We start from the raw sequence: 115,343 nt of genomic DNA, 5'->3' as shown, positions 1-115,343 counted from the left end.
CTGCGACCCGCGCCTGATGGCGAGGGTCATCTGGTGTTGCCGTTCGCGGAACCGTGCGCGATCCGATTGTGAATACTCATTCACACAAGCGGGACAGCAGACACCTTCTTCATAGTCCTGGTGCCTTTGGCCGGCTTCGGTGACCGGTCTTCTGCACGCCCCACAAGACTTCAGCCCGCCCGGCTTCAACCCATGTCCGACCGATACCCGGTCATCAAAGACAAAGCATTCACCCTGCCAGAGACTTTGCTCGGCAGGCACCTCTTCCAGATATTTCAGAATGCCACCCTTGAGGTGGTAAACCTCGTTAAGCCCTTGCCCCAAAAGATAATTCGTGGACTTTTCGCAGCGAATCCCTCCCGTGCAGAACATCGCCACGCGCTTGCCGACGAACTTTTCTCGGTTCGCCTGCCACCATTCCGGAAACTCGCCAAACGCGCGCGTTCCCGGGTCAACCGCGCCTTGAAACGTGCCGATCGCCACCTCGTAATCGTTGCGGGTGTCGATCACCACCGTGTCAGGGTCCGCTATCAGGGCGTTCCAATCCTGCGGGCGCACATAGTTGCCGACCCGGGCCAACGGGTCGACGTCTGGCAGACCCATCGTCACGATCTCACGCTTCAGCCGGACCTTGATGCGCCCGAAAGGCATTGATTCCGCTTGGCTTTCCTTCCACTCCAGCCCGGCACAACCCGGCAGGGCGCGGATTGCGTCCAGCACCCGGTCGATCCCGTCCCGCGATCCGGCAATGGTGCCATTGATGCCTTCCGGTGCCAGCAACAGCGACCCCTTCACCCCGCTCGCCTGGCAAACCTCCAGAAGCCCCGGCCGCAAGGCAGCGGGATCGGAGAAGCGGGTGAACTGATAAAGCGCGGCCACGACGATCATGCGCAGCGAGTTAGCGCGACGGACGTTTTGGCGCAATGGGCAGCGTGGCTGTTGACCGACTGCTGTCCCGGGCTTTACCCATTGAAAACCATGCCGGAGGACCACGCAATGTACCCTGCAACAGACGCGATCATCGTGATCGACGTGCAGAACGACTTTTGCCCCGGAGGCGCGCTTGCCGTGGCCGGGGGGAATGAGATCGTCTGCGGAATCAACGCCTTGATGGGTGAGTTTTCCACCGTCGTCCTGACACAGGACTGGCACCCGGCACAGCATCTGTCCTTTGCCGACAACCACCCCGGCACCGCCCCCTTTACCTTGACCGACATGCCCTATGGCAAGCAGGTTCTTTGGCCAAGCCATTGCGTTCAAGGCACAAAAGGCGCTGACTTCCACCCGGCGCTCAAAACTGACGCGGCGCAGATGGTGATACGCAAGGGGTTCCGCCCCGAGATCGACAGCTATTCGGCCTTCTATGAAAATGACCGCAGCACGCCCACGGGCCTTGAGGGCTATCTCAGATCGCGCGGCGTGACGGCGATCACGCTGGTTGGCCTCGCCACAGATTTCTGCGTCGCCTATTCGGCGCTCGATGCCGCGCGGCTGGGTTTCAAGGTCACGGTGCGCCGCGATCTTTGCCGGGCCATTGATCTGGATGGCTCGTTGGCGGCGGCGCTTGGCCAGATGCAGGCAGCCGGCATTGACGTGACATGATGCGGCCGTTTCTCAGCCTGATCGGTGGCCTTGGGGTTGCTCTGCTGCTGTGCAGTCCGGCGGCACGGGCCAACGCGGTCTGCCAACCTGCGCCCTATACCGGAGGATCAGAAGAGATTCTGGCGCTGGCAGAGCGGTTGACCGAAGCGCTCGCCCCCTACCCATCCCTTGCCGAATCCTGGGCCAAAGAGGCCCCGACCCTGTGCATTGACGATTCCCTTGTCGAAGAGCAGGCCTATTACGCGCCCAAGACCAACCGGATCGTCGTCCGCACGGGGCTGGATCCCGATCTGGCGCTGGCAATCCTGATCCACGAAGTGCGGCATCTGGAACAATTCAGCAGCGGCATCTGCCCGACGACGGCGCACACCCTGACAGACTACATGCGGTCGCGTCTGGCGCTGGAGGCTGATGCATCTGCGATCGGGATCTATGTGGCATGGCGGATGCGCGAAAGCGGGAACCCAGGCCCTTGGAACCAGTTGCTGGCCTGGCCCACGCACGGCGATCTTGTCACCCACTTTGCCGAAGAAATCGCGGCAGGCGGCGATGACGTGGCCGCGACCTCTGCCACCTTTGCCCAATGGTTCGAAAGCCTGAAACGGCGCGAAATCTATGCTTACGCCATCTGCGGAAACTATCTTGATGCGCTTGACCGCGAAAAGATGCCGCCCGGCAAGCAAACCCTTCCGGCCGGCTTTGCAGAGCGCCTTTGCAGGATGCCCGACGGGCGTCCCTATGATTGCGTCCTGCCACCCTGAACGGGCAGACAAGCCCGCCGGGGCTTGCCTTGGCCTCTGCCACAAGGGAAAAGCAACAGAAGACCCGCACCTCCGCAGGCATTTTCAGGAAGCCGACATGGTCGATATCGCCACCCGCGTCTGGAACCACAAGTGGAAGATCGACCCGATCGTGCGGTCTCTGATCGATACCGATTTCTACAAACTATTGATGTGCCAGTCTATTTTCCGCAACAAGCCGGATACGACCGTGGTTTTCAGCCTGATCAACCGATCCTCGAAGATCCGGCTTGCCGAACTGATCGACGAAGGCGAACTGCGTGAGCAACTCGATCATGTGCGGTCGCTGTCGCTGACCCGGGGGGAAAGCACCTGGCTGCGGGGCAACACGTTTTACGGCAAGCGCCAGATGTTCCGCCCTGATTTCATGGAATGGTTCGAGGGCCTGCGCCTGCCGCCCTACCACCTTGAAAAGCGGGATGGCCAGTTCGAGCTGACCTTCGAAGGCGCGTGGCCCGAGGTCATGCTGTGGGAAATTCCGGCGCTTGCCGTCTTGATGGAACTGCGCAGCCGGGCAGTTCTGGAACGGCTTGGCCGATTTGAATTGCAGGTGCTTTATGCCCGGGCGATGACCAAGCTGTGGGAAAAAATCCAGCTCCTGCGCGGCACCGAAGGCTTGCGGATCGCAGATTTCGGCACCCGGCGGCGACATTCCTACCTTTGGCAGGACTGGGCGGTTCAGGCGATGCAGGAAGGGCTGGAGGAGAAATTCATCGGCACCTCGAACTGTTCCATCGCCATGCGCCGGGAGTTGGAGGCGATCGGCACCAACGCGCATGAGTTGCCGATGGTCTATTCCGCGCTGACGGATACGGACGATGACCTGCGGCAGGCCCCGTATCAGGTGCTGGCCGACTGGCAAGAGGAACATGACGGCAATCTGCGGATCATCCTGCCCGACACCTATGGCACCGAAGGCTTCCTGAAGAACGCGCCCGACTGGCTGGCCGGATGGACGGGCATTCGCATCGACAGCGGCGATCCGGTTGCCGGAGCCGAAATCGCCATCCGCTGGTGGAAGGACCGGGGCGAGGATCCTCGGCAGAAGCTGGTGATCTTTTCGGACGGGCTGGACGTCGAAAAGATCGAGGAACTGCATGCAAAGTTCGTCGGTCGCGTGAAGGTCTCATTTGGCTGGGGGACGCTTTTGACCAATGATTTCCGTGGCCTGGTGGCAGATGATGCGCTGGCTCCGTTCAGTCTGGTGTGCAAGGCCCAAAGTGCCAATGGGCGGCCAACGGTGAAACTTTCGGACAACCCGGCCAAGGCCATGGGGCCCAAGGACGAAATCGAGCGCTACAAACGGATATTCGGCGTCGGGGCGCAGTTGGCGCAAGAGGTCGTTGTCTAGTCCAGCAGGCGTCGGGCATACATGACCGCGCGCGCAAGATGGCTGCGGTGGATCGGGTCATCCGCAGCAAGACGCGGCATCGTCCAGCCAACCGAAGCTAGCGTGCGGGCCAGGGTGAAGCTTTCCACCATCACAAGGTCCGTGGTGCCATAGCCCGCCATCAGCGCATCGCGAATCTGGGGATAGGCGGGTTCGTAAAGGTTCTGGCTCAGCACCGTGCCAAGGTCATAGAGCCTGTAGCCAAAGCCGGAGTCGTCAAAGTCGATCAGGGATAGCAAACGACCGTTCACCAACACGTTCTCGCGCAGGACATCGGCGTGAATCAGGCCGGTTTCGCCGGAAATGCGTTCGCGCAGCAGGTCGCGGGCGTGGATCAGGATGGCGCGCTGATCGGGGCTGGCGGCGGGGTGGTCCCAGAACCGCCCCCAGAACGGTGCTTCACCCACCAACCCCTCGCGGTCCCAGCGCGGGCGGACAAAGCCTTTCGGCAGGGTCAGCGTATCGGTGGTCTGGTGGAGGCGGGCCAGAAGCGCGCCAAGGGCGTGGTGCAGGTCCAGCGTATCGCGCAAGGGCCGGGCAAAGGGTTGCCCGGCCTCGCCCAGCGCCTCACCTTCCAGCCATGCGATTGCCGAGGCGTGGCGACCATCCGGCAGGGTGACAAGCGGCCCGCCATCCAGCGCGGGCAGCGCCGCTGGCACCGGCAAGCCAGCGGCCGCCAGACTGGCGCACCACCAAAGTTCCGAACGGATCGCGTCGGGCGACTGATAGCCTGCCCGGTGCAGCCGCAAGGCCGCGCGAGTGCCGTCTGCCAACGCCATTTCATAGACGTGGTTTTCCCGGTCGCGCAGCAGGCGGATCAGGCGGCCGCCCCAGTGGTTTGCGGCAAGGGAGGCGAAATCGGTCATTCTTCGTCCTGCACACGGCCGCGCAGCGATTTCACCTCGCCCCGCTGGGTTTTCGAGGCGATGCGGCGGCGCTGGCTGCCAAGGGTGGGTTTGGTCGCAATCCGCCGTTTCGGCACCACCAACGCGGCGCGGATCATCTCGACCAGCCGTTCGCGGGCAATCTCGCGGTTGCGGGCCTGACTGCGGGTTTCATCGACTTGCAGCACGATCGCGCCTTCCAGCGTCCATTTCCGCCCGGCCAGCTTTTTCAGCCGTGCCTTGACCGATGGGGTCAGATGCGGCGACCGGTCGGCCTCGAATCGCAGTTCAACGGCAGTCGAGACCTTGTTGACATTCTGCCCCCCCGGCCCCGAGGCGCGCATGAAGCTTTCGGACAGTTCCCAGTCCGCAATGGCAAGGGTTTCGGTAACAAACAGCATGGCTTCACGTTATTCGGGCGGCACCAAAAGAGAAAGGGTTGCCGGAGTGCGGCAACCCTTTCCGAGATCCAAGGAGATGAGCCAGTTAGGCATCAATTCCAATCGGTGGTCTGTTTATCTGAAGGGCTGCCTTCAGAAAACACGCCCTCCGACTGTCCCGACACGTCTCTCCAATATCACTCTAGACACTGGATCACCTCCTTTCAAATGGTTGCCGATAAGGGAAAGGTGACACAGATTTTGTGTTTGTCAAAACATTTCACGCAACCCGTGCCATCGCCCGGGCAACTGCCAGCCGGAAAGGCAAAAGTGCCAAAAGAGCAAGCAGAAGCTTCACGCCCCAGTCGGCAAGGGCCAGCGAAACCCAGAACGGTGCTTCGGTGCCAAAGCCCAGAAGCGGGGTCGCGCCGGTTGCCCAAGAGACATCGTTGCCCGGCTCCAGCAGGGTCAGCGTGGCTGAAAAGGCGATGGAAAAGAACAAGGCCGTATCAAGGCTGGAGGACGCCAGCGTCGACACCAGCGGCGCGCGCCACCATGTCCCAGCCCGCAGCCGGTTGAAAACAGCGATATCCAGAAGCTGCGCGCACAGGAAGGCAAAGCCCGAACCAACCGCGATGCGCAAGGTGACAAGGGGGCCGAACTCGCCCACGATCTGCGTGCCGATGAAGGAACACAGAACCCCCACCCCAAAACCAACCAGAACCACGCGGCGCGCGGCATCCGGGCCTTGCAGGCGGTTGGTCAGGTCAGTGACCAGAAAGGCGAAGGGATAGGTCAGCGCACCCCAGGTCAGAAAAGCGCCAAGCGGATACTGGACAAGGATGTTCGACGCGGTGACGACCACCGCCATGGCGATGACGCCGGGCAGAATTGAGCGCATTTGCTATGATCCGTTTTTTGCAAGGTTGCGGAGACTTGGCCCCATGGTCGGGGCGCAGGCCGCGTATACCCACGCCTGCCGCCTGTCAACCTGTTCGACGCAATGGGTGGCTATTCGACCAGTACGGTCTGACACTGCTTTGGCAGGTCAGCCATCGTGAATTCCCGCGCGCCCTTCTTGCGGGGGGCGTCGTCTTCGGCCTGTTTCTTCTTCTTGGTCGGCTTTGGCGGATCAAGGTAATCCGTCACCCACCACATCAGCGTTTCATCGCAGCCGTCGCCGTTCTTTGACAGTTCCGCCACCGTCGGCGTCTGCGTCTCGCACAAACGGGCGCCCTTGGGGCATTTCAGCCGGACGTGGAAATGCGTGTCATGTCCGGCGACCGGGCGGATCTTTTGCAGCCACTTCCTGTCGGATGCCTTGGCCGTCCTGCACATCTCGATCTTGACGGCGGCTGCGACGAAGATGCGGTCAACCCGCGGATCAAGCGCCGCTTCTTGCAGCAGGCGGTGGTGGGTCTTTGTCCAGTTGCCGGTGACCGACCGCTGGTCAGCCGACCGGACCGGGATCGAACTGATATCCTCACGCTCGGCCCGCGACAGGCCAAGGCTGCGCGGTGGCAGCATCCAGATATCGGCATCCAGCCCGATCTGGTGGCTGGCGTGGCCGCTGGTCATCGGCCCGCCTCGCGGCTGGCTGATGTCCCCGACATATAGGCCTTGGCCAAAGCCGATGGCCTGCGCGGTGGCGGACAGGTCCACTAAAAAGCTAATCATGACCGGATGGCCCCAGTTTCGGTTCCGTGACAGGCGCATCGCCTGCCAACTTGGGCCAGTTTCAGGCAGTTCGACCAAGCCAGCCCCACATCCGCGGGCATATGACCCGATTGGCATCGACTCTTGCGCGGACGGGGCGGATTTCGCGCCGAAAAGCTTGTTCGCCAGCTTTTCGGCATGGGCGGGGGCGGCGGCAAGAAGGAGCGACAGGATCAGGGCGCGGGTCAGCATCAGGCGGGCATCTCTCCCTTGGGTTTCACCCAGAATAGCAGAACAAGGCCGATCAGGAACAGCAGGATCAGGGGGGCGATCCCGATGCGCTGCGACCCGCTGGCCATGGTGGCAAGCGCGATCAGCGCCGGCGCCATGAAACTGGCTACCTTGCCCGACAGCGCATAAAGCCCGAACGCCTCGGTCGCGCGGTCGGGGCTGGTGTGGCGGGCCATCATCGTGCGGCTGGCGGCCTGAAGCGAACCTCCCGCAGCCCCGATCAGCGCCCCGCAGGCAAAGAATATCTGGTCCGGCAGGCCAGAGGCCGGGTCCATCGCAAAGCCCCAGAGGCTTTCGCGAGTCATGCCGACGATGACGCCACAGACGCAGATCAGCACGATGATCGAGGTGATGATCACCGGCTTTGGCCCGAAAGCCTTGTCGGCCCGCCCGCCGATGAAGGCCGCGACCATCGCCGTCACCGCGCCCACGATGCCGAAAATCCCGATCTGGATGATCGACCAGCCCAGCACGCCCGATGCATAGACCCCGCCAAACCCGTAAAGCGCGTTCAGCGCGTCGCGGTAGAACAGGGACGATGCCAGATAAGCCGCAAGGCTGGTGCGAAACCGCAAGGACCGCAGCAAGTCCCTCAAGCTGGCAAAGGCCCGGCCCACATGCAGCGGGCGGGCATCTGTCCTGGGTTCCTTCACCCACAGAAAGAACGGAATCATGAAGACCACATACCAGATCGCAGCGAAGGGGCCGACCGCACGCGTTCCCTCACGCGCTTCAGGATCAAGGCCGAACAAAGGTTCGGTTCCCAGAAGGGTCTTGCCGCTGTCAGCGCCTTCGGCAAAGAACAGAAGCATCAGGATCAGCGCCAGAAGACCGCCCAGATAGCCAAAGGCAAAGCCTGAACCAGAGACCGCCCCCAGATCGTCGGCCTGCGTCAGCGATGGCATCAGGGCGTTGGTGAAGATGGTGGCAAACTCCATCCCGATGAAGCCGATCCCGAACAGGCAGACCGCCCAGAACAGCATGCCCGCATCGCCCCCCGGCGCCACCCACCACAGCCCCATGGACCCGATGACGTAAAAGGCTGAAAACACCCAGACCCAGATCAGCCGCCGCCCGGTCCCATCGGCAATCGCCCCAAGGATCGGGGCCAGCACGGCGATGGACAGCGAGGCGATGGCCAGACCCCAGCCCCAATAGGCCTGTGCAGCGGCCTTGGCGGCCTCGGGTTCCAGCCCCTCGCCCATGTAGTAGCCCCGGGCGATTTCCGCAAAATACGGGCCGAAGATGAAGGTCAGAAGCAGGGTGTTGTAGGGCTGGCTGGCCCAATCAAAGAAATACCAGCCCCAGATCCGCTTGCGCGCGCTTGCCATGCCTGCTCCCGTGGTTTGGGGGCCGAGTGAACCCGCAAACGGCCCGGGGCGCAACCCACGGCTTAGCGGGCGGGGGGCCACGGACGCAAGGCATCCGCCTCGGTCCAGGCCTGAACCCATTGCGGCAAGGGCGGGCTTTCAGGGGCCACGCCCATCGCCTTGGCCATTTCGCTGGGCGGAACCATCCCGGCCTTTGACACGATGGCTGACCGGATCAGCACATGCGAGGTGCATTCATCGCCGCGCCACATGGATTGGTCCGTATAAAGAAACCGCCGGTCCCAGCCCAGACAGCGGGTGTGCATGTCCAGGCGCGCAAAGACCGTCACGCGGCGGCGGTAGCGCGTGGTGGACCCCGCCACCGTCAACCCCCAGCCCCTTGAGCGCAAGATCTGTTCCAGCCCGTTCCGCCGCGACAGGGGTAGCCTGCCCAGATCATAAAGCGTCAGTGTGCGGCCGTTGTTCAGTTCAACCCATGGGTCAAGATCCCAAGGCCAGCATGTCACCCGGCTGACATGGGTGTCAAAGAAGCCCAGCTTCGGCATCCGGCGCACACGCGCCATTTCAGTGACCATGCGGATGAACGGATACATCAAAACCCCCGGTTGCGCCGCTTGGGTGGCCCGACTGGCTGGCCGCGTCAAGCGGAACCCTGCGGAAAGTCCCTGCGGAAGGCATTGCCCTTCCGCGTCCGGACCGCTACCTCTGCGCCAAGCCATAGCGGAGAGCCAGATGACCTCGATCTTTCAGATCCTGATGCTGATCCTTGATATCGCGCAATTCATCATCATCGCGCATATCATCATGAGCTGGCTGATCAATTTTCAAGTGTTGAACCTGCGACAGCCGCTTGTCGCCTCGATCTGGGACGGGCTGAACCGGCTGTTGGAGCCGGTCTATTCCCGGGTGCGCAACATCTTGCCCAACATGGGCGGGCTTGATCTGGCGCCGCTGGTGGTGCTGATCGGCGTCTATGCGCTGCGGATCGTGCTGATCAACAACGCCTCTGCCTTCGTCTGACGCCCATTTCCACGTTGGATCAGGCGGCATCGCTTCTGCACTCTGTATTCGGGTTTCCCGATTTCCGCCCCGGTCAGGCGGAAATCGTGCAAGCCGTGCTGGAGGGGCGCAACACCCTTGCCATCATGCCCACGGGCGGCGGAAAATCCTTGTGTTTTCAACTGCCTGCGCTCTGCCGTGACGGGGTGACAGTGGTGATTTCTCCGCTGATCGCCTTGATGCGCGATCAGGTGCGCGCGCTGAAGGCGGCGGGGGTCGAGGCGGGGGCGCTGACCTCGGGCAACACCGACGAAGAGACGGAAGAGGTGTTCGCCGCGCTGGACGAGGGGCGGCTGAAGCTTTTGTACATGGCGCCCGAACGGCTTGCCTCGACCGCCACGGCGACACTTCTTCGCCGCGTCGGGTGCAGTCTGATCGCGGTGGATGAGGCGCATTGCGTCAGCCAGTGGGGCCATGACTTCCGCCCCGACTACTTGCGGATCGGGGAACTCCGCCGCGCGCTGCGGGTGCCGCTGGCCGCCTTCACCGCCACGGCGGATGAGGAAACCCGGGCCGAGATTGTCACCCGCCTGTTTGACGGCGAAGCGCCCGCAACCTTCCTGCGCGGCTTTGACCGGCCGAACATCCACCTTGCCTTCGCGGTGAAATCCACCCCGCGCGAACAGATCCTGCGCTTTGCCGCTGCTCGCAAAGGCCAATCCGGCATCGTCTATTGCGGCACGCGAGCCAAGACCGAGGTGCTGGCCCAGGCGCTGCGCGAGGCGGGGCATCCGTCGGTCGCCTATCACGGCGGGATGGAGGCCGAGGCGCGGCGTCAGGTGGAAATCCGCTTTCAGCGCGAAGACGGGCTGATCGTGGTGGCCACCGTGGCCTTCGGGATGGGGATCGACAAGCCCGATATCCGCTGGGTCGCCCATGCCGATCTGCCAAAGTCGATCGAAGGCTATTATCAGGAAATCGGCCGTGCCGGGCGCGATGGCAGCCCGGCCGAGACGCTGACGCTTTATGGTCCCGACGACATCCGCCTGCGCCGCAGCCAGATCGACGAAGGTGCGGCCCCGCCCGACCGCAAGGCCGCCGATCACGCCCGGCTGAACGCGCTGCTGGGGCTGGCCGAAGCGTTGAAATGCCGCCGTCAGGTGCTTCTGGGCTATTTCGGCGAAGCGGCAGAGCCTTGCGGCAACTGCGACCTTTGCGACCGCCCGGCACAGCTTTTTGACGCGACCGAGGCGGTTAGGAAGGCCTTGTCGGCCATCCTGCGGACCGGCGAATGGTTCGGCGCGGGGCATCTGATCGACATCCTGACCGGAACCGCCACACCCAAGGTGCGTGAGCGCGGGCATGACCAGCTTCCGACCTATGCCGTAGGGCGCGATCTGTCGAAAGCGGCATGGGGTGCGGTGTTCCGGCAGATGATGGGGCAAGACCTGATCCGACCCGACACCGACCGCCACGGTGCCTTGCGGATGACCGATGCCGCCCGCCCGATCCTGCGCGGCGAAGCGCGGGTCACCTTGCGCCGCGACACCGTGGCCTCGGCCTCTGCCGAAGACCGGGTCGCCGCGCGCAGTCAGGTGGCGGACGAAGATGCGGGGCTTTTGTCATTGCTGAAGGCCCGCCGCCGCGCGCTGGCCGAGGCGCAGAACGTGCCGGCCTATGTGGTCTTTCCCGACAAGACCCTGATCGAAATGGCCGAGAAGAAACCCCTCACACTGGACCAGATGGCCGGGATCACCGGGGTCGGGGCGAAGAAGCTGGAAAGCTATGGCTCGGCGTTTCTGGAAGTGATCACCGGGGCGGGCGAAACCCTGCACCCTGCGCGGATGCGACTGGCGGGCAAACCTGAAGGCGCGGTTTTCGACCGTCTGGCAGAGGTGCAACTGCAACTGTCCCACGGCAAGGATGGCACGGGGAAATACCTGTCCTGCACCCATTCCACCCTGCGCCAGATCGTCGAGCGCAGACCGTCAACCCTTGGAGAGCTTCAGGCCGTTCAGGGCATGGGCGCGCTGAAGGTGGAACGGTTCGGCGAAGCGTTTCTGGAAGTGCTGCGCGACGGGTGACGGGCGCTGTCCCCTGCCGGTACAAAGGCTGCTGCGCGCAACGGCCAGCCACCGGGGGTTCCCACCCCCCGAACCCCAGGGAATATTTCGTAAAAGAGCATGTCCAGGCGCAGGCTGAGATTCCGGTGCGTGTCGATTGAGGCGCAGGTCAAGCTGCATCAACAGCGTCGACCAAGGGCGGGCGCGCGTCAGAGGGGCGGAATTCTGCCAGCGCGGCCTCTATCGCGGTCTTGCGCAGAGGCTTGGTCAGGTATCGATCAATTCCGGCAGCAAGAATACCTTCGGCATCGCCGTCCATCGCATGGGCCGTCAGGGCCACGATCGGCACATGCCCAGCCAGCCCTTCCAGCGCGCGGATGGCGCGGGCGGCGTCCTTGCCGTCCATCTCTGGCATGGAGATATCCATGAAGATCAGATCGGGCTGGTAGCTTTGATACATTTCGACCGCGATGCGGCCATTGTCGGCGAACACAAGGTCGATATCCAGCGCGCGGACCATCTTCTGAAAGACCAGTTGGTTGGTGCGGTTGTCTTCCGCCGCCAGAACGCGCATCTGCCGCAGGTCGGCCGGAGCCGGTGGAACGGCAGGGACCGCGCTTGCCGCTGGCGCGGTCAGGGACTGAAGGTGCCGGTAGAGGTCAGACCGCAGCAGCGGCTTTTGCAGGATCGCCGCGAAATCCGCCGCCGCAAGCCCAATACCCGTGGTATTGGAGCTGAGAAGGATAACCGGCAAGGTGTGGCCAGCCGCACGGATATGCTGCAAGAGCGTAACCCCGTCCATCTCCGGCATGGCGTGGTCGGTAAGGACCACATCATAGGTCGGGTCGGCGGCCAACCGGTCCAGCGCTTCGCCCCCGGACCGGCACAGCGTCACGGTGATGCCGCAAGGCGCAAGCTGGCGTTCCAGAATGGTGCGGTTGATGAACTGGTCGTCCACGACCAGCACCCGTTTCACCGCGACCGGCACCTGCACCGGCCCCGCATCCTCGGCCACGGGCAGGGTCACCCGGAAGCCGAAACTGGAGCCTTGCCCCGCCTCGCTGTCCACCCAGACCGCGCCGCCCATGTGTTCGATCAGCCGACGGGTAATGGCAAGACCAAGGCCGGTGCCTTCGAACTTGCGGTTCTGCTCATCCTCGACCTGATTGAATTCACCGAAGATGTGGTCAAGATATTCTGGCGCGATGCCGATGCCGGTATCTTCGACGGTGACATGCAGGGTCTGGTGGCCATCCTCGTCGTCCACCCCGACGACACGGGTCAGGACGTGGCCCGCGTCGGTGAACTTGACCGCATTGCCGATCAGGTTGGTCAAGACCTGCCGCAGCCGCCCCGGATCGCCAATGAAGCGGGTGGGCAGGAACATGTCGAAGTCGATCATCAGATCGATCCCCTTTTCCCGCGCTCGCGGTTGCAGAAGCATGGTGACTTCATGGATCGTGCGTTCCAGATCAAAAGGTTCAGGCCGCAGGGTCAGGCGTTCCGCTTCGATCTTGGAGTAATCCAGGATGTCGTTGATGATCACCAGAAGGGCCTCACCAGAAGACCGGATGGTTTCGGCAAACAGGCGCTGTTCTTCGGTCAGCCCGGTATCGCAGAGAAGCTCCGCCATCCCGACCACGCCGTTCATCGGGGTGCGGATTTCATGGCTCATGTTGGCAAGGAAGGCGGATTTGGCGCGGTTCGCGGCCTCGGCCGCCTTGCGGGCGGCGTCGAGCGCGGCCTCATGTTCCTTCAACTGGGTGATGTCGACGCGCAGACCCACACGGCCGCCGTCAGGCGTGGGGTGGTCATGCGCGCGGATCCAGCGGCCATCGGAAAGCTGCTGTTCCGAGGTGCCGCTGCCCTGACGGTGGCGTTTCAGCCGTTCCTCGATCCAGTCCTCTTCGCGCCCGACCGCGTCGGCGTGCTGGCTGTGGGCAAGGCCATGGCGCAGGATGTCCTCAAACCGGGTGCCGGGCTGCATGGCAGGTGCCGAGGCGGGATAGATGTCGCGGTAGCGCTGGTTGCAGGTCAAGAGCCGTTCCTCCCGGTCATAAAGGACAAAGCCATCGGGGATCGCTTCGATGGCGGCCCAGATGCGCATCTGGTCAGTGATATCAAGCGCAAGGCACACCAGATCGCCGTCCCGCGCGCGGCGGTCCTGAAGCTTGATCCAGGTGCCGTTCAGGAATTTCAGGGTGACGGAATCGATCGGGTCAGCCTCGATCCGGGCCAGCATGCGGGCGACAAAATCTGCCGCCGGCTCATCCCCCAGATCAAGCGCACCAGAGGTGGCGATAAGGTTGACCATGTCGGCATAGGGAATACCGGGGGCGACAGAGGTGCCGTCAAACGGGGCCAGCCAGGCACGGTTGGCGGTGATCATGCGCATGGAGTTGTCGAAGACCGCAAACCCGTCCTGAATGGTGTTGACGGAATCCCACAGCCTGCGCTCAGCCATCACGGCCTGAGTATGGGCGCGGTCAAGATCTTCCACGAACCGCAGGTTCTGATCCTTCAACAGTTCTGCCCGGGAAAGGGCGGTGCGGACGACCTGCCGCTGTTCGACGATCTGGTCGGAAAGCCCACGGGCGTGGATTGCCAGCTTTTCATTGGCCGCGAAGAGTTCACGGCTTTTCTGTTCCAGCAGGCGTTCCGCCGCCAGCCTTGCGCGCCGTTCCCTGACCAGACGTTCCGAAAGATCCATACCCGCCCTGTAGACATTCTGACTGTCACCCGGCCCCGGCGGACAGGCCGCACGTCCGGATTCCACGACTAGCCTGCCCGATCGAAGTGAACCAAGGCTTAACGCCAATGAACCGCCAGCAGCCTTGCCAGCCCGGCGGTCGCCATGCGACATTTCAACCAATTCATTCGGGAGGTCTTTTCGATGCGCGGGTTTTGCAGGGCTGCGATTGCGGCGCTATTGATCGGGTTTTCCGGCAGCATTTCGGGTCTGGCGCAGGCGCAGGATCTGATACCTGAACGCCGGGTCGTCGTGACACAGGATCAGGATCTTCCGGGGGGCGATATCGCCTCGGTCTTTGATACCACGATAGAGGCTTGCGAACGCGCCTGCCTGACCAACGCGCGTTGCACCGCATTTGTCTACAACAGCCGCAACGGGTCTTGTTTCGTCAAGAACAGCCCCGGTGCGGGGGCGTTCTTTCAGGGGGCATTCTCGGCCTTCGTGATCGAGGGCGATGCGGGCGCGCAGGCGGTGGCAAAGGCGCGGCGGGGGGAAATCGGTTTCCTGCCGGACTGGGATCTTCAGGCGGCGTTCGATCAGGCATCGGGCCTTGGCCGCCAGCACACTACCGGGCCGTGGTCGGCCGAAGATCATCTGCAGGCGGCGGCCGAGGCCGAAGCGCGGGGTGATTGGGCGGGGGCAGCGGCCTTCACCGGCGCGGCGCTGAACCTGACTGACGATGCCGCGACCTGGGCCGAATTCGCCCGTCGCCAGATCGAGGCGGGCAATGGCAACCGGAACCAGTCGGGCTATTTCTACTTTCAGGCCTTCCAGTCGGCGATGAACGCGTATCTGCGGGCCGAAAACCCTGGGCTGCGCCACACGATTCTTGTCATCCTTGGTGAGGCGCTGGAACGCAACGGGCGCGGGCGTGACACGGTGCAGGCGCTGCGGTTGGCGCAATCCTTGCAGGCGCGGACCGATACCGAGACCCTGCTGGAAGCGGCCATCGGCAAATACGGCTTCCGCATCGTCGAGACCGCGGTGCAGTCAGACCTTGCGCGGCCAAGGATCTGCGCGACCTTCTCGGAAGACCTTGCTGCGGCAGGCGTGGACTATTCCACCTTCGTGCAGATGCCCGAATCCGGACTGGTGGTCGAGGCCGGGGGCTGGCGTCAGCTTTGCGTGACCGGGGTCGAACATGGCAAGCGCTATGCCGTGACCTTCCGCGAGGGCCTGCCCGCAGCGGATGGTCAGACCATGGCCAAGTCGGTTGAGGTGACTCAGTACATCCGCGACCGCAATCCCGGTGTGCGTTTCCCGGGCCGGGGCTATGTGCTGCCGAACACGGTGGATGTCGCCCTTCCGGTGGAAACGGTGAACACCGAAAAGCTGGATCTGACGCTGTACCGCGTTACCGACCGCAACCTCCTGCGCTCGATCCAGGACTTCTATTTCGGCGCGCCAATTCAGGTTTATGCAGAATACCAGTTCACCGACACCGTGGGTGAACGCATCTGGGACGGCAGCGCCACAGTGGGGCAAGAGGTCAACAAGGACGTGACCACCCGCCTGCCCTTGGGCGACGCCTTGGCCGGGATGCCCGCCGGGATTTATGCGATGAAGGCCGAAGTGCCGGGGGTTGACCCCTATGTCGTGCCAGCCGGATGGCAATGGTTCGTGGTGTCCGATCTGGGGCTGACCACGATGTCGGGCGTCGACGGGCTGCATGTCTTTGTCCGCAGCCTTGGCTCGGCAGATGCCAAGCCGGGGATTGCGGTTGAGCTTTTGAACCGCGCCAATGCCGTCCTTGGCACCGCCACGACCGATGATCAGGGCTATGCCCGCTTTGACGCCGGGCTGACGCGCGGCCTTGGGGCCAGCGCGCCCGCGATGATCGTGGCGCGTGACGGAGATCAGGATATCGCCTTCCTGTCCCTGACCGACCCCGAGTTCGACCTTTCCGACCGTGGCGTCGAGGGGCGTGAGGCAGCACCTCCGGTCGATGTTTTCCTGACGACCGACAGGGGGGCCTATCGGGCCGGTGAAACGGTCCATGTCACCGCCCTCGCCCGCGATGCCGGGCAGGCGGCGGTGACGGGCCTGCCGCTGACGGCGGTGGTCAGGCGGCCCGACGGGGTGGAATATGCCCGGTCGGTGGTGACCGACACGGGCGGCGGCTATGTCTTTGCGCAGCTTGTCGGTGGATCGGCCCCGCGCGGGGTCTGGCGGCTGGAGATGTTCGCCGATCTTGAAGCCCCGGCGCTGGCGGCCCGGACCTTCCTTGTCGAAGATTTCCTGCCCGAACGCATAGACTTTGATCTGACGCTGGCGGATGAGCGGCTGTCGGTTGGTCAGGATACCGGCATCGATCTGACCGTCGCCGCCCGTTACCTGTTCGGCGCGCCGGGGGCAGGTCTTGGGATCGAGGGCGAGGTTCTGTTGCGCGCAAGCGCCGGGCTTGAGGCCTTCCCCGGCTATGTCTTCGGCCGGCACGACCAACCCTTCTCGGCGCAGATGGCGCCTTTGGACGGGGCCGAGACGGACGCGGCAGGCAACGCCACCCTTCCCGTCGTCCTGCCTGTGATCGCTGATCCGCACCGTCCGCTGGAGGCCCGGGTAACCGTGCGCGTGGCCGAAGGCTCGGGTCGCCCGGTGGAACGCTCGGTGACCAAGAAGCTGTCACCCGCCGACCCGCTGATCGGGGTCAGGCCGATGTTTGATGGGGTTGCAGGTGAAGGCTCCGAAGCCCGGTTCAACCTGATCGCCGTCAACGCCGAAGAGGCGCTGACCCCCCTGCCCGTCAAGTGGAAAGTGACGCGCGTTACCCGGAATTACCAATGGTATCAAAGCTATGGCAACTGGAACTGGGAACCTGTCGTCACCCGCACCCTCGTTGCCGAAGGTGAGGTGACCTTGGGCAGCCAGCCCGTCGAGATTGCCGCGCAGGTCGAATGGGGCGAATACGAAATCCTTGTGGAACGCGCCGATGGCGGGCAATCGGCCACCTCGACCAGCTTTTACGCCGGGTGGTATGCTGCCGCCGATACCACCTCGACGCCGGACACGCTGGAGTTGTCGCTGGACAAGCCCACCTATGCGCCGGGGGAAACCGCAACGCTGCGGATCGTGCCACGCGCGGCGGGAACGGCCTTGATCACCGTCTTGTCAAACCGGCTGGTGGCGATGCAGGCGGTCGAAGTGGTGGAAGGTGAAAACCTGATCCGCCTGCCGGTGACCGATGACTGGGGCGCGGGGGTCTATGTCACCGCCTCGGTCATCCGGCCGATGGATGTGGCCGCGGGCCGCAACCCGGCGCGGGCGCTGGGGCTGACCCATGCCGCGATTGATCCCGGCAAGCGCGCCCTGACCGCAACGGTCGAGATGGCTGCCGAAGCCGCCCCGCGCGGACCCTTGGATGTGGCGGTCAGGGTTGACGGCGTGACGGCGGGCGAAACCGCCTATGTCACCATCGCCGCCGTTGATGTGGGCATCCTGAACCTGACCGGGTTCAAGGCACCTGATCCGCAAGCGCATTACTTTGGCCAGCGCCGCCTTGGCGTCGGTATCCGCGATATCTATGGCCGGCTGATCGACGGACTGAATGGCGCGGTTGGTGAAGTGCGGTCCGGTGGGGACGCAGGCGCGCAAGCGCGTCTGCAAAGCCCGCCCCCCACGGAAGAGCTGGTGTCCTATTTCTCCGGCCCGCTGACCGTGGGCGCCGATGGCTACGGGCGGACCTCGTTCGACCTGCCCAGCTTCAACGGCACGGTAAAGGTGATGGCGGTGGCTTGGTCCAGGACCGGCGTCGGTCAGGCCAGCGCCGATGTTCTGGTGCGCGACCCTGTGGTCGTCACCGCCAGCCTGCCGCGTTTCCTGTCGCCGGGCGATGAAAGCCGCCTGCTGTTGGAAATCGTGCATGCCACCGGCCCTGCGGGCCGGATGAGCCTTGATGTCGTGGCAAATGGTGTGACGCTGGGCGCGGTGCCTTCGGGCTTTGAGCTTGGCGAACAGGCCAAGGCGGTGTTCGAAGTGCCGGTCATGGCAGGCGCGGTGGGCATCCACAGGATCGACGTGAACCTGACCACGCCCGACGGCAGGCAACTGACCAAGACCCTGACGCTTCCGGTGCAGGTCAACGACCCCGAACTTGCCCGGATCTCGCGGTTCGAGCTTGCGGCGGGGACGAGCTTTACCTTTGACGACAATGTCTTTGCGGGGCTGGTGGCTGGGTCCGGCAAGGCGACGATGGCAGTCGGCCCCATCGCCCGGCTGAACGCGCCGGGCCTGCTGGCGGCGCTTGACCGCTATCCTTATGGCTGCACCGAACAGATGACCAGCCGGGCGCTGCCGCTTTTGTACTTTGACGAGGTGGCGCGGGTGATGGACCTGAAAGGTGCCGCCGACATCCAGACCCGGATCAATCAGGCGGTGGCCGAGATCCTGACCAACCAGTCGTCCACCGGCGGCTTCGGCCTGTGGGGGGCGGATTATGGTGATTTCTGGCTGGATGCCTATGTGACCGACTTTCTCAGCCGGGCCAAGGCGCAAGGCTATGCGGTCCCGGATCTGGCGTTCCGCAACGCCTTGGCGAACCTCCGCAATCAGGTGAACTACGCCCCGGATTTCAGCGCCGAGGCAAATGGTGGCGGCGAGGCGCTGGCCTATGCCCTGATGGTGCTGGCGCGCGAAGGCGCTGCGGCGGTGGGTGATCTGCGCTATTATGCAGATGTGAAGGGCGATGATTTCCAGACCCCCATCGCGCAGGCACAGCTGGGGGCGGCCTTGGCGTCCTACGGCGACCAGGCGCGGGCGGATGCGATGTTCCGCAAGGCCGCCGCCCGGATGAACGCGCTGGTCGGGCCGGATACGGAACGTCTGTGGCGGGCGGATTACGGCACCCGCTACCGCGACGCGGCCGCGCTTTTGACACTGGCGGTCGAGGCCGGGTCAATGGCCGTTGACCGTGAGGCGCTGACCGACCGGATCGCCAGTCATGGCGGCAATCTGTCGACGCAAGAGGCGACATGGGCGCTTTTGGCGGCGAACGCGCTGATTGACCGGCGGGGGGCCGATGGCATCACCATCGACGGCCAGCCCGCCGATGGCCCCTTGGTGCGGGTGCTGGACGCGGGCGCGGTCACTCCGGTGGTGGTGCGCAACGATGGCGCTACGACGACGCTGACGGTCACGACCTACGGTGTGCCGTCAGAACCGGAACCGGCGGGCGGCAATGGCTATGCGATCACGCGCAGCTACTTCACGATGGACGGTCAGGCGGTAACGCCAGACAGCGTCAGCGCCGGCACCCGGCTGGTCACCGTTCTGGAGATCACGCCCTTCGGCTATGGCGAAGCCCGGCTGATGGTCAGCGACCCCCTGCCCGCCGGGTTCGAGATCGACAACCCGAACCTGATGACGGCCGGGTCCACCTCTGAACTGGGCTGGCTTGATACGCTTGATTTCGTCCAGCACAGCGAGTTCCGGCAGGACCGGTTCCTGACGGCGGTGGATTGGCAATCGGATCAGGCCTTCCGACTGGCCTATGTCGTCCGCGCGGTCAGCCCCGGCAGCTTCCACCACCCGGCGGCATCGGTTGAAGACATGTATCGCCCGGATTTCCGGGCGCGGGGTGAGACCGGCACAGTCACCGTCACGCCGTAAGACATGGGCCAAGGCTTGCCATATGCGCCGCCCTTGCCCGTGCGGGGCGACTGATGCGGTCGGGCTGGATCCTCGGGCTTGCGGCGGCCCTTTGGCTGGCCGCCCACGGCCGCGACCGGCTGGACCTGTGGATCAACGCCACGGTCCTGCCGCCGCTTGTGGTGGAAACCTCGGTCGAAGTCCTTGATCGCAATGGTGATCTCTTGCGCGCCTATACTGTGGCCGATGGCCGCTGGCGGCTGGCCCTGCCCCCTGACAAGGTGGACCCGGTCTATATCAGGATGCTGCTGGCCTATGAGGACAAGCGGTTTCGCGACCATCCGGGCGTCGATGCACGGTCCATGCTGCGGGCGGTCCTGCAAGCGGCATGGAATGGGCGTGTGGTGTCGGGCGGGTCCACCCTGACCATGCAGGTGGCACGCCTGCTCGAGGAAAGCGGGACCGGAAAGGTCGGCGGCAAGCTGCGGCAGATGCGGGTGGCGCTGGCCTTGGAGCGGCGGCTGACCAAGGAGCAGATCTTGCAGCTTTATCTGCACCTGGCCCCCTTTGGCGGCAATCTTGAAGGGGTGCGCGCCGCCTCGATCAGCTATTTCGGCAAGGAACCCCTGCGCCTGACCCCTGCTGAAGCGGCCCTGCTGGTTGCAATCCCGCAAAGCCCCGAAAGCCGCCGCCCCGACCGGGCCGCTGACCGGGCCGAGGCGGCGCGGAACCGGGTCTTGGCGCGGGCGGTCGGTAACGGAGTGATCGACGCCGACACAGCCACAGCGGCGCTGCGCGAGCCGGTTCCGGGCCTGCGCAAGCCGTTCCCAGCCGTAGCCCCGCATCTGGCCGACCGGGCAAAATCCGGCAACCCCACGCTTCTGACCCATGCCCTGACCATCGACGCCGCCTTGCAGACCAGGCTGGAGCGTCTGGCCATTGAGGCCGTGGCCGACCGGGGCGAACAGTTGCAGGTGGCGATTGTCGTGGTCGATCATGCCTCGGGCGAGATCATCGCAAGCGTGGGGTCGGCGGGCTATCAGGCCGATCTGCGGCAAGGGTTTGTCGACATGACCCGGGCGCTACGGTCGCCCGGATCGACGCTGAAGCCGCTGGTCTACGCGCTGGCCTTCGATCAGGGTCTGGCGCATCCCGAAACCATGATCGACGACAAGCCCACCAGTTTCGGCACCTACACGCCGCAGAACTTTGACCGGCTTTATCGCGGCACGATCCGCCTGCGCGAGGCGTTGCAGCTGTCGCTGAACATCCCGGTGGTGGCTCTGACCGAGGCAATTGGACCGGCCCGGCTGATTTCGGCGATGGAAAAGGCGGGGATGAAGCCGGTCTTTCCCGGCAGGCAGCCGGGGCTGGCGATTGCGCTTGGCGGGGTCGGGGTGACGCTGGAAGACATGGTTCAGCTATATGCCACTATCGCCCGGGGCGGCGTGGCGCGGCCGCTGACCTACCGGATGGAGGGGGCCGAGGCTGACGGACAGCGGGTGATCTCGGCCGTTGCAGCATGGCAGGTGGGCGATATTCTGGCGGGCCTTGCGCCACCACCCGGGGCGCCGTCGAACCGGCTGGCCTACAAGACCGGCACCTCTTACGGTCACCGCGATGCCTGGGTGATCGGGTATGATGGCCGCCACGTCATCGGCACCTGGATGGGCCGGGCGGATGGCACCCCGGTGCCGGGGGCCTTTGGCGCGGATGTGGCGGCACCGGTACTGTTTCAGGCCTTCAACCGGCTGAAGCGCAAGCTTGACCCGCAGCCCCCGGCCCCGGCCTCTGCCTTGCTGGTATCGAACGCGGAACTGCCTTTGCCCTTGCAACGGTTCAGGTCACGTTCCGCCGCATTCGACGTTGCCGCCGATGCCCCTGCCGTGGCGTTCCCGCCCAATGGCTCTGAGGTGGAACTCCTGCCTCAGGGTCTTTTGGTCAGGGTCCGCGGCGGCACGGCCCCCTTCACCTGGCTGGCCGACGGGGTGCCGGTGATCGTGGCGCTGGACGCGCGCGAGACAATGCTGACCCTGCCCGGCACAGGCTTTGTGACCCTTAGCGTGATCGACGCCGAAGGCCGCTCTGCCCGGACAAAGGTGCGGGTGCGATAACTTCGACCGCGATGCAACCTGGCCTTGTCAGGCCCGCTCGATCGCCAGCGCGATACCCTGCCCGCCACCGATGCACATGGTGACAAGGGCCGTCTTGCCGCCGGTCCGTTCCAATTCGTGCAGCGCCTTGACCACAAGGATCGCGCCCGTCGCCCCGACCGGATGGCCAAGGGCAATGGCGCCTCCGTTCGGATTGACCCGCGCCGGATCAAGACCCAGGACGCGGGACACTGCAAGCGCCTGCGCCGCGAAGGCCTCATTCGATTCCACCACGTCAAAATCCTGCGGCCTTGCACCCAGCTTGCGGCAAAGCGCCTGCACCGCAGGGATCGGGCCGATCCCCATCACCCTGGGGTCAACGCCAGCATGGGCGTAACCCATGATCCGCGCGCGCGCCTTGCCGCCATGATCGCCCCGCGACAGGACCAGCGCCGCCGCCCCGTCATTGATGCCCGAGGCATTGCCCGCCGTGACGCTGCCGTCTTTCTGAAAGACCGCCCTCAGGCCCGCCAGCGCCTCAAGACTGGTGGCTTTGGGATGTTCGTCGGTGTCAAAGACCGTCGGACCCTTGCGGCCCGGCACCTCGACAGGGGTGATCTGGTCACGGAAGCGCCCTTCGGCAATCGCCCGGGCCGCGCGTGTCTGGCTTTCCAGCGCGAAGGCGTCCTGATCTTCACGACTGATCCCCTGCCCGGCAGCGACGTTTTCCGCCGTGACGCCCATATGCCCGGTGCCGAACGGGCAGGTCAGCGCTCCGGTCATCATGTCAAGCGCGCGGGTGTCGCCCATCTTCTGGCCAAAGCGGGCGGCGGGCAGGATGTAGGGCGACCGGCTCATGCATTCGGCGCCACCGGCAAGCGCCATGTCGGCGTCGCCCAGCATCACAGACTGCACCGCCGAAACCACGGCTTGCGCGCCAGACCCGCAAAGCCGGTTCACGTTCATCGCGGGGGTGGTGTCGGGGATGCCGGCCTGCATCGCCATCACGCGCGACAGATACATGTCGCGAGGTTCAGTGTTGATGACATGGCCCATCACGACATGGCCGATCTGGCCTCCCTCCACCCCGGCGCGGTCCAGAGCCGCCTTGGCGGCATGGGTGGCAATGTCGATCGGGGGCAGACCGGCAAGTGTGCCGCCAAAGGTGCCGATGGCGGTGCGGGTTGCGGAAAGGATGTAGATGTCGGTCACGTTGGCCTCCTTCTGAGTGTGGGAGACATCATGCACGAAACATCCGAAATGACAGAGTCTCCGTTGCGTCACGCATGCCCGATTGACAGTCCCGGGCTGGCGGAGTTCATCAGGCTCGACAGCGGGAGAACATCTTGAAAGACCTGATCCGGGCCAATGCGGGCCTTATGTTCGCCGGGGTGGCGACATTCGTGATGATGGGCGCGGGGCAATCGCTTTACGGTCCAGCGCTGCCCGCCTTTTCAAGGCTGTTCAATGTCTCGGTGGCCGAGGCCGGGGTACTGGTGTCGGCGCATTGGGTCGGTTGCTTCATTGGTGTCGGCTTCATGTATCTGAAGGGTAGCACGGTCACACCACGCCATGCGCTGGCGGCAATGGCAATCGGCGCGGCTGGGGTGGCGGCGCTGGCGGGGTGGTGGGCAACCATCGCCGGGGCCGTGGTCTTCGGGATGGGCTATGGCATGTCGACGGCGGTCTTCAACCCGCGCGTGCTGCGGGCGTTCGGGTCGAAAGGCCCGTCGATGCTCAGCCTTTTGAACGCGACCTTCGGCGTCGGCGCGATTGCGGCACCGCTGATCTTTGTGGCGCTTGGCAGCGATCCGCGCTGGTCCTTCGGGCTGACTGCGGCGCTGGCGGCGGTGATCTGGCTTTTCGCTGATCCGGCCGGGCGGACGGGTGCGGCCCCTGCGGCCGAGGTGCGGGCCTTCCGGCCCCATGTGGGCATTCTGGCCTTTGGCGCGGTGGCCATCGGGATGGAGGCCTGCCTGATCGGTCTTGGCCCGACCGCCCTTATTCAGGCCGGGGTGGCCGAGGCGACGGCGGCCGAACTTCTGAGCGCGTTTTTCGTGGTGTTCCTGTTGTCGCGGGTCGCGCTCATCTTCGTGGCGCACCGGGTGGAGCCGTTCGTGCTTTACACCCTTGCCATCGCGGTGGCGGCGGTCTGTGCGCTTGGGTCGGCGCTGGTATCACCCGCGCTGTTCTTCGTGGCGATGGGCGCGCCGGCCGGGCTGTTCTTCCCCGGTTTTTACGTCACCGCCAGCGGCAAGATGGGCGAGGATCTGCGGGTGCCACCCACGATCATCGCCTCGGGGCTTGTCGGCGGGATCGGAGCGCCTCTGATCGTGGCACCCCTGATGGTGGGCATGGGCGAACGCGGGTTTTTCTGGCTTGTGGCGGGTGTCACAGTGACGCTAACCGTGGCGGCAGTGCTGTCCTTGCGGCGGATGAAGGTCTGACAGGACGGGCGGGGCCGAGCCTGCAATAGCTGCGATCAGCGGCCTGCCTGCCAGTCGGCAACCCACTCCAGCGGGGAGATCAGCATCAGCACATTCAGCGCCAGCCCGCCGCGGATGATCCAGAGTGTCACGCCTTCGGCCAGCAGAATCAGCGCCACCGTCGCCCAGACCGGCAGGCGCGAGGCCAACCAGAAGCCCAGCACCATGGCAAGGATATCGGCGACGACGTTCAGGACAGAGTCACCGTAGTAATCCAGCGAAATCGTGACGGCGCGGTAGCGTTCGATGATGGCGTCGGAGTTTTCGACAATCTCCCATGTCGCCTCGACAAGCGTGGCAATGACCAGCCGCCAGCCAAAGGACAGCCGCCGCGCAACCAGCCAGAGCGCGCCATAGAACAGGAAGCCGTGGATGATGTGGCTTGGGGTATACCAGTCGGAAATGTGCTGGGAGTTTTCCGAACTGACGACCTGACCATGCCAGAACTTGACATAGCCGCATTTGCAGATCGGCTCACGCCCGATCCACAAGAGCCAGATGGCCGTAAGAAGAATGATCCCGATCACGACCAGACCGGGGGAAACGCGTCTTGTCATCCGGCGAATAGGGCATGGTGCCAGCCAGCCGTCCAGCACGATGACGCGACGCGGGCAAGAAACGCTGCGGCGCAAACGGAGAAGGTGAACCGATGAGCGACCAGAACCCCTACCGCTTTGGCCCGACCCGGGGCGAGTTGTGGTTCTGGCTTTGGGCCAGTGCCGGTGGCCTTGCGCTGATGGGGGTTGCCTTGTTCTTGCGCGGCCTGCCAAGCGGCCCGGCGCTGGCCGAGGTCATCGGGCTTGCGGGCGCAGTCTTCGGCTATCTGGGCGGTCGGTCGATCAAGCGGCTGATCCGGCGCGAGCATCCCTGACCAGGCCGGATGCCAACTGCCATCAGGGGCGCTTTGCCGGCCAGAGTTTTCGGCGGCCGGATCGGGTAAGCAATGCCGCCTCGCGCCCTTCGATCACCACGGCCGAAAGCGGGCCGCCGTAAGCGGCGCTGCTGTCGATGTTCAGGCGGTTGCCGTAATGGGCGGCCTGATCAAGGGCGGTATGGCCATGCACGATCAGGGGGCCGAAACTCTCTGTGTGAGACAGGAACGGTTCGCGGATCCAGACAAGGTCAGTCTCGGTCTGGTCTTCCAGCGCGACGCCCGGGCGGATGCCGGCATGAACGAAGACGGCTTCGCCCGCACGGTGCAGCGTGGGGCGGGCGGCCAGAAAGTCGACATGGGCCTGCGGCACCGCGGCCACGGCATCGGCGTGAACCTTGGCAACGGGACGGTCTGCGGCGTTTGCTACGCCGTAGGAGGCCAGTGTATCCGCCCCGCCAAGGCGCGGGTGCAGCCATGACAGTTCGGCCCGCAGACCCGGTTCAGGTTCATGCGGGGCGGCCATGAAACGGGTGAACATCCGGTCATGATTGCCTTTGAGAACAACCCAGTCGCGGCCCTCGGCCAGACCCCGGATCAGAAAGTCGATCACCCCACGGCTGTCAGGACCACGGTCTGCCAGATCGCCCACATGTACCACCTGGCCCGGACCATGCCGGGCCATGTCGGCGGCGATGAGGTCGTGCGCGGCGGAAAGCAGGCCAAGATGGCCATGGATGTCGCCGATGGCATAGAGGTGCATGTCGGAAGCCTTGCGCCTTTGGACAACGCCCGGAGGGTTTCACACCCCCCGGACCTCCCGTGGAGTATTTGGGAAAAGAGCAAGCCGCAAGGCGTTCACGGTTGGAAAGGCTGGATCAGGCAACTTCGAACTGAAGCGCCTTGACCTGCTGGAACATGCCGGTGCCTTCCAGCGTCTCGATCACCTTGGGGTCGATCTGCTGGTCAAGATAGAGGATCGCGATCGCGTCCTGCCCCACGCCTGACCGTCCAAGGGTGAAGTTCGCGATATTGACGTTGTTCTTGCCCATGGTCATGCCCAGAAGGCCGATGATGCCCGGCACGTCTTCGTTTGTGGTGTAAAGCATGTGGGCGCCGATCTCGGCGTCGATGTTGATGCCCTTGATCTGGATGAAGCGCGGCTTGCCGTCGGAAAAGCAGGTACCGGCCACAGAACGTTCACGCGTGTCGGTGACCATGGTGACCTTGATGTAGGCGTCAAAGGTGCCGGTCTTTTCCTGCCGGGTGGTCGAGATCTGGATGCCTTTTTCCTTTGCCACCACAGGAGCGGACACCAGGTTCACGTCCGGGTTCTGCGCCTTCAGGACACCCGCGATGACGGCCTGATTGAGGGCGGCAAGGTTCATGTTGGCGACCGTGCCGTCATAAAGGATGTTGATCGCCTTGATCGGTTCATCCGTCATCTGGCCGATGAAACTGCCAAGGTGCGAGGCAAGCTTGATCCACGGCCCCATGATCGCCGCCTCTTCCGCCGTGACGTTCGGCATGTTGAGCGCGTTCTGCACGGCACCGGTCAGAAGGTAATCGGCCATCTGTTCGGCCACTTGCAGCGCCACGTTTTCCTGCGCTTCGGTGGTCGAGGCGCCAAGATGCGGGGTACAGACCACGTTGGGCAGGTTGAACAGCGGGCTTTCGGTGGCGGGTTCGGTCTCGAACACATCCAGCGCGGCACCTGCGACCTGGCCAGATTTAAGCGCCTCGGCAAGTGCGGCCTCATCGATCAGCCCGCCACGGGCGCAGTTGATGATGCGCACGCCCTTCTTGGTCTTGGCGAGGTTTTCCGCTGACAGGATGTTGCGGGTCTTGTCGGTCAGCGGAACATGCAGCGTGATGAAATCGGCGCGGGCCAGAAGTTCGTCCAGGTCAACCTTCGCAACGCCAAGCTGCCTGGCGCGTTCTTCCGACAGGAAGGGGTCATAGGCCACGACCTTCATGTGCAAACCAACTGCACGGTCACAGACGATACCGCCGATGTTGCCCGCCCCGATCACGCCAAGGGTCTTGTTGAACAGTTCGACCCCCATGAATTTCGACTTTTCCCACTTGCCACCATGGGTGGAGGCGTTGGCCTCGGGCAGTTGGCGGGCGACGGCGAACATCATCGCGATGGCATGTTCGGCCGTGGTGATGGAGTTGCCGAAGGGCGTGTTCATCACGATCACGCCCTTTTTCGACGCGGCCGGAATATCGACGTTGTCAACCCCGATCCCGGCGCGGCCCACGACCTTGAGGCGGGTGGCGTTGACCAGCAGTTTCTCGGTGACCTTGGTGGCGGAGCGGATCGCCAGACCGTCATACTGGTCAATGACAGCGGCCAGCGCGTCCTTGTCCTTGCCAAGCTTCGGCAGGTAGTCCACCTCGACCCCGCGGTCGCGGAAGATCTGGACGGCAGTTTCGGAGAGTTCGTCGGAAACGAGGACTTTGGGCATGGGGGTGGTCCTTGGATGTCTTGGGGGAGGGAGAGTCGGGGCAGGCCCCGACCTACGCATGTGGGTAGGCCGGGGCCTGCCCCGGCGCTTGACTATGCGGCTTTGGCCAGCGCCGCGATTTCGGCTTCAAACGCGTGGGCGATCCACGGCATCAGGTCTTGCACATCGGCGGTTTCCACCGTCGAGCCGCACCAGATGCGCAGGCCGGGGGGCGCATCGCGGTAGGCGCCCATGTCAAAGCCGGCACCCTCCTTCTCGATCCGCTTGGCGACGGCTTTGGCAAAGGCCTCGCCATCGGTGATGCGCGGATCGGTGAACTTGAGGCAAACCGAGGTCGTCGAAGCCGTGGCCGGATCTTCCGCAAGGTTCGCGATCCAGGGGTTCGCGGCGCAGAAATCCCAGACGACTTTCGCGTTGGCACTGGCGCGGGCGATCAGGCCCTGAAGGCCGCCAATGGAATTCGCCCATTTCAGCGCGACAAGGTAATCCTCGTTTGCCAGCATCGAGGGGGTGTTGATCGTCTCACCGGCGAAGATGCCTTCGATCACTTTGCCCTTGGCGGTCAGCCGAAAGATCTTTGGCAGCGGCCAAGCCGGAGTGTAGCTTTCCAGCCGTTCCACCGTGCGGGGTGACAGGATGATGACGCCATGCGCGCCCTCACCCCCCAGAACCTTCTGCCAGGAGAAGGTGGTGACGTCGAGCTTGTCCCACGGCAGATCCATCGCAAAGGCCGCGCTGGTCGCGTCACAGATCGTGAGGCCCGCACGCTTGGCCGGGATCGCGTCGGCGTTCGGCAGGCGGACGCCAGAGGTGGTGCCGTTCCACGTAAAGACGACGTCCTTATCAAAGTCGACTTCGCGCAGGTCCACGATCTGCCCGTAGGGTGCGATGCGCACTTTGGCATCAAGTTTCAGCTGCTTGACCACATCGGTCACCCAACCTTCGCCGAAGCTTTCCCAAGCGAGCATTTCAACGGGTCGCGCGCCCAGCAGCGACCACATCGCCATTTCCATCGCGCCGGTGTCGGACGCGGGAACGATGCCGATGCGGTAATCGGCGGGGACGCCGAGAATTTCGCGGGTAAGGTCGATCGCCTCTTTCAGCTTGGCCTTGCCAACCGCAGCGCGGTGCGAGCGGCCAAGGGGCGCATCGCCAAGCATATCAAGGGAATAACCGGGGATCTTGGCGCAGGGGCCAGAAGAGAAGCGCGGATTGGCCGGGCGCTTGGCCGGCGGGGTCAGGTCTGTCATGGTAGCCTTCCAGCTAAAAGCCCTTCGTTGGGGAAGGGTGTCCCGCCTCTGTCGCTAATGGCAGTCACGCTCTGGCACAAGCCGGAAAATCGCGGTAATGCGCCGCATCGTCGCGAAAAAGCGACAGGCCCGTTCACTATCGGAAACTGCCGCAATGCATGTCGTAACGCTGCTTACCAATCCCGAAACACCAGTGCTGGAGCGGGTGACGGTCGAATCCCTGCGCAATGCCTGGGGCGGCGGCGATGCGCGCTGGCTTGACCCGGGCGTGGCTGCGGAATTTTCGGTAAGAAGCATTCCGGCAAACCGTTGGGAGATCTGGGACGGCTTGCAGGCGTTGCGGATCGACATGGTGGTGCAACCCGCAGAAGGGCGGAGAAAGCGGCTACTGATCGCCGATATGGATTCGACGATGATCCGGCAGGAATGCATCGACGAGTTGGCGGATGAGGCGGGGGTCGGCGCGCGTGTGGCCGATATCACCGCCCGCGCGATGAATGGCGAGCTGGATTTCGAGGGCGCGTTGCGCGAAAGGGTGGGCCTGTTGAAAGGTCTGCCAGAGGGCGTGATAGCCCAGGTAGTGCGCAACCGGATCACGCTGATGCCAGGCGGCAAGGGATTGCTGATGACCATGAAGGCGAACGGTGCCTATGCGGCGCTGGTGTCGGGCGGGTTCACGGCCTTTACCTCGGCTGTAGCCGGCTGGCTGGGATTTGACGAAACCCGGGCGAATACCCTGGGGATCAACGGCGGCGCGCTGACGGGAACGGTGGTCGAACCGATCCTTGGCAAGCAAGCCAAGCTGGAGGCCCTGCGCGAGATCACCGCGCGGCTGGGGGTGACCCCGGCCGAAGCGATTGCGGTCGGCGACGGGGCGAATGACCTGCCGATGCTGCGGGCCGCCGGCACCGGGGTGGCGCTGCATGCCAAGCCCCGGGTGCAGGCGGAGTGCGATGTAAGGGTGAACCACGGCGACCTGACGGCGCTGCTTTACCTGCAAGGCTACACGCGCGAAGAGTTTGCCGAATGATCGTCCGCATCGCCAAGGCCACGGATGCCGACAGAATGACAGCGCTCCTCAACGAGGTCATTGCCTTGGGTGGCACCACGGCCCATGAGACGCCCATGTCAGCCGAGACGGTGCAGGACCATTTCATCGATGGCCCGGGCGTCCTGTCATCGGTCGTGGCCGAGGCGGGGGGAGTGATCATCGGCTGGCAATCGGTCGGCTGGTGGCACGACGATCCGCATATCGGCACCTTTGTCCGACCGGGGCTTCAGGCGAAGGGAACCGGTGCGGCCCTTTTTGCGGCCACATTGGAGCAGCTGCGCACCAGCGATATTGGCCGGATCATTGCCTCGATCCGGGCCGACAATGTGCCGGGCCTTGCCTACTATGCGCGGATCGGGTTTCGCGATATCGGCGACGATCCCGGCTTTGCGCTAGGCGATGGCAAAGTGGTCGGGCGGGTTCACCGGCGGTTCGATCTTGTTTGAGGTCGCAACGGACGTTGCGCTTCTGCTGATTCTTGCAGCCTTTGTCGCAGGCTTTGTTGACAGCATCGCGGGCGGCGGCGGGCTGGTCACGGTCCCTGCCCTGCTCTTGGCCGGTGCTTCACCAGTCGAGGCGCTGGCAACCAACAAGTTGCAAGGCAGTTTCGGGGCCGGGGCGGCGATGGTTGCCTATGCGCGAGCAGGGCATGTCCGGCCAATGGAGCAACTGGTCATGGCGGCGGTCAGCGCCGTTGCCGGGGCGGGCGGAGCGCTGGTGGCGCATCTGATCCCGGTCGAGGTGTTGCGGATCATCATGCCTGTGGTGCTGATCGGGGTCGCATTGTTCTTTGCGCTGAAGCCGGGTTTGTCAGACGATGCAAGCGCCGCGCGGATCAGCCCACCGGTCTTTGCTGCCACTCTGGTGCCGCTGGTGGCGGCCTATGACGGGTTTTTCGGCCCCGGAACAGGCTCATTCTTCATGATGGGTTTTGTGCTGCTGGCCGGATATGGCGTGCTGAAGGCGACGGCGCATACCAAGATGCTGAACTTCGCGTCGAACCTTGGCAGCCTTCTGGTCTTCATCCCCCTTGGGGTAACCTGGTGGGCGGTGGGTCTGGCGATGGCGGCGGCGCAGGTCTTCGGCGCGCTTCTGGGCGCGCGGCTGGCGATCCGGGTGGGGGCAAGGTTGATCAAGCCGCTTCTCGTGATCGTATCGACGGCCATGGCGCTGCGGCTTTTGTGGCAGGCACTGGCAGGCTGAAGCCGCGACAAGCGATCGGGTGCGGGGCCGGTTAGCGGGGCCGGGCGCATAGTGTCGCACCGGATTGAGTGGCGGCTTTCCCCTCCCATTTCTGTCGGGAAAGGAAACCTGCAATGTCTGACCAATCTGCCGACAGCCCTCTCCCCCTCGACCACCACCAGAAGCCCGAGGGCCTTTCCGACCGGATTGCCCTTGGGATCGTGAAATTCATGCGCGTCTTTGCCGACGCCTTCTTTTCCAAGCGCTACGGCCACCGGGCGGTGGTTCTGGAAACCGTCGCCGCCGTGCCGGGCATGGTGGGGGGGCTTTTGCAGCACCTGAAGGCGCTGCGCCATATCCGTGAAGATCAGGGCTGGATCCGTGAACTTCTGGACGAGGCCGAGAATGAGCGGATGCATCTGATGACCTTCATCCACATCGCGCAGCCGTCGTTTCTGGAACGCGCCCTGATCATGCTGGGGCAAGCGGTATTCTTCAACGCCTACTTCTTCCTTTACCTCTTCGCACCGAAGACCGCGCACCGCGTCGTGGGTTATCTGGAGGAGGAAGCCGTGATCAGCTACACCGGCTATCTGGAGCAGGTGGACAGCGGTGCGGTCGAGAATGTGCCAGCCCCGAAAATCGCGATCGATTACTGGAATCTGCCCGCCGATGCCCGCCTGCGCGAGGTCATAATCGCCGTGCGCGCCGATGAGGCCAAGCACCGCGACATGAACCACGGCTTTGCCGATGCGCTGGCGCAGGGCAACGACAAGCGCGACGCAAACGCACCGCAAGCGGCGGAATAGCCGTCAGACTGCCCAGTCAGCCGCTTGCATCTCGCGAAGGCGGCTGGCGGTGCGCTCGAATTCGAAGGCGCCCTCGCCCTCGATATAAAGCCGCTCCGGCGCTTCGGCGGCGGAACAGATCAGCCTGACCTTCGCCTCATAAAGCGCGTCAATCAAGGTGACGAAACGCTTGGCCTCGTTGTAGTTCGCGGCCGAAAGCTGGGGGATGTGTTCCAGGATCAGCACCCGCACCGCCTGCGCAATGGCAAGGTAGTCTGCCGGGCCAAGGGGTTTTGAACACAGTTCCCAGAAGCTTGCGCGGCCCACACCGTTGGCAAAGCGCGGCAGATCCAGCTTGCGGCCATTCACCTCCAGCGTCAGGGGGGCTTCGGGCGCGCCGCCGGTCAGGTCAGTCCAAAGGGCGGCAATGGCCCCGGTCGCGCTGCGGGCGGGGTGGAAATAGACCTGCGCGCCCGCCAGACGGTGCTGGCGGTAATCGGTCGGGCTTTCCAGTTCCACCACTTGCAGCCGGTCTTCCAGCATGGCGATGAAGGGCAGGAAAAGGGCGCGGTTCAGGCCGGTCTTGTAAAGATCCTCCGGCGGGCGGTTCGAGGTGGTGACGATCACGATCCCCGCGGCGAACAGTTTTTCGAAAAGCCGCCCCACGATCATCGCATCGGTGATGTCGGAAATCTGCATCTCGTCGAACGCCAGCAGGCGGGTGTCGCGGATGATCGCCTCGGCCACCGGGGCGATGGCATCTTCGACGCCGCGTTTCCTTGCCTCATGCATTCCGCGGTGGACCTCTTGCATGAAGGCGTGGAAATGGACGCGGCGCTTGGCTGGAATATCCGTGGCATCGGTGAACAGGTCCATGAGCATGGACTTGCCGCGCCCGACGCCGCCCCAAAGATACATGCCCTTTGGCGGGATGATCGGTCTGGCGAACAGACCGGCGAACAGACCGACGCGGCGGGTGGCGTTTTCTTCCAGCCAGACGCGGAGGGCTTCCAGCGGGGCAAGCACCGCATGCTGAGCCGGATCAGGGCGCAGGGTGCCGTCTGCAACGCGGGCTTCGTAGATTTGCGTCAGGGTCTGGCGCATTATGCTTATAACGGTGCGAGGATCAGCCCCTCGGGGCCTTCAAGCCGCGCAGGAAGGCCCGCGACCAGCAGCCGTGACCAAAGGCCATGGGCCGCACGTTCAGCGTCCTTGGGTTGGTAAAGTTCGATCACACCGCCTGCGAAAGACAGAAAGCGAACCGGCACCACGCCGTCAGGGCGCAAAAGATCTACCGAGGCAGTCAGCCGCGCTCCCTGCCCTTCGAAGAAGGCCTGCATTGCGGGCAGATCATGGCAGGGGATGCCAATATGGTCATGCCCCACATCCGGCGCGGCCCCGGTGATGCGTTGGCAAAGCTCGATCCGGGCGGCGGAGGGGCCGGAGAGGTAGACAAAGCGCAGACCGTCGTCCCAGAATTCCGGGATCAACTGGGGGCCATTCGGGGTGACCGCAGCATCGAGCGTCGCACCGGCCGACTTCAGCCCGGCAAGGGCCACCTCCATGTCCGGCACCGTCAGGGCGATGTGGTCGATCCGGCCATGCCCCTGTGGCACGCCCGCGACCAGACGCACCGCCTGAGTGCCACGATGCCAAAGGTCGCCGCCCGGGGCAAAGCCGAAGACATCCCCCAACACGCGGGCCGCTTGATCGATGTTCTGGACGGTCAGTTCGGGAACAAGCACGGGATCGCCTCAGGCAAAGGTCATAGGGTCGGGGCCACAGCGCTGACCCTCGTCCAAGGTGGCCATGGCGGCCATCTCACCATCTGTCAGGGTGAAGTCGAAGATATCAAGGTTTTCCGCAAGCCCGGCCGCACGAGTGGACCGGGGAATGACCGCAACACCAAGCTGGACATGCCAACGCAAGATCACCTGTGCCGGGCTTTTGCCCGTGCGCAAGGAAGCGGCCTGCACCGGGTCGGCGTCAAAGCTGCGACCCTGACCCAAAGGCGTCCAGCTTTGGGTGACGATGCCCATCCGGTCATGCAGCGCGCGCAGTTCGGCTTGCTGAAGGCGTGGGTTCAACTCGATCTGGTTCAGGACCGGGATCACCCCGGTTTCCCCCACCAGCCGCTCCAGATGCGACGGCATGAAGTTCGACACGCCGATCGAGCGGACGCGCCCCTCGTCCTTGAGCCGGATCAGCGCGCGCCAGGTATCGACATAAAGGTCGCGCGCCGGGCAGGGCCAGTGGATCAGGCACAGATCGATCCGGTCCATTGCCAGCCGCGAAAGGCTTGCCTCAACCGCGCGCAGGGTGGCGTCATGGCCCTGATCGTCGTTCCAGACCTTGGTGGTGATGAACACCTCATCCCGAGGCAGACCGCTTTGCCGGATGCCTTCGCCCTGCCCGACCTCATTGCCATAGATCGCCGCACCATCGACCAGACGGTAGCCAAGGCCCAGAGCCGTGGCGACCGTCGTCGCGGTGATTTCAGCCGGCACCTGCCAGATGCCAAGCCCAAGTTGCGGGATCATGTGGCCATCATTCAGGCGCAGGCGGGTGGGGGTCATGGGTCTTCCTTGGTGTGACGGCGCGACAAAGCGGCAAGTCAGGCATGATGGCAAGGGGGAAATGGCCAGAGACGGTGGCGAAGTGCGACACCCGTTCCCAGCAGCGCCCCCTTTCAAGCCGGGGTTTCGAACCGATTACGCCCCGATTGGCCCGGTGGGGCTTCACCCGGCAGGATCAAGGCCCTATCAGAAGGTGACCGCAATTCGGGAACAACCATGTCAGACGCCTACTTCCTGTATCACTCCATCGGCATGTATCCCGGCAAGGCCGACGACATGGCCACGGCGCTTACCGAATTCGCCAAGGTCTGGGGCCGCCCGGATGATGCGCAATGGGGCGTGGTCCTGCCGCTGCGGCACAGGTTCATCGACCGTTGGCGGGCCATCATCAATGCAGCCCCGGACACGGTAACAAGCTGTGAAAGCGTAACGCAGGGTCTGCACATGCTGATCGAGGCGCTGCCGGATCAGGTGTTGCGCGGCAAAAGCCTTCTGGTCGCGGCGGATTGCTTTCCGTCCAACCATTTTCTCTTGTCCGGAATGGCCAAGGCACGGGGGTTCACGCTGAAGACCGTTCCCCTGCGGCAAGGCGCGGCCTGGGTGGAGGATGAGGATTTCCTGGCCGCTTGGACCCCGGATGTGGGGCTGGCGCTGCTTACATGGGTTTCGTCCACCTCGTCGCACCGGGTCAACCTTCAGGCGATGGCGGAACATGGGCGGCGGATGGGGTCGCTGGTGGGGGTGGATATAACCCAAGGGGCGGGGCTTTTGCCGTTTGACGTGGCCGCCCCTGCGGTGGATTTCGTGCTGTCGACCTCGCTCAAATGGATGTGCGGCACACCGGGGGCGGGGATGCTGTACGCAGACCCCGCCTTGATCGCGACCTGTCAGCCGCAGTTGCGCGGCTGGTTCAGCCAGCCCGATCCGTTCAACTGGGATATCACCCGCTTCGCCTATGCCCAGGGTATCCGGCGGTTCGATTCCGGCACGCCGTCCTGCATGGCGGCGCTGGCCTCGCTGCCCGCACTTGATTGGCACGCAGGTCAGGATCACGTGGCCATTCTGGCACATAACCGGGCGCTGACCGAAAGGCTGTTCCAGATCGCCGACGATTTCCGCCTGCCCGTCCTTACCCCCCGCCCTGCGGAGGAGCGGGGCGGATCGGTGATGCTGCGCCTGCCCGATGACCGCCCGGCCGGGCAGATCGTGGCCGCATTGCGAGATCAGGGCGTGACCACAGACTGCCGGGGCCAGACCTTGCGGCTTTCTCCCGGCGTGCTGACAACGGCTGCGGGCTGCGACCAGTTGGCCCGCGCGCTGGCGGGCCTGCTGCGACCCTGAGGCCGCCACCGTTCAGCAACTCGGTCCTGCAAGGTCAGGGCAGCGGTTGCCCAACCTGCCCCGCCTGCCCTGCCAGCGCGATGCGGTCGCGCGCAACCGACATCGATTTCAGGATCACATGAACCACGTCACCGGGGGCAAGCTGCATGGCTGAGGCCGCGCGGCGGGTGATGCGGGCGACGATCTCATCCCCACCGATCGCCAGATGCACCATGACCCCCGGGTCGTCACCCTGCTGCAGCGAAACGACAGTGGCGGGCAGGATGTTCTGCGCCGAAAGCCCCTCGGGCCGCGCACGCGACAGGATGACCTCATGCGCCAGCACCCGGACACGAAGACGGGTGCCGGGCGGGCCAAGAGCGCCGGGCAGGAAGATCGGGCCAGTCGCGGCATCAAGCCGGGTCAGACCGTCTTCATCCTGCGCCACGACGACGGCGGAAAACATGGCCGCAACCTCGCGGATGCCCATTGCGCGCAGGGCATCGGGGTCGGCCATGACCTCGGCAGTCGGGCCTTCGCGCAGCAGGCAGCCCTTGTCGATCACCACCATCCTGTCGGCAAGAAGCTGAGCCTCGTTCATTTCATGGGTGACCAGAATGACCGGCATGTTCAGATGCGCGCGAAGGCCGATGATCTCGGCATGCAACTGGTCGCGGGTGGCGCGGTCCACCGCCGAAAACGGCTCGTCCAGCAACAAGGCCAAGGGACGACGCGCCATGGCCCGGGCCACGGCAACGCGCTGCTGCTGGCCGCCTGACAGTTTGGCGGGCTTTCGGTCGGCAAGGCCGTCAAGATGCACCAGTTCCAAGAGCCGCCCTGCCTCCCTGCGGTCAGGCGTCTGCATCGCGGCCATGACGTTCTGAAGGGCGGACATGTGCGGAAACAGCGCGTAGTTCTGGAACACCACCCCCAGATGCCGGCGGTGGGGTGGCAGGTTGACCCCCTGCCCCGTATCCAGCCAGACCGTGCCTCCTGCCATCACCCGGGCATCAGTCGGCGTCCAAAGGCCGGCGATGCTGCGCAAGACCGTGGTCTTGCCCGACCCCGAATGACCGACCAGCGCCAGAAGTTCCCCCTCAGCGACGCGGAATGACAGATCAAGCGGGATCGGCCCCTCAGCTTTGAGATCGACGACAAGGGTCATGTCAGCCGCCTTCCGACCCGGGAAGACAGCCAGAAAGTCACGGTGATAGTCAGGAAGGAAATTGCCACCAGCGCCGCCGCCATGGTTCCCGCGCTTTTGTCATCAAAGGCCTGTACGCGGTCGTAGATTGCGATGGCGATGGTTTTCGTCTCGCCCGGGATCGACCCGCCCACCATCAGCACGATGCCAAATTCACCCAAGGTATGCGCGAATGTCAGCACCATGGCCGTCATCACCCCCGGCCATGCCAATGGCAGTTCCACCTTCCACAGTGACCGAAAGGGCGACATCCCGCAGGTCGCCGCCGCCTCGCGCACCTCAAGCGGGATCGCCTCGAATCCGCGTTGGGCGGGCTGGATGGCAAACGGCAGGTTGAAGATGACCGAGGCCGCAACCAGGCCTTCAAAGCTGAAGACAAGCTGGTGGCCGAACATGTCCTGCCAGAAAGCACCTATGGGAGAGGTTCGTCCGAAACTTACCAGAAGATAGAAACCGAACACCGTCGGCGGCAGCACAAGCGGCAGCATCACCAGCGCCTCGACCATGCCCTTGCCGCGAAATCGGCCATAGGCCAGCCAGCGCCCTGTCCCCACCGAAACCGGAAGCAGGATCACGACCGTCCAGACGGCAAGTTCGAGCGAAAGAGAAAGTGCGGTCCAGTCCAAGGTCTTTTACCTACCTAGCACGGTCAGCCCGGAAGCCCGAACCCATACCGAGCCAGAATCTCGCGCGCCAGCGGGGAATTCATGTAGTCATGAAACGCCCGCGCCACTGGACCCGCCCCGCGCAAAAGCACCATGCGCTGCGACAAGGGATGATGCCAGTCCGCGGGGATGATCGCATGGTCGCCTCGCTTCGCCACCTCGGGAGCCAGCGCCAGTGACAGCGCGATGATCCCACCCTCGGCATTGCCCGACAGGGCGAATTGCGCAGCCTGACTGATGTTTTCGCCCAGCACCAGCCGAGGCTTCAGCGCGTCCCACAGCCCACGGTGCTGCAACGCCTCGCGCGCAGCAATCCCAAAGGGGGCGTGTTCTGGATTGGCGATGGCGAACCGGGTGATCTGGCCCGCCTCGATCATGGCCGCCAGACCATTCAAATCCGTATCGGGACGCAGCGCCCCACCCTTGGGGGCCACAAGCACGATCCGGCCGACCGCATAGATGCTGCCCGCATCCTCGGTCAGCGCCTCGGAATGGAGCGCCAGCGGAGTCTTCTCATCCGCCGCCAGAAACATCTGAAACGGCGCTCCCTGCCGGATCTGGCGCGCCAGATTGCCCGTCGACCCGAACGACAGCCGCACGGTCTGGCCGGTATCCTTCTGAAAATTTGAAACAATCTCGACCAACGCAAATTCAAGATTCGAAGCGGCCGCTATCACCGGCACGTCGTCCCGCGCATGGGAAGGCTGCACGGGCGCCAGCAGGCAAAGGATCAATCCAACCAAACCGCGACGCGACAAATGCATCCTGATGTCCAAGTGATATGTTTCGCGGGACATAACGCGCGACAGGCAGCCCTGCGTCAAGCGTTATTTTCCGTCGGGAATATCCCTTAGCATCGCTTGCAGATTTGAAATCTCCTCGGCTCCGGCCGCAATCGCCCGCGCCTCAAGGGCGCGATACTGTGCAAGGACAGTCTGACCTGTTTCAGTCAGGATCGCGCCGCCCCCACCCGGCCCACCGCGTGAACTGTCGACCACCGGAGCGCGGAACATTGCGTTAAGCGTTTCGATCAGCATCCAGGCGCGCTTGTAGCTCATCCCCATGTCGCGGGCAGCGGCGGCGATGGAGCCGGTGCTGCTGATCCGTTCCAGCAACTCGGCTCTGCCAGGGCCGAGCATGTCATCCCCGCCAAAGCGGATACGCAGGCTGAGTGTCGGATGGGAGGAACGGTTTGTCATGCACCATCCATCGCAAGGTTCGATCAGGGTTCAAGCCATAATTTGCCAACTGGCGACTGCCATTCGTTACCTAGGTGAAAATCTGCCTGTTCAGAACCCCAACGGCACATGGTGCGCGGTTAATGGCGTTCCGACGGTTGCCGCAGATTTCGTTGAACACGTGGAAGTATCTACCCCCAGCCCTAGAGCGGTGACTGGTTGGAAGAAGGAGGGAATTGATCCGATCACCGAGTGCCAGCGCCAGCGCCAGCGCCAGCGCCAGCGCCAGCGCCAGGAAGAACCGAAGTCTGGCTTGTGTGCAGATCAAGTCCTAGCATCCATGAAGGTCCAGTGGCGATGCAGTCGACAAGCGACGAGGGTTGATCGAGGCTTGGGCAGTCCGGCAATACGGTCACTCCGACACATCGCCCCAAGCGCCAACTTGCCCAGCGGGCTTCCAGGCCTCCGAGAAGACCTGAAAAGTGTTGCTTGTGGCTCAAAGCTGGCGGTCCGCACATTGCGTGGCCTTTTCCAAACCGGTCGTTTGAGCCCGACTTGGCCAAGGCCCTTGGCACGCCCCAACCTACCTGCCGAGCTTGCATTTCAGGGGGCTGCATCTGGGGATCGACCTGCGGTTCCCTGTACGGCAGCAAACCACGGACTTTGGTTGGGTCATCCGGGGGAAAACGGATCGGAAACGCCCGGATGGTGGCCTGCTGCTTCCAGAGTTGCGCCAACCGCCAGAAGAATGTCTTCCCGGAAGCGCGCGCTGACCAGTTGCACCCCCACCGGACGGCCGTCAGCATAGCCAGTGGCAAGGCTGAGCGCGGGCATACCCATCGTCGGCAGTCCGCGCTGGGTCAACTGGGCCTCGTAAACAGCTGCGAACGCCGATTGCGAGCTGACATCTAGCTGCTGATCAAAGGGCAGATCGCCTGATACCGGGCAAAGAAGCACGGGATAGCGGCTCAGGAACATCTCCCACTGGCGCACCAGTGATGCGCGGGTCTGTAGCGCCCGCATCACGCTGTCCAGATCGATCGGACCTGCCGCGAGGCTCATTTGCTGGAACACGAATTGCGAGTCCGGCTCACCCTCGCGCGCAATCATCTCCTGGGCAGCAAACCGGGTGTCCGCCATCCAGAGCGTCGCATTGACAGCGGCCGCCTCGCGCATTGGCGGGCAAGAAACCTCTTCCACCTCCCATCCTGCGTCTTGCAGGGTCCGTGCGGCGCGGACCAGCGAGTCGCGGACCCGCCCGTCGACTGGCATGTTGTCAGGCGCCAGCGCCAAGGCAATGCGCCGAGCGTAAGCCGCGCCATCGAGGGGCGCGGGCGTATACCATGGATCGCGCGGATCGGCCGTCGCCATCGCGTGGAAGGACAGCGCGATATCCTCGATCGAACGGGCAATGGGGCCGGACACTGCCATCAGCTGCGCACCGATGAAACGGTCTGGCGCAGAAGCGTTGTAAGCTGGAACCCGCCCCAGGGTTGGACGCAGCCCGTGCAACCCGCAGGCATAGGCCGGGTAGCGGATTGAGCCGGCGATGTCCGTACCGTGTCCGATCGCACAGATCCCGCTGGCCACAGCAGCCGCGGCACCGCCCGAAGATCCACCCGGCGTGATCAACTTGTTGCGGGGGTTCAGGGTCTGACCGTGCAGGTCGTTCTTTGTAAACCATCTCAAGGAAAACGCAGGAGTATTGGTACGCCCCACGACGATGGCCCCCGCGCGGCGCAGATTGGCAACGACGGGGCTGTCATTCTGCGCAACGGCGTCTTTCGAAATGCGCAATCCGTTGGTGGTGGCATGCCCGGCTTGATCGACATTCACCTTGATCGTCACCGGAACCCCAGCCAGGCGTCCGGGATATTCACCCAGAGAAATGCGGGCATCAAGCGTTGCAGCGGCGGCAAGTGCTTCCTCCGCGCAATCCTGCACCACGGCATTGATGGCAGGGTTGACAGCGTCAAGGCGGTCAAGATGAGCCTGCGTCACCTCTGACGCCGACACCTCACGGCGCCGAACGGCGCGGGCGAGTTGAACAGCGGACAGACGCCAGAGTTCGGACATATGGCAAAGCTTTCCTGTCGGAGACCCACGTGACAACGGATCGGATTTGACTCTTCTAGGAATAATCATACCCGTCAAACAGTATGATCTGCATCTGCCACAGTGTCCCGCCCGTTTACCCTCTGATCAAGAGATGCTCCGATGCAGCCGCGAGCCTGGTATATCCACCCTCCCACGGGCCGACCAAATGGCCCCTGCTATACCCAGAGCCAAGCACAGATCGAGGCCGTCCGAATATGTATGCCTGATCGCAAGATCTGACTGGCCTACTCCTCACCGTCTTGAAGCGATCGCAGAGCTCAGAGGTACGTGTTTAGCCTTCCCATGTCGCGCGCAGACAACTTGGTCAGTCGAGTAATGTCGATGTCGATGGCGTTGTGGGTGCCGCCGTCAATGCCGTGGCTGTGGCCATGTGCCAGATCTACGGCCATAGCCAGCACGGCGTCGACATAATCCGCAGGACCGTGCGACCTCGTGTTCAGCAACGGGGCAAGCAGCAGCGCAAGCACGGCAACTACCGCAATGACCTTGCGGCCTGCGCGCCAAATGCCCCAACGGCCGGTCTTTGACCTTAGCACGTCCACGCGTTGTTTTTCTGCCCAAAGAATTATGGTTGTCCGGTGGTCGACACCAACCCCTGCAACCGCAGCAAGTCGGCCATCCGCGCTGCGCCAATCCCTGCCGGTTGCGGCCACTGCGATTACGGGGAGGGGCTTGTGGACATGCAGCAATCGGCATATCGGCATCCTCCCCGGAGGGATAGGATCGTGTGATGAACGAAGGTGAAACCCATCCCTCACATCCGGCTATCTCGAAGCGTCTGAAGCGGGCCGAGGGACACCTGCGGTCGGTCATCAGGATGATCGACGAAAGCCGGCCCTGCGTGGACATTGCCCAACAGCTGCACGCGGTCGAAATGGCGCTGGTGCAGGCCAAGCGTGCGCTGATCCATGAACATCTAGACCACTGCCTGACCAGCGGCCACGCGCATGACATGGCCGAGATCAAGGCACTCACAAGGCTCCTCTGATGCTGGCCACCCTTGGAAATCGCACCTTCCGGCATCTTTTCGCAGCCCAGATCGTGGCGCTGGTCGGCACCGGACTTGCAACGGTCGCCCTTGGCCTGCTGGCCTGGGATCTTGCCGGGGCGGATGCCGGGGCGGTGCTTGGCACGGCACTTGCCATCAAGATGGTGGCCTATGTCAGCCTTGCCCCCATCGCCGCCGCTGTGGCCGAACGCCTGCCGCGCCGCGCCTTTCTGGTGGGAATGGATCTGATCCGCGCGGGCGTCATTGCCTGTCTGCCCTTTGTTGATCAGGTCTGGCAGGTCTATGTCCTGATCTTCTTTCTGCAGGCTGCCTCGGCGGGTTTTACCCCGGCCTTTCAGGCGGTGATCCCGGATGTGCTGAAGGATGAGGACGACTACACCAACGCCCTGTCGCTGCTTCGTCTGGCCGAGGATCTTGAGCAGCTGGCCTCGCCCATCCTTGCCGCCGCCCTTTTGACGGTGGTCAGCTTTCCGGTGCTGTTTGTCGGGACGGTCGCCGGGTTCATCGGGTCGGCGCTCCTGGTGGCCACCACGCGCCTTCCCGGCCGGACGAGCGGTGAGGACGGGCATTTCTGGGCGGATGTCACCAAAGGCATCCGCATCTATACCCGCACCCCCCGCTTGCGCGGGCTGATGGTGATGGAAGCCGCAGTCGCTGCCGCAGGGGCGATGGTCTATGTCAACACCGTGGTGCTGGTGCAAGACACACTTGCGCTTGGTGCCGAAGCCGTGGCGCTTGCCTTTGCGGGCTTTGGTGCGGGCTCGATGCTGGCGGCTATCGCGTTGCCGCGCATACTGCACCGACTGACCGACCGCCCGGTGATGATCGGCGGGGCCGCGCTGATGGTGGCGGGCGTGGCACTGGTGCCGATGGTCGCCAGCCTTGCCGCCCTGCTCCTGCTTTGGGCAGCGATCGGGTTCGGATTCTCCCTGACGCAGACACCCATTGGCCGGATCATCAACCGTTCTGCGCGCGAGGCCGACAGGGGCGCGGTCTTCGCGGCGCAGTTCGCTCTGTCGCATGCCTGCTGGCTGGTCACCTATCCGCTGGCCGGCTGGGTGGGCGCCGAGGTGGGGCTTGGTGTGGCGGCCTTGGTGCTTGCCGCAATCGGCGCGGCGGGGCTGGTGGCGGTGCTGCGCCTGTGGCCCGCCGACGACATGGCAGAGTTGCCGCATGACCACCCCGACCTTGCCCCAGACCATCCGCATCTGGCCGAGCATGCGTCCGGACACAGCCATACATTTGTTATCGATGACCTGCACCGGCGCTGGCCTGTGGCTCGGTGATGGGCTGTAGTTGGGGCCAAGTTGCCATGGCGACGGCAAGTCGGTGAGGCTAGCGACGGGGGCATGTTGCCAAGGCAGAGTGTCAGTCGGCTAGCTTCGTCCTTGCTTCGGCCGCACCCTTACCGATAACCCCCCTGAGGCCTTCCAGGGTGGTCTTGTAGTGGCTCTCCAGAAGCTGGCACGCAAGTTCCGCGTTTCGGTCGATGCATGCTTTCAGCAGGGCCTCATGCTCGGCCGCGGCGCCTTCCCGGCGCAACAGGCTCGGGTGGACATTCATCGACAAGCTGCGATAGCGCACAGCCTGATCCATCATCTTGGAGCAAAACCCCAAAAGCCAGCTTGACCCGCACCGGTCCAGCAGCAGCATGTGAAACTCCTTGTGGCGCAGTTCCCACTCTTCCGACAGCTCTCGTCCAGCTTCGGCAGGCATCCGGCGATGGGTGCGTGCAAGGCGGTGGTAAGACAGGACCAATTCTTCCTCCCAGTCCTCGTCCCCGTTCTCGATCGATTTTCGCAGGGCCAGCGTTTCCAGCCAGATCCGGGTCTTCACCAGTTCCTCAAGCGAGTCCATCGAGATCTCGGCCACGAAAAACCCGCGTTGGCTTTTCCGCGCGACCAGCCCTTCCGACGACAGCCGGTTCAGGGCTTCCCGAACGGGCGCAATGCCGATGCCGTAGCGATCCGACACGGTCTCGATCTGCAACTTGTCGCCGGGAAACAGCTCACCATTCAGGATGTCGCGGCGAATGCGCTCATGCGCCTGTTCGGACAGGTTCTTGGTATCGTTCAGCGTCTTGTCGGAGGCATTCATCCTCAGGCTACCCCACCAGGCCGATCAGCCTTGTTCCAGAACACCAGACGCTTTTCCACCTGTGCAACCAGGAAGAAGAGGGTCAGGCCCAGAATACTGAGGTACAGTATCAGGGAAAACACGCGTGGCGTGTCCAGCATGCTGGCGGATTCGCGGATCAGGGCGCCAAATCCCTTGCCGCCACCCAGGAATTCGCCGGTGATCGCCCCGGCCATGACGCCGACAGAGGCAATCTTGAGGCCGGTAAAGATATAGGGCAGCCCGGTCGGTAGCTTCAGCCGGATCAGGGTTTGCCAACGGTTCGCACCCATGGACTTGAACAGCATCCTTTCATTTTCAGAAGCCGCATAGAACCCGGCCGCAGTGGACACCACGATGGGGAAGGTTGCAATGAAGGCTGCCAGCGCCACCTTGGAGGCGATGTCAAAGCCAAGCCAGGCAATGAAAAGCGGCGCAAAGGCCACTTTCGGCATGGTATCGATCGCCACCAGATAGGGCATCACGGCGCGTTCGCCGAACTTGGTCTCGCCCACCAGCACACCAAGGGAAAAGCCGATGGCGGCGGCAATCAGGAAAGCCCAGAAGACTGTGCGTGTCGTGGTCCACAGGGCCGTCAGCATATAGCCGCCAGACAGCAGGTTTTTGCCGACGAAGATCAGGTCGGAGAGCGTTTCTCCCGGCGAGGGCAGGATGATGGGCGAAACCCAGCCCAGGCGGGCGGTGGCCAGATCCCAGATCAGAATGACCACAACGGCCAGACCCAGCATCGCCAGCCAGCGCGGAACACTGTCGATCAGCGCGACATGTTCGACCCAGACGGTATCTGCGTCCGGATTGTCCTTCGGGTTGGGGGAAACGGTCACTGAAAAGCCTCCTTTCCCAGAAGGTCACGGATATGGGCAACGATCTCGCCAAAGCGGGGCGTATTGATCATCTCTAACTGGCGCGGGCGTGGCAGGTCGACAATGATTTCCTCGACGATGCGGCCCGGTCGCGGCTTCATCACCAGAATGCGGTCAGACAGGATAACGGCCTCGGCCAGCGAATGTGTAACGAGGAAGGCAGTTGCGTGCTGCTCGGTGCAGATGCGTTGCAGTTCCATGTTCATGAAATCACGGGTCAACTCGTCCAGCGCACTGAAGGGTTCATCCAGCAGCAGCACGGCGGGATTGGAAATCAGCATTCGGCAGATCGACGCACGCTGCGCCATACCGCCTGACAGTTCGCTGGGATAGACATGGGCGAAGTCTCCCAGTCCCACAAGTTGCAGAAGTTCTGTCGCCCGAGGAATGGCAACCTTGGCCGCGGCGCGGCCCTTGCGCATCTCGATGGGTAGAAGAATGTTTTGCAGCGTGGTTTTCCAGGGCAGCAGCGTTGCCTGCTGGAACATCATCCCGATGTCGTCGCGCGGGCCGGTTACCGGCCGTCCCTCCAGCACGACGCGCCCGGCGCTAGGCGGCAATAGCCCCGACATGATCTTCAACAAAGTCGACTTCCCGCAACCGGACGACCCCACAACCGACACGAACTCACCCTTGTTCAGGGTCAGGTTCACGTCGGTCAACGCGGTAAGTCGGTTGCGGGCATATGTCTTGGACAGCCGTTCGATTTGATACACCGGCCGCAGTTGGGCGGCCGGGCCAGCGGTCAGGGGGCGAGGCCCGGCCATGGTCATCAGGCGTTCCATCCCGCTACGAACTCGTTCGAGTAGACGGCCGCGAGATCAGACAGCGGCGCTTCCAGCGCGCCGGAAGAGACAGCGCTGTCATGGATCGCCTGCCAATGCTCCGGCGGCTGAAAGCCGTAGCCCTGGCCGATGAAAGCATCGGTCGGGGTCATCCGGTTGACGACGCCGTCATACAGCGACGGCGCATAGTCCTGCTCGCCTTCCTGCGGGTTGCCGGCCGCGCAATGGGCCAGCGCCTTTTCCTTGTTTGCCGGGTCCGAGGCGAAGCGCGTGCCCCGCACCAAGGCGCGGCCGAACTTCGGCGCAAGGTCGGGCGTCGCGGCCATCTGGGATTCCAGCATGGCTATGCCGTTGCCGAAAAAGCCGAGATAAGCCTCGGGCGTGATCTCGCGCAGTGTGATGCCACGCGAGGCCAGGATCGCCGCATCCGAGACGGCGCCCGCATAGCTGCTCACCTCGTCCCGCAGGAAAGCGACCGCAGCCGTGCCGCCATCTCCCACCGGAAGGAAGGTGTAGTCGGTGCCTTCGGTCATCCCAAGGTCGGCCATGATGGCCTTGGTGAAAGAGACTTCCGCCCCGTCCGCAGTACCCACGCCGATAACGGTACCCTTAAGGTCGGTTGGCGTCTGATAGCTGCTGTCGGCCTTGACGAGCAGGCCGAAGACCGATTTCGGGTAGAGGTTGTAGAGGAATTTCACGTCCACCCCGCGCGAGCGGGCGCCCAGTGTCGGCCCCGGCCCAGGGGCGCCGATCTGCGCCTGGCCGGCGGACATCGCCTGCAACACGGCGGACGAGCCATCGATCGCTTCCAGCCGCAGGTCGAGACCCTCTTCGGCGAAGTAACCCTCGCCCACGGCAACCCAGTAGGGCAGCCAGGTAAGGGCCGAGGGGTTGGGGACGGCGAAGGTCACCGCCGTCTGCGCCCGAAGAAGCGCCGGCGTCCCCAGCGTAAGGCTTGCAGCCCCACCAGCGGCCAGAAGGCCAAAGCTACGGCGGCTCAGTGTGGTCGTACGTGTCATCTTGTTCACTCCTCCCGTTGATCAGTGATCATACCACCCAACTTCTGCGGTTCGGCTGACCCTGAGGGAATGCTATATGATTCGCAGAAAGAATCAAAAAAATATATGAATCATCGAAAATATTCGTATCGTATCTTGATCCGCGACCTTAGTCCGGAAATCCTGCGCTCACCCCCGACTCGTCCGCAGCGCCCTGCGGATCAAATGCTTGAATGGAGCACGCCATGGCGACCCTTACCTTCCCACCTGCCGCACCAGCCCTCCTTGATGTCGTCGGCACCGACGCCAAGTTCCCGGTTCGCCGCATCTACTGCATCGGCAAGAACTATGTGGCCCACATCATCGAGATGAACGCCGACGAGCGTGACCCACCGGTGATCTTCATGAAGCCGACTGATGCCATCGTGAAGAACGGTGGCGAGATTCCCTATCCGGTGTTCACGACAAACTTCCACTACGAGTGCGAGTTGGTCGTGGCGCTGAAATCCGGCGGCTACAACATCCCGCAGGCAGAGGCGGAAAGTCACATCTTCGGCTATGCCGTGGGCCTCGACATGACACGGCGCGACCATCAGGCGGCGGCATTGGCCAAAGGCCTGCCGTGGGAGGTTACCAAGGGCTTTGACCACTCGGCCCCGGTCGGACCGATCACCCGGGTCGAGGACTGCGGCATCCTCAAGACCGGGCATGTACGGTTTTCTGTGAACGGACAGGTCAAGCAGGATGCCGACATCTCGCTGATGATCTGGAAGATTGACGAGATCATTGCCAAGCTGTCTGAACAGCACCGCCTGATGCCGGGCGACATCATCATGACCGGCACGCCTGCCGGGGTGGGGGCGGTCGTCACGGGCGACGTGCTGGATTGCCATGTTGACGGTTTGCAGCCCATGCAGGTGCGCATCGGCGCAAAGGCCGCATGAACACGTCAGACCTGCTGCGCTACGGCACTGCCACGTTGGCCGAAGCTTGGCCTGCCACACGGTTGATCAACGCGCCCTTGCGGCCCCTGGCACCGGGCATGGCCCTTGCTGGGCCTGCCCTGACAGTGCGCTGCCTGCCCGGCGACAATCTTGCGCTGCATCTGGCAATCGCTGCGGCAACACCGGCGGACGTGCTGGTTGTCGATTACGGCGGCAGTCTGGACAGCGGCCCTTTTGGAGAAATCATGGCTCTGGCCTGCCAGATGCGCGGAATCACCGGGATTATCATCGACGGTGCGGTGCGCGATTCAGCGCAAATCGCGGCTCTGGGCTTTGCGGCCTTTGCCCGAGGGCTGAACATTCGCGGCACGGTCAAGCACGACCGCGGGCAGATCGGCGGCTCGGTCACGATTGGAGGGGTAACCATTGCGGCCGGGGATATTGTGCTGGCCGATGCGGATGCCGTCGTAACCCTTGAACGTGAAGATCTGCCCGCAGCCCTTGCCGCATCCGAGGCCCGCACCGCGCGCGAAACGCAGATGATGCAACGGTTGAGGCAGGGTGAGACCACGCTAGATATCCTTGGACTGAGACAGGAGTCGGACAGATGACACAGACCATCGGCATCGCGGGAACCGGCCGCATGGGTACCGCATTCGCTCGCCGCCTGATCGAAACCGGCCACAGCGTTCATGTCTGGAACCGCAGCCCGGCACGGCTGGCGGCCGCCGTTGGCGCTGGTGCTACCGCGACCGATCTTGCCGGGCTGGCCGCTTGCGACACCATCCTTCTGTCGTTGACTGATGCCGCAGCATCCGAAGCGGTGCTGGAGAGACTGATCAATGCAGGCCTGACCGGGCGTCTGGTGATCGAGTTGTCCACCCTGCTGCCCGCCGATGCCGATGCGCTGGCTGCGCGCGCCACTGCCAGCGGCGCAGATTTTCTGCACTGCCCAGTGGGAGGCACCGTCGCCCCTGCGCTCAAAGGGCAGTTACTGGGACTGGCCGGGGGTACGCGAGCCGCGTTTGACCGGGCCATGCCGGTGCTGGGTAGCCTGTGTCGCCGGTTTGAACATCTGGGTACGCCCGGAGCTGCCGCGCGGATGAAGCTGGCGATCAACCTGCCCCTGGCAATCTACTGGGAGACGCTTGGCGAAAGCCTGGCACTTCTGCGCGGCGCGGGGGTGCCGAATGACTTGGCGATCAGCCTGATCGCTGACAGTTCAGCCGGGCCGACTGTGCTGAAGAACCGCGCGCAGGTTGTGGTGGATACGTTGAACGGCACTGACCAGCCCGGCACCTTCGACATTGCCGGGCTGACCAAAGACCTGATGCTGGCCCTGACCCTTGCCGAAACCGAAGGCGCATTCCTGCCGCTGGCCCAGTCTGCTGTCCCTCGCATGCGGGCAGCGCTGGACGCAGGCCTTGGCCATTGCGACGGGGCGACCCTGACACGCCTGACCGCCAGCGGCTCATGAGCCTGCTTGATCCCGCCACCCTTCTGCCGCTGATTGTTGCACTTGCGCTTGCCGGGGCGCTGATCGGCTTTCTGGCTGGCCTGTTCGGCATTGGCGGCGGAGCGATTTCCGTCCCGGTCTTCTACGAAGTGTTCCAGACGCTCGGCCACGCGCCAGATGTCGCGATGCCGATGGCAGTCGGCACCTCTCTGGCGGTCATCATTCCGACCTCCATCCAGTCCTCGCGCGGGCATTTCAGGCGGGGCACGGTGGACATGGACGTCTTGAGGCTTTGGGTGATGCCGGTGCTTGTAGGAGTTGCATTCGGGTCGATCATCGCGCGTTATGCTGCACCTCAGGTGTTCCAGATGGTCTTTGCCGTGGTCGCTGCTGTCAACGCGGCCAAGCTTTTGTCTGGCGGATCGGGATGGCGGCTACGCGACACCCTGCCTGGCAAGGGCGCCATGCGAGCCTATGGGGCCGGGGTCGGACTGGTCTCTGCGCTGATGGGGATCGGCGGGGGTGCGGTATCGAACCTGATCATGACCCTGCACAACGTGCCGATCCATCGCGCGGTGTCCACTTCCGCCGGGGTGGGTGTGCTGATCGCAATACCCGGGACGCTGGGCTACATGGCCGCCGGCTGGGGGCGTGCCGACTTGCCGCCTGATGCGATCGGGTTCGTCTCACTTGCTACCTTTGCCCTGACGATCCCCACCTCGCTCTTGACGACCCGTTTTGGAGTGGCGCTCGCCCACCACCTGACACGCCGACGTCTGGAAACTGCCTTCGGCTTGTTTCTGCTGGCGGTCTGCCTGCGGTTCCTTTGGGCAGTCTTGTCACCATCCGCACCATAGCCAGAGACAGGGTCTGGTCTTGAGGGGAAGGTGGGCGGCCCCTTGAAGGACCGATCGCTCTGGAATGGTGCATATGGCAAGTTTCTGAATAACGGCCGCGCAAAGTGCTTTGCTTCAAGGCCTGTACCGCGATCCCCGCCTTTGGAACATTTAGGAACGAATTTCGGAAGGTTTTGGAACGCTTCAGGACTTCGACGGCCCCGGTCTGACACCCTTGTCCAGTCAACCAGAACCGGAGGAACGGACCATGACAGACTTTCCCATCAGCTATTCGCAGTCGGCCAGCAGCGCCGGAAAAACTGCTGCGGCTTCCGCACGGCTGATCGCCCTCTTTCGGACTGCTTGCGGCTCTCTCGCTCAAGCCACCGTGCAGCACGCACGCCGCAGAACCATCCGCCGCGCACCCGAGGAAATCCTGATGGCACAGGCTCGCCGCGAAGAGGCGCGCCGCGCTGTGGATCGCCTCGTGCAACTGCGCTGATCACTTCGGTATGCCAATGCCGCTAGGGCCACGTTCGATCTTGCCCAGCATGTCGTTGGCCCGTGAGCCGGTTGCCTGGTCTCGCGTCGATCCGCACCGCGCATTCGGCGCGCAGGATGACAGTCTCATCTGCAAGGTCGCAGGTCATTCCGGGACGCCCAGCCCACGCAACGCCGCTTCGACCTGGGCGCGGAAACTCGGCAATTGCTGCGGTAGATCATGCAGCAGGCTCGAGATCGTCAGGTCAGGGACTTTCTCCATCAAGACCGAGCAAAAGCGGGCGGCGTTCTCCTTGCGTCCGGCGGTCCAGTAAGCGACGACAAGGGTCTGGTGCAGCGTTCCCATTTCCGGCACCTCTGACAGCGCCTGTTCCAACGCGACGATTGCCGTTTCAACCTGACCAGCCATCAGCAGGGCAAGGCCCAAACCAACCCGGGCATGGCCAGTGTTCGGCGCAAGTGGATCAAGCCGGATCGCGCGGCGGAAGTGATCGGCGGCGATCTCTAATTCACCCACATATGTGTGGACATAGCCTGAAGATATCAGCACGAAGCTGGAATTCGGATGTAATCCAAGGGCCTGACGCAGCAGGCCCGCAGCACGGTCGGTCTGACCGCCGACATAGCCGATCAGATGTCCGGCATATGTCAGCACAAGTGGATCGCTCGATGATAGTTCGAGGATCTCCTCGGCAAGCGGCAGGGCCGTACGGGCTTCGTCGAAACTGATGAAGCGCGCGCCACAGGCCACCAGATAGAGGCGGCAGATCAATGCCTTGGCCTGAACGTAGTCCGGATCAATTGCGATCGCATGCTCCAGCAACGCCTTCGCCCTGAGAAATGAATCCTTCGACGCCACCCGGTGCGCCAGCATAGTAGCCTGCTGACAAAGGTCGTAGGCCCTGAGGTCTGTTGTCGGCTTTGTGCTGGCACGACGCTGTTCTGCAATGATCAGGTTCGGCTCGATCGCCGCGACAACCTGTTCGCTCACCCGATCCTGCAACTCGAAGATGTTCACCATTGCGCCATCGAAACGCTGACTCCAGATCATATGTCCGGTCGCGGCCTCGACGAGCTGGGTGTTGATTCTCAGCCGTTCGCCGGCGGCCTGAATGCCGCCCTCAAGAATGTATCGCACGCCCAGTTGGCGGCCGACTTCGGCCAGATCGACGCTGCGGCCCTTGAAGGTGAAGCTGGTGCTTGCTGCGATCACAAAGACCGTAGGGATGCGGGATAACGCCGCGATCAAGTCCGAGACGATGCCGTCGACCAGATAGTCCTTGCCCGCGTCGCCCGTCAGGTTTGCAAACGGCAGCACCGCAAGCGAGGGTTTGTCCGGCAGTGGCAGCGCCTTTGCGAGATCTTCCGGGGGGGCGCCCACAAGGGTCAACTGATAGCCGACGCCCGGCACCGTCGCGATGGCACGCGCCCCGATCAGCTTGCGCAGCGCGGCGATCTGGACCGTGAGGTTGCTTTCCTCGACGTTGAGATCGGCCCAGACGTTTTCCAGCAGTTCCGCCTTCGTCACCACCCGGCCCGCATTCGAATGAAGATAGGCCAGCACGTCGAAAGCGCGGGCACCAACGACCTGATCCGATCCGTCGATCCTGAGTCTGCGCAAATCACGCAGCAGCTCGAGGTTGGGCTGAACGGGATCAATCATTGGAAAGCCCAGGAAATGGATACCGGAGCGACGATAGAGACCGAAGAGCTATATGCCAAATTCTATTCCGCCAGCGAGTTTCATCGCCCATGACAGCAGATTTCCCATCGTTTGCCGACCCAGGCGACCCAGGGGCCGCTTTCGAAGTTGGTGTCCTGCGCTCCGCACCAGCAGCGAAAGTCCGCAATCCGGCCTTTTCTTCCCCTCACTGCGCCTGCGAGCCGCCCCGCCTCAGGCAGAGTTCTTCTGACAACACCGTCCCCGGCTCAGGAGGTGGTGAAGTGGTCGGCTTCGCCACCCGGGGGCAGGTCACCCGTCTGGACGGACCAAGCGCACCCCGGCATCACACCCCTTCGAGCCGGGCCCGCGCACGACCTGCGGCGGCACCGATCAGGCGGTCGGCGATGATCGCGATGGCGGCCACCGACAGACCGGCCACAAGCCCCCGCCCGACGTCTGCGGTGGCAAGGGCTGCATAGACCTCTTGCCCAAGGTCGCGCGTTCCGACAAGTGCAGTGATCACCAGCATCGACAGTGCCAGAAGTATCGTCTGGTTCAGCCCCAGAAGTATCATCGGCACCGCCAGCGGCAGGCGGACCTTGCGCAGGATCTGAACTCTCGTGCAGCCGCAGACCACGCCCGCTTCGATAAGTTCGTCCGGGACAGACCGAAGCCCATGCGCGGTGTACTTTACCGCGGGCACCAGCGCGAAGAGGACAACCGCGATCATTGCGCTGAAATCGCCGACCCGGAAAAGCATCACCACCGGAATGAGATAGACGAAGGAAGGCAGCGTCTGCAGCGTGTCGACCACCGTGCCGATCACCTTGCCCGCCGTCTCGTTCGAGGCGGCAAGGATTCCCATCGGCACTCCGATGGCCATGGCGATCACGACCGACAGGCCGCAGAGATAGACTGTGATCATCGCCTGCTCCCAAAGGCCGGTCGCGGCAACGAAAAGTCCAAGCGCCAGCACCACTGCCGACAGGCGAATTCCCCCAAGCCGCCAACCAGCCAGCGTCAGGACCGCCAGCAGGAAGGGCCAGGGTAGCGCCAGAAAGAAGCGTTTCACTGGCAAGAGCAGCGCCTCAAGGAACCAGACCCGAACAGCCTCAAGCTGGTCAAAGTAGTTGACGTTGATGTGCTCGATCAGGTCCGACCAGAAGGGTTTGGTGGTGATTTCCCAGGCTTTGGGCCAGTCCTGCAAGATGGGGATCAGGAAACCCAGCGCCCCGGTAACCAAAGCCACGACCAGCACAAGGGCTGTGCGGGGATGGCGGCGCCACCAGTTGCCCTTTCGCACTTCCACGCTTGCGACGCGTTCGGACATGGCCTGCCCCAGCCGGTCCAGCACCACCGCCAGCGCGGTGATCGCAAGCCCCGCCTCGATCCCGCCGCCGATGTTGAGGCGGCGCAAGGATTCCAGAACGTCCGCGCCAAGACCGCCTGCCCCGATCATCGAGGCGATGATGACCATGTTCAGGCTAAGCATGATCACCTGGTTGACCCCCACCATCAGGTCCGGCAGTGCTACCGGCAGCATCACCTTGCGCATCCGCTGCCAGGGCGTGCAGCCCGCCATGTTGGAGAAATCCACGATCTCGGACGGCACAGCGCGAAGCGCCACGATCGTCACTCGAACCATCGGCGGCATGGCATAGATGATCGTCGCAAGAAGGGCTGCCACCGGGCCAAAGCCGAACAGCACCAGGATCGGCACAAGGAAAGCAAAAGTCGGGATCGTCTGCATCAGGTCCAGCACCGGGGACAGCACCCGCTCGACCCAAGGCCAACGCCAGGCCGCAATGCCCTGTGCCATTCCGCCCAGAACTCCCAGCGGAACCGCGATCGCAATAGACGCGAGCGTGACCATGGCACTGTCCCACTGACCGAAGACGGCAAGATAGGTCATCAGCGCCCCGGCCAGCAGCCCCAGCCAGATGTTGCGCGCAAAATGCCCCAGCGCCACCGCTGCCACCGTGACCGCCACCCAGGAAAGGGGCGGTATGATCGTGGTTGCCCGTCGTCCCCGCCCCTCGGTGATACCGTCAACCAAAAGGACCTTGACCACCTTGTAGGGCGCCTCGATCACTGAGGCAAAGGCGCGCGTCAAGTCCTTGACTGTAACCGGCCCGATGGCGGCACTGTCGGTCAGCCATTTCATTCCGGCCGTAAGCCACTTGGCAAAAGGCAACTGCATGCTTTGCGGAGGCCCGAGCAGACCGGCGGGCAGCGTGGCAAAGATCGTCAACCCCAGCGCAAGCAGAGCCACGGCCGCCCAGATGCCGCGCCACAGCGTCATGTCTGTTTGCCGATCAGAACAGCGATCACTGCCGCAGGAGTGACATGGCCGATCACCTCGCCGTCGCGTTCCACGGCAAAGGGGGCGTCAGCCGTGACGACCTGCTCGGCCACGTCCTCGATCCGCGCCCCTGCCGACAAGGTTCCTGCAATGCCGTCCGGCTGCCCATTTGCGACAATCCGGCCCACTGTCACCACCTTGGCGCGGGTCACATGGGCCGTGAAGGCGGCGACATAGTCGTTAGCCGGGGCAAGCACCAACTCTTCCGGCGTGGCGATCTGCACCACAGCTCCGTCCTTCATGATCGCGATCCGATCGGCCAGGCGGATCGCTTCGTCGAAGTCATGGGTGATGAAGATGATCGTCTTCTTCAACTGCCGCTGGATGCGCAGGAACTCTTCCTGCATCTCGCGCCGGATCAAGGGGTCAAGCGCGCTGAAGGGTTCGTCCAGGAACCACAGGTCCGGTTCGACGGCAAGGCTGCGGGCAATGCCAACGCGCTGCTGCTGCCCGCCCGAGAGCTGGCGCGGATAGTTGCCCTCGCGCCCTTGCAGGCCAACCAGTTGCACCACTTCGCGCGCCCGGGCCTCACGCGCAAGACGGTCCATCCCTTGCACTTCCAGCGGAAAGGCGACGTTTTCCAGCACTGTCAGATGCGGCAGGAGGGCAAAATGCTGGAACACCATCCCCATCCGATGCCTGCGGATTTCAATCATCCGCGAGGGTGAGGCCTTCAGAAGGTCTTCTCCATCGTACAGGATCTCTCCCCCCGTGGGCTCGATCAGCCGGGACAGGCAGCGCACAAGCGTGCTTTTCCCCGACCCGGACAGGCCCATTATGACAAAGATCTCGCCCTCGACCACATCAAGACTGACGTCCCGGACGGCGCCTACATGTTCCGACAGCCGTATCTCGTCCAGCGTCGGAACCTTGCCATGTGCCAGAAGTCTTTGTGGATGCGGGCCGTAGATCTTCCAGACATGCCGACAGGCAAGCTTGACGGGGCGTTCAATCATTTGGGTGTCCAAGGGCAAAAGGCTGGCAGGTGTTCGCATTGACGGCGGGATGGCAAGGGGGCCATCCCGCCGGTCAGGTCACTGGATCCACGTGGTCCAGACAGCCTCGTTTGCGGTCATCCACTCGTCGACCACGTCCTCGATCGCCATCCCGTCGACATCTACCTTGCCGACCATCGCGCCCATGTCCTCATTGGTCAGCTTGAAGGCCTTGATCGCCTTGGCAGCCCCCGGCCACTTGCCCTCAAGCCCGACCCAGCCGGCCTTGAAGATTCCGCCTGTCGGCTTGCCACAGTCATAGGCCAGGTCAGGGTTCACGCCTACCGACGGATCGTTGTAGCACTCCGGCGTGTAGGGCGGGAACTCGACCCATTCGCCTTCGAATTTGATTGGCGCCCAGTGCGGCGCATAGATCCACAGAAGGATGGGGGCCTTCCGCTGATAGGCCGATTCCAGTTCGGCGAACATGGCCGCATCGGTGCCGGCATGGATCACCTCGTAGTTCAGCCCAAGTGCCACAACGCGTTCGTCGTCATAGCCGCCCCAGGTAACCGGCCCGCCCAGATATCGTCCCTTTGGCGCGGTATCTGGGGTCGCGAACATTTCCGCACAATCGTTCAGGGCTTTCCAGTCAGGCAGGCCCGGGCACTGCTCTTTCATGTAGATAGGATACCACCATTCCTCTTTCGCCTGCATCCCCGTCTCACCGAGGCTGACGGTATTGCCGGTCGCGATCGAGGCATCCATCGCCTCGGCCGCCGTCGTCGCCCACAGTTCCATCGCGACATGAAGATCCCCAGACTCGATCCCGGGGAATTGAGCGAGGTAGTCGGCTTGCACCAGTTCGACGTTATAGCCCGCCTCTTCAAGGATGGCAGCCATGATGTTGGTGGTGATCAACTGCCCGGTCCAGTCATGCAGCGTCAGCTTGATCGGGTCGGTGCTCTCCACTTCGGCCATTGCTGCACCGGCACTGAAGACCAAGGCCGCAATGGCCATCGGGTGACGCATTCTCATTTTTTGTCTCCATCTCTGTTGGTTGGTATTCCGCCCTCCGTTGTCCGGAAGTGCCGTTGTCAATCCAGCTTTGGGCGAACGTTGTGGTCTGTCAAAGCATTTGTTGCGTTTGGAAAGCCGAGCCGGGCCCTCTGGAAGCTTCGATTGGGCGCTGTCGGACGAATGCGAGCCTGTCTCCGTTGCCTCACAACCCCACCTTCCTGTCAGGCAGCGAGACGGCTGCGCCACTCGGCGAGAGCGGCGGCGCGGGTGGGCGGCATCGCCCCGGCGCAATCGCCACGGCCACCAAACTAGGGGCAACCCGCGTCTATCAGCTTTTGGACAAGATGCGCGATACCGGGCGGGTGCATGTCGCTCTTGATGGCCACATTTCCGAGGGGGGGAGTTAGTTGATTACGCTCAAGCAAAATCAATGGCTTGACCCGTCTCTGGCCCCCGATTTAATCAAATGGAAACACCATGCCCGAACCCGATCCAAACGGAATTGAACCTGGCGAGAACTGGCCGCGCGGTGTGCTGTTCTACACTTGGCCGTGCGGAAACAAGCGACACAGAAAAGCCCGCGCCCAGCGCATCTTGAAGAATGCAATGTGGGGGGAGTGGTCTTGCAGGGAATGTGGTGACACTGTGCCTTTCACCCGTCGCGCTGATGCGATCTATTGCCGGGAAGGATGCAGGAAGGCGGCGGCACGGAGGCGGCGGGGCTGGTAAATCCGCGTCACGTAAGGCAAGACCTCAAGACATGCCCTCGTACGGCGGACTGGCCACACCGAAGCCTACTTGACAAATTTCGCACAGCGCCACCACAGTCCATTCAATAGCTTAGACTGAGCGGATAACTGACAAACACAGCACGCTAAAGCCTAAGAATTAGTGGCATAAGAGGGAAAAATGACATTGCGCACTCACGACCTCCTCTATCTTGACGAAAACAGGTACGAAGGCACAAAGGAAAGCTTCAAGTTTACGTTGCATTCGGCTCTTGAGTTCGCAGGACAAGAACCAAAGACTGTTCTGGACGTTGGCTGCGCTGCGGGTGAATTTCCTTTCTTTCTGGTTCGCGCCCTCAGGGATGCGCAAACTCATGGAATGGATGTTCTGCCGGAATTGATTGATAAAGCGCGCGAAAATGTTCCAGAGGCAACCTTCTCTGTGGGTTCGGTCTTGGATCTCGGTGCTATCGATAAAACCTATGAGATGGTTTTTCTTGTGGGGGTACATTCCATTTTTGATGAGATTGAGCCTTGGTTGTCGAATCTCCTGAAATGGACTACCAGCGGCGGTACGGTGGCAGTTTTTGGTCTAATAAATTCTCACCCCATTGATGTTTTTGTAAGGGCTCGATCCCAAAGCGATGCCTCAGAACACCGTGAACCGGGTTGGAACAATTTCAGCCGTGCTACCTTTGAAGGGCTGCTCGATAGCAGAGAAGACGTATCTAGGTATGCGTTCGTTGACTTTGTTATTCCTATCGATCTTGAGCCACATCCGGACAATCCTTTGCGCTCATGGACCGAAAAGCGCGACACTGGGGAGCGTTTCATCGTAAATGGCTTAGGGCTTATCCATGACTTCAAGGTTATGTGTATCCAAAAGAAATAGCTGTCGTACGCTTACATTCTCAATGGATTAGATCGCGCTGCGCATATTTGGGGATTTTCGCCTTCACCGCCATTTCTGCGATGCTTCCCCACGAGCAAGAGGTGGCAACTGATTGACCTACTGCTTCTGGTATACCTTTTTCTGCAAGACAATTGTCAAACCACAAATAGCGGCGGGGGGGCGTCATTCTTCACAGCCCCCGCCCCTAGTACCGTGGCACCTCCTGCGTTCGCATTGTGAGTTGGGGCATAGGGGGTAGGGGTCTGCAGCACGACTTGTGCGTGATAGGCGCGCGCGAGGCGGCGATCTGCTGACCAAGGTGGGGGGCATGAATTGCCTGCACCGAACCGACTAGGGACCGATGGCGTTGCCCACGCATTGCCCTAATACAGGTTTTCTCGCGCGCGCGGGCCTATCGCTGCGCAAACCTAGCCGGACGCGCTCATTCTACACCCGGTCTTTGGGCGCTCTGTCCTACAAAAGGCTGCAAATGCGTTTCGCCGAGCTATGCACATCATTCCAGAGCAAGACGGGGGGGGGATCGAAATCCTAGGCGATCCACATCACAGGACCGGAGTGGGATGCCAACTTTGCCGATTCACAATTCAGAGAAACCGGGGGAAACACGACTGTTTCATTCCCACAAAAACCCACCCGTTCCAGAGCCAAGTGGGGGATATAGTGGGGGATGAAAATCAATGGCTTGCTAAATTACCAACTGAAAACAATGATTTACAAGGGTGTATTGGCGGACAGTGAGGGATTCGAACCCTCGAGACGGTTCCCCGCCTACACACTTTCCAGGCGTGCGCCTTCGACCACTCGGCCAACTGTCCGTGCGCGGGTGCTTAGCCTGCCCGCACCATGGGTTCAAGCCCTTCCTGTCAGTCGGCAAGCAGAAGCTGGACGCGGCGGTTCTGGCGGCCCTTGTTCTCGATCTTGCCGATCCCGACGCGGCCGATCTCGCTGGTGCGGGCGACATGGGTGCCGCCGCAGGGTTGGAGGTCGATTTGTCCTGCCCCCTCGCCGATACGGATCAGGCGCACGCGGCCCTGACCGGTCGGCGGGCGGACAGACATGGTCTTGACGAGGCCCGGATTGGCCGCCAGTTCCTCATCCGTGATCCAGTCTTCGGTCACGGGCAGGTCACGCGCGATCAGGCTGTTCAGCACGCCTTGCAGTGCCGCCACATCAGCGGGCGGTTCGGCCATGTCAAAATCCAGCCGACCGCGTTCAGACCCGATCTGGCCGCCGGTTACCGGCAGGGGGATCACCACCGACAGAAGATGCAGCGCGGTATGCATCCGCATGTGGCGGTAGCGGCGGGACCAGTCGAGCATCTGCACCACCGGCGCACCCACGGGCGGCATTGGCAGGGGCTCGGCCGGGACGAGGGCCACCCCGCCGTCGTCAACCTTCAGGGCGGTGGCAATCGACAATCGCCCGCCGCCCCAGTCGAGCACCCCGCTGTCGCCCGGCTGGCCGCCCCCTGTCGGGTAGAACACCGACCGGTCCAGCACCAGCGCGCCTTCGGGCGTGTGGGCAACGACCCGCGCCTCGGCAGCCTGAAGGTAGGGATCGGTGCGAAACAGAAGATCGGTGATCATCCACTGTCGTCCTTTGGTTGGGCCGGCAGGTCGGGTGACCGGTTGGCGGTGTCTTCGGCCATAGCGCGCCCCGCTTCCGCCCCTGGGGCGAAGGTTCCCGACGGCGCCCCGCCGAGAAGCGGGGTAAGCGCACGGGCAATCTCGTCGACATTGCGCAAGGACACGTCGGACTGGGCGAAGGGGATCTCGATCCCTTCTGCGGCGAAGCGTTCCACGATCTGATGGTTGATCTCGCTGCGCACCGACAGCGAGAAGTTCACGTCGCGCAGGATCAACCGGATTTCAAACAGGATCGCATCCGCGCCGAACCCCATCAGAACGATCAGGGGGGGCGGGTTGAGGATGGCAAGGGGCTGCGCCTCGGCAATCTCGCGCAGGATGCGTTCGACCTTGCGAGTGTCAGACCCGAAGGCCACCCCCACCGGCACGATCAACCGACCAGACAGGTTGAAGCGCGTCCAGTTCGTTACCTGCCCCGTGATCAGGTCGGCGTTCGGCACGATGACGTCATTGCGGTCAAAGGTCTCGATCCGGGTGGAGCGAACCGAGATCGACCGCACCCGGCCCTGCACCCCGCCAACCTCGATCCAGTCGCCCTCGCTGACCGGACGTTCGATCAACAGGATGATACCCGAAATGAAGTTCGACACGATGTTTTGCAGACCAAAACCGATGCCGACGGAAAGCGCACCGGCGACGATGGCAAGGCCCGAAAGGTCAAGCCCCGCCGACCTTACAGCCACCAGAGCGGCAAGAAAGATGCCGACATAGCCGATCCCGGCCACCAGCGCGGTCTGACCGCCCTGATCCATGCTGGTCTTGGGCAGGATAGAGGTCCGCAAGGCCCCCTGAAACAACCGCGTCAGCATGTAGCCGATGACGAAGACAGCGGCGAAGACCATGAAGTTGGTGGGCGAGATCCGCGTCGCCCCCATCTGGAAGCCTTCGCTGAACTGGGTCCAAAGCTCGGTGATATCGGCGGCGCGCGCGCCCCAGATCAGGGCAAAGACCGGCAGCGCGGACAAGGTCATCGCAAAGCCGGCCAGCACCGGCACCAGCGCATCGCGGCCCTTGTCATCGCTCTTGATGATCAAGGCCCATGCGTCACCGATCAGCCGTTGCAGGATGAACAAGAGCGTGATCAGCCCAAGCGACAGGATCGCCGGATAGATCAGCGCCGAAGCGGCCTGCACGTAGCCAAACGCCGCAAGCACCGGCCCTGCAATGCCGATCACGCTTAGCCCGCGGGACAAAAGCAACAGGAGGCGCAGGGCATAGCTGCGGTCAGCCAGTTCACGCGATCTGCGCAAGACCCTGCCGACGCGCAGAAGGATAAGCCCGCCAGTCAGCAGGATCGGGAAGGACATTACTGCCGTCGTCGCATCCGAATAGGACTGTGCATCCATCGCCGCGCTGCGTAACAGGTCAGTCGCCAGCACAAGGCCCATGAGAACCGCCAGAAGCCGCCCTTCGGCCCGACGTTCGGGCGGCAGCGGCAGAACGGCATCTTCGTCTTGCGTCATCGGGAAAGCCCGCGCGCCAAGCCATGCAGCGGCAAAGACCATGAAACCGGCCAAGGGCAGGACCGCCGTGATTACCATCCCGATCTCACCCGGCATGCCGCTGGCCACCAACGCCGCCGCCAGTGCCAGCATGCCAAGGGTTGGCAGGATCACCCCACCCGTCGACGCAAGTAGCGACAACAGGTTTCGCCCCCGCGCCGATGCGCCGGTCAGAAGATGCTGCGAAAACCTTTCAACCCAGGCGCGGACATAGACGACCAAAGCCAATGCCACGACCAAAAGCCCAAGGATCAAAGGCAGGTTGTCGAAAAGATCTGCCCGCGCGTCAGGGTCGGTCCATGCGGTGGCCGCCTCGTCCCAAAGCCTGAGAAGCGTGTCTGACAGACCGATCGCCGCCTCGGGCCAGTTGCCCGGGTTCACGGGCGACGGCCAAAGCTGCAACAACTGATCCGCCTGCCGATCGCGCAGAGTGCGGTCAATCTCGATGATCAGGCCATTCGCGCGCCGGTAAGCCTCTTCGGCCGCAATGCCGGGGGCTTGAAACCGAACGAGCTGACTGGCCAGTTCCTGCCGGCGCTTGGAGATTTCTTCCGCCTCGGTCTCTCCCTCGGCAGGGGCTGCGCCCAGCGCGTCAAGCTGCTGGCGCAAGGTGCTGATCCGGGCAGAGTTGGCGCTTTGCGCTTCCAGAAGTGCCGCGCGCCACTTTGCCAGTTGCGAACGCACCTCTTCCAGCCGGTCGGTCGAGGTGTTGCGATTGGCGATCTCGGCCTCTGCGCGGCCAGCCATCGCCTCCCAGGCGTCATAGTTCAGGTTTTCGGTGTCGATGACCGGATCAGGCCCGGCAGCGACATCGCCCCCCGCCAGGATCTGCGCGCCCAGCGGCGCAGCCAAAGGCGCGGCGGCAAGCGCCAGCACCAGCGCCAGCCATCGCGCAAACTGTCTCATGCGTCTTCAAACACCGCCGGGATCGGGCGGGCGGGCCGGTCCAGCCAGACCGGCACCGGCAGCCCCTTTTCGCGCAGGAAGGTGGGGTTGTAGACCTTGGACTGATAGCGGCTGCCATAGTCGCACAGGATGGTGACGATGGTCTTGCCTGGCCCCATCTCACGCGCCATGCGGATGGCCCCGGCGATGTTGATGCCGGTCGATCCGCCCATGCAAAGGCCTTCCTCTTGCAAGAGGTCAAAGACGATCGGCAGCGCCTCGGCGTCGGGGATACGATAGCTGAAATCGGGGGTGAAGCCTTCAAGGTTGGCGGTGATCCGGCCTTGCCCGATGCCTTCGGTGATCGAGGAGCCGGGGCTTTCCAGCTTGCCGGTGGTATAGAAGGCATGGAGCGCCGCCCCTTCGGGGTCAGCAAGGCCGACCTTCACGCCCTTGGGCTGCAAGGCCATGCCGACGCCGGCCAGCGTGCCGCCAGACCCGACGGCGCAAATGAAGCCGTCAACCTTGCCGCCAGTCTGGTCCCAGATTTCTGGCCCCGTCGTCTCGATATGGGCCTGGCGGTTGGCGACGTTGTCAAACTGGTTGGCCCAGATCGCGCCATTCGGTTCCGTCTTGGCCAGCGCTTCGGCCAGACGACCGGAATAGCGGACATAGTTGTTGGGATTGCGGTAAGGTGCCGCCGGAACCTGCACCAGTTCGGCACCCGCCAGCCGCAGCATGTCCTTCTTTTCCTGACTTTGGGTTTCGGGAATAACGATCACTGTACGGAACCCCATCGAAGCCCCGACCAAGGCCAGCCCGATCCCGGTATTTCCCGCCGTGCCTTCGACAATCGTCCCGCCCGGCTTCAGCAAGCCCTTCGCGACGGCATCCTTGATGATGTAAAGCGCCGCGCGATCCTTGACCGACTGGCCGGGGTTCATGAACTCCGCCTTGCCGAGAATGGTGCAGCCCGTCAGTTCTGACGCCTTGTGCAGCTTCAGAAGGGGCGTGTTGCCGATGGTGTCGGCCAGATCGCTGTGAATACGCATGGGGGCGGTCCTTCCTTTGTCTTCATGGTGTAGGTAAGCCTGCCCGCAAACTCAAGCCGTCCCGGCACGCCAAAGCGCTCGCACCGCAAAGAACCGCCGCAATGCCGGCACCAAGGATACCAGCATGATCAGGACCGAGGCGAGGCACCAGATCGCCGGGGCCTCGTTCGGGTTTGATGTCAAGAGATTGGCCGTAACCGGCCCGACCAGCGCGTGAAACACCGCAAAGCGCCACGCGCCGTAAAAAAGCGGCAGGATAAAGACTGCGAAGACATAGGTTGGAAAGCCGAAATTCGTGCCAAGCGCCAGTTCGGCCCCGGCAAAGACATCGGCATAGGGCGCCATCCAGGCCAGATGCCAGTTGCCGCTGACCGTGCAAAGTGCCGCCCCGCACAGCGGCCGGCCCGGCATGCAGGCGGGCGTCCCGGGCCAGCCCAGAAACTGCGCGACCATGACGACCGAGGCCAGTCCCGCCAGCGCGACCACCAACTGCCGCCCACCCCGGCCCAGCGCCGGGCGCACAAGGGCAAGCATGAAGAACGTCAGGACCAAGGGTTGCAATGCGATATGGGCCATGGACAGCGCAGTCACGGCGCGGTTGGCCGGGGTGCCGCATTGGTCGATCACCAGATATCCGGCCAGTTGCAGCCCTTCCATCGCGGCGAAGAACAGCAAGGTCAACGGGATCGCAGCCGGCTCGCCCCGCCGCCATGTGACCGCCGCCCCCGCGACACCTGCGGCCAGCATGATCCCGGTAACCTCTACGCCCCAGCACATGGCGAAGCCCAGCCTCCCTTGTTGCAAAAGCGCAGGACCAGCCAAGCATGATGCGGGTCAGCTGGCAAGGCAAAGGCGCAGCCAGCGCTCAGCGCAGACGGCGCAGCAAGTCCAGCGATGGCTCCGAGGTTGCAGGCAGCCCGAGGCTGGACTGAAAGGCGCTGATCGCGGCCTTGGTTCTGGCCCCGATCACCCCGTCGGTGCCACCAGTATCAAACCCCCGCGCCGTCAACAGCCGCTGCAACTCCTGCCGATCGGCCTTGGTCATGCCGTTGGCGTCCGGCCCGAAGCTGGCCTGCACCGGCCCCCGGCCCAGGATCCGGTCCGACAGATGGCCCACGCCGATCGCATAGTTCTGCGCGTTGTTGTAGCGCAGGATGGTGGCAAAGTTCTGCGTCAGCAGAAAGTATGGCCCGCCGCCAGAGGTGCCGCCATCAATGATAGACCCGCCCGCCAGTGCGCCACCGCCAGCCGCACGCACACCCAGACCTTGCCACTCTGCCGCCGACCGGCCCTTGCCACGCCCCAGTAGGCCCGCATTGAAGCCACTGGGCAGGAACACCTCCATCCCCCAGGGCAGGCCCCGCGTCCAGCCGGACCGTTGCAGATAGGCCGCAGCCGAGGCCAGGGCGTCGGTGGGATCCTCGCTCCAGATATCGCGGCGACCGTCGCCGGTGAAATCCACCGCGAATTCCAGATAGCTGGTCGGGATGAACTGGGTATGCCCCATCGCACCCGCCCAGCTTCCAACCATGGCACCGGGGCTGATATCGCCCGCTTGCAGGATGCGCAGCGCGGCGGTCAGTTGGGATTCAAAGAACGCCCCCCGCCGCCCGTCATAGGCCAGCGTCGACAAGGCCGAGATCACCGGCACATTGCCCCGCCTTGTGCCAAAGAAGCTTTCCAGCCCCCAGACGGCGGCCACGACATGCGCCTCGACCCCGTAGCGGCTTTCGATCGCGCGCAAGGTGCTGCCGTATTCCGCGAATTTCTGACGGCCAAGGCTGATCCGTTCTTCCGAGGCGGCGATGTTCAGATAGTCTTCAAGGCTGCGGCGGAATTCTGTCTGGTTGCGGTCGCGGTCGATCACATCGGGCAGGAACCCCGCGCCGCGAAAGGCCGCATCAATGGTGCCTTGGGAAATCCCACGGCCAGAGGCGCGACCCTTGAAGCCCGCCACCCAGGCATCCCAGCCCGCATTCGGCACCGGGCGCGGGGCCGGATCGGGCGCGCGGTAGCCCGTCCCCCCACCCCCTACTGATCGGCTGCCGCCAGGCACACAGGCCGCGACAAGAGCTGCCGCCCCCGTGACAAAGACCCCGCGTCGCGTAAGATTTGCCCTGTGCATGTGCCTGCCACCTCTGCGTTTCATTTGCTGGGCAGAGTGGCATGGCACCGGCCGAAGTCCAAGCCCTCTGCCAGTGCAAGCGCGGATCACCGCACCATTATCGCTGGCGGCAAGGCTGGCCCGTTGGCTTTACTCACCCCGGTTCTTCAGCGTCCAGGCAATCTGGCGCAGCATGCCGTGGAAGGTCTGCACTTCGGCCCGGGTAAGACCAAGCCGCCCCCACATGTTTCGCAAGTTGGCCTTCATGCCCGCCACCTTGGTTTCGGGAAAGAAGAACCCGGCGGCATCCAGCCGTTCCTCGAAATGGTCGGCAAGGCGACCCACTTCCTCGCGGCTGGCAAATTCGGTCCGGGCCAGTTCCATGACTGACGCGGGAACCTCGGTCCCCTGACGTTGCCATTCGTAGCCCAGCAAAAGCACGCATTGCGCAAGGTTGAGCGAGGGGAAATCGGGGTTCACCGGCACAGTCACGATGGCATTGGCATGGATGATGTCGTCATTTTCCAGCCCGGCGCGTTCGGGGCCGAAAAGGACACCCACCCGCTTGCCTTCCGCCCCCAGCGCGCGGGCCATTGCCATGGCGCGTTCGGGGGTGACGATCTCTTTCACCAGTTCGCGCCCGCGCGCGGTGGTGGCAAACACGAAATCGCAATCGGCTATCGCCCCCGGCACATCGGCAAAAAGGCCCGCCTGATCCAGCACCCGCCCGGCACCTGACGCCATGGCCACCGCCTTGGGGTTGGGCCAGCCATCGCGCGGGCCGGTCACGCGCATCCGCTCCAGCCCGAAGTTCAGCATCGCCCGCGCCGCAGCGCCGATGTTTTCGCCCATTTGCGGGCGGACCAGAATGAACACGGGCGGGATCATGGGCGGCCTTTGTCGCTGGGAAAGCATGTGGGCCAGATAGGCCAGCCACGCGGGGCTGGCAAGCCGGTGGCAGTGGCACAGCCCGCAGCCTTGCCCTAGTAGCCAAGCCACCGAAAGGCTGTTAGACGGTCCGCCAGACCAATGCCGGAGCCCGCCATGGCAAATGAAGACCGCCCGCAGATCACCCTGATCACCCCCCCCACCTTTGACCCCGATGTGTTTTCAACCCATCTGGCCCTGGTGCTTGACGGGATGGAGATTGCCTGTCTGCGCCTGTCTCTGGGGACCAAGGATGAAGACACGCTGATGCGCGCCGCAGATGCCGCGCGCGAGGTGGCTCATGCCCGCGATGTGGCGATAGTGATTGAAAACCACCTGATCCTTGCTGACAGGCTGGGGCTCGACGGCGTGCATCTGACCGATGGCGCGCGGACGGTCAGGAAGGCGCGCAAGGATCTTGGCGCCGATGCCATCGTCGGGGCCTTCTGCGGCACCAGCCGGCATGAAGGCATGGCCGCCGGTGAGGCCGGGGCGGATTATGTGGCGCTTGGCCCCTTGGGTGAAACCACGCTGGGCGATGGCAGCCGGGTCGATTTCGACGTGTTCGAATGGTGGTCCGAGGTGATCGAGGTGCCGATCATCGCCGAAGGCGCGCTGACGGCGGAACTGGTTGCAAAATTCGGCCCGGTCACCGATTTCTTTGCCGTGGGCGAGGAAATCTGGGGCGCGGAAGACCCCTTGTCGGCCCTGAAGGCGTTGCTTGCGCCCTTGGGCTGACGCCAGGTCTACTGTTCGGCATTCACATGGGCGGTACGAATGACCCGCTCGCAGTGCTGGGCCAGAACCTTGCGGTTTTCGAAGGCGTCCACCGGCACTTCAGGGTGAAATGTGACCTCCACCCGCCCTTGCCGACCTGTGGCGAGGGTTTTCAACAGATGATTGGCAAAATCCATGTCGCCCCACCAGCCGTAATGCCGCGCATCCTCGCCTTGCGGGGCATGGAAAACCACCGTGATCGGCTGGATATGCATGACCCGCACAAGGCCGGGCGAAAAGAATGCTTCAAACAGCGTGCTCTTGAACGGCAGCACCCTGATCCCGTCGGTCGAGGTGCCTTCGGGAAAGAACAACAGCCGGTGTCCGGCATGCAGGCGGGCTTCGAACTCCTCTTTCTGGCGCTTCGCCTCGGTTCCTTTGCGGGCGATGAACAGCGTCCCGGTCGCGCGCGCGAGCCAGCCGATACCGGGCCAGCCCGCCACCTCGGATTTGGCCACGAAGTAGACACGCTGCGCGGCATTCAGCACAAAGATATCAAGCCAGCTGGAGTGATTGGCGACAATGGCCCCCGGGGCTGTCATGGGACGGCCGTGAACCACCAGTCTCAGCCGCATAAGCCACAAGGCGATCCGGCAAACCGCTTGGGTGATATAGGGCGTGAAAGGCCGGGCCTGACCAAAGAGCGGCCATTCGAAAAGCCGCACCAAAAGTAGAACAGCCAACCCGCCATAAGTGACCGAGCCGACCCAAAATCCCCGCCACATCACCCGCAGCCAGCCGGTCGGACCGATCCGGAAGACCGGCGGCGGGGCATCCTTCCAGCCGCTCATGCAGCACCGGCCTTGCGCAGGTAAAAATCCTTGTGGCGGGCTGACATCCGGCCGGTGTCCATGACCAGACAGACATCGGTGGTGTTGAAACTGCGGTCGATCCATGCGCCATCACCGACAAAGCCACCAAGCCGCAGATAGGCCTTGATCAGCGCCGGTGTCGCGGCCATGGCGGCCTTGCGGTCCAACTGGTCTGGAGGGATCAATGCCATCTCTTGTCGCTGCATGGGACGGGCGGACACGCGCATCTCGGGCGGGGCAAGGTGGTGATGGTGCAGCCACGACAGAGGTGCCGCCAGCGTGGAAATATCCGTTCCGTGAAAACTTGCGACGCCGAAGAGGACTTCGATCCCGCGCTCCAGGACATATTCGGCCAGCCCGTTCCACAGGTGGAACATCGCCGCCCCGCCCCGATGATCGGCATGAACGCAGGACCGACCAAGTTCAAGAAGACGGCGGCCAGAGACCAGCAAAGGCGTAAGGTCATATTCGCTTTCGGAATAGAACTGCCTCGCCGCCGCCCGCCTTTCCCCCGGCATCACCCGGTAGGCCCCGATCACATGGTCAAGCCCCGCCGGATCGCGCCGGTTGTCGACAAGGACAAGGTGATCAAAGAACGGATCATATGCATCCCGTTCCAGCCGCGCGGCATGATCCACCAGCGGTCCGTCTCCGCCAAGCTCGGCCACGAAGACCTCATACCGAAGGCGCTGCGCGGCCGTGATATCCTCGGCGCTGCTGGCAAGCCGCAGGCTGTAGGTGGAATCATCGGCGTCCATCGGTCCCGCTTCCGGTCAGGATGCCCATGACTTAGACACCGGCCCCGCCCAATGCAACCAATTGCCCGCAGCCCGAAAGTCGCGGGACAATTGCTGGTTGAGTTTCGGACACAAATTCGCACTATAGGCGTAGACGTCGGAAATCAGACGCGGAATTCCAGAATGAGGGCGATGCGATTGCTGTCTATCACCACCTTGCCGGCGTGCTCGAAGTTGACCGTAACTCTGGCCCCGATCACCGACTGGACCTGACCCAGACCCCAATCCGCCTGATCCGGGTGACGCACCAGCATTCCCGGTTCCAGAACTGCCGACATCTTCACCCCTTTTCCCGCCCCTGTTTCCGGTTGACCTGATGCAAGACAAGCCCGACCTCGCCGCTCTCATCGCCTCGCGGATCTGCCATGATCTTATCAGCCCGATCGGCGCGATCGGCAATGGGGTGGAGTTGTTGGCGATGGACGCAGGGCCACAGCGACCCGAAATGGCGCTGATTTCGGAAAGCGTGGCCAATGCGAACGCGCGTATCCGCTTTTTCCGCATCAGCTTTGGTGCAGCCACCCGGGATCAGCGCATTGCCCGGTCCGAAGTGATGTCGATCCTGACGGACCTTACACGAGGCGGGCGGACCGCCTATCAGTGGAACAGCACCGCCGAGCTTTCGCGGCGCGAAGTGCGGCTGGCGTTTCTGTTGCTGCAATGTCTTGAAACCGCGCTGGCCTATGGCGGCAAGGTCGAGATCAGCCATGACGACAGTGGCTGGACGATCACCGGAACCGCAAGCCGCCTGAAGATAGACCCCGCCCTGTGGGAGGTGCTGACCGAGCCCCGCGCGCCGTCAGACATAGGCGCGGGTCAGGTGCATTTCGCGCTGGTGCCGGACGAACTTGCGCGGCAAGGCCGCCGTCTGGTAATCGAGATCGGAGAGACGGCGATCAAGCTTACGTTCTGATCGTTCCGTTACCGGTGACCAGATATTTGAAGCTGGTCAGCTGTTCCGCACCGACCGGACCGCGCGCGTGCAGCTTGCCCGTGGCAATGCCGATTTCCGCACCCATGCCGAATTCGCCCCCGTCGGCAAACTGGGTCGAGGCATTGCGCATCAGGATGGCGCTGTCTAGCCGTTCAAAGAACCGCGCGGCGGTGGCGTCGTTTTCGGTCAGGATGCTTTCGGTGTGGTTGGAGCCATACTGGCGGATATGGGCGATGGCTTCGTCCACGCCGTCGACCAGTTTGGCGGCGATGATCATGTCAAGGAATTCGCGCCCGAAGTCATCTGGCGCGGCCTTGACCGTGCCGGGAACCTTCAAAAGCTCACCCTCGGTGCGCACCTCGACGCCGGCTTTCAAGAGATCTTCGATCAAGACCGCGCCATGCTTGGTGTAAAACTGCCAGTCGATCAGCAGACATTCTGCCGACCCGCAAATACCGGTGCGGCGGGTCTTGGCGTTGAGGACCACGGCGCGGGCTTTTTCAAGGTCGGCGTCGCGGTCGGCATAGACGTGGCAGATGCCTTCCAGATGGGCAAAGACCGGCACCCGCGCTTCACGCTGAACCAGCCCGACAAGGCCCTTGCCACCGCGTGGCACGATCACGTCAATGTAGTCGGTCGCGCGCAGCATCGCGGTCACCATGTCGCGGTCGCGGGTGGGAATGAACTGAATCGCGGCTTCGGGCAGGTTGGCCGAGCGCAGGCCTTCGACCATGCAGGCGTGGATCGCGGTCGAGGTCTCGAAGCTTTCGCTGCCCCCCCGCAGGATCACCGCATTGCCAGCCTTCAAGCACAACGCCCCCGCATCCGCCGTCACGTTCGGGCGGGATTCATAGATCACCCCAACCACGCCAAGCGGCGTGGCGACGCGCTGGATGTGCAACCCATTCGGGCGGTCCCATTCGGCCAGCACACGGCCCACGGGATCACGCTGTTCGGCCACCTGCCGCAAGGCATCGACAATGCCGCGCAGCCGGTTGGTATCAAGCCGCAGACGGTCCAGCATGGCCGGGCTAAGGCCCTTTGCAGCGCCTGCGTCAAGATCAATGCTGTTGGCGTCAAGGATGGCGTCACGCCGCCGCCAGACCGCATCGGCCGCCGAGATCAGCGCGGCGGATTTGCGTTCCGATCCGGCATAGGCCAGCTCTGCCGCCGCCGCGCGGGCCTTCTTGCCGATGTCGACCATGAGATCGGTGAACTGTCCGTCCATTCTTCCACCCTTTTATCCTGTGACGCAGAGTTTTCCGAGACTCCACACCGGAAGTTTCAAGATTTCCGGGCCGATTTCCTCAGGGAAACCGGCACCCTACACCACCATGTCATCCCGATGCACCAAGGCCGCGCGGCCCTGATAGCCAAGGATCGCCGCAATCTCGCCCGACCGATGGCCCGCAATCAGCTTGGCCTCTGCCGCCGTATAGCGCACCAGACCCTTGCCCAGAACCACACCTTCAGGCGACAGGATCGCTATCGGTTCACCCCGGCCAAAGCTGCCCGTCACGCGGGTTACCCCGGCTGGCAAGAGACTTTTTCCCGCCCGAAGCGCGGTCACGGCACCTGCGTCCAGCACCAACTCTCCGCGCGGTTTCATCGCGTTGATCCAGCGCTTGCGGGCCAGTTGCGGATCAGCGGCCGGGACAAACCATGTCCGCGCCGCACCTTCGATCAGCGACTTGAGTGGCCGCAAGCCGGAGCCTTCCATGATCGCCATGGCACAGCCCCCCGCAACCGCAGTCTTTGCCGCCAGAAGCTTCGTTTTCATCCCGCCCTTGGACATGCCGGAGATCGGGTCGCCTGCCATGGCTTCGATTTCGGGGGTGATTGTGGCCACAACATCAAAACGGCTGGCGGTCGGGTCTTCCTTCGGATTGGCGGTGTAAAAGCCGTCCACGTCCGATAGCAGAACCAGCTGATCCGCACCCGCTGTCACCGCGATCTGGGCGGCAAGGCGATCATTGTCGCCAAAGCGGATTTCGTCAGTGGCGACGGTGTCGTTTTCGTTGACGATCGGCACGACGCCCAAGGATAGAAGCGTCTCCATCGTCGCGCGGCTGTTCAGATAGCGGCGGCGGTCCTCGGTGTCTTCCAGCGTCACCAGGATCTGGCCGGTCGTGATTCCGTGCGGGGCCAGCGCTTCTTCATAGGCGCGGGCCAGGCGGATCTGGCCGACAGCGGCGGCGGCTTGCGATTGTTCAAGCGTCAGCACCCCGTCGCCGAGCCCCAGAACCTTGCGGCCAAGCGCGATGGAGCCCGACGACACCAGGACCACATCGGTCCCACGCGCCTTCGCCTCGACTACATCAAGGGCAAGGGCGGAAAGCCACGACTGTTTCAGCCCGGTCTTGCGATCCACCAGAAGCGCCGAGCCGATCTTCACGACCAGCCGCTTTGCACCGCGGATGTCGGGCGCGGCCATGCTGCTGGCTGCGGTCAGGGTTGCCACGGCTGGCTCTCCATCACCTCATCTTCTGGCGGGTTGATCCGGGCGAAAAGCGCACGCAGAACCTCGGTCAGGCCCTTGCCCGACACGCCGGAGATGACAAACACCTCACCGCCACTGGCCTTTTCCAGCGCCCGGCGCCGGTCGCTGATCTGCTTGGCATCCATCGCGTCGGTCTTGTTCAGCGCAAGGATGCGGGGCTTGTCGCCAAGGATGTCTGAATAGGCCTCCAGCTCGGTCACGATGGTGCGGTAGTCCTTCGTGATCGTGGCCGAGGTGCCATCCACCAGATGCAAGAGCACCTTGCAGCGTTCGACATGGGCAAGAAACTGCGTTCCAAGGCCCCTGCCCTCGCTTGCGCCTTCGATCAGGCCAGGGATATCGGCCATCACGAATTCATGCCCGTCAACGCCGACAACGCCAAGGTTCGGGACCAGCGTGGTAAAGGGGTAATCGGCAATCTTGGGCCGGGCATTCGACACAGCGGCAAGGAACGTGGATTTGCCGGCGTTCGGCAAACCGACAAGGCCCGCATCGGCAATCAGCTTCAGCCGCAGCCAGATGGTGCGTTCCACCCCGTCCTGCCCTGGGTTGGCCCGGGCGGGCGCGCGGTTGGTCGAGGATTTGAACCGCAGGTTGCCCCAGCCGCCGTTGCCACCCTGCGCCAAAAGCACCCGGTCACCGGGGTTGACCAGATCGGCAATGACCGTTTCCTGATCTTCATCAAGAATTTCGGTGCCGAGAGGAACCTTCAGCACCACGTCATCGGCGGTCTTGCCGGTCTTCTGGCTGCCCATGCCGGGCTGGCCCGACTTGGCGAAGAAATGCTGCTGATAGCGGTAATCGATCAGCGTGTTCAGCCCTTCCACCGCTTCGGCCCAGACCGACCCGCCATGGCCACCGTCGCCACCGTCCGGGCCGCCGAATTCGATGAACTTCTCCCGCCTGAACGAGACGCAGCCCGCCCCGCCGCCGCCGGAGCGGATATAGACTTTGGCGAGATCGAGGAACTTCATCGGATGCGCTTTCGGGGCTGGGATCAGGAATGAGGGGATACAGGAAGCAGAGCCGCACCTCAAGCGAGGTTGGAACGGCGCGGGACGGTTGATGGCGTTGCGACGGCCAGAAATCGGAGCGGCTTTCGCCGCACGATCCCTGTCTCGCATCTGGCGCGCGAAGATCGCGCGCCAACCGGCTTGTAAAGCGGGGGTTTTCCACCCCCGCACCCCCGAGAGTATTTGCGAAAAGGGCAGACAAAAACGCCGTTGCAGGCCCGTGGCCGGTGGCCCCGGAGGCGTGGCCTGGTCAGTCGAGCTTGCGGATGTAGGTCCAGGTGGGTGCCGTTCTGCCCCGCGCAACCGAGAAGCTTTCGGCATCGCCGAGATACTGAAAGCCGGCGTTGGTCAGAACCCGGGCAGAGCCGGGATTGTCCTGAAACGCTTCAGCAAACAGGGTGCAGTTCTGCTGCGGGTTGGACTCGACCAAGGCGGTGACTGCTTCCGAGGCGATCCCGAGGTTCCAGAAGGCAGGGGCGACCCAGAAGGCGACTTCGGATTGGGCGCGGTCCATCTTTTTCAGGCTGATGACGCCCAGCACTTCCGGCAAGTTGGCGCGGGTGCCGTCCATGACCCAGATATCCTCATCGCCGTCGGTTGCCATGGCTCGGGCCACGAAGGCCTCTGCCGCGCCCGGAGGGAGCGGGTGGGGGATGCCTTGCGTCGCCTCGGCCACGCGTCTGTCGCCGGCATACATCGCGAAAAGCCCGGCGTCAGCCTTGCGAACAGGGCGCAGGGTCAGACGTTCGGTGATGATTTCTGCCTGTGGGGCGATCTTTTCAAGGATCATGGCCTCCCTCCTTTGAAGCACATGTGGGGAGTGCCGGATAATCCGGCAATCGCCCGTTTTCTTGACCCTTTCGCGGTGACTGCAAGGCAATCTGCCACAGTTGCCCCGGGGGTCGCGCCCGGAAACGAGAAAGGGGACCGGCCTTCCGGCCGATCCCCCATCTACAATCCGATTGTAAAGGTTCGGCTTACTCGGCTGCCTCCTGAGCGGGGAGAACCGAAATGAAGGTGCGGCCCTTGAGGCCTTTCCTGAACGTCACGCGGCCTTCGACGGTTGCGAAGATCGTGTGGTCGGTCCCCATGCCGACACCGGTTCCCGGGAACCAGGTGGTCCCGCGCTGGCGGCAGATGATGTTGCCGGGGATCGCAGCCTGACCGCCGAAGAGCTTCACGCCCAGGCGACGACCGGCGCTGTCGCGACCGTTGCGGGATGAACCGCCTGCTTTCTTGTGTGCCATGGGGGATTACTCCTGTGCGGGGGCGGCGGCCTTGGCCGCACGCTTCGGTTTTTCGGCAGCAACCGGTGCGGCAGCCTTGGCAGCGCCGGGGGCTTCATGCGCGACGCGGCGGGCAGCGACGGTGCCGGTGGCAGCCTTCACGCCCGACTTTTCGGCGCCCGAGGCCAGCACTTCGGTCACACGGACCAGCGTAAGGTGCTGACGGTGGCCCTTGGTGCGCTGCGACGAATGCTTCCGGCGGCGCTTGACGAAGTGGATGACTTTCTCACCCTTGATCTGGTCGATGACCTCGGCCTGAACGGCCGCGCCTGCTACCATCGGCGCACCGATCGTGCTGCCGACCATCAGGATGTCGTTGAACTGGATCTTTTCACCAGCGGCGGCATCAAGCTTTTCGACGCGCAGAACGTCACCCGCCTGCACCTTGTATTGCTTGCCACCGGTCTTGAGGACCGCAAACATGGGTCGTATCCTTCTTTTGCTCCGCGCCCTGTGGCCCCCTTCACGGGTGTTTCGGAGTTGCCTCCGCCTCGGACAGCGCGCCCTTTCGGGCGTCATGAAATACAAGCCCGGCGAGAGTCGCCCCTCGCCGAGATGCGCGCTTATGAGGCGAAGCAGGGTGGCTGTCAAGCGTTGGGCGCCAATGCCGGGGAATCAGATGTCCTGACCGAGCATCGCCGCACCGGCCGCCCTGCCGAGCCCATAAGAGACCTGACGGAACACCTGATCAAAGGCCATGAACAGGGCTGCATTCAGGCGTTGGCCTGCCGGCGATTCCATGAAGGCGACATAAGCCTCCAGTTCAGCTTCCGTCAGCGGCTCATAGGCAAGGCCAAGATAGGCGAAAAGCCAGGATGTCGTGTCGTCGCGGATCTGATCTTCCTGCGCCCAGACATCTGACAGCATTTCTTCTTGCGGCAACCCCTGCCCATAGACCCCGGATTCAGACATTCCGGTCATGAAGGCAAGGTTGCCCGACAGGGATCCCGCAACATTCATTTCGACAAGATCGCCCGCAGCAATAAAAGAGCGCAGCAGCGGCACCTTGGGGTCACGACTTGCCATGCGGTTGTCCGAAGCAACGCGGGCAGCTTCCTCGGTGGCCTCGTCAAGAAAGGCGCGCCGGGCCTCGATCTCGAGCCGGACGACGCGCTGGCCAAGGTCAGACGAGAAAAATACCATCATCTCGGAAAGGGCAGCAGGATCGTCGGCCAGCGCGGCATCGAGTGCCGACTCGAACCCGATGCGCAAGGTGGTCAGATCATAAAGCGCATCCACGGCTCCGGACCATTGCGGACCGCCACCGCCGGGAAACATGTCTGCCTCAAGCGACTGACCATAGGCCAGACCTTCTTCGCGCAAGATGGCGAAAAGATCGTCCAGTTGCATCACCTCTGCCAGTTCGGACACCGACGCGCTGATGACCCGGGTATCGGTTGCCTCGGCCCTCACGGCCTGCCCAGACAGGGTCAGGGTCAGCCCAAGCAGGGCAGCGACGCACAAACGGGGCAACAGCATAGTGAACCCTTTCAATGGTTTCCGACCCAGCAGTTCCGACAGACTTCAAAGAGGTAGACCCTTCGCCGTGCCTTGCCAAGGACCGGAAATGCACAACCTTGCGACTGGCCGGGCTGCGGCGCACGGATTGGCCCTTGCGCATTGCGCGGCACCCGGCTACATCGCCGCCCACAGACGACCCCTGAAGCGCGGAGAGGTGGCAGAGTGGTCGAATGCGGCGGTCTCGAAAACCGTTGTCGGTTTGCGCCGACCCAGGGTTCGAATCCCTGTCTCTCCGCCACATTCAGATACTGAATTCGTCCAGGGGCCCCGATTGGGGCCTTTTTTCTTTTTGTTTCAAAGGGCGTTGGCAGGTCCATCCGCCCTTCGGAGACTGGGCGCTTGACGCGGAATGGGTCTCCGAATGGCCTGCGTCTCTCTTCGAGCGCCCCTCGACTGTCACGGGACGGCGTGAAACATCCTTGAAACTCCAATGGGTTGCCGCGCTCATGGGGTCGTCCCGTTCGCGAGTTAATCCGGTGACAGAGACGGACACGAAGGCGCAGGGCGGCCAGAAAGACGGCTCCGTGGCGGCCGATCCCGAAGTCCGGCGGAAGCGTCCGAAGCGAGCCAGAACCCTGCCGGAAGTCTCTGATGACAAACACACTTCGTGCCCATAGCCTGGCGCAATGTCGAACGGGCCCTGGACGGATGAAGAGAACGACCTGATCGTCGCGGATTACTTCGCGATGCTGGCCGACGACATCTCCGCGCGCCGCTACAGCAAGGCCAAGCATCGCCGCGCGCTGCTGCCGCTGCTGAACGACCGGTCCGAGGGGTCCGTCGAGTTCAAGCACCAGAACATCAGCGCGGTTCTGAAGGGGCTCGGCGAAGACTGGATCCCCGGCTACAAGCCTGCGTTCAATTTCCAGATGACCTTGGTGGATGCCGTGGCGCGATGGCTGGCGCTGAACCCGGCCTGGCTCGGGCGCCAACCGGGGCTGCAACCCGGTGCTGGCCTGCGCGAGGCAGCGCAGATCTGGATCGGACCGCCGCCGACGCTGTCGAACCAGCCGCCGCCGCAGGAACTGGACCAGATGCTGCACATCGCCCGCAAGTTCGACGTGGCGGGCCGGGACGAGCGCAACCGGGCCCTCGGCCGCGCGGGAGAGGAACGTGTGCTGGCGCATGAACGGGCGTCTCTGCGCTCGGCAGGACGGGACGATCTGGCGCGCAAGGTACGCTGGGTGTCGGAGGAGGATGGCGATGGCGCGGGCTACGACATCGCGAGTTTCGCCCCGGACGGGCTCGCCCGGCTGATCGAGGTCAAGACGACGAACGGATGGGAGCGCACGCCCTTCCACATCACCCGCAACGAACTGGCCGTGGCCGAGGAGCGCAGGTCGGAATGGCGTCTGTTCCGGCTTTGGAACTTCTCACGCGAGCCTAAGGCGTTCGAGTTGCATCCGCCGCTGGACGCGCATGTCTCCCTGACCGCGACGACGTTTCAGGCGAGCTTTCACTGAGCCTCAGTCGAACACCCGCTCCGGCTGTTCGTGCCATGGCAGGGCCGCGACATCGGTCAGTTTCAACAGGGTCACGGCGGGCACCTCGCGCTTGTAGACCAAGCGCTTGAGGACCCCCGGCGCGAGATAAGCCAGCCGCAGCTGTCGGCTGACATGGCGTTCGGCCAGCCCGACGGCTTTCGCCAGATCGGTGACCGTGTTGAATTCGCCAGCCTCCATGCGCCGCCGCCAGCCCCACGCCCTGCCGATGGCGCGCAGGATATGCGGATCCTGTGTCCGGTCTTCGCTGGGCAGATACGTCGAGGGCGGCATGATCTTCGGCCGCCCGTTCTGCTTGCGGACCTTGAGCGGCACGAAGATCTGGATGGACTCGTCGGGTTTCATCATTCCGCCGCCACCTTCTTTCGTGGCGCCATCATGTCGCGCATGACGCCCGAGACGCCGTCGGTCCGGACATCGATCACCAGCCCCTCAGACGTCACGGTGACCCGGCGCACCAGCAACTGCACGATCCGGGTCTGCTCTGCAGGGAACAGCTGGCCCCAGACGTCATCGAACGTCTGCAGCGCGGAGATCACGTCGGCCTCGGCGAAGGCGTGACCCTCGCGCGCCAAGTGGGCAATGACCTGTGCCGTGATCGACGGCGCGCGCATCACCCGCCGCAACTCGGTCACCACAGCCGCTTCCACGAGGTCGGCAGGAAGGCGGCGCGGGATGCCCGCGTCGCTGGGTTCGCGATTCTTGATGACGTCCATCGAGACGTAGTACCGGTATCGCCGCGCGCCCTTCTTCGTGCTGCTCGGGGTCATGGCGGCGCCCGTGGCCGTAAAGATCAGACCCTTGAGCAATGCAGGCGCCTGTGCGCGGGTGTTGTTGGCGCGCTTTCGCGGGTTCTGCCGCAAGATGGCATGGACCTGATCCCACAGCTGCTCGTCGATGATGGCCTGATGTTCGCCGGGATAGGCCTTGCCCTTGTGGACGGCGTCGCCGCGATAAACGCGGTTCACCAGCACTCTGTAGAGATATCCCTTGTCGACCAACGTGCCCTGCTTGTTGCGGAGCCCTTTGCGGCGCAGTTCACGGGCCAGCACGGTCGCTGATCCGACCTCGACGAACCTCTCGAAGATGCCCCGCACGGTGGCAGCCTCGTCTTCATTCACCACGAGCTTGCGGTCCTTCACATCGTACCCGAGCGGGACATATTCGCTTCGGCTACCGCGAGACTGCGAATGGATTGCCAGGCTGACCTTCGGCCGGATGTTTTCAGAGGGCCTTTGATTGTGACAGGGCAGCGGGCCCGGAAAGCCTTCTCCGAAAGGTCAAACGTATAGCGTTGCTCCTCCAGGCAAGAGCCTGACGATGAAGTCGTTTTCGCCGTTGGCCTCAAGACTTAGGGCTCCAAACCGGTGAAGGCTCTGCAGAACATCGATCAATCTGGGTCCGAGGGCGGATTGCGTCCTGCCCGACTTTTGGGTCAAGTGCCGGGTCAATACGCCACCCGTCACCTCGCCGCCAAATCGCTCGACCAGAACCCTCAGCACGAGTTGCTCTTGGGCCCCAAAGCTGAGCAGCGCGACAGCCGGCACCCCATCTGTATCCATCGCGGCGCGCAAAGCCGGACGCAATGGTGTGGGATCGACAGGCTGCGGACGAAAGCCGCTACCTCGATTTGCCAATGCAGAAGTCACATGCGTTCTCTCCTCACAAACCATCCAACCAACGGCAGAATGCCCAATCGGGTTGATTTTGAGGATCAATATGGCTTCAATGCGTCGGCGAAGGGGTCATAAGGCGGTGCAGCGATCACCCTGCCCCGACTTCGACAGGGTGCGAAGTTTTTCGACTATCGGCCCAATCAGATCAATTCGGACGGAAACTGTCGGGGACGAGATGCTCGCGTGCGACTTCCAGTACCAGATTGCCAAGGCGGCTGAGGATCTCGCTCGACTGCATGGCGGCCTGCCAGTGCAACGCGATGCTGACCTTCTGTCCAGGGCTAAGCTCTACCAGTTCACCACGCTCGATGAAGGGGTTGCCGGCGATGCTTGGCACCAGGCCCCAACCTGCGCCGTTCAGACAGCATGAAAGGTATCCCTCATACGAAGGAACATAGTGGATGGAGAGCGGAACCGTTGCCCCAAAGCAAGTCGTCATCCACTGATCCTGGATCGTGTCCTTGCGATTGAACGCCACAGAGATGCAGTTCCGCAGGGCCTCGAGAGAAACGCCGTCTGCAAAGTGGGTCTGGTACAGTTCGGGCGACGCAACGGCTACGTACTCCATCGACCCCAGCGAGATGATCTTGCAGCCCTGAACAGGGGTCTCCAGCGTGGTGATCACGGCGAGGGCGTCCCCGGATCTGAGGCTGGATTCCGTGTACTCCTGATCGTCGGGAAGAATGTCGAAGAGGATGCCAAGTTCCTTAGTTGCCAACTTGATCAGTTTTGGAAACCAGGTTGCCAGACTATCGTTGTTTACCCCGATGCGGACCGTGGCGGCAACGCCCTCCTCGCCGCCAACCAGCGCGCGCATCCGCCCGGCCAGTTCCTGCTGCAGAAGACCCACCTGTTCGAAATGACGGAAGAACTGCAAGCCGGCCTCAGTCGGGACGCACGGCCTGCCACGCGCGATAAGCACCACACCAACCTTTTCCTCTAACTGCTTGATTCTCTGACTGACCGCAGATTGCGTCACCTTCATCGACTTTGCCGCTGCTTCGAAGCTTCCTTCGCGGATGACAGCCGCGAGGATCGTCAGTGAATCATAGTCATAGCGTGACATCGTTGCCCCCAAACATAAGAAGCGCTTATGCTCCACAATGCACTATAAAGCAGAAGTCCAAGAAACGTAAAGGCGAGGGCTGATCTTGCATAAGCTGTGCTCATGTACGGTAGCATAGAGGTGAACAATGAGCCGAAAGTCTTTAGTTTGTTCAGCAATTTGGGTAGAGTTAAGGCAACAATGAGGGGGGAAGCATGTCCGGTCGGGTTTTGAGAAGAAAATATATTCGGCCGTTCCTGGGTCTGGAACGCTATCGCAGGATGGACGCATGGTTGATTGTTGCCGGATACGTCGGCCTCATCCTCGCATCAATCCTCTTGGGTAGCTACCTACTGTCGCTTCCGTTTTCAGGTTGGACTGTGGCAGGCGCGATCGCCACGGCGACCTTTATCGGCACCCGTCTGCGGGGCATCAACAACATCGTTCATGAATGCAGCCATGCAACCTTCGCCGAAGACCGGTCGGACAATGTGACGATCGGGCGGTTTTGCGCCGCGCTCCTGCTGAAATCCTTCCGCAAGTACCGTGACGACCATCTGTCGCACCATGCCCACAACGGAGATTACGAACATGACGCAGAATTCGGCCTGATCGAAAAGTTAGGGCTGCATGACCCGATCACCCCGCGGACGGTCCTGCGCCATGTCTTCGTCCCACTGACCGGGCGACACTTGCCGCTCTACACCAGCATCAACCTCTCGGCTGAGGATGGCCGACTGTTCCACGGCTTCAAGCTTGCGCTCCTCGGTGCGATGGCGATCTTCCTGCTGCTTGAACCAATGGCAACGCTCGCCTTCGTCATTCTGCCGCTGTTCTACATCTATCCGACGCTGAACTTTTGGACGGACTGCCTGGATCATGCCGGTCTGGTAGGCGCGAAAGACGAGATCGAAGCCTCGCGCAATGTGCTGGCACCAACGCTGGTGCGGCTCATCTTCTTTCCGCGCAACGACTCCTATCACCTTGTACATCATCTCTTCCCGCAGATTCCGGCACGGCACCTGCATAAGGCCCACCAAAAGCTGAGCCAGGACCCGAGCTACCGCCGCTTGCCCGCGGCCGTAAGTCGGATTGATCTCAGGGCCGTCGAGCAGCCGATGGATGCATCCCTGTAAGGATTTGGCTGGAGCCTCGCATCGCAATGATTCTTCGGTTTGCGTCCGGCGGCGATGCGACTCTCGCACGGAAACAGAAGGACGATTCTTGGTGCCTGCACTGCGGAAGCGATGCCGAAATGGCAACAATACGCCGCCGGCGCACCCGTAAGGGTCAAATCTGGGAATCATTATTTGTGCCGTATCGCGAACAAACCGTTTACAGTATCGAGCAATATAAGGATTGCTAATCGTGCATTAGGTGTATAAATTTATAATTGTAGTGAGTGAATCGTGTGTAGTGCCTATCTGGTCGTAAAGCGAGTTCTTGCCGTGTTAATCCCCTTCGCGGGCAAGAGCTTCGTGTTCAAGAGTGAATTCAGCGCAGCGTAGCGCTGGGGCGTGTTGCAGAGAAAATTCTTTATAAGCATATGGTTGCATAGTAACTTGACCAGGCTGTGCAACTTCGACTAGCTGCCGTTCGCGAACCGTCATGCGAACGGCAGCAGACAACTCTTCTGGAGGTGTCCGTGTCCCGGTGGCGGTTGTCATGTCCAGTCTTTGAGCCGCGACGTGCCATTCTGACTAGCACAGCACCGCGGAGACGTTGACCACCGACAACCCCAAGCTCGAATCTTGGTATCGGACAGCGTTTGCAACGCCAAGATTTTGCCATCTTTGACCACAAAACCAGAGAAGTCCTAGCTTCGAAGGTTTGTCCAAGATGAAAGTATCGCAACAGGAAATCGACATGCTCAAAATCCAGATCTACGAGGATTTTCTGCAGTCCATTGTCTCGGTTCGCGCCGGACAGAACTCGGAGATCGCGTTCGTGGAACACGAACGGCGTGTTCGCTATCTAAGACAAAAGGTCGTCGCTGCGGAAGCCCGGCCGGTTCAGCTGAGACTGGCAAGCTAAGCGCGAAAGCGAATGATCGGCTGTGCTGTCGACTAGCAGGTGCATTGGGCTGCCTGACCCACGGTAGGGAATGTTTACCTTCAAGGTCCTCTGGCGACGGCTCCAGTGTGCTGAAGTTAGGCGCCGCCCAGTCCAGACCGATCAACCCGAGGAGGCTTTCGACAAACCCCGTCGTCTGCCTTTGCGCCATGCCGAACAGCACTTTCATCGTAAGGCAGGTCAGGATGGCAGCATCGCTGTCGTCAGGCTGGCGACCACGTTTGCCAGTGGAAGTGGCCTCCCAGGTGAAGGCGGGATCGAACCAGATCGTCAGCGAACCACAGCGATTGAACGCGTTTTCATAGGCCGGCCAGTTCCTGGTCTTGTAGGCGGGGGGCCGCCGCTCACGCAGCCCAGCTAGCCCGCTGGATTCACGAGATGAATCCATCATATGGGTTGTACAACAGAGGCGGCAGCAGCTCACTTCTCGGTATTCAGTGGTGCGGCATCCGAGCAAGATATTGCTCGCCGCTCACTTAGATGCGATGAGGGCGAGCAGCCAAAGGTACCTTCCCGATGTCCATTTATCTTAATCGAGCCTCTACAACCCGGCTCTGTTTCGCCGACAATGACGGAACGGCTGAAATTACGACCGATCGAACGGCAAGGTCGGCTACCAACGCGGCGGCAGTCCTGAAGTCTTTGTCTCATGAAGCTCGGCTGATGACCTTGTGCTATTTGACGGCCGGCGCGCGGTCAATCACTGAGCTTCATGCGCTCTTGGGATCGAACCAGACAGTAATCAACTATCATTTGGCCCGTCTTCGGCTGGGCGGGTTGATGCAGGCAAAGCGAAAGGGGGAAATCAAGTTGTATTCGCTCCGGCATTCTAAATTATGCCTTAAAATCAAATGCGTCACTGATATTCTCGGGGCGGGTTGACTATGGAACCTCAGCTAGACGGAGCGCCGTACGGCTATGCAGTTTGGCCGGGTGGTCAGCTGCCTTTTGCGCCCTTTGCGACTTTGACCGAAGCCGAGGGGCTGACGGTCGTTGCCCCATTGGCCGCATTGGAGGCGGCGGGATTGATGTCGGAGCCGTGGGCGCGGATCAGCCTGGCGAGGTCGAGCGATCTGGCGGCCGTGAGGCTGACGGCGGCATTCGTGGAAGCTTTGTCGGCCGATGGGATCAGCTGCAAGGTGATCGCGGGCTACCACCACGACCACATCTTCGTGCATTGGGGCCGGCGCGAGGATTCTGTGGCTGTGCTGCGACGGCTGTTGGATGCTTGAAGCGGCGGTGCAGGGATATGTCGTTTCACTCAGCCTGATCCTCGCCATCGGGGCGCAGAACGCCTTTGTGTTGCGGCAGGGATTGCGCCGCGAACATGTGGGCTGGGTGGTGGCAGCTTGTGCCGTGTCGGATGCTTTTCTGATCGCGGCGGGGGTGGCCGGGTTCGGCGTCGTGTCAGCGGCCTGGCCTTGGGTGCCGGATGCGATGCGCTGGGCGGGGGTGGCGTTTCTGGTGGTTTATGGGGCTTTGCGGTTTCGCGCGGCCCTGCGCGGTGGCGTGGCGTTGCGGCCAGCCCCGGACGGGGCGGCCCCCTTGGGCCGAGTTCTAGTGACGTGTCTGATGCTGACCTGGGCCAATCCACATGTCTATCTGGATACGGTGGTGCTGATGGGGTCGATCTCGACGCAATATGCGCCGCATGAATGGGTTTTTGCGGCGGCGGCGGCACTGGGATCGTTCAGCTTTTTCACCGCGCTGGGCTTTGGGGCGCGGTTGTTGGCGCCGGTGTTTGCTAAGGCCGCGGCATGGGTCTGGCTGGAGGTTGGTGTGGGCGCAACCATGTGGGCGATTGCGGCTGGTCTTGCCTTGGGGTGAGGTCGCTGCAGGGCAGCGATTTCTCCGTCGCATATTCTGATCGGTAGACCCTCGGTCCGTCTTCATCTTGAAAAGTCTTGCCCATCTTCACTGACACCTGCGCTTGTTGCTACACTTGCATGCCTCAGTGACCGGTTCGCGGAAGCGGCATTGCAGCGTGGCGGCCAGCCCGACAGGCAGCAATGGGCCGGAAGCTGATCCACTTGGACAGTTACGGTGGCTTGTCCCTTAGGCTTTCTTAGATCTCAGCACAGGCACATTCGGTGCTCTAGTACCTTTCGCCACCTTCGATTTCCCGAGGCATGCAGGATAGCGGATGCAGCCGAGGAACTTGCCGAAGCTGCCGCTGCGTTCGACCAGCCAGCCATCTTCGCAGTCAGGGCAAGTCGGATAGCTGGCACCGCACCCACATCGAGCCTCGCTCGTCCCCTCGGCAAGGCGTGGCAGGGCTGTTCCGCAGGACGGGCAAGCGGGCAGCAGGTTTCCGCAATGCTGGACATGCTCGCACCGATACCAGATGCGGCCATCCTGCCCGGTCACGCCCAGCAATCGCCCGCCACATTCGCCGCAGACGTGAGCTTCGGGTTCAGCTCCGGGGGCTGTCGAGATCCCGTAGGCAGGGTCTTTGCGAAGCTCGGTGACGAATGACGACGGCCGGGCATTCGAGGCAAGGATCGTCAGGGTGTGGCGGGCGCGGGTCATCGCGACATACATGACTCGGCGTTCTTCGGCGTTCTGGTATGCCTCCTCCTCCGGGGACACCAGAGACAGGAGGGGGTCATCGACGATCTCTGACGGGAACCCTGTGCGCCCGCTGTCGGCGTTCAGCAGGATGACGTGGTCGGCTTCCAGCCCCTTGGAGGCATGGATGGTTTTGAAGGTGATTTTCAGCCGCGGGAACCGGCGCCGCAGACCCTGCATGTCCGGCTCGATGAAACGGTAACAGCCGAGGATCAGCACCGGCGCGGGTTTTGCCTCCGGCACCACAGCCGCTGACAAGGCGGCAAGCGCCTCGTTGAGTTTCCCCGCGTCCTCACCTTTGGACACTGTGACAACCCTGATCGCCGGCTCGCTCGCGGTCCCGGCCGGGACGATCTGCTTTTGGATCTGGGCAGGGTTCCGCAGGACGAAGGTCCGGGCGGCAAAGGCAATCTGGTCGACAGAACGGAAGGTGCGACCGAGGTCGACGGTTCGGTGTACGCCTGCCTCACCATCGAAGCTGCCGCCAAACTCCCGCCCGAAATGGCGCATCAGGTGGATGTCGGATCCAGCGAAGCGGAAGATCGATTGCCAGTCGTCACCCACGGCAAAGACGCGCACATCCGGATGCTGGGCCTTCAGCGCCTTCACCAGCCGGGCCCGGCTTTGCGAGATGTCCTGGAACTCGTCGACCAGGATGTGCCGGAACGTGCTGACATAGCGGCCGGTTTCCACATAGCGCGCGGCGCGCAGGGTCATATCCTCGAAGTCGATCCGGCCCTCTAGGCGTTTCTGGTATTCCTCGAAGACCGGCGCGAAGACGTCGAGGAAGGCCCGGGCTCGTTTGCCCAGCTTCATCCGGTCGGACTTGGTCTCGCAATCCTGCAGGCTGTAGCCGCCGCTCTTGAACTTGCGCAGGAAGGTTCCGATCAGCTTCGAGAAGTCGTCGACCTGCTTCATCTCGACGATTCGGTCATAAATCGTGTCGACCGGGCGGGGTTTAAGGGTGACATGCGGAGTCAGCTTTTCGGCGAGGCCGGTCAGCAGGCGCCCCTCCTGCCGTTCATAGCTGTAGGATTCGATCAGCTTTGTTTCGTGCTCGGCGTGGACCTTCCGCTTCCAGTCCATGCCAGCCAGGTACTCGTCGCGGTCCACGAAGGGCGCAGTGACCAGCCTTTCGCTGCCGTCCCGTGCCTTCTCACGCCGCACCCCGAAATGCTCGATGTAGATGCCGCTTTCGGTCAGCCGGAAAGCCCCATTTCTCGGCTGCGACCGTCTTTCCTCCACATGAAGACCCAAGACTTCGTCCCGCTTGGCTTGACCACAAGATAGAGCCCCCCACCGTCGCTCAGTCGGCCCGGTTCTTTCGCTGCTCTGCATGCCACATCGGTGAGCTTGTTCTGCACGCACGCCACGAATCTGTCCCCACCTTTGTCCCCACCTTAAGGTGGGGATGATGGCGCACATGGTTGGACAGGTACAGTACCGATAAAAAATTATATTAATTTAAAACAGATACTTATTTACCTCTGTGGACACTGGCGGAGTGTGAATTGGCGGACTGTCTCTCCGCCACTTTATCTAGTTAAGATGTTGAAATTGAATGAAAGTTCAATTTCATTTCCACCAGAAATCCCCCATGGGTCGCCGGTTGCCCCCGGAACTCACGGGAACAAGGGCGGCAAGGAAAAGCCCTGGCGGTCGGGCCGCGACGAACCAAAGCCCCCCTTGCGGTTGCCGTCGCCCCCTGCCCCAGCTTCAGCCCGTGATGACGGGGCGAACCGTGCAACCTTTTTTCTACCCAATTATGACAGGCCAGTTACCACAGCGGTCCGATGGGTGAGGTTCACGAAGAATGACCTACCCCCCCCGGCTGGCCCGAAGTTCTGAAGTGGGGACGCGTGCGCAAGGCTTCCCCCGGCGGTCCCTTGAACGGTTGACCAAAAGACTTGATGCCCCCTTTGATGCGTTGCGCGCGCAACCGAACAGCGGCACCACCTGACCGTTCACAGACAACAACAGGGATGCACAGTTTTCAGGCCGTTGCACCAGCACGTTGGCCACCGGTCCTTGCCCACCGGACCGAAAAATACCCGGAGTTGTTGACGCACCCCCGGAAGCGCCTGATAACTACATGGCTTTTCGAAGAAATCTTACAGTTGCGCCGCCATTCGCGGCAGACGGCCACAGTATGGATGTGATTACCCTTGTCGGCATAGTTGCCGCGCTGTTCATCGTGATCAGCCTGAGCGAGCCTTTGGCCGATTGGTCCCGGCTGCCCTATACGGTGGTGCTTGCGATCCTTGGCACCCTGATCGGGATCGTGGGGGCCTATCTTGTCCGTTACGGGCAGAGCGTTTCCGAAATTGGCCCTGCGGTGGATGCCTTCGAGTTCAGCATCCGGGCGAATGTCTTTCTTTATGTCCTCTTGCCAACGCTGCTGTTTCAGGTGGCGCTGGGCCTAAACCTGCGGCGCATGGCCGAAGACTGGGTGCCTATTCTGGTCATGGCGGTGGTTGCTGTCGTGGTCGCCACCTTTGCCATCGGCCTTGCACTGCAACCCTTCACCAACCTGTCGCTGGTTGCCTGCCTGCTGCTTGGATCCATCGTGGCGACGACCGATCCATCGGCAGTCGTGTCGATCTTTCGCAACATCGCCGCCCCGCAACGCCTGACCCGTATCGTCGAGGGCGAAAGCCTGTTGAACGATGCCGCCGCCATCGCGCTGTTCGGCTTTTTCCTGACCTTTGTGATGCTGGGGGTTCCCAATCCGACGCTGAGAGATGCGCTGATCGGCTTTCCCACCCTGATCTTCGGCGGCATTGCTACAGGCTGGTTCCTCGGGCGGCTCTGCCTTGGCGTGCTGTCCTGGCTTGGCCGATATCCCTTGGCGCAAATCTCGCTCAGCGTAGCGCTGCCCTATGTGGCCTATCTGGTCGGCGATCAGCTTCTGGGCGTCTCGGGTGTCATCGCTGTGGTAATGGCCGGGATGACGCTGAATTATCTTGGCCCCGGGCGCATGTCGCCGACCAACTGGACCAACCTGCGCGAGGTCTGGGATGTGCTGGCGCATTGGGCCGGGGCGCTGATCTTCCTTCTGGCGGCACTTCTGGTGCCGCGCCTGCTGGCAGATGTGCGGATTTATGATGTGTTCCTGATCGGGGTCGTCGTCGTGGCCGCCACTGTCGCGCGGTTGTTCATTCTTTACGCGGTCCTGCCGCTCTTGACGGCGCTGCGCCTGTCGCCACGGGTTGACCGGCCCTACCGGGTGGCGATCCTGTGGGGGGGCTTGCGCGGGGCGGTCACGCTGGCACTGGCGCTGGCGGTATCGGAAAATTTCCGCGTCCCCGCCGATGTGAAGCGTGAGGTCGGAATTCTCGCCACTGGCTTCACCCTGTTCACACTGTTGGTGCAGGGAACGACGCTCCGCTGGGTGATCTCGATTCTGGGGCTGGACCGGCTGGCCCCGCTTGACCGGGCGCTTTCGGAACAGGTGATCGCCGTCGCGCTCCAAAACGTGCGCGAAGAAGTGGCTGAAACCGCCAAGAACCATGACCTGACGCATGACATCGTCCGGTCAGAGGCAAAGCGCTTTGCCGCGCGACTGGATGGCGCGATGCAGAAGGCCGAGGCGGCGGACGACATTCCAGACCGCGACCGGATCACGCTTGGGCTTGTGGCACTGGCGGGGCGGGAGCGTGACATGATCCTTGACGCCTTCCGCGAACAGCTGATTTCCACCCGGCTTGCCGAACAGATGCTGTCAGACGCTGACCGGCTGATCGAACGCACCCGGGCCGGCGGGCGCGAGGAATATCGCGCCTCGGGGCGGTTGAGCCTTGCCCAGGGGCGCAGGTATCGCTTTGCCAACTTCCTGCACAACCGGTTGCGCCTTTCGGGCATGCTGGCCAGCCTTGCGGCAGACCGGTTCGAGATCCTTCTGAACCTGCGGCTGATCCTGCGCGATCTGCACGGCTACATCGACGCCAAGATCCGCCGCATCCATGGCCGCCGGGTGGCCGACCTTTTGCATGAACTGCTGCGGCGGCGCGAAGACCAGATCCAGTCCGCGCTGGACGGGTTGCGGCTGCAATATCCCGGCTATGCTGAAGAGATCGAGCGGCGCTTCCTGCGGCGCACTTCGCTGCGGATCGAGGAACGCGAGTATGATGTCCTGCTGGCCGACGGGATCATCGGCAAGGAACTTCACACCACGCTGAAGCAGGAACTGGCCGGAAAACGCCGGACAGCCGAGGCAAGGCCACCGCTTGATCTGGCGGTCCAGAAAGATGAACTGGTGCGACAGTTTCCGCTGTTCACCCAGATGGACGACGAAAGCCGCAAGCAACTTGCGGCCGCATTGCGCACGCGTTACGTTCAGCCCGGCGACGTGCTGTTGCGCAAGGGCGACCTGCCGCGCGAAGTCAGCTTCATCGCCTCGGGCGCGGTCGAGATCGATACTGCCGGGCAGCGGTTCCGGCTGGGCAGGGGCGAGATGTTTGGCCAACTTGCCCTGCTCAGCCGCCAAACCCGCCGCACCCAGGCCACCGCGATCAGCCACACGACATTGCTGGTTCTGGACGAGCCACGGTTTCGCAAGCTCTTGAAGCGCAATCAGGATGTGCGGTCCGCCGTCCTTGAAAGCGCCGAAAGGCGCGGCCTTGACGCCAAGGCGCTGGACCTTTGATCGGACATCAATCAGGGCCGGTGCCGCCCTGCCCTGCCCTGCCCGGTTGGATGTCAGCCGAACCCGGTGCCGTTCGCAACGGGATTGATCAGGATCAATCCACTCGCAGCACCGGTCGCTATACTGCACCGAATTAGCCTGAGAGTGACCATTCGATGCCGAACGCACAGTATCAGACCGTAAAGGAAGTCGCCGACCGCCTGAAGGTCGCCGAAGCCACCGTGCGGCATTGGATCAAGCTGGGCGAGTTGCGCGCGATTGACATCGGCAAGGGCTGGCGGATCGCGGACCCGGATCTGGAGCGTTTCCTTGAACACCACCAGACCACACCCCGCGTGGCACCCCTGCCCCGTCAGGCCGATGCTCCGCCGCGAAAGGACTGCCGATGATGACCTCCTTTGCCGAGGTTTCAATCCTGCTGGTCATGGCGGCCGGGATCGGGTTGGTCGGCACGCTTTTGCGCCAGCCCCTGATCGTCAGTTTCATCGCCGTCGGCCTCATTGCCGGGCCTTCCGTTCTGGATGTCGTGCATTCGGATGCCCAGATCGACCTTTTGTCGGAACTGGGCATTGCGGTCTTGCTGTTTCTTGTCGGGATCAAGCTGGACGTGAAGTTGATCCGGTCGCTGGGCGCAGTTTCGGTGCTGACCGGGCTGGGTCAGGTCATCTTCACCGCCTTTTTTGGCTATCTGATCGGCCTGGGGCTGGGACTTGGACATGTTACCAGCCTGTATGTCGCGGTGGCGTTGACGTTTTCATCAACCATCATCATCGTCAAACTTCTGTCGGACAAACGCGAGATTGACGCGCTGCATGGCCAGATCGCGCTGGGGTTCCTGATCGTGCAGGATCTGGTGGTGGTCCTGGCGATGATCGTGCTGTCGGCCATCGGGATCGGCGCGGCGGACGTGGGCAATGGCGGCGGGCATGGCGGCGGGTCGGTGCTGTCGGTGCTGGTTTCGGGGCTGGCCATGGTGGCGGGGGTAGTCCTGTTTGTGCGCTATGTCGCCAACCCCCTGACCGAGCGGCTGGCCCGCGCGCCAGAGCTTCTGGTGATCTTCGCCATAGCATTGGCGGCGATGTTTGCCGCCCTGGGCGACGCCGTGGGTCTGGGCAAAGAGGTGGGGGGCCTGATGGCCGGGATCGCGCTGGCCTCTACCTCTTACCGCGAGACCATCGCGGCGCGGCTGGCCCCGTTGCGCGACTTTCTGCTGCTGTTTTTCTTCATCGCTCTGGGGGCCACGCTGGACCTGTCGCTGCTGGGTACGCATGTGACCGGGGCGGTGATATTCTCGATCTTCGTGCTGATCGGCAACCCATTGATCGTTCTGGCAATCATGGGGGCCATGGGCTACCGCAAGCGCACCGGGTTTCTGGCCGGGCTGACCGTGGCGCAGATCAGCGAGTTTTCCCTGATCTTCATCGCCATGGGTGTCAGCCTTGGCCATGTTGCGGATGATGCATTGGGGCTTGTCACCATGGTCGGTCTCGTGACGATCGCGGCATCGACCTACATGATCACCTTTTCCCACCACCTCTACGCCCTGTTCGAGCCCCTCCTTGGCGTCTTCGAACGCGAAGGCACCCCGCGTGAGCCGTCCGAGGCGGGCAGCCACAAGGGACGCGGTTTCAGCATCATCCTGTTCGGGTTGGGTCGCTTTGGCACCGCCATCGGGATGCGGCTGAAAAAGCGCGGGGTTCAGGTGCTGGGGGTCGATTTCAACCCGCAAGCCGTGAAACGGTGGCGCGAACTGGGACTGGAAGCGGAATTCGGCGATGCGACCGACCCGGAATTCGTTGCCGAACTGCCGCTTCGTGACGCCAAATGGCTGGTATCGACCGTGCCGATCCATCCAACGGGCCTCAGCCACGAAGACGCCCGCCGGACCCTGATCCAGCTTGTCCGGGCATCAGGCTTTACCGGGCGCGTCGCGGCGGCCTCGCACAGCGCAGCCGAGACCGACACCCTGTTCCGATCTGGCGCCGACATGGTGCTGGAGCCGTTTCAGGATGCCGCCGACCGGGCCGTCGAACTTCTGACCGGCGCCAAGGCCGAAGAACGCACCGAAATTCCGGAAATCGCGGCCGAGGGCCGCATGCCGGCGTGACAGCACGCCACGAACCCAAACTCAAGGAGGCACAGATGAACAGACTTGCAGACAAGACCGCCATCGTCACCGGAGGCGCGGTTGGAATCGGCCGGGCATGTGTGGAACGGATGGCCGAAGAAGGTGCCAGTGTCGCAGTCCTCGACCTGCTGGAACAGGAGGGCCGCGCCCTTGCAGCGAGCCTTGCAGCCAAAGGTCACAAGGTGGCGTTCTGGGCCGTCGATGTGGCGGATGAAGCGGCGATGAAGGCCGCCATCGACGCTGCCGCCGCGCAGTTCGGCGGCTTGCATGTCATGGTGAACAACGCTGGGATCTCTGGCAGTCCGAAGCCGACGGATGAGGTCAGTGAAGCTGATTGGGACCGGGTGCAGGCAGTCAACGTCAAAGGCGTGATGTTCGGAACCAAGCACGCCATCCCGCATCTGCGGGCGGCGGGCAAGGGGTCAATCATCAACCTGTCGTCCATCGCGGGGCTGATCGGCGTAGGAAACCTTGCCCCTTATCACGCCTCGAAAGGCGCGGTGCGGCTTATGACGAAGAACGACGCCGTGACCTATGCGCCGGAACAGATCCGGGTAAACTCCATCCACCCCGGCTATATCTGGACGCCGATGGTGGAAAATCACCTGCGCGCCACCTCGCCCGATCTGGAGGCGGCGAAGGTCGCGGCGGGGTCGGTCCACCCGATCGGCCACATGGGCGAACCTGATGACATTGCATGGGCCGTGGTCTGGCTTGCCTCGGACGAGGCGAAGTTCGTCACCGGGACCGAGATCGTGATCGACGGGGGCTACACGGCGCGCTGACATGCAGATCACCGACCCCCACGCCCGCCCCGGCGCCGATTGTCTTGCGGAGCTAAGCGCAAGCGCCCATGGCCTGACCGGGGCCGAGGCCGCGGAGCGCTTGGCCAGACACGGGCCGAACCGGCTGCCCGAAGCCCATGCGCGCGGGCCGATTCTGCGCTTTGTCGCGCAGTTCAACAATGTCCTGATCTATGTGCTTCTGGGTGCCGCTGTTGTCACCGCAGCCTTGCAACACTGGATCGATACCGGGGTCATTCTGGCCGTGGTCCTTGCCAATGCGGTGATCGGCTTTGTGCAAGAGGGCAAGGCCGAAACAGCCATGGCCGCGATCCGTAGCATGCTGGCCCCACGCGCTACGGTCTTGCGCGATGGCAGGCGGCAGACCGTCGATGGGGCCGCCGTCGTCCCTGGTGACATCGTGCTCTTGGAGGCGGGCGACAAGGTTCCCGCTGACCTGCGGGTGCTGGAAGCGCGGGGGCTTTTCGCGCAAGAGGCGATCCTGACCGGGGAATCCGTGCCGGTCGAAAAGGGTGCAAAGCCGGTTGCCCCCAATGCGCCCCTTGGTGACCGCCAATCGATGCTGTGGTCGGGAACGCTGGTCACCCAAGGCACCGCGCGGGGGGTGGTGGTGGCCACGGGGCGGGCCACCGAAATCGGGCGGATCGGCGGGCTTCTGGCCGAGGTGGAGCAGTTGACCACCCCGCTTGTCGCGCAGATGGATCATTTCGCGCGCTGGCTTTCGTTTCTGATCCTCCTGGCCTCGGGCCTTCTCCTGGCATGGGGCTACTTTGTCGGACACGAGGCGTTTGACGCATTGTTCATGACCGTGGTCGCCATCGCCGTCTCGGCCATTCCCGAAGGCCTGCCCGCCGTGATGACCATCACGCTTGCCATCGGCGTGCAGGCCATGGCCCGTCGCAATGCCATCGTGCGCCGCCTGCCCGCGATCGAGACGATCGGGTCTGTCTCGGTCATCTGCACCGACAAGACCGGCACGCTGACGCGCAACGAAATGGTTGTTGCGGCAGCGGAAACCCCAGAAGGCAGCTTTTCCATCTCGGGCGAAGGCTACGCCCCGGAGGGCGAGATCACCCCCGCCGGCGACCTTGGCCGTCTTGCCCGCGCGGCAGCACTTTGCAACGACGCGGACCTGCGCGACAGGGACGGGCAATGGAGTGTCGAGGGTGACCCGATGGAAGGTGCGCTGCTTGCCTTTGCGGGCAAGGTTGCCCGTGGCATCACCGCACAGCGTCTGGACGCCATTCCTTTTGACAGCCGCCACCGTTTCATGGCGGTCATGACCGAAGGGCCGGAGGGCCGCCTTACCCATGTCAAGGGCGCGCCGGAACGTGTGCTGCGCATGTGCGCCGGCCTTGACCTTACCCGGTGGCATGCCCAGGCGGAGGCGATGGCGCAGCACGGACTGCGTGTGCTGGCCCTTGCCGAACGGGCCGAGACCGGCAGCAGGATTGACGCCGAGACGCTTGACGGCAGCCTGAGCTTCCTTGGCCTTGTCGGCCTGATCGACCCCCCCCGCCCCGAGGCCATCGCGGCCGTGGCCGAATGCCGGGCGGCGGGTATCCGGGTGAAGATGATCACCGGCGATCATGCAGGTACCGCTGCCGCCATTGCCGCCCAGATCGGGTTGGAAAACCCGAACCGCGTGCTGACCGGTGCCGACCTTGACGAGTTGGACGAGGCGCAACTGGCGCTGGAGGTGACGTCCGTCGATGTCTTTGCCCGCACCAGCCCGGAAGACAAGCTGCGCCTTGTCACCGCCTTGCAGGCCAATGGGATGACAGTGGCCATGACCGGCGACGGGGTGAATGATGCGCCCGCGCTGAAACGCGCGGATGCGGGTATCGCCATGGGGCTGAAAGGATCGGAGGCGGCCAAGGAAGCTGCCGATCTGGTGTTGGCCGATGACAACTTCGCCTCTATCGCCGCCGCCGTGCGTGAAGGCCGCACGGTCTATGATAACCTCAAGAAGGTGATCAGCTGGACCTTGCCGACCAATGCCGGGGAATCCCTCGTGATCGTCGTGGCGCTGATTGCGGGCATGTCCCTGCCGATGACGGCGGTGCAGATCCTGTGGGTCAACCTGATCACCGGCATCACCCTTGGCCTCGCGCTGGCTTTCGAGCCGACTGAAAAAGGCACGATGGCCCGCCCGCCCCGCCGCCGCGATGCACCGATCCTGTCGGGCGGGCTGGTCTGGAATGTGGTGATGGTGTCACTCCTGTATCTGGCAGCCGTGTTTGGCATGTTCACCTACGCCATCAGCAACGGCTACCCGTTGGCTTTGGCGCAAACCATCTCAATGAATACGCTGGTCGTTCTGGAGATTTTCTACCTCTTCTTCATCCGCAACATCCATGGCACCTCGCTGACATGGGCCGCCGCGCGCGGCACAAGGCAGGTCTGGACCGTGGTGATCGTCATCACCGCCGCGCAGTTTGCCGTGACCTATGTGCCATTCCTGCAAGACATCCTTGGGACTGTCCCGGTTCCCTTGGCAGAAGGGGTGCTTATCGTAGGCATCGGTATCGCCTTCTTCGCGATCATCGAGATTGAAAAGCAGATCCGTCTGGGGCTTCAGGTGCGAGACTGAGGCTGGGGGCAGATCGCAGGCACAGCGCGCAGGTCACACATGGCCTGCCCTTGCCACCAGACACCGGGTGCCTGCAAATTGGTCGATCTTTCCTGAATGGCTCAAAGAACAGGCCAAGACCCCGGCGGTTTCCGGGATGCGCTGGTCACGGCTTGAACATTCTGCCGATCCTGCCGTTCGTCGGTGGGCAGGAGCCTTGGATGACGAAGCTGTCCATCATCGTGGTCGAGCGGGACCGCAATCGCGCGTTGCGCATTGTTGACGGGCTGGCGGCGTCGGGCAACCATGACATCACGGTCATCTCCGAGGCCACGGGCCTGGCGCGCCGGATTGCCGAACAAAGGCCCGATATCGTGTTGATCGACGTGGCCGACCCGTCGCGCGACGTGCTGGAGGAACTGGCGCTGGTGTCAGGGCCGATGGAGCGCCCGGTGGCGATGTTCGTTGACCGGTCGGACGAACAGATGACCCGCGCCGCGATCGAGGCGGGGGTGTCGGCCTATGTGGTTGACGGGCTTCAGCCTGAACGGATCAAGCCGATCCTTGATGCGGCGATTGCCCGGTTTCACATGTTCCAGAAGATGCGGGCGGAACTGGCGGCCACCAAGGCAGCACTGGAAGACCGCAAGATCATTGACCGCGCCAAGGCTATCCTGATGAAGGCGCGCGGCATCGACGAAGAGGCTGCATACGCCCTTTTGCGAAAGACGGCGATGGACCAGAAGCGCCGCGTCGCCGACATCGCGCAGCAACTTGTCATGGCGGCGGGTCTTCTGACATGAGCCTTCAGCCCTTGCGCCTTGGCTATGTGCCACTGACCGACGCAGCCCCCCTGATCATCGCACAAGAGCTTGGCTTTGCCGCCGAAGAAGGGCTGCGGCTGGACCTGATCCGGCTGCAAAGCTGGGCGCAATGCCGGGACATGCTGGGGATGGGTCAGATCGACGCGGCCCATATGCTCGTGCCTTTGCCGATTGCCCAGACGCTAGGGCTGGGGCCGAAATACCCGGCCCTTGATCTGGTCATGGTGCTGTCGGTTGGTGGGCAGGCCATCACAGTCAGCGCGGACCTTGGCCGGGCCATGCGGGCCGCCGGTCACGCTTTTGCCTTTGACGACCCACTTGCCGCGCGGGACGCGCTGATCGCGGCGACCAAGGGGCGGTTGCGCGTGGGCGTGCCATTTCCCTTTTCGACCCAGGCCGAACTGGTCCGGCGCTGGCTGGAGGGGACATCGCTTGCCGCCGGGGTCTCGATCCACACCGTCCCCCCGCCCCTGATGGCCGACGCCCTGGCTGCCGGAGAGGTGGATGCATATTGTGTCGGCGAACCCTGGGCCTCTTACGCTGTGGAAGCCGGCGTTGGTGCCTTGCTTCTGGCGGGGCGGGCAATCTGGGCCTCACCACCGGAAAAGGGTCTGGTCCTGACCCGCGATTTTGCCGAAGGCCGCCCGGACGAAACCGGCCGATTGATGCGCGCGGCCTGGCGGGCCTGCCGCTGGCTGGACCGGCCGGACAATCGCGGCACGGCCGCCGAAATCCTGTCACGGCCCGAATACCTGAACCTGCCGCCCGAACTCTCGGAGCGCGGGCTTCTGGGGCGCCTTCACGTCAGCACGACCGGCGAAGTCCGGCATTATCCGGGATTCATACGCTTTCATGAAGGGGCTGCGAACTTTCCGTGGCGCAGTCTGGCAGCCCTCCTGGCGCAACGGATCGCAACCCTGCACGGGCTGGACGTGGGATGGGCGATGCAAGTGGCCTCGGGCTGTTTCCGGACCGACCTTTACCGCAAACACCTGCGCAGTGCGGGGGCCGATCTGCCGGGTGCCTCGGCTCGGATCGAAGGTGCGATGGCCCACCCGACCGCCGTCGCGTCAGAGAAAGGGCAGATGATTCTTGGCCCGGACGCCTTCTATGATGGCCAAACCTTTGACCCTTCCTTCTACAAAAGCTGAACTTTTGGGCATAGGCCGGGGCGCGCGCGGAAAAGGTATGCTGCAAGCGCGATACTGCAATGCAGCGCTTGACCGGACAGCCCACTGACTGCACCGTTGGCACAAGGTCAAGCAACGCCGCTGCGGCCTGCAAGATTACCGCAAAGATGCGGTCCCCCTCCATGGCAATGACGCCACCGATCCTGCGCCTTCTGGCCCAGAGATTGCGGTGGCTTTTTGCCGTTTTGTCCCAGCCCCGCTTCGCCAGTTTGCGCGAGGCAATTGCCAAAGGATATACCGGATGACCCTGATCCACCCGACCCGCCGCAGCTTCCTGAGAACCGCCGCCAGCGTAGCCGCCACCGCAGCCGCTGCAAAATTGGCGCTCCCTGGGGGCGCCTGGGCCGCCACGGCAACCCCCGAAGTGACCGGCACCAAGCTGGGCTATATCGCGCTGACCGACAGCGCGCCCCTGATCATCGCCCTGGAAAAGGGTTTCTTTGCCAGGCATGGCATGCCGGATGTCCTGGTGGAAAAACAGGCAAGCTGGGGGGCCACGCGCGACAACATGGCGCTTGGATCGGCCAATGGAGGGATCGACGGCGGGCATATCCTGCGGCCGAAGGTGCATCTCTATTCGACCGGCAAGGTGATGCAGAACAACCAACCCCTGCCGATGTACACGCTTCTGGGCCTGAACGAGGATTGCCAGGGCCTGTCCGTTACCCAAGCCTATGCCGACAGCGGCGTGGGCCTGGACAGCTCGCCCCTGAAGGAGATCTTCGCCGCCAGGCGCTCCACGGGTGCCGAAATCCCGGTCGCCATGACCTTCCCCGGCGGCACGCATGATCTGTGGATGCGCTACTGGCTGGCGGCCGGCGGGATCGACCCCACGAAGGATGTTGACCTGATCGTCGTGCCGCCGCCGCAGATGGTGGCCAACATGAAGGTCGGCAACATGGAGGCCTTCTGCGTGGGCGAGCCGTGGAACGAGCAACTTGTGAACCAGGGCATCGGCTTCACCGCCGCCACCACGGGCGAGCTTTGGACCCATCACCCCGAAAAGGTGCTGGGGATGCGCGCCGACTGGGTTGACGCGAATCCGAACGCGACCATCGCCCTGATGATGGCGGTGATGGAGGCGCAGATCTGGTGCGAGGACGCCGGCAACAAGGACGAGATGGCCGAAATCATCGGCCGCCGCCAATGGTACAACGTGCCGGTGAAGGACATCAGCGGCCGCATCAAGGGCGAAATCAACTATGGCAACGGCAGGGTTGTCTCGGACCCGTCGCTGGCGATGAAGTTCTGGCGGAATGGGGCGACCTCTTATCCGTGGAAGTCGCTCGACAGCTGGTTCATCACCGAAAACAAGCGTTGGGGCTATTTGCCGGGTGACCTTGACACCAAGGCGCTGGTTGACGGCACCAACCGCTCGGACCTGTGGCTGCAAGCGGCGGCGGGGCTTGGTCTTGACACGAGCGGCTTTGGCGACAGCCGCGGGGTCGAGACCTTCTTCGATGGCGTGACCTTCGATCCCGCCAGCCCCGATGCCTATCTCGACAGCCTGTCGATCAAGGCCATGGCATAGGGGGTGGGCATGTCAGTAACCGCCCTCAAGACCACTCCCGGCCCCGCGCCGAAACCTGCGGCGCAGGTGATGTCCCTGCCGGTGACAGCCAAACGCCCGCAGCGCCTTGCCCTTGTCGGGCGCTTCGCCGCCGAACGGATCGCACCGCCCGTTGTCGTGCTGATTGTGCTGCTGCTGATCTGGCAGGTATCCTTTTCCGGCGGGACTTCGGGTCTGCCTGCCCCCACCGACGTATGGGACCAGAGCCGCGACCTTATTGTCGACCCGTTCTTCGTCTATGGAACCCAAGACATAGGGCTGGGCTGGCGGGTGCTGACCTCGCTTGAACGGGTGGCTTACGGCTTTGGCCTTGCTGCTGTGGTGGGGGTGCTGGTCGGCGCGATCCTTGGACAGTCGGCGCTGATGATGCGCGGCTTTGACCCGATCTTTCAGGTCCTGCGCACCGTGCCACCGCTGGCATGGTTGCCGATCAGCCTTGCCGCCTTCATGGACAGCCGGCCCTCGGCGATCTTCGTGATCTTCATCACCGCGATCTGGCCGATCATCATCAACACCGCCGCCGGGGTGCGCGCCATTCCGCAGGATTACCGCAACGTCGCCGCCGTCCTGCGCCTGAACCAGATCGAGTTTTTCTGGAAGATCATGGTGCCCTCCGCCGCGCCCTACATCTTTTCCGGCCTGCGGATCGGGGTCGGTCTCTCATGGCTGGCCATCGTCGCGGCCGAGATGCTGACCGGCGGTGTGGGGATCGGCTTCTTCATCTGGGACGCGTGGAACTCCAGCCGCCTGACCGACATCATCGTGGCGCTGGTCTACATCGGCGTGACCGGCTTTGTCCTTGATCGGCTGGTTGGCTGGATCGGGCGCGTCGTCTCACGCGGCACGACGGAATAGGGGGCGGCCATGAAATATCTCCAAATCGACCGGGTCTGCAAAAGCTTCACCGGCAAGGGCCGCGTGACCGAGGTTCTGTCCGACATTCGCCTGACGATCGGCAAGGGCGAGTTCGTCAGCATCATCGGCCATTCCGGATGCGGCAAGTCCACGCTTCTCAACCTGATCGCCGGGCTGACCGAGGTGACGACCGGTGGCATCAAGCTAGAGGGGCACGAAGTGAACGCCCCCGGCCCTGACCGCGCGGTGGTGTTCCAGAACCACAGCCTGCTGCCCTGGCTGACGGTCTATGACAACGTGAAGCTCGCGGTGACCAAGGTCTTTGGAAGCTCGAAATCCAAGGCTGAACGGCATGACTGGATCATGCAGACGCTGGACCTTGTCCAAATGACCCATGCCGCTGGTCTGCGGCCGGGAGAGATCTCAGGCGGGATGCGGCAGCGGGTGGGCATTGCCCGGGCGCTGGCGATGGAGCCGAAGATCCTGCTTTTGGACGAGCCTTTCGGCGCGCTGGATGCACTTACCCGAGCGCATCTTCAGGACGCGGTGATGGATATCCATGCCCGCCTTGGCAACACGATGATCATGATCACCCATGATGTCGATGAGGCCGTGTTGCTGGCCGACCGCATCGTCATGATGACCAACGGCCCCGCCGCCACCATCGGCGAGGTTCTGCCCGTCGCCATCCCCCGCCCGCGCGACCGGATCGCGCTGGCCTCCAACCCCGATTACGTCCGTGCGCGGGAGGCGGTGCTGCGGTTCCTGTACGAGCGGCATCGGTTCGTGGAGGCGGCAGAATGATCGCCCGGCAGAGACTGGTGGTCATCGGCGCCGGCATGGCCTCGGGCCGGATGCTGGAGCAACTGTTCCAGGCGGGGTTTGACGGTGAGGTGACGCTGTTCAACGCCGAGCCGCGCGGCAATTACAACCGGCTGATGCTGTCGCCAGTGCTGTCGGGTGAAAAGACCTATGAACAGATCGTCACACATGACGCGGACTGGTATGCGGCACACGGCGTCGATTGCCGGTTTGGCGAGGCGGTGGTGAAGATCGAGCGGGAAGACCGGGTGGTCTATTCCAATGCGGGCGGCGTGCCTTATGACGCGCTGGTGATCGCCACAGGCTCGGCCCCGTTCATGATCCCGGTGTCGGGGCGTGACTTGCCCGGTGTGGTCACCTACCGCGACCTTGAGGATACCAATGCGATGATCGCGGCCTCTGCGCCGGGGTCGAAGGCGGTGGTGATCGGCGGCGGGCTGCTGGGGCTGGAGGCGGCGGCGGCGATGGCCGCGCGGGGGGCCGAGGTGACGGTCATTCACCTGATGGGTCACCTGATGGAGCGCCAGCTTGATCCGGCGGCGGGGTATCTTCTGCAAAAGGATCTGGAGGCGCGCGGCATCCGCATCCATTGCAAAGGGGCCACCAAGGCCATTCTGGGCAACGGCAAGGTCGAGGCGGTGCTGCTGGAAGACGGCACGATCTATGACGCCGACCTCGTCTGCATGGCTGTCGGCATCCGCCCCGAAACCCGCCTTGCCAATGACGCGCATCTGGAGGTCGGGCGCGGGATCACGGTGGATGACCAGCTTCGCACCTCTGACCCGGCGATCTTCGCGCTGGGGGAATGTGTGGAACATGACGACCAGCTGTTCGGTCTTGTCGCCCCACTTTACGATCAGGCGAAGGTGCTGGCCGCGACTCTGATGGGGCAGGATGCCGCCTTTCAGCCGGTGCAGACCGCGACCAAGCTGAAGGTCACAGGGGTTGATCTTTTCAGCGCGGGCAACTTCGCCGATGCCCCGGGGCGCGAGGATATCGTGTTCCGAGATCCGGGCCGGGGGGTCTACAAGCGGTTGATCCTTGAGGGTGAGCGTCTGATAGGCGCGGTGCTGTATGGCGATACTGCCGATGGGTCGTGGTTCTTCGATCTGATCAAGCAGGGTCGCGATGTGTCGGACATGCGCGATACCCTGATCTTCGGCCCCGCCTTCGCAGGGGGGGTCACCGCAAACCCTTTGGCAGCCGTTGCAGCCTTGCCGCCTGAGGCGGAAATCTGTGGTTGCAACGGCGTCTGCAAGGGCAAGATCATCACCGCCATTGAAGGCGGTGCCACCACGCTGGACGCGGTGCGCAGCGCCACCAAGGCCAGCGCCAGTTGCGGCACCTGCACGGGGCTGGTGGAACAGGTCATGGCGCTGACCCTTGGCGATGGCTTCACCGCCAATGCCAACCCGCCGATGTGCAAATGCACCGATCACACGCATGAGGACGTGCGGCGGCTGATCAAGTCCATGGGCCTCAAATCCATCCCTGCGGTGATGCAGGAATTGGGGTGGAAGACCGTAGGCGGCTGCGCCTCGTGCCGCCCGGCGCTGAACTACTACCTGATCGCCGACTGGCCGACGGAATACACCGACGACCGTCAGTCGCGCCTTGTCAACGAAAGGAACCACGGCAACATTCAGAAGGACGGCACCTATTCCGTCGTGCCGCGCATGTGGGGCGGCGTCACCAGCCCGGCCGAGTTGCGCGCGATTGCCGACGCGGCGGACCGCTACAACGTGCCGATGGTCAAGGTCACCGGCGGCCAGCGGATCGACCTTCTGGGCGTGAAGAAGGAAGACCTGCCCGCGATCTGGTCTGACCTCAATGCCGCCGGGATGGTTTCTGGCCACGCCTATGCCAAGGGGCTGCGCACGGTGAAAACCTGTGTCGGCACCGAATTCTGCCGCTTTGGCACGCAAGACAGCACGGGTTTGGGGATCAAGCTGGAAAAGCTCCTCTGGGGGTCATGGACGCCTGCCAAGGTCAAGCTGGGCGTGTCGGGCTGCCCAAGGAACTGCGCCGAGGCGACCTGCAAGGATATTGGTGTCGTCTGCGTGGACAGTGGCTACGAGATCAGCGTTGCGGGCGCTGCGGGGATGGACGTCAAAGAGACGGAATTCCTTTGCAAAGCCGCGACCGAAGCCGAGGTGATGGAGATCATCGCCGCCTTTACCCAACTTTACCGCGAGAACGCCCGCTACCTGCACCGCATCTACAAATGGGTGGCCAAGGTAGGCCTCGACTGGTGCCGGGCGCAAGTGGAAGACCCCGCCACCCGCCGCGCGCTTCATGACCGCTTCCTGATCAGCCAGTCGGTTTATCAGACGGACCCTTGGGCCGAACACGCCGCCACACCCGCCGAATGGGCACCGATTGCCGACCTGACTTTGAGGGCCGCAGAATGACCACGTTCATCGACATCGCGGCGCTGGAGGACATTCCCCGGCAAGGCGCCCGGGTGGTCAAGACGCCCGCAGGCTGCATCGCCATCTTCCGCACCGCAGATGACCAGTTGTTCGCGCTTGAAGACCGTTGCCCCCACAAGGGCGGGCCATTGTCGGAAGGAATCGTTCATGGCACATCCGTCACCTGCCCGCTACATGGCTGGGTGTTCGACATGACGACCGGGCAGGCTCAGGGCGCAGATGAAGGGGCCGTGCGCACCTTTCCAATGCGGCATGAGGGCGGGCGGGTGCTGCTGGACTCCGATTTCATGGCCCGGCGATCTGCGGCATGAAGCAGATGAAGCCACCCACCCCCGTCGTCGGGGGAATGCCCCGCCCCCCACAAGACGGAGGGGAGGCGACCATCCGCACCACCTGCCCCTATTGCGGGGTCGGCTGCGGGGTGCTGGCCAGCCCGGACGGCAGAGGCGGAGTTGCGATCAAGGGCGACCCGGACCATCCGGCCAACCGGGGGCGGCTTTGCGTCAAGGGTGCTGCGCTGGGTGAGACGCTTTCGACCGACGGCAGGTTGCTGTCGCCCCGCATCGCAGGGGCCGAGGCGTCATGGGACACGGCGCTTGACCTGATCGCCACGCGGTTTTCCGGCGCCATCGCGCAGCACGGGCCGGATGCGGTGGCGCTTTATGTCTCGGGGCAGCTTCTGACCGAAGATTACTATGTGGCGAACAAGCTGATGAAGGGTTTCATCGGTTCGGCCAACATTGACACCAATTCCCGGCTTTGCATGGCGTCCAGCGTCGCCGGCCACCGCCGCGCCTTTGGGTCGGACACCGTGCCGGGTCAATATGAGGATCTGGAACTGGCCGATGTTGTTGTGCTGGTCGGCTCAAACCTTGCCTGGTGCCATCCCGTCCTGCATCAGCGCCTGATGGCGGCCAAATCCGCGCGCGGGACGAAGGTCATCGTCATCGATCCACGCCGCACCGCGACTTGTGAGGGCGCCGATCTGCATCTGGCGTTGGCACCCGGGGCGGACGGGCATCTGTTCAACCTCCTCCTCTGCCATCTCTTCGACAATGGCCGCCTGAGCGCGGATTTCGCCCCGCATGTCACCGGCATCGATGTAGCCCTTGCCGCCGCGCGCCACAGCATGCCCGGCGATACCGGCCTGTCCGCCGCCAATCTGGAGCGGTTCCTGACGCTTTGGGCCGCAAGCGAAAAGGTGGTCACCGTCTATTCGCAAGGCATCAACCAGTCCGACACCGGCACCGACAAGGTCAACGCCATCCTGAACTGCCACCTTGCCACCGGGCGTATCGGCAAGCCCGGCATGGGGCCGTTTTCAGTCACCGGCCAGCCGAATGCCATGGGCGGGCGTGAGGTGGGCGGGCTGGCCAACATGCTCGCCTGCCATCTGGAGATCGAGAACCCCAGTCACCGCGCCGCCGTACAGGGCTTCTGGGCCTCTCCCACCATGGCCGAAAGGCCGGGGCTGAAGGCGGTAGACATGTTCCGCGCGGTCAAAGAGGGGCGGATCAAGGCGCTGTGGATCCTGCACACCAATCCCGCCGTGACGATGCCGGACGCAGCCCGGGTGGCGCGGGCGATCCGGGCGTGCGACTTTGTGGCGGTCAGCGACCTCTGGGCGACGACCGATACAGCGCGGCTGGCACATGTGCAGTTGCCCGCGACGGGTTGGGGCGAAAAGGACGGCACCGTCACCAATTCCGAGCGGATGATCAGCCGCCAGCGAGCTTTCCTGCCCGCCCCGGGACAGGCGCGGCCCGACTGGTGGCAGGTGGCGCAGGTGGCGCGGCGCATGGGGTTTTCGGGCTTTGACTGGGCGGGGCCTGCCGAGATATTTGCCGAACATGCCGCCCTTTCGGGTGTGGCCGGCACCTTGGGCAGCGACTTTGACATTTCGGATCTTGTCGACGCCGATTACGACGGCCTTGCCCCCGTAATATGGCCGCAAGCCGCGCAGAAGGGTGGGCGGTTCTTTGGTGATGGGCAGTTTCATACCCAGGGCGGGCGCGGACGGCTGGTTCCTGTCACCGCGCGCCTGCCGGAAGCCCTGACGCCCGACCACCCCTTCCGGCTGAACACCGGGCGAGTCCGTGACCAATGGCACACGATGACCCGCAGCGGGATGACACCGCGCCTGTCGCAGCATCTGGCCGAACCCTATCTGGAGATACACCCGGGCGATGCTGACCGCCTTGGCCTTGCCCCGGCAACACTGGCCGAGGTGGAAAGCCCCCGGGGCCGCGCCATCCTGCGGGTGATGATCAGTGACCGGGTGGCCCCGGGCCATCCCTTTGCGCCGATGCACTGGACCGGCGAGACCGCGCCTTCGGGGCGGGTGGACGTTCTGGTGCCGGGACTGGTCGATGCGGTCTCCGGCCAACCGGCCAGCAAATCCGCGCCGGTGTCGATCCGGCCTTTTGCGGCCCGCTGGTATGGGTTCGCCGTCACCACCGGCGACCCGCGCCCCGATTGCGCCTATTGGGCCAAGGCCCCGGTGGCGGGCGGGGTGCAGCTTGAGCTTGCCTGCCACAGCCTGCCTGACAACTGGAGCACATGGGCAACGGCGCTGTTTGGCGGTTCTGCCCCGACGACCACGCTGTCGGATCCGTCGCGCGGCCTCTATCGCTTTGCGGTCGTGACGGAGGGACGGCTTCGGGCCGCGCTGTTCGTGGCGCGCGACCCGGTGCTGCTGGCGCGTGGTCATCTTGCCGGCCTTATCGGGACGCAGGGTCAAGGGGTCCTGGCCGGTCGCCCCGGCTCCAACCAGCCCGACCCTGGCATCACGATCTGCGCCTGCCTGAATGTCGGGCAGAACACCATCCTTGACGCCGTTGCCACCAAAGGATTGGTCAGCGTCGATGCCCTTGGTGCCGCTCTTGGTGCCGGAACCAACTGCGGTTCTTGCCGCCCGGAACTTGCCGCCCTTATCGCCAGGCATCATCAACGTCACCGCGAGGCTGCCGAGTAGGGTCGCGGCATCGTTGTCCATCCGAACAGGAAAGCAAGTATTGGCCCGGGGCCATTCAGGCTCGGCCACGACACGGCCGCCCCTTTCCCCAGATCCCGCATAAACTTCGGCCATGGCTTTCTCACGCCCTGGAATCCCGGGCGCGGTTAACCAGTTCTTCTGATTCCCCGAAATATAAAAAACGGGCGGCCAAAATGGCCAGGATCGGTGAATGGATCATGCAGAAAGAGCACTCACACATAATGCTTCTGCAAGGGCCAGTGGGGCCATTCTTTGCCGAATTGCACGACGCGTTGGTTGCGCAGGGCCATTCAGTCGATCGGGTCATCTTCAATGCCGGGGACAGCGTCTTTTCAGCCCGGGAAAGCTGCCTGCGCTTCTCTGGCGACCTGGCCGCCTGGGAAACATGGCTGCGCTTCAGGGTTGCACGCAACACGCCCGATGCAATCGTTCTTTTCGGATCCAGTCGACCGCTACATGAAATTGCGCGCCGGATTGCAGGCTGCTTCGGGATTGATGCCATATGCCTTGAAGAAGGCTACCTCAGGTCTGGCTACATTGCCTGCGAAACCGGGGGCAACAACCAGTATTCAGCACTTGCCCATTGGACTGCCCGTCACAGGGCGACAGGCGCGTGGCCCACCTGCCCTGACGTGTCCCCTGCCGGGTCACCCTCCTTCGCAACCATGAGCCTTTGGGGCGCGCTTTACTATCTGGTCCGGGATCTGCTGTCGGATGCTGCGGACGAAGCGTTGTTTCACCGGCCAAAAGAGCGGCCATTGACCCTGGCGGTAAGTTGGTTGGCCCACATCACTCGACGGTTGATCGCAAATGTCACGGAACTCCCCCGGGTTCGGCGCCTGCGCGCCCGTCGCGGATATATGCTGGTTCCTTTGCAGGTTCCCACTGACAGTCAGCTTCTGCTTGCATCGCGGGGCTGGAATACGCTGCGACTTGTCGATGCCTGCCTTCAGGCGATTCTGCGGTCTGGCCCCAATCAGCGTATCATTTTCAAGCTGCATCCGCTTGACCGTGACGGCCCTTCCGTCCGGCGCAGGATCCGGCATCGCGCAAACGAGCTTGGCCTTTCCCGCAGCCGGGTCCAGATCCTGAATACCGGTCGGATCGGCGAACTTGCCCGCAATGCAAGCGGCATGGTTGTCATCAACTCGACCTCAGCGTTTTCGGCGCTGCATCATGACGTTCCGGTTCTGGTTCTGGGCGATGCTGTCTGCCGCCATGACAGCGTGGTCACCACCGGCGAAACCGAGTCCGACGTCGAGGCATTCTTCAAGATCCGTCACGCCAAGCGGCGGGACATGATCGATGCCTTTCTTGCTGATCTGAAGGCTCAAACCCTGCTTGCCGGGGACTTCTATGTTGCCAGCGGACGCAAGACTGCAATTGCCGGGATCATCGCAAGGCTCACCCAGCTTCACGCCCCGACCTATGCACGGAAAGGGGCGCAACAATGACGCGACTGCCCGGATCCCGGAGGGGAAGATCCCTGCTGACACTTGGCACGCTGTTGCTTGGCCTTGCCGGCTGCTCGACGATGCCTGCATTCGGACCAAGTGCGGCAGCGATCGACAAGTCAGCCGCAGACATTGTCGCCGACACGGACGATGTGCTGCCGTTCAGGATCATTGATGTTTCGGCCTCCACGCTACCAGCAGCAACAGCCAGTGGACGCAGCTTTCCCGCGGCATTCCGCGGGCCGGGACTGCGCACGACGGATGAAGTCATTGCGGTCGGGGATCGTCTTGAAATCAGGCTGTGGGAAGTGGCGGAAGACGGCCTGTTTGCCAGCGCTGGCCGCCGGGAAACGGTCCTGAATGCCGTTGTGTCCAATTCGGGAGAAATCACCGCCCCTTATGCAAACACGATCACCGCAAGGGGACTGACGACGGCCCAGCTTCGCGCTGTTCTTCTGGAACGCTACCGCGGTCAGGCCATCGAGCCGGAAATCGCGGTTGCAATCACCGAAACCCAATCCCGCGCGACAACCGTTCTTGGCGCGGTAGGAACGCCCGGCCGGGTGGTCATTGCATCAAGTGGCATCAGGCTGCTTGACCTGATCGCCCAAGCTGGCGGGACGTCGCACGCTGACTGGGAAGTCAGCGTCACAGTTCAGCGCGCCTCTTCCTCGGCGACGGTTCTTCTGTCGGACATTCTGGAAAATTCGGCCAGCAACATTGTCATTTTCCCAGGCGACATCGTCAGCATCGCCCATGTTCCGCGGCGCTTTGTGGTGTACGGCGCGGTCAAGCGTCCGGGCAACATCGAAATACCGCTGGAAGAAGCCCATCTGGCCTACCTGCTGTCCGAAGTCGGCGGTCTGAATGACAGGATTGCACAGGCGCGGGCGGTGTTCGTGTTTCGTCCAGCCGCTGCCGGAGGCCTTCCGGAAGACCTCCGCGCAACTGCCTACCGGTTCGACTTTTCCAGACCAGACACGCTTCTTCTTGCCGGAATGTTCCGTCTGGAGCCGACTGACATCACCTATGTCGCCTCTGCGGACGCTGTCGATTTCCAGAAGTTCGTCTCGATCATCCTGTCACCAATACTCGGCTCGGCATCCACGGCCACTAACCTCGGAGACTGACATGACCTTGCAGATCGTTCACCCACACAAACTCATGGACAGTGCCTCGCTGTCCCGCATCCTGACAGAGGTTCTGCTAACCGAGGCCGACGCCGTCCGCTCGGTGATCGAGCAGACAAGTGACAGCCTTGCTGCCGCCGCCCGCATCATCTTTGAATCGAAGGGCCCGCTGATCGTTTCAGGCGTGGGCAAAAGCGGCCACATCGCCCGAAAGATCGCTTCGACCTTCAGTTCTCTTGGAAAGCGAGCCGCATTCCTTCATGCCGCCGAAGCCAGCCATGGCGATCTGGGGATGATCCATGACGACAGTGTCGTCCTCATCCTTTCCAACTCGGGCGAGACGGCGGAACTGTCTGATCTGCTGGCCTATTGTCGCCAGTATGCCATTCCCATCATCAGCATCACCGCGACATCGACCAGCACCCTTGGCAGGACAAGCCAGATCGCCATCGCGCATGGCAAGATTGCCGAAGCCTGTGTGAACGGGTTGGCCCCGACCGCGTCGACCACGGTCGCGCTGGCTCTTGGGGACGCGCTCGCTGTTGGCGTCAGCCATCTGTCCGGCACCAGACCTCAGGATTTCCGCCGCTATCATCCTGGCGGCAAACTGGGTCTGCGCCTGCTGAAGACAGAAGATCTGATGCACAAGGGGGCAGCCCTTCCCGTTGTCCTGCCCACCGCAGACATGCAGGAAGTCGTGATCGAGATGTCCCGCAAGGGTTTTGGCACGGCCATCGTCTGTCAAAACCGAAGACCGATCGGCTTGATCACCGACGGTGACATGCGCCGCAATGCAGCGCGCCTGTGGGCGTGCCGCGCCGCAGACCTGATCATCGGGCCGCCGTTGACGATCCGGCCAGATCTCAAGGCGGCAGAGGCTCTGAACCTCATGAACGCGAACGGCATCACCAGCACGATCGTGACAGACGACGACGGCAAACTGATTGGTCTGCTTCACATCCACGATTGCCTGCGCGCAGGGGTGGGGAAATGACCGAACGACCGGAAGGCATGCCTGCTCCATGAAGTCGGCTACGAGAATGGCAGGTCATGACGCCTGCTTCCCGCAACCTCATGACGACAAGGATCCCCGCAAATGAGCAAGCTGAAAAAGCTGGTAAAACGACCGGGACTTTTCTTCAAGGACGCCATTGAACGGCGGCTCCAGAATCTGAAACTTCCACCCAACACACGGGCAATCGCATCCTCATATCGGACCGGTAAACCAACGGCTATTCTGATTGGATTCTCGGAATGGAAGACCTGGATGCGGGAGATTCTGCCTGGTCACAATGTCATTTTCATGGGGCATTCGCCAAGACCGCCACAGGCATTGCTAAGAACCATTCCGCTCTATTGCAGACCGGAAGTCTACGTCTGGTCCTACAAGTTCCCGCCAATGGTCCAGGACATCTGTCGCGATCATGGTATAGCTCTGACATATGTCGAGGATGGGTTCCTGCGGTCAGTCGGACTTGGAATCGAAAAGACAAAGCCACTTTCACTTGTATTTGACAAGAGGGCCATGCACTTTGACGCTCAAAAGCAAAGCGATCTGGACCACATTCTAAATTCAACCGATTTTCTGAACAATTCAAGTATCATTGGCGATGCTCATACAATCGCGATCGCAATCAGGAACGGTTTGTCCAAATACCTGCGCGCCGACAGTGGTGGTTCTTTGCGCGATGCGTTGGACCTCAGGCCCGGCGAGCGCGTGGTTCTGGTCCTGGGGCAGGTAGAGGACGATCTTTCCATCAGGTTCGGGGCAGAAAAGTTCCTGTCAGCCAATGATCTTGTGGAAATTGCAGCAGCAGAACACCCCACGGCAAGAATACTGCTTAGACCTCATCCCGAGACCCTGGTCAGAGCCAAGGAACATTATTCAGACCCGAATTCCGTACGGCATCTTTGCGACATCGTCGACGAAAGGTGGAGCCTGAATGAAACTCTGGATATCGCGGATCATGTCTATACGATCACTTCCTTTTCCGGTTTCGAGGCGGCCCTTCGGGGGAAACAGGTGGATCTTTTCGGGCTGCCCTTTTATGGCGGCTGGGGCTTCACAAATGATCGGCACAACATACCGATGTCGACAAAACGCCGTCAAGAGTTGAGCCCTATTCAGGTCTTGGCAGGCGCTTTGGTGCTCTATCCCAGATACTTTCATCCTGACACAATGCGGCAATTTTCGCCACACGAAGCCATCATGGTTGCCCAGTCAATGATGACACGGCTTGCCGCTGAAGTTACCGGCACGGAAAGGCATCCGCTACCAGTCCGACGCTTTGACCCAATTGCAACGCTTCCAGAGGTCAGCGCATCTGGAGAGCGCATCTCAGGGGCCGGCGGCAGTCATTTTCGGGAAGACAGGGAAACGCTCAGACCAGAGATGGAGTTTCTTGCACAACACGGACAAATCGCTGCGGCGGCAAGATTTCGTGGCAGCATCGCAGCGCAGGCGGCGGGAAAATAATGCCGAAACCTCGTCCCATGGCTCGGAATGTCTGGCCATGAACCGCAGCTCGACGACCATTCAATCCCTGCAAGGCCCCGCAAGACAGCAGGCAAACAGGCAAGTGCGTTGCCCGTTGCAAAGCGGGGCGGTGGCATGATGCATTGGATCACGCTCTGGGTCAGACGAGGGCGCAAGGCGCCGCAGTGGCTGCGTGCCGTGCTTTCGCGCTGCCTTGCCGGAACAGCAAGCCAGCCAACTGCACTTTGCACGTCGCTTGATCTGGCCGAAGACCGGGTGCTGGCAACGCTGATCGGCAAGCGCCCCGGCTTTCACAGTCGGCTTCAAAGGCCAAGGGCGCGTGAATTCATCGGCTGGGGCCGCAAATGGTCCGGGCAACGCGCCGTCGACCTTGGCCACAGGACTTCCGGGCGATTTCTTCTGTTGGAAGACGGATTCCTGCGGTCAGTTGCGCGATTTGATCCACCGCTGTCGATGGTTTTCGACCGAGTTGGGATCTACTATGACGCCTCTCAGGCTTCGGAGCTGGAGCGTTCGATTCCGACCCCGCTTTCGGCCCGACAGCAGGATCGCGCCCGTCACATTGCCAACTTGTGGCGGCGGGAGCGCGTTTCGAAATACAACAACGGGTCAGAATTTTCGGGTGATCTGCCGGGGAAATACATACTGGTGGTAGACCAGACCGGAGGCGATGCTTCCATTCGGCATGGCATGGCGGATGCCGGCAGTTTCGCAAGAATGCTCCAGACCGCAATAGCGGAAAACCCCGGAACGGCAATTGTCGTGAAGGTTCACCCGGATAGCGCGATGCGGGCGCATGCGGGCCACTTTGACATCGCAGCCCTGCGCATGGATCCGCGAATTCTGGTCATATCCGACCCGTGCCATCCGGTTCGACTGATCGAAAATGCCAATGCGGTCTATACCGTTACTTCGCAAGTCGGCTTTGAGGCGTTGTTGTGGGGCAAGCCGGTCCGCGTTTTCGGCATGCCTTTCTATGCCGGTTGGGGTCTTACGCAGGATGAACTTCCCGCCCCGGATCGCCGACAGCCTGCCGGGATCGAACAGCTTATCCATGCAGCTCTGGTCAGATATCCGCGCTATATTGACCCCGTCACGATGCGACGCTGCGAGGTGGAGCGTTCCATCGAACATGTCGGACTGCAAAGACGCCTGCGCATGCAGACCCCACAAACCGTACATGCGGTTGGCTTTTCACGCTGGAAGCGGCCCTTCATCAGACGGTTCCTGTCGGGATCACATGTCACATTCGCCAATCGCAATTGGCTGGCCGGGCAATCTGCCTTGGGCCGGACAATCGCGGTCTGGGGCAATGCCGATGCGGGCCGACCCGCAGCGGGAAAAGGGGTGCTGCGGATTGAGGATGGCTTCCTTCGGTCCTCCGGCCTTGGGGCGGACCTTGTTCGCCCGCTGTCTCTGGTGGTTGACGATGTGGGAATCTACTACGATTCCACCCGGCCATCGGGTCTTGAAAACATCCTTTCCAACCTTTCGATCGATGACGTTGACCGTGATCGCGCAAGGCGTTTGCGCGACAGGATCGTTGAACTTGATGTCACGAAATACAACCTCGGATCTGCCCCATGGATGCGCCCCGACACCACGGCCCCGGTCGTGCTGGTTGTCGGCCAGGTCGAGACGGATGCGTCGATAAGGTCCGGCTCACCGGTGGTCTCCACGAACCTGGAGCTTGTTCGCCGCGTTCGCAAGGAACGACCCAGCGCCTTTCTGGTCTACAAACCGCATCCCGATGTCGTCAACGGTCTGCGAAAGCCGGGCGCGGATGAGGATATCGCGCGCCAGCTTGCCGATCAGATTCTGACGGAGCCTGTTTCGACGGGGCAATTGCTATCTCAGGTTGACGAGCTTCACACCATGACATCGCTCATGGGGTTCGAGGCCTTGCTGAGAGGTTCGCGGGTCGTGTGTCACGGGCTGCCGTTCTACGCCGGCTGGGGTTTGACGGAAGACAGACTTCCCTGCCCGCGTCGGCAAAGGCGGCTGACCATCGATGAACTCGTCCATGGTGCGCTGATCGCCTACCCGCGATATTTCGACTTTCAGGCCAACTGTTTCATTGAACCGGAGCAGGCCGTGGACGCGCTTGCTGCCCTGTCGCGGGAGGGCCGATCAACGCCCCATTGGCGACGGAAAGTGTTGCGCTCCGGACTCCTGTTCTGGCTGAAACTCAAGGGATCCACCCGATGACAACCGTTCCGAAGGAAAAGGCAGTTTCCGCCAGCGGAAAGGTGCTGACACTTGGAAACTCTGCCATCCGCGAGCCGGACATCCAACCCATGGCACCGAGAGGCAGGCACTACTTCTGGCTTTCGTTCCTGGTCTGTGTGCTGCTGCCTGTGACTTTGGTGGCCGTCCATTTTGGCACCATCGCAACTGATCGTTTCGCCTCGAGGGCCGGATTTTCCATTCGCGGCATCGATACCAACGCAGGTCTGGACGGGATCGGCGCCTTGACCGGTCTGCCCAGTTCCGGTTCCACCACGGCGGATTCCTATATCGTTCTAAGCTACCTTGGCAGCCGCGCCCTGCTGGAACAGCTTGATCAGAATCTTGGACTGCGCCAATCGTATTCCGGTCCCGAAATCGATTTCATTTCAAGGCTTTCCCCGGATGCAACCATCGAAGATTTCGTAGCCTACTGGAACCGTCGGATCACGACCCAGTTCGATCCGGCCTCCGGCATCATCGAGTTCGAGGTTCAGTCATTTTCTGCCGGGCATGCACGCGACATTGCCGCGCTGGTCCTGACACTGACACAGACCCTCGTGAACGATCTGTCCGAAACCGCGCGTCGGGATGCCTTGCGTTTCGCCCGCGAAGAAGTGGCGCTACAGGAAACCCGTCTGCGCGAGGCGCTTGCCACGGTGCGTGATTTCCGTGCGGTGGAGCAGTCGGTCAACCCATCTGCAAGTGCGGCACTTGAAATTGAGCTTATTGCCAGTCTGGAATCGCGCCTGATTGACGTGAACGCCCGGATTGATGCGCTGCGCCAAACCCTGGACGAGAATGCGCCAAGCCTGGCCGCCTTGCGCCGCAACGCCGAGGCATTATCCGCCCAGATCGACGAGCGGCGTCAGGCGATCGGCAATGACATGCTCAGCCCTTCCGGTACCAGCGCCGTAACGCAGCAACTTGCACGCTATGAGGCGTTGGAGGTCGAACGCAGCCTGGCACAGCAGGCCTATGCATCGGCACTGGTCTCCCTTGAACAGGCGCGCAGGGATGCCGACAGACAGCAACGATACCTCGCAATCCACTTGCGGCCTCAGATCGCCGAAGCGGCCGAATACCCGCGCCGTCTGCGAAACCTGCTTCTGGCGGCTTTCGGGCTGGTCGTCGCTTGGGGCATCGGCACCCTGGTCACCTATTCCGTCCGTGATCACCTGACATGAAACTGATCAGCACATCCGAACTGCTTTCGCTTCAGGTGCGCGTGATTGTCAGCCTGATCCTGCGGGAAACCCGAGCCACCTTCGGCACGTCAACCTTCGGCTACGTCTGGGCAGTCATCACACCGACCGTCAGCGTGGCCCTGCTGGTGTTTCTGTTTTCGATGGTTGGCCGTCACCCACCCTTCGGATCCAGCCTTGCCCTGTTTTTTGCGACCGGGATCCTTGTGCTGCAACTTTTCAACGAGCTTTCAAACAAGCTCATGACTGTCTTTGACGCCAACCGCGCCCTACTGACATACCCGATCATTAAGGATGTGGACACGCTTCTGGCACGGGCAATCCTGATTTCAACCACCTATGTCATGATCATGGTCACCTTCTTTGGCGGGCTGTGGCTTTTGGGTCTGGCAGCCCCTCCCGCGCGGCCGGATCAAGTTGTGATAGCCTTTCTTGCCGCGTCACTGCTTGGAATTGGGTTCGGCACGCTGAATGCCGTGGTCGCCTCGATGTGGGAAACCTGGACACAGGTCGAAAAGGTGCTGACACGGCCGCTGTTTTTCATCTCTGGCATTTTCTATGTCCCCAGCCAGCTTCCACCCCAGGCGCGCGAATTTCTTCAGTGGAATCCGGTACTTCACCTTATCGAGTGGTTTCGATGGGCCTATTACCCGAATTATGGAACGACGCTGCTGAACGTCTGGTATCCCGTTGGGCTTGGCGCCGGCATGCTGTGCATCGGGCTTTTGGGAGAACGGGTTTTCAGAAGTGCGCGGTTCTAGATGCTTCTGTTCGATCGCGTCTCCAAATCCTATCGGTTGAAGGGTGTGCGCAAGGCGATCCTGTCGGATTTTTCCTTTCGGTTTCCTGAAGGTCGCAACGTCGGGATCATGGGCCGGAATGGTGCCGGGAAGTCCACCATGATGCGCCTGATGGCGGGCATCGAGCCGCCGGATCAGGGCCGGGTGCTGCGGACTTCACGCGTTTCATGGCCGCTGGGATTTTCCGGCGGCTTCAACGGCAGCATGACCGGTATCGAAAACATCCGCTTCGTTTCAAGGATATACGGTCAGGATAGCAACCGGGTGATCGAAAGCGTGGTGGAATTTGCCGAACTTGGCGCGTCGCTTCGATTGCCGATCAAGACCTATTCAAGCGGGATGAAGGCCCGGCTTGCCTTTGGGCTCAGCATGGCGATCGACTTTGACATGTATCTTATTGACGAGGTTACTGCCGTCGGGGATGAAGATTTCAAGAAGAAGA

Annotated in this window: 101 protein-coding genes, 2 tRNA genes and 3 pseudogenes (2 of these 106 cut by a window edge); 52 read left to right on the top strand and 54 right to left on the bottom strand. The window is 62.8% G+C overall.

Annotated features, from left to right (window positions below; translation table 11 throughout):
- Positions 1-888: the 5' portion of a rhodanese-related sulfurtransferase gene (locus QUV21_RS10455; RefSeq protein WP_300854752.1), read on the bottom strand. 15 nt of this gene lie to the left of the window's left edge; the window shows 888 of its 903 coding nt (coding positions 1-888); its start codon is at positions 886-888; the stop codon falls past the left edge of the window.
- A gap of 108 nt (positions 889-996) precedes the next feature.
- On the opposite strand from QUV21_RS10455, the gene pncA reads away from it, so the two are divergent.
- From pncA to pncB, 3 genes are all read left to right on the top strand, one after another.
- Complete coding sequence (gene pncA, locus QUV21_RS10450; protein ID WP_300854751.1) at positions 997-1,602, top strand: bifunctional nicotinamidase/pyrazinamidase; 606 nt, start codon at positions 997-999, stop codon at positions 1,600-1,602.
- Positions 1,599-2,363, top strand: coding sequence for a DUF6782 family putative metallopeptidase (locus QUV21_RS10445; protein ID WP_300854750.1), 765 nt, complete (start codon positions 1,599-1,601; stop codon positions 2,361-2,363). The genes pncA and QUV21_RS10445 overlap by 4 nt, the downstream gene beginning before the upstream one ends.
- 97 nt (positions 2,364-2,460) lie before the next feature.
- Positions 2,461-3,753: a nicotinate phosphoribosyltransferase gene (gene pncB / locus QUV21_RS10440; protein ID WP_300854749.1), complete on the top strand. Its 1,293-nt coding sequence runs from the start codon at positions 2,461-2,463 to the stop codon at positions 3,751-3,753.
- On the opposite strand, the gene QUV21_RS10435 is transcribed toward pncB, so the two are convergent.
- From QUV21_RS10435 to QUV21_RS10410, 6 genes are all read right to left on the bottom strand, one after another.
- Positions 3,750-4,658, bottom strand: coding sequence for a phosphotransferase (locus QUV21_RS10435; protein ID WP_300854747.1), 909 nt, complete (start codon positions 4,656-4,658; stop codon positions 3,750-3,752). The genes pncB and QUV21_RS10435 overlap by 4 nt on opposite strands.
- Entirely contained in the window at positions 4,655-5,077 is a 423-nt protein-coding gene (gene arfB, locus QUV21_RS10430) for an alternative ribosome rescue aminoacyl-tRNA hydrolase ArfB (RefSeq protein WP_300854746.1), read from the bottom strand. Before arfB ends, QUV21_RS10435 begins: the two co-directional genes overlap by 4 nt.
- Before the next feature lie 259 nt (positions 5,078-5,336).
- A complete protein-coding gene (locus tag QUV21_RS10425; RefSeq protein ID WP_300854745.1) occupies positions 5,337-5,957 on the bottom strand; it encodes a queuosine precursor transporter in 621 nt (206 codons plus the stop codon).
- A gap of 110 nt (positions 5,958-6,067) precedes the next feature.
- On the bottom strand, positions 6,068-6,964 hold the full coding sequence (mepA, locus tag QUV21_RS10420; protein ID WP_300854743.1) for a penicillin-insensitive murein endopeptidase: 897 nt from the start codon (positions 6,962-6,964) through the stop codon (positions 6,068-6,070).
- Positions 6,964-8,334 carry an MFS transporter gene (locus tag QUV21_RS10415; protein WP_300854742.1) on the bottom strand — a complete coding sequence of 457 codons (1,371 nt, stop codon included), beginning with the start codon at positions 8,332-8,334 and terminating at the stop codon, positions 6,964-6,966. The genes mepA and QUV21_RS10415 overlap by 1 nt, the downstream gene beginning before the upstream one ends.
- A 62-nt stretch (positions 8,335-8,396) precedes the next feature.
- Positions 8,397-8,927 (bottom strand): acyl-CoA thioesterase, encoded by a 531-nt coding sequence (locus QUV21_RS10410; protein ID WP_300854741.1) that lies wholly within the window; start codon positions 8,925-8,927, stop codon positions 8,397-8,399.
- 139 nt (positions 8,928-9,066) lie between these two features.
- Here QUV21_RS10410 and QUV21_RS10405 point away from each other — a divergent pair, with 139 nt between their 5' ends.
- Both QUV21_RS10405 and recQ read left to right on the top strand, forming a co-directional pair.
- On the top strand, positions 9,067-9,354 hold the full coding sequence (locus tag QUV21_RS10405) for a YggT family protein (RefSeq protein ID WP_300854740.1): 288 nt from the start codon (positions 9,067-9,069) through the stop codon (positions 9,352-9,354).
- A 14-nt stretch (positions 9,355-9,368) separates the two neighbouring features.
- A complete protein-coding gene (gene recQ / locus QUV21_RS10400; RefSeq protein WP_300854739.1) occupies positions 9,369-11,417 on the top strand; it encodes a DNA helicase RecQ in 2,049 nt (682 codons plus the stop codon).
- 148 nt (positions 11,418-11,565) lie between these two features.
- Here the strand turns inward: recQ and QUV21_RS10395 are convergent, their stop codons facing one another.
- Positions 11,566-14,106, bottom strand: coding sequence for a response regulator (locus QUV21_RS10395; protein ID WP_300854913.1), 2,541 nt, complete (start codon positions 14,104-14,106; stop codon positions 11,566-11,568).
- A gap of 183 nt (positions 14,107-14,289) precedes the next feature.
- On the opposite strand from QUV21_RS10395, the gene QUV21_RS10390 reads away from it, so the two are divergent.
- Positions 14,290-19,752, top strand: coding sequence for an alpha-2-macroglobulin family protein (locus QUV21_RS10390; RefSeq protein ID WP_300854911.1), 5,463 nt, complete (start codon positions 14,290-14,292; stop codon positions 19,750-19,752).
- A 50-nt stretch (positions 19,753-19,802) separates the two neighbouring features.
- A complete protein-coding gene (pbpC, locus tag QUV21_RS10385) occupies positions 19,803-21,845 on the top strand; it encodes a penicillin-binding protein 1C (RefSeq protein WP_300854910.1) in 2,043 nt (680 codons plus the stop codon).
- Positions 21,846-21,872: 27 nt separating this feature from the next.
- Here pbpC and QUV21_RS10380 read toward each other — a convergent pair whose 3' ends face one another.
- Positions 21,873-23,036, bottom strand: coding sequence for an acetyl-CoA C-acyltransferase family protein (locus QUV21_RS10380; RefSeq protein ID WP_300854738.1), 1,164 nt, complete (start codon positions 23,034-23,036; stop codon positions 21,873-21,875).
- 134 nt (positions 23,037-23,170) lie between these two features.
- Between QUV21_RS10380 and QUV21_RS10375 the strand changes: the two genes are divergently transcribed.
- On the top strand, positions 23,171-24,271 hold the full coding sequence (locus tag QUV21_RS10375) for an MFS transporter (RefSeq protein WP_300854737.1): 1,101 nt from the start codon (positions 23,171-23,173) through the stop codon (positions 24,269-24,271).
- 35 nt (positions 24,272-24,306) lie between these two features.
- On the opposite strand, the gene QUV21_RS10370 is transcribed toward QUV21_RS10375, so the two are convergent.
- A complete protein-coding gene (locus tag QUV21_RS10370) occupies positions 24,307-24,867 on the bottom strand; it encodes a DUF2585 domain-containing protein (RefSeq protein WP_300854736.1) in 561 nt (186 codons plus the stop codon).
- A gap of 92 nt (positions 24,868-24,959) precedes the next feature.
- Between QUV21_RS10370 and QUV21_RS10365 the strand changes: the two genes are divergently transcribed.
- Positions 24,960-25,181 carry a hypothetical protein gene (locus QUV21_RS10365; RefSeq protein ID WP_300854735.1) on the top strand — a complete coding sequence of 74 codons (222 nt, stop codon included), beginning with the start codon at positions 24,960-24,962 and terminating at the stop codon, positions 25,179-25,181.
- Positions 25,182-25,203: 22 nt separating this feature from the next.
- Here the strand turns inward: QUV21_RS10365 and QUV21_RS10360 are convergent, their stop codons facing one another.
- From QUV21_RS10360 to QUV21_RS10350, 3 genes are all read right to left on the bottom strand, one after another.
- Positions 25,204-25,944: a metallophosphoesterase gene (locus QUV21_RS10360; protein WP_300854734.1), complete on the bottom strand. Its 741-nt coding sequence runs from the start codon at positions 25,942-25,944 to the stop codon at positions 25,204-25,206.
- Between the two features lie 115 nt (positions 25,945-26,059).
- Positions 26,060-27,652: a phosphoglycerate dehydrogenase gene (serA, locus tag QUV21_RS10355; RefSeq protein WP_300854733.1), complete on the bottom strand. Its 1,593-nt coding sequence runs from the start codon at positions 27,650-27,652 to the stop codon at positions 26,060-26,062.
- A gap of 92 nt (positions 27,653-27,744) precedes the next feature.
- A complete protein-coding gene (locus QUV21_RS10350) occupies positions 27,745-28,902 on the bottom strand; it encodes a phosphoserine transaminase (RefSeq protein ID WP_300854732.1) in 1,158 nt (385 codons plus the stop codon).
- A 154-nt stretch (positions 28,903-29,056) separates the two neighbouring features.
- Between QUV21_RS10350 and serB the strand changes: the two genes are divergently transcribed.
- The 4 genes from serB (at position 29,057) to QUV21_RS10330 (ending at position 31,944) form a co-directional block, all read left to right on the top strand.
- Positions 29,057-29,932, top strand: coding sequence for a phosphoserine phosphatase SerB (gene serB, locus QUV21_RS10345; RefSeq protein WP_300854909.1), 876 nt, complete (start codon positions 29,057-29,059; stop codon positions 29,930-29,932).
- Entirely contained in the window at positions 29,929-30,399 is a 471-nt protein-coding gene (locus QUV21_RS10340) for a GNAT family N-acetyltransferase (RefSeq protein ID WP_300854731.1), read from the top strand. The genes serB and QUV21_RS10340 overlap by 4 nt, the downstream gene beginning before the upstream one ends.
- Positions 30,392-31,156, top strand: coding sequence for a TSUP family transporter (locus QUV21_RS10335; protein ID WP_300854908.1), 765 nt, complete (start codon positions 30,392-30,394; stop codon positions 31,154-31,156). The genes QUV21_RS10340 and QUV21_RS10335 overlap by 8 nt, the downstream gene beginning before the upstream one ends.
- A gap of 113 nt (positions 31,157-31,269) precedes the next feature.
- Positions 31,270-31,944, top strand: a complete 675-nt coding sequence (locus QUV21_RS10330) for an alternative oxidase (protein WP_300854730.1) — start codon at positions 31,270-31,272, stop codon at positions 31,942-31,944.
- Positions 31,945-31,947: 3 nt separating this feature from the next.
- On the opposite strand, the gene zapE is transcribed toward QUV21_RS10330, so the two are convergent.
- The 3 genes from zapE to QUV21_RS10315 are packed head-to-tail and all read right to left on the bottom strand — an operon-like array spanning position 31,948 to position 34,499.
- Positions 31,948-33,027 (bottom strand): cell division protein ZapE, encoded by a 1,080-nt coding sequence (gene zapE, locus QUV21_RS10325; RefSeq protein WP_300854729.1) that lies wholly within the window; start codon positions 33,025-33,027, stop codon positions 31,948-31,950.
- Between the two features lie 5 nt (positions 33,028-33,032).
- Positions 33,033-33,668 carry a VOC family protein gene (locus tag QUV21_RS10320; RefSeq protein ID WP_300854728.1) on the bottom strand — a complete coding sequence of 212 codons (636 nt, stop codon included), beginning with the start codon at positions 33,666-33,668 and terminating at the stop codon, positions 33,033-33,035.
- A 9-nt stretch (positions 33,669-33,677) separates the two neighbouring features.
- Complete coding sequence (locus tag QUV21_RS10315; protein WP_300854727.1) at positions 33,678-34,499, bottom strand: aldo/keto reductase; 822 nt, start codon at positions 34,497-34,499, stop codon at positions 33,678-33,680.
- Positions 34,500-34,715: 216 nt separating this feature from the next.
- Here QUV21_RS10315 and QUV21_RS10310 point away from each other — a divergent pair, with 216 nt between their 5' ends.
- The gene (locus QUV21_RS10310) at positions 34,716-35,840 is read left to right on the top strand and encodes an aminotransferase class V-fold PLP-dependent enzyme (protein ID WP_300854726.1); all 1,125 of its coding nucleotides are present in this window, start codon (positions 34,716-34,718) and stop codon (positions 35,838-35,840) included.
- 34 nt (positions 35,841-35,874) lie between these two features.
- Here the strand turns inward: QUV21_RS10310 and modC are convergent, their stop codons facing one another.
- The 6 genes from modC to QUV21_RS10280 form a co-directional block, all read right to left on the bottom strand.
- Complete coding sequence (gene modC, locus QUV21_RS10305) at positions 35,875-36,984, bottom strand: molybdenum ABC transporter ATP-binding protein (protein ID WP_300854725.1); 1,110 nt, start codon at positions 36,982-36,984, stop codon at positions 35,875-35,877.
- Complete coding sequence (gene modB / locus QUV21_RS10300; RefSeq protein ID WP_300854724.1) at positions 36,981-37,649, bottom strand: molybdate ABC transporter permease subunit; 669 nt, start codon at positions 37,647-37,649, stop codon at positions 36,981-36,983. Before modB ends, modC begins: the two co-directional genes overlap by 4 nt.
- Before the next feature lie 23 nt (positions 37,650-37,672).
- Positions 37,673-38,452 carry a molybdate ABC transporter substrate-binding protein gene (modA, locus tag QUV21_RS10295; protein WP_300854723.1) on the bottom strand — a complete coding sequence of 260 codons (780 nt, stop codon included), beginning with the start codon at positions 38,450-38,452 and terminating at the stop codon, positions 37,673-37,675.
- A 63-nt stretch (positions 38,453-38,515) separates the two neighbouring features.
- Positions 38,516-38,887 (bottom strand): LysR family transcriptional regulator, encoded by a 372-nt coding sequence (locus QUV21_RS10290; protein ID WP_300854722.1) that lies wholly within the window; start codon positions 38,885-38,887, stop codon positions 38,516-38,518.
- 651 nt (positions 38,888-39,538) lie between these two features.
- Entirely contained in the window at positions 39,539-40,942 is a 1,404-nt protein-coding gene (locus QUV21_RS10285) for an amidase family protein (protein ID WP_300854721.1), read from the bottom strand.
- Positions 40,943-41,241: 299 nt separating this feature from the next.
- Positions 41,242-41,451, bottom strand: a complete 210-nt coding sequence (locus QUV21_RS10280; RefSeq protein ID WP_300854720.1) for a hypothetical protein — start codon at positions 41,449-41,451, stop codon at positions 41,242-41,244.
- A gap of 263 nt (positions 41,452-41,714) precedes the next feature.
- Between QUV21_RS10280 and QUV21_RS10275 the strand changes: the two genes are divergently transcribed.
- Entirely contained in the window at positions 41,715-41,972 is a 258-nt protein-coding gene (locus tag QUV21_RS10275) for a metal-sensing transcriptional repressor (RefSeq protein WP_300854719.1), read from the top strand.
- Positions 41,972-43,279 carry an MFS transporter gene (locus QUV21_RS10270; RefSeq protein ID WP_300854718.1) on the top strand — a complete coding sequence of 436 codons (1,308 nt, stop codon included), beginning with the start codon at positions 41,972-41,974 and terminating at the stop codon, positions 43,277-43,279. Before QUV21_RS10275 ends, QUV21_RS10270 begins: the two co-directional genes overlap by 1 nt.
- Before the next feature lie 82 nt (positions 43,280-43,361).
- Here the strand turns inward: QUV21_RS10270 and QUV21_RS10265 are convergent, their stop codons facing one another.
- The 4 genes from QUV21_RS10265 to QUV21_RS10250 are packed head-to-tail and all read right to left on the bottom strand — an operon-like array spanning position 43,362 to position 46,796.
- Entirely contained in the window at positions 43,362-44,090 is a 729-nt protein-coding gene (locus tag QUV21_RS10265; RefSeq protein WP_300854717.1) for a GntR family transcriptional regulator, read from the bottom strand.
- A gap of 2 nt (positions 44,091-44,092) precedes the next feature.
- Positions 44,093-44,953 (bottom strand): ABC transporter permease, encoded by an 861-nt coding sequence (locus QUV21_RS10260; protein ID WP_300854716.1) that lies wholly within the window; start codon positions 44,951-44,953, stop codon positions 44,093-44,095.
- Complete coding sequence (locus QUV21_RS10255; protein ID WP_300854907.1) at positions 44,950-45,759, bottom strand: ABC transporter ATP-binding protein; 810 nt, start codon at positions 45,757-45,759, stop codon at positions 44,950-44,952. Before QUV21_RS10255 ends, QUV21_RS10260 begins: the two co-directional genes overlap by 4 nt.
- Positions 45,760-45,764: 5 nt before the next feature.
- Positions 45,765-46,796, bottom strand: coding sequence for an ABC transporter substrate-binding protein (locus tag QUV21_RS10250; RefSeq protein ID WP_300854715.1), 1,032 nt, complete (start codon positions 46,794-46,796; stop codon positions 45,765-45,767).
- A gap of 224 nt (positions 46,797-47,020) precedes the next feature.
- Between QUV21_RS10250 and QUV21_RS10245 the strand changes: the two genes are divergently transcribed.
- The 5 genes from QUV21_RS10245 to QUV21_RS10225 all read left to right on the top strand — a co-directional run bounded on the left by QUV21_RS10245 (position 47,021) and on the right by QUV21_RS10225 (position 50,513).
- Complete coding sequence (locus QUV21_RS10245; RefSeq protein WP_300854714.1) at positions 47,021-47,719, top strand: fumarylacetoacetate hydrolase family protein; 699 nt, start codon at positions 47,021-47,023, stop codon at positions 47,717-47,719.
- Positions 47,716-48,330 carry an RraA family protein gene (locus tag QUV21_RS10240; RefSeq protein WP_300854713.1) on the top strand — a complete coding sequence of 205 codons (615 nt, stop codon included), beginning with the start codon at positions 47,716-47,718 and terminating at the stop codon, positions 48,328-48,330. Before QUV21_RS10245 ends, QUV21_RS10240 begins: the two co-directional genes overlap by 4 nt.
- Entirely contained in the window at positions 48,327-49,196 is an 870-nt protein-coding gene (locus QUV21_RS10235; protein WP_300854712.1) for an NAD(P)-dependent oxidoreductase, read from the top strand. Before QUV21_RS10240 ends, QUV21_RS10235 begins: the two co-directional genes overlap by 4 nt.
- Entirely contained in the window at positions 49,193-50,032 is an 840-nt protein-coding gene (locus tag QUV21_RS10230) for a sulfite exporter TauE/SafE family protein (protein WP_300854710.1), read from the top strand. The genes QUV21_RS10235 and QUV21_RS10230 overlap by 4 nt, the downstream gene beginning before the upstream one ends.
- A 247-nt stretch (positions 50,033-50,279) precedes the next feature.
- Entirely contained in the window at positions 50,280-50,513 is a 234-nt protein-coding gene (locus QUV21_RS10225; RefSeq protein ID WP_300854709.1) for a hypothetical protein, read from the top strand.
- Positions 50,514-50,657: 144 nt separating this feature from the next.
- Here QUV21_RS10225 and QUV21_RS10220 read toward each other — a convergent pair whose 3' ends face one another.
- From QUV21_RS10220 to QUV21_RS10205, 4 genes are all read right to left on the bottom strand, one after another.
- Positions 50,658-52,175: a tetratricopeptide repeat protein gene (locus tag QUV21_RS10220; protein WP_300854708.1), complete on the bottom strand. Its 1,518-nt coding sequence runs from the start codon at positions 52,173-52,175 to the stop codon at positions 50,658-50,660.
- A gap of 343 nt (positions 52,176-52,518) precedes the next feature.
- Positions 52,519-54,477 carry an ABC transporter permease subunit gene (locus QUV21_RS10215; protein WP_300854707.1) on the bottom strand — a complete coding sequence of 653 codons (1,959 nt, stop codon included), beginning with the start codon at positions 54,475-54,477 and terminating at the stop codon, positions 52,519-52,521.
- Complete coding sequence (locus QUV21_RS10210; protein ID WP_300854706.1) at positions 54,474-55,493, bottom strand: betaine/proline/choline family ABC transporter ATP-binding protein; 1,020 nt, start codon at positions 55,491-55,493, stop codon at positions 54,474-54,476. Before QUV21_RS10210 ends, QUV21_RS10215 begins: the two co-directional genes overlap by 4 nt.
- Before the next feature lie 78 nt (positions 55,494-55,571).
- Complete coding sequence (locus tag QUV21_RS10205; protein ID WP_300854704.1) at positions 55,572-56,510, bottom strand: ABC transporter substrate-binding protein; 939 nt, start codon at positions 56,508-56,510, stop codon at positions 55,572-55,574.
- Between the two features lie 179 nt (positions 56,511-56,689).
- Here QUV21_RS10205 and QUV21_RS10200 point away from each other — a divergent pair, with 179 nt between their 5' ends.
- Both QUV21_RS10200 and QUV21_RS10195 read left to right on the top strand, forming a co-directional pair.
- Positions 56,690-56,899, top strand: a complete 210-nt coding sequence (locus tag QUV21_RS10200; protein WP_300854703.1) for a hypothetical protein — start codon at positions 56,690-56,692, stop codon at positions 56,897-56,899.
- A gap of 502 nt (positions 56,900-57,401) precedes the next feature.
- On the top strand, positions 57,402-58,112 hold the full coding sequence (locus QUV21_RS10195) for a class I SAM-dependent methyltransferase (protein ID WP_300854702.1): 711 nt from the start codon (positions 57,402-57,404) through the stop codon (positions 58,110-58,112).
- 746 nt (positions 58,113-58,858) lie between these two features.
- Here the strand turns inward: QUV21_RS10195 and QUV21_RS10190 are convergent.
- The 7 genes from QUV21_RS10190 to QUV21_RS10160 all read right to left on the bottom strand — a co-directional run bounded on the left by QUV21_RS10190 (position 58,859) and on the right by QUV21_RS10160 (position 66,210).
- Positions 58,859-58,948: transfer RNA gene (locus QUV21_RS10190), tRNA-Ser, on the bottom strand.
- A gap of 48 nt (positions 58,949-58,996) precedes the next feature.
- A complete protein-coding gene (locus QUV21_RS10185) occupies positions 58,997-59,716 on the bottom strand; it encodes an alanyl-tRNA editing protein (RefSeq protein WP_300854906.1) in 720 nt (239 codons plus the stop codon).
- On the bottom strand, positions 59,716-62,187 hold the full coding sequence (locus QUV21_RS10180) for a DUF3772 domain-containing protein (protein ID WP_300854701.1): 2,472 nt from the start codon (positions 62,185-62,187) through the stop codon (positions 59,716-59,718). Before QUV21_RS10180 ends, QUV21_RS10185 begins: the two co-directional genes overlap by 1 nt.
- Positions 62,184-63,218, bottom strand: coding sequence for a cysteine synthase A (locus QUV21_RS10175; protein WP_300854700.1), 1,035 nt, complete (start codon positions 63,216-63,218; stop codon positions 62,184-62,186). Before QUV21_RS10175 ends, QUV21_RS10180 begins: the two co-directional genes overlap by 4 nt.
- A 51-nt stretch (positions 63,219-63,269) precedes the next feature.
- Entirely contained in the window at positions 63,270-63,995 is a 726-nt protein-coding gene (locus QUV21_RS10170; RefSeq protein ID WP_300854699.1) for a DUF5765 domain-containing protein, read from the bottom strand.
- A gap of 88 nt (positions 63,996-64,083) precedes the next feature.
- A complete protein-coding gene (locus tag QUV21_RS10165; protein WP_300854698.1) occupies positions 64,084-65,343 on the bottom strand; it encodes a lytic murein transglycosylase in 1,260 nt (419 codons plus the stop codon).
- A 129-nt stretch (positions 65,344-65,472) separates the two neighbouring features.
- A complete protein-coding gene (locus QUV21_RS10160) occupies positions 65,473-66,210 on the bottom strand; it encodes an RNA methyltransferase (RefSeq protein ID WP_300854696.1) in 738 nt (245 codons plus the stop codon).
- A gap of 156 nt (positions 66,211-66,366) precedes the next feature.
- Here QUV21_RS10160 and QUV21_RS10155 point away from each other — a divergent pair, with 156 nt between their 5' ends.
- Entirely contained in the window at positions 66,367-66,987 is a 621-nt protein-coding gene (locus tag QUV21_RS10155; RefSeq protein WP_300854694.1) for a thiamine phosphate synthase, read from the top strand.
- Positions 66,988-66,995: 8 nt separating this feature from the next.
- Here the strand turns inward: QUV21_RS10155 and QUV21_RS10150 are convergent, their stop codons facing one another.
- The 3 genes from QUV21_RS10150 to QUV21_RS10140 all read right to left on the bottom strand — a co-directional run bounded on the left by QUV21_RS10150 (position 66,996) and on the right by QUV21_RS10140 (position 68,913).
- Entirely contained in the window at positions 66,996-67,817 is an 822-nt protein-coding gene (locus QUV21_RS10150; protein WP_300854692.1) for a lysophospholipid acyltransferase family protein, read from the bottom strand.
- Entirely contained in the window at positions 67,814-68,596 is a 783-nt protein-coding gene (locus QUV21_RS10145; RefSeq protein WP_300854691.1) for a GNAT family N-acyltransferase, read from the bottom strand. Before QUV21_RS10145 ends, QUV21_RS10150 begins: the two co-directional genes overlap by 4 nt.
- Before the next feature lie 143 nt (positions 68,597-68,739).
- Positions 68,740-68,913, bottom strand: coding sequence for a DUF3553 domain-containing protein (locus QUV21_RS10140; protein ID WP_300854690.1), 174 nt, complete (start codon positions 68,911-68,913; stop codon positions 68,740-68,742).
- Positions 68,914-68,951: 38 nt separating this feature from the next.
- Between QUV21_RS10140 and QUV21_RS10135 the strand changes: the two genes are divergently transcribed.
- A complete protein-coding gene (locus tag QUV21_RS10135) occupies positions 68,952-69,548 on the top strand; it encodes a histidine phosphotransferase family protein (protein WP_300854689.1) in 597 nt (198 codons plus the stop codon).
- Here QUV21_RS10135 and QUV21_RS10130 read toward each other — a convergent pair.
- The 7 genes and pseudogenes from QUV21_RS10130 to QUV21_RS10100 form a co-directional block, all read right to left on the bottom strand.
- The gene (locus QUV21_RS10130; RefSeq protein WP_300854688.1) at positions 69,538-70,797 is read right to left on the bottom strand and encodes a glutamate-5-semialdehyde dehydrogenase; all 1,260 of its coding nucleotides are present in this window, start codon (positions 70,795-70,797) and stop codon (positions 69,538-69,540) included. The two genes, QUV21_RS10135 and QUV21_RS10130, sit on opposite strands and share 11 nt — an antisense overlap.
- A 96-nt stretch (positions 70,798-70,893) precedes the next feature.
- Entirely contained in the window at positions 70,894-72,003 is a 1,110-nt protein-coding gene (proB, locus tag QUV21_RS10125) for a glutamate 5-kinase (protein WP_300854905.1), read from the bottom strand.
- A gap of 14 nt (positions 72,004-72,017) precedes the next feature.
- Positions 72,018-73,043, bottom strand: a complete 1,026-nt coding sequence (gene obgE, locus QUV21_RS10120) for a GTPase ObgE (protein ID WP_300854687.1) — start codon at positions 73,041-73,043, stop codon at positions 72,018-72,020.
- 289 nt (positions 73,044-73,332) lie between these two features.
- Positions 73,333-73,872 carry a GNAT family N-acetyltransferase gene (locus tag QUV21_RS10115; protein ID WP_300854686.1) on the bottom strand — a complete coding sequence of 180 codons (540 nt, stop codon included), beginning with the start codon at positions 73,870-73,872 and terminating at the stop codon, positions 73,333-73,335.
- Between the two features lie 187 nt (positions 73,873-74,059).
- Positions 74,060-74,329 carry a 50S ribosomal protein L27 gene (rpmA, locus tag QUV21_RS10110; protein WP_300854685.1) on the bottom strand — a complete coding sequence of 90 codons (270 nt, stop codon included), beginning with the start codon at positions 74,327-74,329 and terminating at the stop codon, positions 74,060-74,062.
- Between the two features lie 90 nt (positions 74,330-74,419).
- Positions 74,420-74,791: pseudogene (gene rplU, locus QUV21_RS10105) on the bottom strand (50S ribosomal protein L21); the annotation flags it as partial.
- Between the two features lie 192 nt (positions 74,792-74,983).
- Positions 74,984-75,847, bottom strand: a complete 864-nt coding sequence (locus QUV21_RS10100; protein ID WP_300854683.1) for a DUF2059 domain-containing protein — start codon at positions 75,845-75,847, stop codon at positions 74,984-74,986.
- A 190-nt stretch (positions 75,848-76,037) separates the two neighbouring features.
- Between QUV21_RS10100 and QUV21_RS10095 the strand changes: the two genes are divergently transcribed.
- Positions 76,038-76,127, top strand: a tRNA-Ser gene (locus QUV21_RS10095).
- Positions 76,128-76,515: 388 nt separating this feature from the next.
- On the top strand, positions 76,516-77,352 hold the full coding sequence (locus QUV21_RS10090; protein ID WP_300854682.1) for a DUF3883 domain-containing protein: 837 nt from the start codon (positions 76,516-76,518) through the stop codon (positions 77,350-77,352).
- A 3-nt stretch (positions 77,353-77,355) separates the two neighbouring features.
- On the opposite strand, the gene QUV21_RS10085 is transcribed toward QUV21_RS10090, so the two are convergent.
- The 4 genes from QUV21_RS10085 to QUV21_RS10070 all read right to left on the bottom strand — a co-directional run bounded on the left by QUV21_RS10085 (position 77,356) and on the right by QUV21_RS10070 (position 80,133).
- Positions 77,356-77,739 (bottom strand): hypothetical protein, encoded by a 384-nt coding sequence (locus tag QUV21_RS10085; protein ID WP_069308451.1) that lies wholly within the window; start codon positions 77,737-77,739, stop codon positions 77,356-77,358.
- Entirely contained in the window at positions 77,736-78,533 is a 798-nt protein-coding gene (locus QUV21_RS10080; RefSeq protein ID WP_300854681.1) for a recombinase family protein, read from the bottom strand. Before QUV21_RS10080 ends, QUV21_RS10085 begins: the two co-directional genes overlap by 4 nt.
- Positions 78,534-78,671: 138 nt before the next feature.
- Positions 78,672-79,109, bottom strand: a complete 438-nt coding sequence (locus QUV21_RS10075; protein ID WP_300854680.1) for a hypothetical protein — start codon at positions 79,107-79,109, stop codon at positions 78,672-78,674.
- A 103-nt stretch (positions 79,110-79,212) separates the two neighbouring features.
- Complete coding sequence (locus QUV21_RS10070) at positions 79,213-80,133, bottom strand: LysR family transcriptional regulator ArgP (protein ID WP_300854678.1); 921 nt, start codon at positions 80,131-80,133, stop codon at positions 79,213-79,215.
- 194 nt (positions 80,134-80,327) lie between these two features.
- Between QUV21_RS10070 and QUV21_RS10065 the strand changes: the two genes are divergently transcribed.
- Positions 80,328-81,248, top strand: a complete 921-nt coding sequence (locus tag QUV21_RS10065) for a fatty acid desaturase (protein ID WP_300854675.1) — start codon at positions 80,328-80,330, stop codon at positions 81,246-81,248.
- 730 nt (positions 81,249-81,978) lie between these two features.
- Positions 81,979-82,146 (top strand): hypothetical protein, encoded by a 168-nt coding sequence (locus tag QUV21_RS10060; RefSeq protein WP_300854917.1) that lies wholly within the window; start codon positions 81,979-81,981, stop codon positions 82,144-82,146.
- Positions 82,147-82,167: 21 nt separating this feature from the next.
- On the opposite strand, the pseudogene QUV21_RS10055 reads toward QUV21_RS10060, so the two are convergent.
- Positions 82,168-82,573: pseudogene (locus tag QUV21_RS10055) on the bottom strand (transposase); the annotation flags it as partial.
- 496 nt (positions 82,574-83,069) lie between these two features.
- Between QUV21_RS10055 and QUV21_RS10050 the strand changes: the two are divergent.
- Together QUV21_RS10050 and QUV21_RS10045 are read left to right on the top strand one after the other, a co-directional pair.
- Entirely contained in the window at positions 83,070-83,417 is a 348-nt protein-coding gene (locus QUV21_RS10050) for an ACT domain-containing protein (RefSeq protein WP_300854674.1), read from the top strand.
- Positions 83,410-84,012 carry a LysE/ArgO family amino acid transporter gene (locus QUV21_RS10045; RefSeq protein ID WP_300854673.1) on the top strand — a complete coding sequence of 201 codons (603 nt, stop codon included), beginning with the start codon at positions 83,410-83,412 and terminating at the stop codon, positions 84,010-84,012. Before QUV21_RS10050 ends, QUV21_RS10045 begins: the two co-directional genes overlap by 8 nt.
- 228 nt (positions 84,013-84,240) lie before the next feature.
- On the opposite strand, the pseudogene QUV21_RS10040 reads toward QUV21_RS10045, so the two are convergent.
- Positions 84,241-85,962: pseudogene (locus QUV21_RS10040) on the bottom strand (UvrD-helicase domain-containing protein); the annotation flags it as partial.
- Positions 85,953-86,096 carry an Arm DNA-binding domain-containing protein gene (locus QUV21_RS10035; RefSeq protein ID WP_300854904.1) on the bottom strand — a complete coding sequence of 48 codons (144 nt, stop codon included), beginning with the start codon at positions 86,094-86,096 and terminating at the stop codon, positions 85,953-85,955. The pseudogene QUV21_RS10040 and the gene QUV21_RS10035, both read right to left, overlap by 10 nt.
- Before the next feature lie 806 nt (positions 86,097-86,902).
- Between QUV21_RS10035 and QUV21_RS10030 the strand changes: the two genes are divergently transcribed.
- The 21 genes from QUV21_RS10030 to QUV21_RS09930 form a co-directional block, all read left to right on the top strand.
- Positions 86,903-89,398 (top strand): cation:proton antiporter, encoded by a 2,496-nt coding sequence (locus tag QUV21_RS10030; protein ID WP_300854671.1) that lies wholly within the window; start codon positions 86,903-86,905, stop codon positions 89,396-89,398.
- A gap of 155 nt (positions 89,399-89,553) precedes the next feature.
- Positions 89,554-89,787 (top strand): helix-turn-helix domain-containing protein, encoded by a 234-nt coding sequence (locus tag QUV21_RS10025; protein WP_300854670.1) that lies wholly within the window; start codon positions 89,554-89,556, stop codon positions 89,785-89,787.
- On the top strand, positions 89,784-91,505 hold the full coding sequence (locus QUV21_RS10020; protein WP_300854669.1) for a cation:proton antiporter: 1,722 nt from the start codon (positions 89,784-89,786) through the stop codon (positions 91,503-91,505). The genes QUV21_RS10025 and QUV21_RS10020 overlap by 4 nt, the downstream gene beginning before the upstream one ends.
- A 35-nt stretch (positions 91,506-91,540) precedes the next feature.
- Entirely contained in the window at positions 91,541-92,311 is a 771-nt protein-coding gene (locus QUV21_RS10015) for a glucose 1-dehydrogenase (protein WP_300854668.1), read from the top strand.
- A 1-nt stretch (position 92,312) separates the two neighbouring features.
- Positions 92,313-94,922 (top strand): cation-transporting P-type ATPase, encoded by a 2,610-nt coding sequence (locus QUV21_RS10010; protein WP_300854667.1) that lies wholly within the window; start codon positions 92,313-92,315, stop codon positions 94,920-94,922.
- 200 nt (positions 94,923-95,122) lie between these two features.
- Complete coding sequence (locus tag QUV21_RS10005) at positions 95,123-95,704, top strand: ANTAR domain-containing protein (protein WP_300854665.1); 582 nt, start codon at positions 95,123-95,125, stop codon at positions 95,702-95,704.
- Entirely contained in the window at positions 95,701-96,876 is a 1,176-nt protein-coding gene (locus tag QUV21_RS10000) for an ABC transporter substrate-binding protein (RefSeq protein WP_300854664.1), read from the top strand. The genes QUV21_RS10005 and QUV21_RS10000 overlap by 4 nt, the downstream gene beginning before the upstream one ends.
- A gap of 280 nt (positions 96,877-97,156) precedes the next feature.
- Positions 97,157-98,446, top strand: coding sequence for a CmpA/NrtA family ABC transporter substrate-binding protein (locus QUV21_RS09995; protein WP_300854661.1), 1,290 nt, complete (start codon positions 97,157-97,159; stop codon positions 98,444-98,446).
- A gap of 9 nt (positions 98,447-98,455) precedes the next feature.
- On the top strand, positions 98,456-99,340 hold the full coding sequence (ntrB, locus tag QUV21_RS09990; protein WP_300854659.1) for a nitrate ABC transporter permease: 885 nt from the start codon (positions 98,456-98,458) through the stop codon (positions 99,338-99,340).
- A gap of 9 nt (positions 99,341-99,349) precedes the next feature.
- Positions 99,350-100,144 (top strand): ABC transporter ATP-binding protein, encoded by a 795-nt coding sequence (locus tag QUV21_RS09985; RefSeq protein WP_300854657.1) that lies wholly within the window; start codon positions 99,350-99,352, stop codon positions 100,142-100,144.
- The gene (gene nirB / locus QUV21_RS09980; protein WP_300854655.1) at positions 100,141-102,573 is read left to right on the top strand and encodes a nitrite reductase large subunit NirB; all 2,433 of its coding nucleotides are present in this window, start codon (positions 100,141-100,143) and stop codon (positions 102,571-102,573) included. The genes QUV21_RS09985 and nirB overlap by 4 nt, the downstream gene beginning before the upstream one ends.
- Positions 102,570-102,905 (top strand): nitrite reductase small subunit NirD, encoded by a 336-nt coding sequence (gene nirD / locus QUV21_RS09975; protein ID WP_300854653.1) that lies wholly within the window; start codon positions 102,570-102,572, stop codon positions 102,903-102,905. The genes nirB and nirD overlap by 4 nt, the downstream gene beginning before the upstream one ends.
- Positions 102,906-102,940: 35 nt before the next feature.
- On the top strand, positions 102,941-105,568 hold the full coding sequence (locus tag QUV21_RS09970) for a nitrate reductase (RefSeq protein WP_300854651.1): 2,628 nt from the start codon (positions 102,941-102,943) through the stop codon (positions 105,566-105,568).
- A gap of 194 nt (positions 105,569-105,762) precedes the next feature.
- Positions 105,763-107,043, top strand: coding sequence for a hypothetical protein (locus QUV21_RS09965; RefSeq protein WP_366907833.1), 1,281 nt, complete (start codon positions 105,763-105,765; stop codon positions 107,041-107,043).
- Complete coding sequence (locus tag QUV21_RS09960; RefSeq protein WP_300854647.1) at positions 107,040-108,173, top strand: SLBB domain-containing protein; 1,134 nt, start codon at positions 107,040-107,042, stop codon at positions 108,171-108,173. The genes QUV21_RS09965 and QUV21_RS09960 overlap by 4 nt, the downstream gene beginning before the upstream one ends.
- Position 108,174: 1 nt before the next feature.
- A complete protein-coding gene (locus tag QUV21_RS09955) occupies positions 108,175-109,167 on the top strand; it encodes a KpsF/GutQ family sugar-phosphate isomerase (protein ID WP_300854645.1) in 993 nt (330 codons plus the stop codon).
- A 102-nt stretch (positions 109,168-109,269) separates the two neighbouring features.
- The gene (locus QUV21_RS09950) at positions 109,270-110,649 is read left to right on the top strand and encodes a hypothetical protein (RefSeq protein WP_300854643.1); all 1,380 of its coding nucleotides are present in this window, start codon (positions 109,270-109,272) and stop codon (positions 110,647-110,649) included.
- A gap of 135 nt (positions 110,650-110,784) precedes the next feature.
- Positions 110,785-112,878 carry a capsular polysaccharide biosynthesis protein gene (locus QUV21_RS09945; RefSeq protein ID WP_300854641.1) on the top strand — a complete coding sequence of 698 codons (2,094 nt, stop codon included), beginning with the start codon at positions 110,785-110,787 and terminating at the stop codon, positions 112,876-112,878.
- Positions 112,875-114,083, top strand: coding sequence for a hypothetical protein (locus QUV21_RS09940; protein ID WP_300854639.1), 1,209 nt, complete (start codon positions 112,875-112,877; stop codon positions 114,081-114,083). The genes QUV21_RS09945 and QUV21_RS09940 overlap by 4 nt, the downstream gene beginning before the upstream one ends.
- On the top strand, positions 114,080-114,862 hold the full coding sequence (locus tag QUV21_RS09935) for an ABC transporter permease (protein WP_300854637.1): 783 nt from the start codon (positions 114,080-114,082) through the stop codon (positions 114,860-114,862). The genes QUV21_RS09940 and QUV21_RS09935 overlap by 4 nt, the downstream gene beginning before the upstream one ends.
- A protein-coding gene (locus QUV21_RS09930) for an ABC transporter ATP-binding protein (RefSeq protein ID WP_300854635.1) crosses the window boundary here: on the top strand, positions 114,863-115,343 show its 5' portion. The gene runs 185 nt beyond the window's last position; only the first 481 of its 666 coding nucleotides appear in the window; it begins with the start codon at positions 114,863-114,865; the stop codon falls past the right edge of the window. It abuts the gene before it with no gap.

This window comes from Tabrizicola sp. (genome assembly GCF_030373185.1).
Taxonomy (GTDB): Bacteria; Pseudomonadota; Alphaproteobacteria; order Rhodobacterales; family Rhodobacteraceae; genus Tabrizicola.
This window is presented reverse-complemented; position numbering and strand designations above follow the sequence as displayed.

What these genes read in the sequence shown, in the direction of transcription:
- QUV21_RS09970 (WP_300854651.1), top strand. Translation starts at nt 102,941, where the DNA reads ATGCCCCGCCCCCCACAAGACGGAGGGGAGGCGACCATCCGCACCACC.
- QUV21_RS10135 (WP_300854689.1), top strand. Translation starts at nt 68,952, where the DNA reads ATGCAAGACAAGCCCGACCTCGCCGCTCTCATCGCCTCGCGGATCTGC.
- QUV21_RS10005 (WP_300854665.1), top strand. Translation starts at nt 95,123, where the DNA reads ATGACGAAGCTGTCCATCATCGTGGTCGAGCGGGACCGCAATCGCGCG.
- QUV21_RS10090 (WP_300854682.1), top strand. Translation starts at nt 76,516, where the DNA reads ATGTCGAACGGGCCCTGGACGGATGAAGAGAACGACCTGATCGTCGCG.
- QUV21_RS10205 (WP_300854704.1), bottom strand. Translation starts at nt 56,510, where the DNA reads ATGAGAATGCGTCACCCGATGGCCATTGCGGCCTTGGTCTTCAGTGCC.
- QUV21_RS10230 (WP_300854710.1), top strand. Translation starts at nt 49,193, where the DNA reads ATGAGCCTGCTTGATCCCGCCACCCTTCTGCCGCTGATTGTTGCACTT.
- QUV21_RS10020 (WP_300854669.1), top strand. Translation starts at nt 89,784, where the DNA reads ATGATGACCTCCTTTGCCGAGGTTTCAATCCTGCTGGTCATGGCGGCC.
- obgE (WP_300854687.1), bottom strand. Translation starts at nt 73,043, where the DNA reads ATGAAGTTCCTCGATCTCGCCAAAGTCTATATCCGCTCCGGCGGCGGC.
- mepA (WP_300854743.1), bottom strand. Translation starts at nt 6,964, where the DNA reads ATGCTGACCCGCGCCCTGATCCTGTCGCTCCTTCTTGCCGCCGCCCCC.
- QUV21_RS10255 (WP_300854907.1), bottom strand. Translation starts at nt 45,759, where the DNA reads ATGGCCGGGCCTCGCCCCCTGACCGCTGGCCCGGCCGCCCAACTGCGG.
- nirB (WP_300854655.1), top strand. Translation starts at nt 100,141, where the DNA reads ATGATCGCCCGGCAGAGACTGGTGGTCATCGGCGCCGGCATGGCCTCG.
- QUV21_RS09955 (WP_300854645.1), top strand. Translation starts at nt 108,175, where the DNA reads ATGACCTTGCAGATCGTTCACCCACACAAACTCATGGACAGTGCCTCG.
- arfB (WP_300854746.1), bottom strand. Translation starts at nt 5,077, where the DNA reads ATGCTGTTTGTTACCGAAACCCTTGCCATTGCGGACTGGGAACTGTCC.
- QUV21_RS10175 (WP_300854700.1), bottom strand. Translation starts at nt 63,218, where the DNA reads ATGCGTATTCACAGCGATCTGGCCGACACCATCGGCAACACGCCCCTT.
- QUV21_RS10275 (WP_300854719.1), top strand. Translation starts at nt 41,715, where the DNA reads ATGAACGAAGGTGAAACCCATCCCTCACATCCGGCTATCTCGAAGCGT.
- QUV21_RS10330 (WP_300854730.1), top strand. Translation starts at nt 31,270, where the DNA reads ATGTCTGACCAATCTGCCGACAGCCCTCTCCCCCTCGACCACCACCAG.
- QUV21_RS10415 (WP_300854742.1), bottom strand. Translation starts at nt 8,334, where the DNA reads ATGGCAAGCGCGCGCAAGCGGATCTGGGGCTGGTATTTCTTTGATTGG.
- QUV21_RS10060 (WP_300854917.1), top strand. Translation starts at nt 81,979, where the DNA reads ATGCTCAAAATCCAGATCTACGAGGATTTTCTGCAGTCCATTGTCTCG.
- pncA (WP_300854751.1), top strand. Translation starts at nt 997, where the DNA reads ATGTACCCTGCAACAGACGCGATCATCGTGATCGACGTGCAGAACGAC.
- QUV21_RS10000 (WP_300854664.1), top strand. Translation starts at nt 95,701, where the DNA reads ATGAGCCTTCAGCCCTTGCGCCTTGGCTATGTGCCACTGACCGACGCA.
- modA (WP_300854723.1), bottom strand. Translation starts at nt 38,452, where the DNA reads ATGCATTTGTCGCGTCGCGGTTTGGTTGGATTGATCCTTTGCCTGCTG.
- QUV21_RS10015 (WP_300854668.1), top strand. Translation starts at nt 91,541, where the DNA reads ATGAACAGACTTGCAGACAAGACCGCCATCGTCACCGGAGGCGCGGTT.
- QUV21_RS10140 (WP_300854690.1), bottom strand. Translation starts at nt 68,913, where the DNA reads ATGTCGGCAGTTCTGGAACCGGGAATGCTGGTGCGTCACCCGGATCAG.
- QUV21_RS10310 (WP_300854726.1), top strand. Translation starts at nt 34,716, where the DNA reads ATGTCAGACGCCTACTTCCTGTATCACTCCATCGGCATGTATCCCGGC.
- nirD (WP_300854653.1), top strand. Translation starts at nt 102,570, where the DNA reads ATGACCACGTTCATCGACATCGCGGCGCTGGAGGACATTCCCCGGCAA.
- QUV21_RS10425 (WP_300854745.1), bottom strand. Translation starts at nt 5,957, where the DNA reads ATGCGCTCAATTCTGCCCGGCGTCATCGCCATGGCGGTGGTCGTCACC.
- QUV21_RS10370 (WP_300854736.1), bottom strand. Translation starts at nt 24,867, where the DNA reads ATGACAAGACGCGTTTCCCCCGGTCTGGTCGTGATCGGGATCATTCTT.
- QUV21_RS10085 (WP_069308451.1), bottom strand. Translation starts at nt 77,739, where the DNA reads ATGATGAAACCCGACGAGTCCATCCAGATCTTCGTGCCGCTCAAGGTC.
- QUV21_RS10365 (WP_300854735.1), top strand. Translation starts at nt 24,960, where the DNA reads ATGAGCGACCAGAACCCCTACCGCTTTGGCCCGACCCGGGGCGAGTTG.
- QUV21_RS10030 (WP_300854671.1), top strand. Translation starts at nt 86,903, where the DNA reads ATGGATGTGATTACCCTTGTCGGCATAGTTGCCGCGCTGTTCATCGTG.
- QUV21_RS10360 (WP_300854734.1), bottom strand. Translation starts at nt 25,944, where the DNA reads ATGCACCTCTATGCCATCGGCGACATCCATGGCCATCTTGGCCTGCTT.
- QUV21_RS09965 (WP_366907833.1), top strand. Translation starts at nt 105,763, where the DNA reads ATGGCCAGGATCGGTGAATGGATCATGCAGAAAGAGCACTCACACATA.
- QUV21_RS10225 (WP_300854709.1), top strand. Translation starts at nt 50,280, where the DNA reads ATGACAGACTTTCCCATCAGCTATTCGCAGTCGGCCAGCAGCGCCGGA.
- QUV21_RS10025 (WP_300854670.1), top strand. Translation starts at nt 89,554, where the DNA reads ATGCCGAACGCACAGTATCAGACCGTAAAGGAAGTCGCCGACCGCCTG.
- ntrB (WP_300854659.1), top strand. Translation starts at nt 98,456, where the DNA reads ATGTCAGTAACCGCCCTCAAGACCACTCCCGGCCCCGCGCCGAAACCT.
- QUV21_RS10150 (WP_300854692.1), bottom strand. Translation starts at nt 67,817, where the DNA reads ATGAGCGGCTGGAAGGATGCCCCGCCGCCGGTCTTCCGGATCGGTCCG.
- QUV21_RS10240 (WP_300854713.1), top strand. Translation starts at nt 47,716, where the DNA reads ATGAACACGTCAGACCTGCTGCGCTACGGCACTGCCACGTTGGCCGAA.
- modC (WP_300854725.1), bottom strand. Translation starts at nt 36,984, where the DNA reads ATGACCCTTGTCGTCGATCTCAAAGCTGAGGGGCCGATCCCGCTTGAT.
- QUV21_RS10410 (WP_300854741.1), bottom strand. Translation starts at nt 8,927, where the DNA reads ATGTATCCGTTCATCCGCATGGTCACTGAAATGGCGCGTGTGCGCCGG.
- QUV21_RS10160 (WP_300854696.1), bottom strand. Translation starts at nt 66,210, where the DNA reads ATGATCCCGCCCGTGTTCATTCTGGTCCGCCCGCAAATGGGCGAAAAC.
- QUV21_RS10220 (WP_300854708.1), bottom strand. Translation starts at nt 52,175, where the DNA reads ATGATTGATCCCGTTCAGCCCAACCTCGAGCTGCTGCGTGATTTGCGC.
- QUV21_RS10215 (WP_300854707.1), bottom strand. Translation starts at nt 54,477, where the DNA reads ATGACGCTGTGGCGCGGCATCTGGGCGGCCGTGGCTCTGCTTGCGCTG.
- serA (WP_300854733.1), bottom strand. Translation starts at nt 27,652, where the DNA reads ATGCCCAAAGTCCTCGTTTCCGACGAACTCTCCGAAACTGCCGTCCAG.
- QUV21_RS10050 (WP_300854674.1), top strand. Translation starts at nt 83,070, where the DNA reads ATGGAACCTCAGCTAGACGGAGCGCCGTACGGCTATGCAGTTTGGCCG.
- QUV21_RS10130 (WP_300854688.1), bottom strand. Translation starts at nt 70,797, where the DNA reads ATGGACGGACAGTTCACCGATCTCATGGTCGACATCGGCAAGAAGGCC.
- serB (WP_300854909.1), top strand. Translation starts at nt 29,057, where the DNA reads ATGCATGTCGTAACGCTGCTTACCAATCCCGAAACACCAGTGCTGGAG.
- QUV21_RS09985 (WP_300854657.1), top strand. Translation starts at nt 99,350, where the DNA reads ATGAAATATCTCCAAATCGACCGGGTCTGCAAAAGCTTCACCGGCAAG.
- QUV21_RS10245 (WP_300854714.1), top strand. Translation starts at nt 47,021, where the DNA reads ATGGCGACCCTTACCTTCCCACCTGCCGCACCAGCCCTCCTTGATGTC.
- rpmA (WP_300854685.1), bottom strand. Translation starts at nt 74,329, where the DNA reads ATGGCACACAAGAAAGCAGGCGGTTCATCCCGCAACGGTCGCGACAGC.
- QUV21_RS10390 (WP_300854911.1), top strand. Translation starts at nt 14,290, where the DNA reads ATGCGCGGGTTTTGCAGGGCTGCGATTGCGGCGCTATTGATCGGGTTT.
- QUV21_RS10145 (WP_300854691.1), bottom strand. Translation starts at nt 68,596, where the DNA reads ATGGACGCCGATGATTCCACCTACAGCCTGCGGCTTGCCAGCAGCGCC.
- QUV21_RS09935 (WP_300854637.1), top strand. Translation starts at nt 114,080, where the DNA reads ATGAAACTGATCAGCACATCCGAACTGCTTTCGCTTCAGGTGCGCGTG.
- QUV21_RS10395 (WP_300854913.1), bottom strand. Translation starts at nt 14,106, where the DNA reads ATGGATCTTTCGGAACGTCTGGTCAGGGAACGGCGCGCAAGGCTGGCG.
- QUV21_RS10115 (WP_300854686.1), bottom strand. Translation starts at nt 73,872, where the DNA reads ATGATCCTTGAAAAGATCGCCCCACAGGCAGAAATCATCACCGAACGT.
- QUV21_RS09945 (WP_300854641.1), top strand. Translation starts at nt 110,785, where the DNA reads ATGATGCATTGGATCACGCTCTGGGTCAGACGAGGGCGCAAGGCGCCG.
- zapE (WP_300854729.1), bottom strand. Translation starts at nt 33,027, where the DNA reads ATGCGCCAGACCCTGACGCAAATCTACGAAGCCCGCGTTGCAGACGGC.
- QUV21_RS10445 (WP_300854750.1), top strand. Translation starts at nt 1,599, where the DNA reads ATGATGCGGCCGTTTCTCAGCCTGATCGGTGGCCTTGGGGTTGCTCTG.
- QUV21_RS10265 (WP_300854717.1), bottom strand. Translation starts at nt 44,090, where the DNA reads ATGAATGCCTCCGACAAGACGCTGAACGATACCAAGAACCTGTCCGAA.
- QUV21_RS09940 (WP_300854639.1), top strand. Translation starts at nt 112,875, where the DNA reads ATGACAACCGTTCCGAAGGAAAAGGCAGTTTCCGCCAGCGGAAAGGTG.
- QUV21_RS10315 (WP_300854727.1), bottom strand. Translation starts at nt 34,499, where the DNA reads ATGACCCCCACCCGCCTGCGCCTGAATGATGGCCACATGATCCCGCAA.
- QUV21_RS10250 (WP_300854715.1), bottom strand. Translation starts at nt 46,796, where the DNA reads ATGACACGTACGACCACACTGAGCCGCCGTAGCTTTGGCCTTCTGGCC.
- QUV21_RS10170 (WP_300854699.1), bottom strand. Translation starts at nt 63,995, where the DNA reads ATGTGCTGGGGCGTAGAGGTTACCGGGATCATGCTGGCCGCAGGTGTC.
- QUV21_RS09960 (WP_300854647.1), top strand. Translation starts at nt 107,040, where the DNA reads ATGACGCGACTGCCCGGATCCCGGAGGGGAAGATCCCTGCTGACACTT.
- QUV21_RS10405 (WP_300854740.1), top strand. Translation starts at nt 9,067, where the DNA reads ATGACCTCGATCTTTCAGATCCTGATGCTGATCCTTGATATCGCGCAA.
- QUV21_RS10195 (WP_300854702.1), top strand. Translation starts at nt 57,402, where the DNA reads ATGACATTGCGCACTCACGACCTCCTCTATCTTGACGAAAACAGGTAC.
- QUV21_RS10210 (WP_300854706.1), bottom strand. Translation starts at nt 55,493, where the DNA reads ATGATTGAACGCCCCGTCAAGCTTGCCTGTCGGCATGTCTGGAAGATC.
- QUV21_RS10285 (WP_300854721.1), bottom strand. Translation starts at nt 40,942, where the DNA reads ATGTCCGAACTCTGGCGTCTGTCCGCTGTTCAACTCGCCCGCGCCGTT.
- QUV21_RS10070 (WP_300854678.1), bottom strand. Translation starts at nt 80,133, where the DNA reads ATGTCACGCTATGACTATGATTCACTGACGATCCTCGCGGCTGTCATC.
- QUV21_RS10350 (WP_300854732.1), bottom strand. Translation starts at nt 28,902, where the DNA reads ATGACAGACCTGACCCCGCCGGCCAAGCGCCCGGCCAATCCGCGCTTC.
- QUV21_RS10100 (WP_300854683.1), bottom strand. Translation starts at nt 75,847, where the DNA reads ATGCTGTTGCCCCGTTTGTGCGTCGCTGCCCTGCTTGGGCTGACCCTG.
- QUV21_RS10045 (WP_300854673.1), top strand. Translation starts at nt 83,410, where the DNA reads ATGCTTGAAGCGGCGGTGCAGGGATATGTCGTTTCACTCAGCCTGATC.
- pncB (WP_300854749.1), top strand. Translation starts at nt 2,461, where the DNA reads ATGGTCGATATCGCCACCCGCGTCTGGAACCACAAGTGGAAGATCGAC.
- QUV21_RS10180 (WP_300854701.1), bottom strand. Translation starts at nt 62,187, where the DNA reads ATGAGACAGTTTGCGCGATGGCTGGCGCTGGTGCTGGCGCTTGCCGCC.
- QUV21_RS10435 (WP_300854747.1), bottom strand. Translation starts at nt 4,658, where the DNA reads ATGACCGATTTCGCCTCCCTTGCCGCAAACCACTGGGGCGGCCGCCTG.
- QUV21_RS10065 (WP_300854675.1), top strand. Translation starts at nt 80,328, where the DNA reads ATGTCCGGTCGGGTTTTGAGAAGAAAATATATTCGGCCGTTCCTGGGT.
- proB (WP_300854905.1), bottom strand. Translation starts at nt 72,003, where the DNA reads ATGGCCGCGCCCGACATCCGCGGTGCAAAGCGGCTGGTCGTGAAGATC.
- QUV21_RS10270 (WP_300854718.1), top strand. Translation starts at nt 41,972, where the DNA reads ATGCTGGCCACCCTTGGAAATCGCACCTTCCGGCATCTTTTCGCAGCC.
- QUV21_RS09950 (WP_300854643.1), top strand. Translation starts at nt 109,270, where the DNA reads ATGAGCAAGCTGAAAAAGCTGGTAAAACGACCGGGACTTTTCTTCAAG.
- QUV21_RS10165 (WP_300854698.1), bottom strand. Translation starts at nt 65,343, where the DNA reads ATGCACAGGGCAAATCTTACGCGACGCGGGGTCTTTGTCACGGGGGCG.
- QUV21_RS10155 (WP_300854694.1), top strand. Translation starts at nt 66,367, where the DNA reads ATGGCAAATGAAGACCGCCCGCAGATCACCCTGATCACCCCCCCCACC.
- QUV21_RS09995 (WP_300854661.1), top strand. Translation starts at nt 97,157, where the DNA reads ATGACCCTGATCCACCCGACCCGCCGCAGCTTCCTGAGAACCGCCGCC.
- QUV21_RS10340 (WP_300854731.1), top strand. Translation starts at nt 29,929, where the DNA reads ATGATCGTCCGCATCGCCAAGGCCACGGATGCCGACAGAATGACAGCG.
- QUV21_RS10010 (WP_300854667.1), top strand. Translation starts at nt 92,313, where the DNA reads ATGCAGATCACCGACCCCCACGCCCGCCCCGGCGCCGATTGTCTTGCG.
- QUV21_RS10235 (WP_300854712.1), top strand. Translation starts at nt 48,327, where the DNA reads ATGACACAGACCATCGGCATCGCGGGAACCGGCCGCATGGGTACCGCA.
- QUV21_RS10290 (WP_300854722.1), bottom strand. Translation starts at nt 38,887, where the DNA reads ATGACAAACCGTTCCTCCCATCCGACACTCAGCCTGCGTATCCGCTTT.